The sequence below is a fragment of the Shewanella litoralis genome, assembly GCF_009828585.1.
GTDB lineage: Bacteria > Pseudomonadota > Gammaproteobacteria > Enterobacterales > Shewanellaceae > Shewanella > Shewanella litoralis.
This window is the reverse complement of the sequence record NZ_WSRZ01000003.1, coordinates 57,672-173,014: the sequence shown is the minus strand read 5'-3', so window position 1 is coordinate 173,014 and position 115,343 is coordinate 57,672. Positions and strand designations below refer to the sequence as shown.

General features: G+C 42.7%; 111 protein-coding genes, 3 tRNA genes and 1 pseudogene (2 of these 115 cut by a window edge). 69 read left to right on the top strand and 46 right to left on the bottom strand.

Annotated elements, in window-relative coordinates; all coding sequences use genetic code 11:
- Positions 1-776: the 3' end of an EAL domain-containing protein gene (locus GQA99_RS04715; protein ID WP_160052709.1), read on the top strand. It extends 1,684 nt beyond the left edge of the window; the window shows 776 of its 2,460 coding nt (coding positions 1,685-2,460); its start codon lies beyond the left edge, outside the window; the stop codon is at positions 774-776.
- A gap of 9 nt (positions 777-785) precedes the next feature.
- Positions 786-3,902, top strand: a complete 3,117-nt coding sequence (locus tag GQA99_RS04710; RefSeq protein ID WP_160052707.1) for an ATP-binding protein — start codon at positions 786-788, stop codon at positions 3,900-3,902.
- A 1,205-nt stretch (positions 3,903-5,107) separates the two neighbouring features.
- Here the strand turns inward: GQA99_RS04710 and GQA99_RS04705 are convergent.
- The 13 genes from GQA99_RS04705 to GQA99_RS04645 all read right to left on the bottom strand — a co-directional run bounded on the left by GQA99_RS04705 (position 5,108) and on the right by GQA99_RS04645 (position 13,932).
- On the bottom strand, positions 5,108-5,359 hold the full coding sequence (locus GQA99_RS04705) for a transposase (protein WP_160052706.1): 252 nt from the start codon (positions 5,357-5,359) through the stop codon (positions 5,108-5,110).
- A 20-nt stretch (positions 5,360-5,379) separates the two neighbouring features.
- Positions 5,380-5,532, bottom strand: coding sequence for a hypothetical protein (locus GQA99_RS04700; RefSeq protein ID WP_160052705.1), 153 nt, complete (start codon positions 5,530-5,532; stop codon positions 5,380-5,382).
- A gap of 475 nt (positions 5,533-6,007) precedes the next feature.
- Positions 6,008-6,277: an HPr family phosphocarrier protein gene (locus GQA99_RS04695; protein ID WP_160052704.1), complete on the bottom strand. Its 270-nt coding sequence runs from the start codon at positions 6,275-6,277 to the stop codon at positions 6,008-6,010.
- Positions 6,278-6,297: 20 nt separating this feature from the next.
- A complete protein-coding gene (rapZ, locus tag GQA99_RS04690) occupies positions 6,298-7,161 on the bottom strand; it encodes an RNase adapter RapZ (protein ID WP_160052703.1) in 864 nt (287 codons plus the stop codon).
- Positions 7,158-7,601 carry a PTS IIA-like nitrogen regulatory protein PtsN gene (gene ptsN / locus GQA99_RS04685; RefSeq protein ID WP_160052702.1) on the bottom strand — a complete coding sequence of 148 codons (444 nt, stop codon included), beginning with the start codon at positions 7,599-7,601 and terminating at the stop codon, positions 7,158-7,160. Before ptsN ends, rapZ begins: the two co-directional genes overlap by 4 nt.
- A 2-nt stretch (positions 7,602-7,603) precedes the next feature.
- Complete coding sequence (gene hpf, locus GQA99_RS04680) at positions 7,604-7,891, bottom strand: ribosome hibernation promoting factor (RefSeq protein WP_160052701.1); 288 nt, start codon at positions 7,889-7,891, stop codon at positions 7,604-7,606.
- 24 nt (positions 7,892-7,915) lie between these two features.
- Positions 7,916-9,400: an RNA polymerase factor sigma-54 gene (locus GQA99_RS04675; protein ID WP_160052700.1), complete on the bottom strand. Its 1,485-nt coding sequence runs from the start codon at positions 9,398-9,400 to the stop codon at positions 7,916-7,918.
- Between the two features lie 128 nt (positions 9,401-9,528).
- Positions 9,529-10,260, bottom strand: coding sequence for an LPS export ABC transporter ATP-binding protein (gene lptB / locus GQA99_RS04670; protein WP_160052698.1), 732 nt, complete (start codon positions 10,258-10,260; stop codon positions 9,529-9,531).
- Positions 10,257-10,838, bottom strand: coding sequence for a lipopolysaccharide transport periplasmic protein LptA (lptA, locus tag GQA99_RS04665; protein ID WP_160052697.1), 582 nt, complete (start codon positions 10,836-10,838; stop codon positions 10,257-10,259). The genes lptB and lptA overlap by 4 nt, the downstream gene beginning before the upstream one ends.
- Complete coding sequence (gene lptC, locus GQA99_RS04660) at positions 10,825-11,385, bottom strand: LPS export ABC transporter periplasmic protein LptC (RefSeq protein WP_160052696.1); 561 nt, start codon at positions 11,383-11,385, stop codon at positions 10,825-10,827. Before lptC ends, lptA begins: the two co-directional genes overlap by 14 nt.
- The gene (gene kdsC / locus GQA99_RS04655) at positions 11,382-11,945 is read right to left on the bottom strand and encodes a 3-deoxy-manno-octulosonate-8-phosphatase KdsC (RefSeq protein ID WP_160052695.1); all 564 of its coding nucleotides are present in this window, start codon (positions 11,943-11,945) and stop codon (positions 11,382-11,384) included. The genes lptC and kdsC overlap by 4 nt, the downstream gene beginning before the upstream one ends.
- A gap of 2 nt (positions 11,946-11,947) precedes the next feature.
- On the bottom strand, positions 11,948-12,925 hold the full coding sequence (locus tag GQA99_RS04650) for a KpsF/GutQ family sugar-phosphate isomerase (RefSeq protein WP_160052694.1): 978 nt from the start codon (positions 12,923-12,925) through the stop codon (positions 11,948-11,950).
- A gap of 44 nt (positions 12,926-12,969) precedes the next feature.
- The gene (locus tag GQA99_RS04645) at positions 12,970-13,932 is read right to left on the bottom strand and encodes a calcium/sodium antiporter (protein ID WP_160052693.1); all 963 of its coding nucleotides are present in this window, start codon (positions 13,930-13,932) and stop codon (positions 12,970-12,972) included.
- Positions 13,933-14,120: 188 nt separating this feature from the next.
- On the opposite strand from GQA99_RS04645, the gene GQA99_RS04640 reads away from it, so the two are divergent.
- The 7 genes from GQA99_RS04640 (at position 14,121) to murA (ending at position 18,927) form a co-directional block, all read left to right on the top strand.
- The gene (locus GQA99_RS04640; RefSeq protein ID WP_373291409.1) at positions 14,121-14,945 is read left to right on the top strand and encodes an ATP-binding cassette domain-containing protein; all 825 of its coding nucleotides are present in this window, start codon (positions 14,121-14,123) and stop codon (positions 14,943-14,945) included.
- Positions 14,932-15,717 (top strand): lipid asymmetry maintenance ABC transporter permease subunit MlaE, encoded by a 786-nt coding sequence (mlaE, locus tag GQA99_RS04635; protein ID WP_160052691.1) that lies wholly within the window; start codon positions 14,932-14,934, stop codon positions 15,715-15,717. The genes GQA99_RS04640 and mlaE overlap by 14 nt, the downstream gene beginning before the upstream one ends.
- A 41-nt stretch (positions 15,718-15,758) precedes the next feature.
- Positions 15,759-16,232, top strand: a complete 474-nt coding sequence (gene mlaD / locus GQA99_RS04630) for an outer membrane lipid asymmetry maintenance protein MlaD (protein WP_160052690.1) — start codon at positions 15,759-15,761, stop codon at positions 16,230-16,232.
- A 10-nt stretch (positions 16,233-16,242) separates the two neighbouring features.
- Positions 16,243-16,911 (top strand): MlaC/ttg2D family ABC transporter substrate-binding protein, encoded by a 669-nt coding sequence (locus GQA99_RS04625; protein ID WP_160052689.1) that lies wholly within the window; start codon positions 16,243-16,245, stop codon positions 16,909-16,911.
- Positions 16,908-17,207, top strand: coding sequence for an STAS domain-containing protein (locus GQA99_RS04620; protein ID WP_160052687.1), 300 nt, complete (start codon positions 16,908-16,910; stop codon positions 17,205-17,207). The genes GQA99_RS04625 and GQA99_RS04620 overlap by 4 nt, the downstream gene beginning before the upstream one ends.
- A gap of 193 nt (positions 17,208-17,400) precedes the next feature.
- Positions 17,401-17,652: a BolA family protein gene (locus GQA99_RS04615; RefSeq protein WP_160052686.1), complete on the top strand. Its 252-nt coding sequence runs from the start codon at positions 17,401-17,403 to the stop codon at positions 17,650-17,652.
- Positions 17,653-17,667: 15 nt separating this feature from the next.
- A complete protein-coding gene (gene murA / locus GQA99_RS04610) occupies positions 17,668-18,927 on the top strand; it encodes a UDP-N-acetylglucosamine 1-carboxyvinyltransferase (protein WP_160052685.1) in 1,260 nt (419 codons plus the stop codon).
- 96 nt (positions 18,928-19,023) lie between these two features.
- On the opposite strand, the gene degS is transcribed toward murA, so the two are convergent.
- On the bottom strand, positions 19,024-20,103 hold the full coding sequence (gene degS, locus GQA99_RS04605; RefSeq protein WP_160052684.1) for an outer membrane-stress sensor serine endopeptidase DegS: 1,080 nt from the start codon (positions 20,101-20,103) through the stop codon (positions 19,024-19,026).
- A 175-nt stretch (positions 20,104-20,278) separates the two neighbouring features.
- On the bottom strand, positions 20,279-21,628 hold the full coding sequence (degQ, locus tag GQA99_RS04600; RefSeq protein ID WP_160052683.1) for a Do family serine endopeptidase DegQ: 1,350 nt from the start codon (positions 21,626-21,628) through the stop codon (positions 20,279-20,281).
- A gap of 313 nt (positions 21,629-21,941) precedes the next feature.
- Between degQ and zapE the strand changes: the two genes are divergently transcribed.
- From zapE to rlmB, 8 genes are all read left to right on the top strand, one after another.
- On the top strand, positions 21,942-23,054 hold the full coding sequence (gene zapE / locus GQA99_RS04595) for a cell division protein ZapE (protein ID WP_160052682.1): 1,113 nt from the start codon (positions 21,942-21,944) through the stop codon (positions 23,052-23,054).
- Between the two features lie 261 nt (positions 23,055-23,315).
- Complete coding sequence (gene rplM / locus GQA99_RS04590) at positions 23,316-23,744, top strand: 50S ribosomal protein L13 (protein WP_011638797.1); 429 nt, start codon at positions 23,316-23,318, stop codon at positions 23,742-23,744.
- Between the two features lie 17 nt (positions 23,745-23,761).
- Complete coding sequence (gene rpsI / locus GQA99_RS04585) at positions 23,762-24,154, top strand: 30S ribosomal protein S9 (RefSeq protein WP_160052681.1); 393 nt, start codon at positions 23,762-23,764, stop codon at positions 24,152-24,154.
- 145 nt (positions 24,155-24,299) lie between these two features.
- Complete coding sequence (locus GQA99_RS04580; RefSeq protein ID WP_160052680.1) at positions 24,300-24,485, top strand: DUF2065 domain-containing protein; 186 nt, start codon at positions 24,300-24,302, stop codon at positions 24,483-24,485.
- Positions 24,486-24,557: 72 nt separating this feature from the next.
- Entirely contained in the window at positions 24,558-25,853 is a 1,296-nt protein-coding gene (locus GQA99_RS04575; protein ID WP_160052679.1) for an adenylosuccinate synthase, read from the top strand.
- A gap of 145 nt (positions 25,854-25,998) precedes the next feature.
- Positions 25,999-26,616 carry a tetratricopeptide repeat protein gene (locus GQA99_RS04570; RefSeq protein WP_160052678.1) on the top strand — a complete coding sequence of 206 codons (618 nt, stop codon included), beginning with the start codon at positions 25,999-26,001 and terminating at the stop codon, positions 26,614-26,616.
- 36 nt (positions 26,617-26,652) lie between these two features.
- A complete protein-coding gene (gene rnr / locus GQA99_RS04565) occupies positions 26,653-29,106 on the top strand; it encodes a ribonuclease R (RefSeq protein ID WP_160052677.1) in 2,454 nt (817 codons plus the stop codon).
- A 4-nt stretch (positions 29,107-29,110) separates the two neighbouring features.
- Positions 29,111-29,854, top strand: a complete 744-nt coding sequence (gene rlmB, locus GQA99_RS04560; RefSeq protein ID WP_160052675.1) for a 23S rRNA (guanosine(2251)-2'-O)-methyltransferase RlmB — start codon at positions 29,111-29,113, stop codon at positions 29,852-29,854.
- Between the two features lie 103 nt (positions 29,855-29,957).
- On the opposite strand, the gene GQA99_RS04555 is transcribed toward rlmB, so the two are convergent.
- Both GQA99_RS04555 and GQA99_RS04550 read right to left on the bottom strand, forming a co-directional pair.
- Positions 29,958-31,385 carry an MFS transporter gene (locus GQA99_RS04555; protein ID WP_160052674.1) on the bottom strand — a complete coding sequence of 476 codons (1,428 nt, stop codon included), beginning with the start codon at positions 31,383-31,385 and terminating at the stop codon, positions 29,958-29,960.
- Positions 31,386-31,470: 85 nt separating this feature from the next.
- The gene (locus GQA99_RS04550; protein WP_160052673.1) at positions 31,471-32,223 is read right to left on the bottom strand and encodes a DUF481 domain-containing protein; all 753 of its coding nucleotides are present in this window, start codon (positions 32,221-32,223) and stop codon (positions 31,471-31,473) included.
- A 215-nt stretch (positions 32,224-32,438) separates the two neighbouring features.
- Between GQA99_RS04550 and rpsF the strand changes: the two genes are divergently transcribed.
- The 4 genes from rpsF to rplI are packed head-to-tail and all read left to right on the top strand — an operon-like array spanning position 32,439 to position 33,880.
- Positions 32,439-32,834, top strand: coding sequence for a 30S ribosomal protein S6 (gene rpsF / locus GQA99_RS04545; protein WP_160052672.1), 396 nt, complete (start codon positions 32,439-32,441; stop codon positions 32,832-32,834).
- Between the two features lie 8 nt (positions 32,835-32,842).
- On the top strand, positions 32,843-33,145 hold the full coding sequence (priB, locus tag GQA99_RS04540) for a primosomal replication protein N (protein ID WP_160052670.1): 303 nt from the start codon (positions 32,843-32,845) through the stop codon (positions 33,143-33,145).
- 12 nt (positions 33,146-33,157) lie between these two features.
- Positions 33,158-33,385, top strand: a complete 228-nt coding sequence (rpsR, locus tag GQA99_RS04535; protein WP_006083042.1) for a 30S ribosomal protein S18 — start codon at positions 33,158-33,160, stop codon at positions 33,383-33,385.
- A gap of 42 nt (positions 33,386-33,427) precedes the next feature.
- Positions 33,428-33,880, top strand: coding sequence for a 50S ribosomal protein L9 (rplI, locus tag GQA99_RS04530; RefSeq protein ID WP_160052668.1), 453 nt, complete (start codon positions 33,428-33,430; stop codon positions 33,878-33,880).
- Positions 33,881-35,059: 1,179 nt separating this feature from the next.
- Here rplI and GQA99_RS04525 read toward each other — a convergent pair.
- Positions 35,060-37,249: pseudogene (locus GQA99_RS04525) on the bottom strand (S46 family peptidase); the annotation flags it as partial.
- A gap of 130 nt (positions 37,250-37,379) precedes the next feature.
- On the opposite strand from GQA99_RS04525, the gene dnaB reads away from it, so the two are divergent.
- Positions 37,380-38,786, top strand: coding sequence for a replicative DNA helicase (dnaB, locus tag GQA99_RS04520; RefSeq protein WP_160052665.1), 1,407 nt, complete (start codon positions 37,380-37,382; stop codon positions 38,784-38,786).
- A 122-nt stretch (positions 38,787-38,908) separates the two neighbouring features.
- Complete coding sequence (gene alr / locus GQA99_RS04515) at positions 38,909-40,027, top strand: alanine racemase (RefSeq protein WP_160052663.1); 1,119 nt, start codon at positions 38,909-38,911, stop codon at positions 40,025-40,027.
- Positions 40,028-40,159: 132 nt separating this feature from the next.
- On the opposite strand, the gene GQA99_RS04510 is transcribed toward alr, so the two are convergent.
- On the bottom strand, positions 40,160-40,630 hold the full coding sequence (locus GQA99_RS04510; protein WP_160052661.1) for a chemotaxis protein CheX: 471 nt from the start codon (positions 40,628-40,630) through the stop codon (positions 40,160-40,162).
- 348 nt (positions 40,631-40,978) lie between these two features.
- Positions 40,979-42,262: a sensor domain-containing diguanylate cyclase gene (locus GQA99_RS04505; protein ID WP_160052660.1), complete on the bottom strand. Its 1,284-nt coding sequence runs from the start codon at positions 42,260-42,262 to the stop codon at positions 40,979-40,981.
- 482 nt (positions 42,263-42,744) lie between these two features.
- On the opposite strand from GQA99_RS04505, the gene dusA reads away from it, so the two are divergent.
- Positions 42,745-43,767 (top strand): tRNA dihydrouridine(20/20a) synthase DusA, encoded by a 1,023-nt coding sequence (gene dusA / locus GQA99_RS04500; RefSeq protein WP_160052658.1) that lies wholly within the window; start codon positions 42,745-42,747, stop codon positions 43,765-43,767.
- A gap of 50 nt (positions 43,768-43,817) precedes the next feature.
- Here dusA and GQA99_RS04495 read toward each other — a convergent pair whose 3' ends face one another.
- Positions 43,818-44,159, bottom strand: a complete 342-nt coding sequence (locus GQA99_RS04495) for a hypothetical protein (protein WP_160052657.1) — start codon at positions 44,157-44,159, stop codon at positions 43,818-43,820.
- A gap of 60 nt (positions 44,160-44,219) precedes the next feature.
- Here GQA99_RS04495 and GQA99_RS04490 point away from each other — a divergent pair, with 60 nt between their 5' ends.
- From GQA99_RS04490 to GQA99_RS04485, 3 genes are all read left to right on the top strand, one after another.
- Positions 44,220-44,537: a hypothetical protein gene (locus GQA99_RS04490; RefSeq protein WP_160052656.1), complete on the top strand. Its 318-nt coding sequence runs from the start codon at positions 44,220-44,222 to the stop codon at positions 44,535-44,537.
- Positions 44,537-44,668: a hypothetical protein gene (locus tag GQA99_RS20875; RefSeq protein ID WP_268244218.1), complete on the top strand. Its 132-nt coding sequence runs from the start codon at positions 44,537-44,539 to the stop codon at positions 44,666-44,668. Before GQA99_RS04490 ends, GQA99_RS20875 begins: the two co-directional genes overlap by 1 nt.
- A gap of 126 nt (positions 44,669-44,794) precedes the next feature.
- On the top strand, positions 44,795-44,995 hold the full coding sequence (locus GQA99_RS04485; RefSeq protein ID WP_160052655.1) for a PspC domain-containing protein: 201 nt from the start codon (positions 44,795-44,797) through the stop codon (positions 44,993-44,995).
- 80 nt (positions 44,996-45,075) lie between these two features.
- Here GQA99_RS04485 and GQA99_RS04480 read toward each other — a convergent pair whose 3' ends face one another.
- The gene (locus tag GQA99_RS04480; RefSeq protein WP_160052654.1) at positions 45,076-45,813 is read right to left on the bottom strand and encodes an enoyl-CoA hydratase-related protein; all 738 of its coding nucleotides are present in this window, start codon (positions 45,811-45,813) and stop codon (positions 45,076-45,078) included.
- 36 nt (positions 45,814-45,849) lie between these two features.
- On the opposite strand from GQA99_RS04480, the gene GQA99_RS04475 reads away from it, so the two are divergent.
- The 3 genes from GQA99_RS04475 to GQA99_RS04465 are packed head-to-tail and all read left to right on the top strand — an operon-like array spanning position 45,850 to position 48,059.
- Positions 45,850-46,338, top strand: a complete 489-nt coding sequence (locus GQA99_RS04475; RefSeq protein WP_160052653.1) for a copper chaperone PCu(A)C — start codon at positions 45,850-45,852, stop codon at positions 46,336-46,338.
- 12 nt (positions 46,339-46,350) lie between these two features.
- Positions 46,351-47,322, top strand: coding sequence for a DUF2333 family protein (locus GQA99_RS04470; RefSeq protein WP_160052652.1), 972 nt, complete (start codon positions 46,351-46,353; stop codon positions 47,320-47,322).
- 2 nt (positions 47,323-47,324) lie between these two features.
- On the top strand, positions 47,325-48,059 hold the full coding sequence (locus GQA99_RS04465; RefSeq protein WP_160052806.1) for a TIGR04219 family outer membrane beta-barrel protein: 735 nt from the start codon (positions 47,325-47,327) through the stop codon (positions 48,057-48,059).
- A 69-nt stretch (positions 48,060-48,128) separates the two neighbouring features.
- On the opposite strand, the gene tolC is transcribed toward GQA99_RS04465, so the two are convergent.
- Complete coding sequence (gene tolC, locus GQA99_RS04460; RefSeq protein WP_160052651.1) at positions 48,129-49,424, bottom strand: outer membrane channel protein TolC; 1,296 nt, start codon at positions 49,422-49,424, stop codon at positions 48,129-48,131.
- 385 nt (positions 49,425-49,809) lie between these two features.
- Between tolC and nudF the strand changes: the two genes are divergently transcribed.
- The 7 genes from nudF (at position 49,810) to parC (ending at position 57,875) form a co-directional block, all read left to right on the top strand.
- On the top strand, positions 49,810-50,436 hold the full coding sequence (gene nudF / locus GQA99_RS04455; protein ID WP_160052650.1) for an ADP-ribose diphosphatase: 627 nt from the start codon (positions 49,810-49,812) through the stop codon (positions 50,434-50,436).
- A 39-nt stretch (positions 50,437-50,475) separates the two neighbouring features.
- Positions 50,476-50,913 (top strand): DUF1249 domain-containing protein, encoded by a 438-nt coding sequence (locus tag GQA99_RS04450; RefSeq protein ID WP_160052649.1) that lies wholly within the window; start codon positions 50,476-50,478, stop codon positions 50,911-50,913.
- A gap of 34 nt (positions 50,914-50,947) precedes the next feature.
- On the top strand, positions 50,948-51,787 hold the full coding sequence (cpdA, locus tag GQA99_RS04445; protein ID WP_160052648.1) for a 3',5'-cyclic-AMP phosphodiesterase: 840 nt from the start codon (positions 50,948-50,950) through the stop codon (positions 51,785-51,787).
- A gap of 32 nt (positions 51,788-51,819) precedes the next feature.
- Positions 51,820-52,392, top strand: a complete 573-nt coding sequence (locus GQA99_RS04440) for a YqiA/YcfP family alpha/beta fold hydrolase (RefSeq protein WP_160052647.1) — start codon at positions 51,820-51,822, stop codon at positions 52,390-52,392.
- Between the two features lie 71 nt (positions 52,393-52,463).
- Complete coding sequence (parE, locus tag GQA99_RS04435) at positions 52,464-54,350, top strand: DNA topoisomerase IV subunit B (RefSeq protein ID WP_160052646.1); 1,887 nt, start codon at positions 52,464-52,466, stop codon at positions 54,348-54,350.
- Positions 54,351-54,419: 69 nt separating this feature from the next.
- Positions 54,420-55,571: a PQQ-dependent sugar dehydrogenase gene (locus tag GQA99_RS04430; RefSeq protein WP_160052645.1), complete on the top strand. Its 1,152-nt coding sequence runs from the start codon at positions 54,420-54,422 to the stop codon at positions 55,569-55,571.
- Positions 55,572-57,875 (top strand): DNA topoisomerase IV subunit A, encoded by a 2,304-nt coding sequence (gene parC / locus GQA99_RS04425; protein WP_160052644.1) that lies wholly within the window; start codon positions 55,572-55,574, stop codon positions 57,873-57,875.
- Between the two features lie 186 nt (positions 57,876-58,061).
- Here parC and GQA99_RS04420 read toward each other — a convergent pair whose 3' ends face one another.
- The 6 genes from GQA99_RS04420 to rsgA all read right to left on the bottom strand — a co-directional run bounded on the left by GQA99_RS04420 (position 58,062) and on the right by rsgA (position 65,604).
- Complete coding sequence (locus tag GQA99_RS04420; protein ID WP_160052643.1) at positions 58,062-58,253, bottom strand: bacterioferritin-associated ferredoxin; 192 nt, start codon at positions 58,251-58,253, stop codon at positions 58,062-58,064.
- 194 nt (positions 58,254-58,447) lie between these two features.
- A complete protein-coding gene (locus GQA99_RS04415; protein ID WP_160052642.1) occupies positions 58,448-59,404 on the bottom strand; it encodes a D-2-hydroxyacid dehydrogenase in 957 nt (318 codons plus the stop codon).
- A 24-nt stretch (positions 59,405-59,428) separates the two neighbouring features.
- Entirely contained in the window at positions 59,429-60,163 is a 735-nt protein-coding gene (locus GQA99_RS04410; protein ID WP_160052641.1) for a glycerophosphodiester phosphodiesterase, read from the bottom strand.
- A gap of 13 nt (positions 60,164-60,176) precedes the next feature.
- Complete coding sequence (locus tag GQA99_RS04405) at positions 60,177-63,383, bottom strand: mechanosensitive ion channel domain-containing protein (protein ID WP_160052805.1); 3,207 nt, start codon at positions 63,381-63,383, stop codon at positions 60,177-60,179.
- A 198-nt stretch (positions 63,384-63,581) separates the two neighbouring features.
- Positions 63,582-64,490 carry an archaetidylserine decarboxylase gene (gene asd, locus GQA99_RS04400; RefSeq protein WP_160052640.1) on the bottom strand — a complete coding sequence of 303 codons (909 nt, stop codon included), beginning with the start codon at positions 64,488-64,490 and terminating at the stop codon, positions 63,582-63,584.
- A gap of 55 nt (positions 64,491-64,545) precedes the next feature.
- Positions 64,546-65,604, bottom strand: a complete 1,059-nt coding sequence (gene rsgA, locus GQA99_RS04395; protein ID WP_160052639.1) for a small ribosomal subunit biogenesis GTPase RsgA — start codon at positions 65,602-65,604, stop codon at positions 64,546-64,548.
- Between the two features lie 112 nt (positions 65,605-65,716).
- Here rsgA and orn point away from each other — a divergent pair, with 112 nt between their 5' ends.
- The 25 genes from orn (at position 65,717) to GQA99_RS04270 (ending at position 90,834) form a co-directional block, all read left to right on the top strand.
- Positions 65,717-66,262, top strand: a complete 546-nt coding sequence (orn, locus tag GQA99_RS04390; protein ID WP_160052638.1) for an oligoribonuclease — start codon at positions 65,717-65,719, stop codon at positions 66,260-66,262.
- 155 nt (positions 66,263-66,417) lie between these two features.
- A tRNA-Gly gene (locus tag GQA99_RS04385) sits at positions 66,418-66,493 on the top strand.
- Between the two features lie 422 nt (positions 66,494-66,915).
- Positions 66,916-66,991 (top strand) — tRNA-Gly (locus tag GQA99_RS04380).
- A 136-nt stretch (positions 66,992-67,127) separates the two neighbouring features.
- Positions 67,128-67,203, top strand: a tRNA-Gly gene (locus GQA99_RS04375).
- Between the two features lie 1,024 nt (positions 67,204-68,227).
- Entirely contained in the window at positions 68,228-68,683 is a 456-nt protein-coding gene (locus tag GQA99_RS04370) for a hypothetical protein (protein ID WP_160052637.1), read from the top strand.
- Positions 68,684-68,856: 173 nt separating this feature from the next.
- Positions 68,857-69,315, top strand: coding sequence for a tRNA (adenosine(37)-N6)-threonylcarbamoyltransferase complex ATPase subunit type 1 TsaE (gene tsaE / locus GQA99_RS04365; protein ID WP_160052636.1), 459 nt, complete (start codon positions 68,857-68,859; stop codon positions 69,313-69,315).
- 2 nt (positions 69,316-69,317) lie between these two features.
- Complete coding sequence (locus GQA99_RS04360) at positions 69,318-70,658, top strand: N-acetylmuramoyl-L-alanine amidase (RefSeq protein ID WP_160052635.1); 1,341 nt, start codon at positions 69,318-69,320, stop codon at positions 70,656-70,658.
- Position 70,659: 1 nt separating this feature from the next.
- Positions 70,660-72,540, top strand: a complete 1,881-nt coding sequence (gene mutL, locus GQA99_RS04355) for a DNA mismatch repair endonuclease MutL (RefSeq protein WP_160052634.1) — start codon at positions 70,660-70,662, stop codon at positions 72,538-72,540.
- A 1-nt stretch (position 72,541) separates the two neighbouring features.
- Positions 72,542-73,468: a tRNA (adenosine(37)-N6)-dimethylallyltransferase MiaA gene (miaA, locus tag GQA99_RS04350; protein WP_160052633.1), complete on the top strand. Its 927-nt coding sequence runs from the start codon at positions 72,542-72,544 to the stop codon at positions 73,466-73,468.
- 84 nt (positions 73,469-73,552) lie between these two features.
- The gene (gene hfq, locus GQA99_RS04345) at positions 73,553-73,810 is read left to right on the top strand and encodes an RNA chaperone Hfq (RefSeq protein WP_160052632.1); all 258 of its coding nucleotides are present in this window, start codon (positions 73,553-73,555) and stop codon (positions 73,808-73,810) included.
- Positions 73,811-73,829: 19 nt separating this feature from the next.
- Complete coding sequence (hflX, locus tag GQA99_RS04340) at positions 73,830-75,137, top strand: ribosome rescue GTPase HflX (RefSeq protein ID WP_160052631.1); 1,308 nt, start codon at positions 73,830-73,832, stop codon at positions 75,135-75,137.
- A gap of 33 nt (positions 75,138-75,170) precedes the next feature.
- Positions 75,171-76,331 carry an FtsH protease activity modulator HflK gene (gene hflK, locus GQA99_RS04335; RefSeq protein WP_160052630.1) on the top strand — a complete coding sequence of 387 codons (1,161 nt, stop codon included), beginning with the start codon at positions 75,171-75,173 and terminating at the stop codon, positions 76,329-76,331.
- A 2-nt stretch (positions 76,332-76,333) separates the two neighbouring features.
- Complete coding sequence (hflC, locus tag GQA99_RS04330) at positions 76,334-77,212, top strand: protease modulator HflC (RefSeq protein ID WP_160052629.1); 879 nt, start codon at positions 76,334-76,336, stop codon at positions 77,210-77,212.
- A 406-nt stretch (positions 77,213-77,618) separates the two neighbouring features.
- Positions 77,619-78,209, top strand: a complete 591-nt coding sequence (gene petA / locus GQA99_RS04325; RefSeq protein WP_160052628.1) for a ubiquinol-cytochrome c reductase iron-sulfur subunit — start codon at positions 77,619-77,621, stop codon at positions 78,207-78,209.
- The gene (locus GQA99_RS04320) at positions 78,209-79,423 is read left to right on the top strand and encodes a cytochrome b (protein WP_160052627.1); all 1,215 of its coding nucleotides are present in this window, start codon (positions 78,209-78,211) and stop codon (positions 79,421-79,423) included. The genes petA and GQA99_RS04320 overlap by 1 nt, the downstream gene beginning before the upstream one ends.
- Complete coding sequence (locus tag GQA99_RS04315; RefSeq protein WP_160052626.1) at positions 79,423-80,121, top strand: cytochrome c1; 699 nt, start codon at positions 79,423-79,425, stop codon at positions 80,119-80,121. Before GQA99_RS04320 ends, GQA99_RS04315 begins: the two co-directional genes overlap by 1 nt.
- 95 nt (positions 80,122-80,216) lie before the next feature.
- Positions 80,217-80,846, top strand: coding sequence for a stringent starvation protein SspA (gene sspA / locus GQA99_RS04310; RefSeq protein WP_160052625.1), 630 nt, complete (start codon positions 80,217-80,219; stop codon positions 80,844-80,846).
- Positions 80,846-81,316, top strand: a complete 471-nt coding sequence (locus tag GQA99_RS04305) for a ClpXP protease specificity-enhancing factor (RefSeq protein ID WP_160052624.1) — start codon at positions 80,846-80,848, stop codon at positions 81,314-81,316. Before sspA ends, GQA99_RS04305 begins: the two co-directional genes overlap by 1 nt.
- 74 nt (positions 81,317-81,390) lie before the next feature.
- Positions 81,391-81,960 carry an aminodeoxychorismate/anthranilate synthase component II gene (locus GQA99_RS04300; protein WP_160052623.1) on the top strand — a complete coding sequence of 190 codons (570 nt, stop codon included), beginning with the start codon at positions 81,391-81,393 and terminating at the stop codon, positions 81,958-81,960.
- 106 nt (positions 81,961-82,066) lie between these two features.
- Entirely contained in the window at positions 82,067-84,550 is a 2,484-nt protein-coding gene (locus tag GQA99_RS04295) for a S9 family peptidase (RefSeq protein WP_160052622.1), read from the top strand.
- Between the two features lie 101 nt (positions 84,551-84,651).
- Positions 84,652-85,794: an HDOD domain-containing protein gene (locus GQA99_RS04290; RefSeq protein ID WP_160052621.1), complete on the top strand. Its 1,143-nt coding sequence runs from the start codon at positions 84,652-84,654 to the stop codon at positions 85,792-85,794.
- 336 nt (positions 85,795-86,130) lie between these two features.
- Positions 86,131-87,348: an aspartate aminotransferase family protein gene (locus GQA99_RS04285; RefSeq protein ID WP_160052620.1), complete on the top strand. Its 1,218-nt coding sequence runs from the start codon at positions 86,131-86,133 to the stop codon at positions 87,346-87,348.
- A 120-nt stretch (positions 87,349-87,468) separates the two neighbouring features.
- Positions 87,469-88,488 carry an arginine N-succinyltransferase gene (gene astA / locus GQA99_RS04280; protein ID WP_160052619.1) on the top strand — a complete coding sequence of 340 codons (1,020 nt, stop codon included), beginning with the start codon at positions 87,469-87,471 and terminating at the stop codon, positions 88,486-88,488.
- A gap of 9 nt (positions 88,489-88,497) precedes the next feature.
- Positions 88,498-89,958: a succinylglutamate-semialdehyde dehydrogenase gene (gene astD, locus GQA99_RS04275; protein WP_160052618.1), complete on the top strand. Its 1,461-nt coding sequence runs from the start codon at positions 88,498-88,500 to the stop codon at positions 89,956-89,958.
- A gap of 75 nt (positions 89,959-90,033) precedes the next feature.
- Positions 90,034-90,834 carry a DUF1338 domain-containing protein gene (locus tag GQA99_RS04270; RefSeq protein WP_160052617.1) on the top strand — a complete coding sequence of 267 codons (801 nt, stop codon included), beginning with the start codon at positions 90,034-90,036 and terminating at the stop codon, positions 90,832-90,834.
- A 107-nt stretch (positions 90,835-90,941) separates the two neighbouring features.
- Here the strand turns inward: GQA99_RS04270 and GQA99_RS04265 are convergent, their stop codons facing one another.
- The 4 genes from GQA99_RS04265 to crp form a co-directional block, all read right to left on the bottom strand.
- A complete protein-coding gene (locus GQA99_RS04265; protein ID WP_160052616.1) occupies positions 90,942-92,276 on the bottom strand; it encodes a sensor histidine kinase in 1,335 nt (444 codons plus the stop codon).
- Positions 92,273-92,947 (bottom strand): response regulator transcription factor, encoded by a 675-nt coding sequence (locus GQA99_RS04260; protein ID WP_160052615.1) that lies wholly within the window; start codon positions 92,945-92,947, stop codon positions 92,273-92,275. The genes GQA99_RS04265 and GQA99_RS04260 overlap by 4 nt, the downstream gene beginning before the upstream one ends.
- A complete protein-coding gene (locus GQA99_RS04255) occupies positions 92,928-93,275 on the bottom strand; it encodes a PepSY domain-containing protein (RefSeq protein WP_160052614.1) in 348 nt (115 codons plus the stop codon). Before GQA99_RS04255 ends, GQA99_RS04260 begins: the two co-directional genes overlap by 20 nt.
- 118 nt (positions 93,276-93,393) lie before the next feature.
- Positions 93,394-94,029 carry a cAMP-activated global transcriptional regulator CRP gene (gene crp / locus GQA99_RS04250; protein ID WP_130598440.1) on the bottom strand — a complete coding sequence of 212 codons (636 nt, stop codon included), beginning with the start codon at positions 94,027-94,029 and terminating at the stop codon, positions 93,394-93,396.
- Between the two features lie 308 nt (positions 94,030-94,337).
- On the opposite strand from crp, the gene GQA99_RS04245 reads away from it, so the two are divergent.
- Entirely contained in the window at positions 94,338-95,117 is a 780-nt protein-coding gene (locus GQA99_RS04245) for a tetratricopeptide repeat protein (protein WP_160052613.1), read from the top strand.
- Positions 95,118-95,283: 166 nt separating this feature from the next.
- On the opposite strand, the gene GQA99_RS04240 is transcribed toward GQA99_RS04245, so the two are convergent.
- The 3 genes from GQA99_RS04240 to GQA99_RS04230 all read right to left on the bottom strand — a co-directional run bounded on the left by GQA99_RS04240 (position 95,284) and on the right by GQA99_RS04230 (position 97,576).
- The gene (locus GQA99_RS04240; RefSeq protein WP_160052612.1) at positions 95,284-96,180 is read right to left on the bottom strand and encodes a phosphoribulokinase; all 897 of its coding nucleotides are present in this window, start codon (positions 96,178-96,180) and stop codon (positions 95,284-95,286) included.
- 131 nt (positions 96,181-96,311) lie between these two features.
- Positions 96,312-96,560 (bottom strand): YheU family protein, encoded by a 249-nt coding sequence (locus tag GQA99_RS04235; protein ID WP_160052611.1) that lies wholly within the window; start codon positions 96,558-96,560, stop codon positions 96,312-96,314.
- 2 nt (positions 96,561-96,562) lie between these two features.
- Positions 96,563-97,576: a hydrolase gene (locus GQA99_RS04230; RefSeq protein ID WP_160052610.1), complete on the bottom strand. Its 1,014-nt coding sequence runs from the start codon at positions 97,574-97,576 to the stop codon at positions 96,563-96,565.
- A 112-nt stretch (positions 97,577-97,688) separates the two neighbouring features.
- Between GQA99_RS04230 and GQA99_RS04225 the strand changes: the two genes are divergently transcribed.
- The gene (locus GQA99_RS04225; RefSeq protein ID WP_160052609.1) at positions 97,689-98,201 is read left to right on the top strand and encodes a TAT leader-containing periplasmic protein; all 513 of its coding nucleotides are present in this window, start codon (positions 97,689-97,691) and stop codon (positions 98,199-98,201) included.
- 27 nt (positions 98,202-98,228) lie between these two features.
- On the top strand, positions 98,229-99,815 hold the full coding sequence (locus GQA99_RS04220) for a GMC family oxidoreductase (RefSeq protein WP_160052608.1): 1,587 nt from the start codon (positions 98,229-98,231) through the stop codon (positions 99,813-99,815).
- A gap of 16 nt (positions 99,816-99,831) precedes the next feature.
- Here the strand turns inward: GQA99_RS04220 and GQA99_RS04215 are convergent, their stop codons facing one another.
- Together GQA99_RS04215 and GQA99_RS04210 are read right to left on the bottom strand one after the other, a co-directional pair.
- The gene (locus GQA99_RS04215) at positions 99,832-100,296 is read right to left on the bottom strand and encodes a TIGR02444 family protein (RefSeq protein ID WP_160052607.1); all 465 of its coding nucleotides are present in this window, start codon (positions 100,294-100,296) and stop codon (positions 99,832-99,834) included.
- Positions 100,297-100,341: 45 nt separating this feature from the next.
- Positions 100,342-102,258 carry an ABC transporter ATP-binding protein gene (locus GQA99_RS04210; protein ID WP_160052606.1) on the bottom strand — a complete coding sequence of 639 codons (1,917 nt, stop codon included), beginning with the start codon at positions 102,256-102,258 and terminating at the stop codon, positions 100,342-100,344.
- Positions 102,259-102,403: 145 nt separating this feature from the next.
- Here GQA99_RS04210 and GQA99_RS04205 point away from each other — a divergent pair, with 145 nt between their 5' ends.
- Positions 102,404-102,601, top strand: coding sequence for a YheV family putative zinc ribbon protein (locus tag GQA99_RS04205; protein ID WP_188920256.1), 198 nt, complete (start codon positions 102,404-102,406; stop codon positions 102,599-102,601).
- A gap of 20 nt (positions 102,602-102,621) precedes the next feature.
- Here GQA99_RS04205 and GQA99_RS04200 read toward each other — a convergent pair whose 3' ends face one another.
- From GQA99_RS04200 to sfsA, 8 genes are all read right to left on the bottom strand, one after another.
- Positions 102,622-103,140: a DUF4124 domain-containing protein gene (locus tag GQA99_RS04200; protein WP_160052605.1), complete on the bottom strand. Its 519-nt coding sequence runs from the start codon at positions 103,138-103,140 to the stop codon at positions 102,622-102,624.
- 521 nt (positions 103,141-103,661) lie between these two features.
- The gene (gene panC / locus GQA99_RS04195; RefSeq protein ID WP_160052604.1) at positions 103,662-104,516 is read right to left on the bottom strand and encodes a pantoate--beta-alanine ligase; all 855 of its coding nucleotides are present in this window, start codon (positions 104,514-104,516) and stop codon (positions 103,662-103,664) included.
- Between the two features lie 78 nt (positions 104,517-104,594).
- On the bottom strand, positions 104,595-105,389 hold the full coding sequence (gene panB / locus GQA99_RS04190) for a 3-methyl-2-oxobutanoate hydroxymethyltransferase (RefSeq protein WP_160052603.1): 795 nt from the start codon (positions 105,387-105,389) through the stop codon (positions 104,595-104,597).
- A gap of 65 nt (positions 105,390-105,454) precedes the next feature.
- Positions 105,455-105,946, bottom strand: coding sequence for a 2-amino-4-hydroxy-6-hydroxymethyldihydropteridine diphosphokinase (folK, locus tag GQA99_RS04185; RefSeq protein WP_160052602.1), 492 nt, complete (start codon positions 105,944-105,946; stop codon positions 105,455-105,457).
- Entirely contained in the window at positions 105,946-107,256 is a 1,311-nt protein-coding gene (locus GQA99_RS04180) for a polynucleotide adenylyltransferase PcnB (protein ID WP_229785832.1), read from the bottom strand. Before GQA99_RS04180 ends, folK begins: the two co-directional genes overlap by 1 nt.
- 217 nt (positions 107,257-107,473) lie before the next feature.
- The gene (gene gluQRS, locus GQA99_RS04175) at positions 107,474-108,376 is read right to left on the bottom strand and encodes a tRNA glutamyl-Q(34) synthetase GluQRS (RefSeq protein ID WP_160052601.1); all 903 of its coding nucleotides are present in this window, start codon (positions 108,374-108,376) and stop codon (positions 107,474-107,476) included.
- A gap of 128 nt (positions 108,377-108,504) precedes the next feature.
- Positions 108,505-108,948, bottom strand: a complete 444-nt coding sequence (gene dksA, locus GQA99_RS04170) for an RNA polymerase-binding protein DksA (protein ID WP_160052600.1) — start codon at positions 108,946-108,948, stop codon at positions 108,505-108,507.
- 139 nt (positions 108,949-109,087) lie between these two features.
- On the bottom strand, positions 109,088-109,792 hold the full coding sequence (gene sfsA / locus GQA99_RS04165; RefSeq protein WP_160052599.1) for a DNA/RNA nuclease SfsA: 705 nt from the start codon (positions 109,790-109,792) through the stop codon (positions 109,088-109,090).
- 239 nt (positions 109,793-110,031) lie between these two features.
- Here sfsA and pepB point away from each other — a divergent pair, with 239 nt between their 5' ends.
- The 3 genes from pepB to hrpB all read left to right on the top strand — a co-directional run.
- The gene (gene pepB / locus GQA99_RS04160) at positions 110,032-111,306 is read left to right on the top strand and encodes an aminopeptidase PepB (protein WP_373291408.1); all 1,275 of its coding nucleotides are present in this window, start codon (positions 110,032-110,034) and stop codon (positions 111,304-111,306) included.
- A 1,062-nt stretch (positions 111,307-112,368) separates the two neighbouring features.
- On the top strand, positions 112,369-114,690 hold the full coding sequence (locus tag GQA99_RS04155; RefSeq protein WP_160052597.1) for a putative bifunctional diguanylate cyclase/phosphodiesterase: 2,322 nt from the start codon (positions 112,369-112,371) through the stop codon (positions 114,688-114,690).
- 66 nt (positions 114,691-114,756) lie between these two features.
- Positions 114,757-115,343 carry the beginning of an ATP-dependent helicase HrpB gene (hrpB, locus tag GQA99_RS04150; protein WP_229785830.1) on the top strand. The gene runs 1,978 nt beyond the window's last position, so 587 of the gene's 2,565 nt are visible here — the first part of the coding sequence; the start codon lies at positions 114,757-114,759; its stop codon lies beyond the right edge, outside the window.

Sequence of the window (115,343 nt, the reverse complement as noted above, 5' to 3'; positions counted from 1 at the left end):
TTCGTGAGCGGCACCAGTTAGAAACCTGCTTACGAAATGCCATCGCGAATGATGAACTCCTTGTTCATTATCAGCCTAAATTTGATTTAGCCACTAAACACATTGTCGGCGCAGAGGCCTTAGTGAGGCTGGTGGGGCCTGATGGTGTGTTTATTTCGCCAACAGAATTTATCCCTTTAGCCGAAGAGACAGGGTTAATTATTAAACTGGGCAAACAAGTGCTACTTAAAGCCTGCGCTGAAGCCAAACACTGGCTCGATATGGGGCAGGTCATCCCGGTCTCGGTTAACGTTGCAGTGGCACAATTCTCGGATCCAAATCTTGCTAATCTTATCGAAAAAGCCTTAACGGATTATCAGTTACCCGCCGAATTGTTAGAGCTTGAAATCACTGAAACGGCATTAATGATTGATGCCGCAGAAATGCAAACTAAGTTAAGTCAGCTAAAATCGTTAGGGATAAAGATTTCGATTGATGATTTTGGCACAGGGTATTCGAGTTTATCTTACTTGAAAAAATTTAATGTCGATGTGATGAAAATTGACATGTCATTTGTGAAAGACATGCTCAATAATAAACATGATTATGAAATTGTAAAAACGATTATTTCATTAGGCAAATCAATGTCACTCGCGTTAATTGCTGAAGGTGTAGAAACCGAAGAACAGCGCCTGGCATTGCTTGAGCTTGAATGCACGATGGGACAAGGGTATTTACTGAGCCGTCCGTTATCTGCAGATGACTTTAACGCATTTTTGTTTGCGAACGAAAACTAAAGGAAAACTATGCTCAAACAATGGTTTGACAGTAGTAATAAGGCTAGATACAAAACATTGTCTTACCTAGGTTATTTTGTCATTGGCAGCTGCTGTTTGATGTTTTATTTGGTGTTTTCTCATTTTGCCAAGCAAGCGATAATCGACAACAATAAGAAGACCCTAGTCCAGCTCAGTCACACAGCGACGCAAGAAATGACTAACGTCTTTGATGTGTATGCTAATAAGGTATTGTTTTTACATTCTACCGCCTCGGTTATGGGGATCAGTCGAACATTGCAACATGGCGGTATTGATCCTATCGATGGCACGACAACCGCGCAATGGACACAACGTTTACAAGACATGTTTAGCGCGTTCATTCAAGCTAACCCAGAAATGCGTCAATTACGCTTTATTAGCCGTTTAAATAACGGTCAAGAAGTGGTTAGAGTTGAGCGGCGTAATGACAGGATTATTGTCGTACCTGAGGGCTTGTTACAAGAAAAGGGTAATTCGGAATATTATTCTGATATTGCCGCGTTAAATGGCAATGAACATTATATTTCTGATATCAGTTTAAACCGCGAGTATGGGGTAATTGAAACACCTATCTGGCCAACATTTCGGGTTGCAAGGCCAATGTTTGATGATGATGGTCTTTTTTTTGGTTTTGTTATCGCTAATATAGACGCCAGCTTATTACTTGAACAATTACAAAGAGATTTTAAACATTCGTTGTTTGAGTTAGTCATTTTAAATACGAACGGTTATTTTATCGCTGCGCCAAATCAAGCAATGCAGTTTGGTTTTGATTTAAAGGCTCCTCACGCGACATGGCAATCACAAACCGACCATGCTCCACTGCCAACGTCAGGCAATATCCAATCAGTTAAGCTCGACGAACACAATTATTGGTCTATTGGTGAAACCATTTTTTTATCGACTAATAACGACAGGCAGTTAACGGTAATTGGTTTATTTTCAGAAACGGCGGTGGATACATTATGGCAACCGCAACGTAATTTAATACTGTTATTGATGCTGGTTATTTACGGCATTATTGTGGCGATAATTCTGGTGTATCAAAAATATGTCAATAAAATTATTGTGTTGTATGACAGTCAGTCTTTATATCAAGCCATTATTGCAGGTTCTTCTGATGCTATTATCAGTATTGATCGCCAAGGCCGTATACTCAGTTGGAATGAATCGGCAACGTTTTTGTTTGGCATTGCTCAAAGCCAAGCAATTAAGGCTAATTTAATTGATGTTATCGATGAAGCGGTCAACACTTGCGATGAAAAGAAGCTTACCTCGCGTTTAATTGCAGATGTGTTTGATGCCAAAGAGCATATGATGGTCACAGTGGAGTCGGCATTTAATGAATTGCAAACTAAAGTCTTGACGGTAAGTTTGTCGCCTGTGATTGCCATGAATTCAAAACAAATAAGCAGTATCTCTGCCATTATCCGTGATGTAACTGACTCGCGACGTAGTGAGCAAAAAATTCTGCAGATGAATGAATCACTAGAGCAACAGGTGATATTACGGACCCAAGAGCTCGAAGCAGCAACAGCAGAAGCTATCTCTGCGAATCAACTCAAGAGTGAGTTTGTGGCTAATATTAGTCACGAAATACGCACACCTCTTAATGGGATTGGCGGTTTAGTTGAATTACTCAAGCGCGAGCATTTATCTGAGAAACAACTCAGTTACTTATTGATGGCCAAAAATAGCATTGCCACACTGACAGTATTGATAAATGACTTGCTGGACTTGTCTAAAATTGAGTCGGGCAATTTACAAATTGAGCTAGATGCTTTTGATTTACTCGAAAATGTGTGTGGTGTGATTAATATGATGTCGATTAGGGCCGAGGAGAAAGGCTTGATTTTATTACTCGACAGCGTTGAATTAAGGCACAGAAAGTTAATTTGTGACCCCTATCGAATAAAACAAATTTTGGTTAATCTTATTGGCAATGCGATTAAGTTTTCAGCGCAAGGCCATGTGGTTGTCAAGGTCAGTACGCGCGCTTTTGACAATCAACCCGACAATATCCTTGTTGAATTTTCAATTATCGATAACGGTATTGGCATATCAAAAGAGCAGCAGCAAAAATTATTTAAACCTTTCATTCAAGCTAATGGATCCATCACCCGCGATTTTGGCGGCACGGGATTAGGCTTATCCATTTCGAAACAATTAGTCACGTTACTGGGCGGCGACATTGGTGTGAGTAGCGTGTTAGATCAAGGAAGTACTTTTACGTTTAGCGTCTGTGCTCAGCAAAATCACGATATCCTTAGCAAACCTATTTTGATGCCCTTTGCTCATCAATCGGTACTGATTTTTATTGCTGACAATCTGACCGCCAGTATCATGCAAAAACATTGCGAGTCTTGGTCGGCTCATGTCACACTCATTGAGTCTTATCAACAACTTATCACTGTTTATGCCCTGGGTCATACGGATGTCGTGATTGTTGATAATAGTTTAGTGATTGGTGACACAAAACAATGGACCCAGCAATACCATGAACAAAAAGGCGCGTTATTGTTAATGATAGGCCGCGATGAAGTGGACATTGCTGTACTTGAAAACGCCTATTGTAAGCATCTCATTAAACCTGTATTGCCTATTCAGCTTATCAATGTATACAGTAAGCTGTTAAGTGAAAATAGTGAACGTCACTCTACATTAGCGCAATTAGATGACAATGTTGCTCCTGAAGTCAAAGAGAAAAAGTACCGAGTTTTGGTGGTTGATGATAACCAAATTAACCGCATTGTAGCTGAAGGATTATTAGAAGAATTACCTGTCATTGTTCACACTGCAAATAATGGTGCTGAAGCGATCTCCTTTTTACAAAACATTACGCATAAAAATGAATTAGATTTGGTATTGATGGATGGGCAAATGCCGGTATTGGATGGCTATAAAGCCACCGAGCTTATTCGTAATGGAGAAGCGGGTGAGTTAATGACCGACGTGACGATTATTGCGATGACAGCAGATGCTATGGCAGGTGATCGCGAAAGGTGTTTAAGCCTAGGCATGAATGACTTCATTTCTAAACCGATAGATAAAGGTGCTTTTTTACACAAAGTGATGTTTTGGCTAGAGCAAACAGAAACACATTAGATAACTGTGATGTTGGTCGTAACAGCAACCTAGTTGTGATAAAAATAAAAGCCCCAGAGCATCCTTTGCTATGGGGCTTTTGTTTGCATTGCCTGCGCTTTTTTGCTTATTGCTTAAGTCCTTTATCCTTCTTAGAGGATATTATTAATGGATAAAGCTCAATTCTGCCTACGGCATGAATAAAAGTGACGTTATTGGATATAGAGTCTGGGGACCCAATAACGCCTGAACTGTTGTGTTAATTGCGGGGGCCTTGTAACAGGCTCGCCGGCCATTAACGGTAAAAAAATAAAGCGGCAAGGATGCAAGATGCTGTGCGCTTATTGTTATTAGTCTGTTTGCTGTGCTATCGACGTGCTGGGGGCTAGTTGATAATACGGTCAAACATCCTTGCCATAACATAGGTAGAGCAGCATTAAATGAACCACACTGTATCTACGTAAATAAAAATGACGTTATTGGATATAGAGTCTGGGGACCCAATAACGCCTGAACTGTTGTGTTAATTGCGGGGCCTTGTAACAGGCTCGCCGGCCATTAACGGTAAAAAATAAAGCGGCAAGGATGCAAGATGCTGTGCGCTTATTGTTATTAGTCTGTTTGCTGTGCTATCGACGTGCTGGGGGCTAGTTGATAATACGGTCAAACATCCTTGCCATAACATGGGTAGAGCAGCATTAAATGAACCACACTGTATCTACGTAAATAAAAATGACGTTATTGGATATAGAGTCTGGGGACCCAATAACGCCTGAACTGTTGTGTTAATGACTATGTTCGTTACAGCAACACACGGCATTAACGGTAAAAAATAAAGCGGCAAGGATGCAAGAAGTTTTGCGCTTATTGTTATTAGTCTGTTTGCTGTGTTATCGACATGCTGGGGGCGAGTTGATAATACGGTCAAACATCCTTGCCATAACATGGGAAGAGCGGCGTTAAATGAATCGCACAGCATCTACTCGAATAAAAATGACGTTATTGGATATAGAGTCTGGGGACCCAATAACGCCTGAACTGTCGCGTTAATGACTATGTTCGTTACAGCAACACACGGCATTAACGGTAAAAAATAAAGCGGCAAGGATGCAAGATGTTGTGCGCTTATTATTAGTATGATGTTGTTGCTATTTGCTTTGTATTATCCGTTTGCTGGGGAACCAACCGATAATACACTCATACATCCTTGCCAAAACGGGTTTGGCTTAACTTGCCATTGTTTGTAATTGTTGACTTAACTGAGTAATTTTTTGCTGTAAAAGCGCGATCTCTGACACAATTGCACCGCGGTTTTCAGCTTTGCGGGTTTCGCTGTGTTTAACCCATTTGTATACCGTTTTTGACGATACGCCATATTGTTTAGCAACATCAGATAAAAGGCGATTATGCACTTTTACTTCACTAATCACTTGATGTTGAAAGTCCATAGGGTATTGTCTTGCAGTTGAAATACTCATTAGATTGATTCCTTAATGCTTTATTTGTATTTGCTAGAACGGGATTCAACTTCATCCCATTGGCTGCAACCAAGATGCGCTAAGAAAAAAATGTTTTGACGGCATTGTTCAACCAGCTTAGCCACCATGCCATTAACTGATTTAATATTCTGACCTAGGTTCATTTTACTCATCGCTATCTCCTACAAATGACAATGGACTGCTTAAAAATCAAACTACTACTTAGTAGGTATGTAATCTCTATATGAAAAGTGTGTGCCAACTTTTTAATTTATTTTAAATTGTTTTATTACAATGGCTTATGCTTTTATTGTTGTTTTTTGATATTTGCCGGTTTGTTTTAATTGGTGCAATTGCACTAATTTGGTGAACAAATAGATTAGCTCTTATTGTTCATTGTGAAGCATTATGACGACCGTTTATGGCAATAAAAGGTCATGTTAATGACAAAATTAGGACACGGTGTGATACGGATGGTGGGTTAAGCGTTTTACACTAGATGAGTTTGTTGGGTATATTGTAGGGGTAAAATGTGGGGGTATATCGAGTCATCTCGACACATCAATGCCGTCGCGAGCCTCAATTAGGTTAACAGTTTGCCTACACATTTCTGATAAAGTGCAGTCGACTCGGTCAAATAATAATCCCCTAGCAGGACTCATCGAATTTATCGTTAATCAGATTACACACAGCATCTAATGCTGTCGCTGCATCAGGGCCTGTCGCGGTGACGGTGATCATTTTCCCGATGCCACTCTCAAGCATCAATAAGCCTAAAACACTGGCTGCACTGGCTTGTTTGTCGGCCTGGATTAAGGTGATTTCAGCATCAAAGTCAGCAGCTAATATGGCTAACTTTGTTGCTGCACGGGCATGTAAACCCAATTTATTTGAGATGGTCACTTGGCGCTTAAGCATGACTAGCACTCCACATAGGGCTAAAGCTTATCTTCACTAATGTTGAGCTCTCTGTGGCGTGCATTGACAGTGTGTTTACTGCCTTGTCTAAACCGCTTTGCGAGTTGATCGGTGATATAAACGGAGCGATGCTGCCCGCCAGTACAGCCTATCGCAATGGTTAAATAACTGCGATTATTACGCTCTAGATGTGGCATCCAGGTTTCGAATAGATTTTCGATTTGCCAAATAAACTTATTCACTAAAGGCTGACGGCCAAGAAATGCTTGCACTGGCTCATCAAGACCGGTTAATGGTCTTAATTCTATTTCCCAGTGTGGGTTAGGTAAAAAGCGCACGTCGAACATAAAGTCAGCTTCTGTGGGCATACCATGTTTAAAGCCAAATGATTCAAAATTTATCACCAGCTCTTTATCAACACTGCCGAGCAATATTTGTCTGACTTGATCGCTTAACTCGTAAATATTCAGTGCTGACGTATCGACATAATGATCAACCATTTTAGCGATAGGCTCGAGTAAACGGCCTTCTAATTTAATCGCTTCTTGTAATGAGATATGGTTTTTTGATAGTGGGTGTAATCTACGGGTTTCGCTGTAGCGCTTGAGTAACACTTTATCACTTGAATTTAGAAAGAAACTGATGATTTCGGTATCAGGTTGCAGTATTTCAAGCTGCTCTTGTAATACTTTGCCTTGTTCGGCGATATTGCGCACATCGACACTGATGGCAACAAGGTCATTACTGCCTTTTAATTGTGCTAGTAAGGTGCCAATGAGCGGTAATGGCAGGTTATCAACGCAGTAATAGCCTAGATCTTCTAGTACTCGTAAAGCTACTGATTTACCTGAGCCAGAGCGCCCTGATACGATGACAAGTTTCATGCCGTAATTACCTGATAGAGTTCTGTTGAGTCGTGGATTTTGCGCAGCTGTTTTAACACTTGTTTGTCGCTGAGCTTTTGGGCCATAGACGACAAGGTGCTTAAATGTTGCTGGCATTGATCTGCAGGTACTAACAATGCAAATAAGACATCGACAGGTTGTTTATCAATGGCATCGAAAGCAATGGGTTCTTCGCACTTTACAAAGATCGCAATAGGATGATCGATTGTGGTCAATCGGCCATGCGGTATTGCAATACCATTACCTATACCTGTGCTACCCATTTTCTCTCTCGCAAGTAGGCTTTCAAACACCTCTTGCGAAGACAGGGTCGGGTACTGGGCAGCGACTAAGTCGCTGATAAGTTCCAGTACCTTTTTCTTACTGCCCGGTGTGGCACAGGTGGTGCATTCCGGCTGCAGGATGGTACAAAGTTCCATCGTTAGTGTTTTGTATACTTCTCTTTGTGTTTAATTACCTGACGATCGAGCTTATCTATCAGGGCGTCTATTGCTGCATACATGTCTGTATGTTCTGACATTGCAAAAATCTCTCCGCCATTAAGGCTGACTTTGGCTTCTGCTTTTTGTTGTAACTTTTCTACGTTGAGTACAACGTGAACATTATTGATCTGATCGAAGTGCCGTTCAAGCTTTGAAAACTTCTCCTGTACGTATTCACGCAAAGATTCGGTTATTTCAACATGATGCCCTGATAAATTTATCTGCATTACACTTCTCCATTGTTGAGTGATTTATAAACTCTTACGTTGGTTTGAGGGTGGGATCAGCATTGCCTCACGGTATTTTGCAATCGTACGACGAGCAACGTTTATGCCCTGTTCGGCCAGCAGTTGCGCCATTTTGCTGTCGCTAAGCGGCTTTTTCTGATTTTCAGCAGCAACCAACTTTTTAATAAATGCGCGGATTGCTGTTGATGAACATTCTCCGCCATCGTCAGTGCTGACATGACTAGAGAAAAAGTATTTTAGTTCAAATAGTCCTCGCGGGGTGTGCATGTATTTTTGGGTGGTCACGCGCGAAATGGTCGATTCGTGCATTTCTACCGCTTCTGCAATGTCGTTGAGTACCATAGGTTTCATGGCTTCTTCGCCATATTCAAAAAAGCCCTGCTGAAATTGCACAATGCAATGGGCTACTTTTAACAGGGTATCGTTACGGCTCTCAAGGCTTTTGATAAACCACTTTGCTTCTTGTAAATGCCCGCGAATAAATTGCGTGTCAGATGGGTTTTTACTGCTACGTGCCATAGCGGCATATTGTTGATTAACCCCAATTTTAGGCATGTTATCTGGGTTTAATTCAACCACCCAGCGGCCATTCTTTTTAAACACGGTGACATCTGGGATCACGTATTCGTCATCGGTCGCGGTGATCAATAGCCCTGGGCGTGGGTTAAGAGACTGAATTAAGGTTATGGCATCGCGTAATTCATCCTCTTTTAGGCGAGTTTTACGCATTAACAATCTAAAGTCGCGCCCAGCAATTAAATCCAAATAGTCTTTAATGAGCATTCGCGCATTGTCAATATGCGGCGTGTCACTAGCGTATTGAGCTAATTGGATGAGTAGACATTCGCTTAAGTCACGTGCTGCAACACCAACAGGATCAAAATGCTGAATTCGCTTTAATACCGCTTGAACCTCATCAAGTTCAACGCTTTCATCGCCCATCGCTTCTAATATTTCTTCGGTGCTTTGAGTGAGATAGCCGCGTTCATCAATTGCATCAATAATGGCTGTTGCGATGGCAAGATCGGTCTCAGAAAACGGAGTTAAGTTTTTTTGCCACTCAAGGTGCTCATACAAGCCTTCAGTGGTTTCCCCTTGAAAAGGCATATCATCGTCGCGCATGCTGGCACTGCCAGAACCTGACATCGGTGAGGCGGTGTAGACTTCATCCCAGGTGGTGTCCATGGGCATGTCGTCCATGGTTTCTTTACTGATGGATTCGGTGGTGTCGACAGTTGAAGTATCTTTTTCGACACTCACATTGCTGTTGTCACTGAAATCGGTGTCTGATTGATCGCGACTTTCTTTTAATGGGTCTTTAGCTTGAGAAAATTCATCTTCTATTTCAAGTAATGGATTAGAGTCCAGTGCTTGTTGGATTTCTTGCTGTAGCTCCAATGAAGATAACTGCAGCAAGCGGATGGCTTGCTGCAATTGTGGGGTCATCGTAAGGTGCTGACCCATTTTAAGTTGGAGTGACGCTTTCATTTACCGCTTATCCCTAGATGATTTCCATAAAAATAACAATCTCGAAAAAATGTAATGGATTGTCACGTACGTCAATGATGTTTAGCACTGTTTAGGTATCGTTCAATGAGATGAAGTAGATAGGCTAACTATAGCTTGAATTGTTCACCTAAGTACACTGCTCGAACTTGTTGATTGCTCAAGATCTCTTCAGGCGTACCTTCAGCAATTAAATTGCCCTGGCTTACAATATAGGCTCTTTCACAAACATCGAGTGTTTCACGAACATTGTGGTCGGTGATCAGTACCCCTAACCCACGACTTTTTAGCTGTTGAATAATTTTTTTAATGTCGATAACTGAAATTGGGTCAACACCTGCAAAAGGCTCATCAAGTAAAATAAACTTTGGATTGGCCGCCAGTGCACGCGCAATTTCGACTCGGCGACGTTCTCCACCAGACAATGACATACCCTGGCTGTCGCGAATGTGGGTAATGTGAAACTCTTCGAGTAAATGCTGCAGCTGCTCAATGCGCTCGTCATTACTGAGCTCTTTGCGAGTTTGCAACACTGCCATAATATTGTCGTGCACGGTGAGTTTACGAAAAATACTAGCTTCTTGTGGTAAGTAGCCAATGCCTTTACGCGCTCTAAGATGCATTGGATCGGCGGTGAGGTCGTCGTTATCAATTAAGATACGGCCTTTATCGCTTTTAACTAAACCGACAACCATGTAAAACGTAGTTGTTTTACCGGCACCATTAGGGCCAAGTAAACCGACAATCTGCCCCGTTTTTACAGTTAAGCTGACGTCTTTTACGACTTGACGCGCTTTATAACTTTTGGCTAGGTTTTCAGCTGTTAAGGTAATTTGGCTCATGGTTTGATCTGCTTGTTGACTGGGATCTCAGGCAGCTTTTGCTTGGGTGCTGACTCGTCCTGGAAATTTTCTGGCTGAATAATCGTGATGACACGATCTTGGCCTTTACCTGTGCTTTCAGCTATTAACTCTTGGGCTTTAATATTGTACTTAATCAGGTTACCCGTGACCTGGCTGCCAGCCTGGTCTAGTTTAGCGTTACCGGTTAATGTCAGCGTGGTTGTAGCGAGGTCGTAACTGATTTCGTTAGCGCTGGCAGTACCAATATTACCGTCGTCGAGTTCTTGAGAAAATGTTGCGGGTTTACCCGTTGCGATGAGTCGTTTTGACACGCTATTTTCAGGGGTAAATGCGCGCAGTTCGTCGGCATTAATATTGATGGTACCCTGTACAATAGTGACGGGGCCATTGAAGACAATTTGATTGTTTTTAATGTCAGCAGACTGGCTTACAGCAGCAATTTTCAATTCTTGTTTGAGATCACCTTGTTTTGCCATTGCGGGAATGCTCAGCAAGCAAAGTAAGCCACTTAATAGTAATGCGGCATTGGCGCGAGGATGTCGATTATTGTGACTCATATGTTCCTTCTACTTTACTGAGTAGCGATAATTTTTGCGTATTTAAGTCAGCATGCAAGCCTAAACCTTGAATCATAAACCCTTTACCTTTGATATACACCATCTCTTGTGAACTGCCTATCATGGTCGATAAATCAAGGGTTACAGCTTGCGTGGTCACAGACTGTAAAGGTTCTTCAATATCAATTGCATCGATAATAACATTATTTTCTAAGCTGACTTTATTACTCTGTTTATTTAATTGGCCATTGTCGGCACTAAGTTGCCATTGTGCTTGGCTATTGTCTGAGTAAATTAAGTACACGGGTTCAGTAAAGTGGGTGATATCGCTTGATGCATAATGTTCCATATGCTTTGCGGTAACTTTACTGGCAATTAATCCTTTTTCATTATATTCGGTGGTGCGTAAGTCATCGGCGATAAAGTCTGGTCGTTCAATACCGACTACTTTTACTGCTTCCATTTCACTGCGCTTTACTTGAGCTTGCCAATACAACACAAGGGCAAGGCCAAAGAATGCGGCAATCGCGACGGTGACTCTATTCATATACTCATACCGTGGGCACTGGCAAATTTATCCTGGCTTAAAAGCAGTAAATCAGTGAGCTCGCGAAGGGCACCATGGCCACCATTGATACTGGTAGTCATATGGCAATGTTGTTTGACAAATGGGTGACCGTCGGCCACACAAACCGCCAGACCAACGGCTTTCATTACGGGTAAATCAACCATGTCATCGCCAATGTAAGCCACTTCGTCAGGGGTGACATTGTACAAAGACAATAACGCCTCAAAGGGTTCAAATTTATTGTCGATACCTTGGTAAATATGTTTTACCCCCAGAGCGGTCATGCGAGTTTCAACGATTTTGGATTTTCGGCCCGTTATCACCGCAACATGAATGCCACTTGTGAGGACTGAGCGTACGCCATAACCATCACGTGTATGGAAAGCTTTTAACTCTTCGCCGGCATTACTAAGGTAAATTCGGCCGTCAGAAAATACGCCATCAACATCGCAAATGAGCAATTTAATTTTTTTAGCGCGTTGCCAAATATCGTCGCTGATTGGGCCGTAAAAACCTGAGTGAGTGGTTGTGTCTGACATGATTAAATAACTCCTGCTTTAACCATATCGAGCATATTTAGCGCGCCGATCGGTTGATGTTGTGGGTTAACGACAATCAGTCCGTTAATATTTCGTTCTTCCATGATTTGCAGTGCTTGTGCCGCTAAAATACCGCTAGGGCTAGTGACACAATTTTTGGTCATCACTTGCGAAATAGGTGTCGTGCGTAAATTAACTTCAGCATCGATAATACGGCGTAAATCGCCATCCGTGAAAATACCGACTAGAGTATTGCTTTTATCGACAACCGCGGTCATGCCAAGGCCTTTTTTCGATATTTCGTACAGTGCTTCAGTAATGCAGATGTCATCGCTGACACTCGGTAAGCTTTCGCCTTGATGCATAACATCTTCTACTTTTAATAATAATTTACGGCCCAATGAACCGCCTGGATGCGATAGAGCAAAATCGTCCCGGGTAAATCCTTTTGCTTGCAATAACGCAATGGCGAGCGCATCACCCATTGCCAAGGTCGCGGTGGTACTTGAGGTTGGTGCTAATCCAAGCGGGCAAGCTTCTTCCTGTACCTGAATACAAAGATGAATTTTTGAGAGCCTTGCCATGTTTGACTCAGGTTTTCCTGTTATCGCGATGACCGGAACGCCCATGCGTTGAATCACAGGCAATAAGGTCAGGATTTCACTTGATTCGCCAGAGTTGGAGATGGCAAGCACAATGTCATTTTTATCGAGTGCGCCTAAATCTCCATGGCTAGCTTCACCTGGGTGGACAAAAAAGGCTGGTGTGCCTGTACTGGCAAATGTGGCCGATATTTTATTGCCAATATGACCTGATTTACCCATGCCCATGACAATGACTTTGCCCTTGCATTGCATAATCAGTTCGCAAGCCTGACCAAACTCTACTGAGTCAACATATTGATATAAATTATCTAATGCCGCTTTTTCAATATCGATGACTTTGCGGCCCCATTGGCGAAACTGAGTTTGATCTACCATGTGTCTCTCTCTTTTAGCTTAATGCTTAACCTTTACGCTCCAACTTAATGTGATTGAAATACAACAATTTGGTACGCAATAAAGGTGATTAATAATAGGACGCCATGCCAACGGGTAAGTTGCTTTTTGGCGCCACTAGATAACACTAAAACAGCTAACGCTGCACTTGTGCCTAAAACCATGTAAAAATCTCTACCACTGGCTTGTGCATCTATCTCACCTGGTGAAATCAATCCCGGTATGGCAAGCACGGCTAAAATATTAAATAAGTTTGACCCAACAATATTGCCTATCGCTAAATCATCTTCTTTTTTTAATACGCCTGCAACGCAGGCGGCAAGTTCTGGCAAGCTGGTACCCACAGCAATAATGGTTAAACCAATGACTAAATCTGATAGCCCGTAAAATTTAGCAATTCCAACAGCGCCATCAACCATCCAACCTGCTGATAGTGGGAGTAATATAATACCAACTATAAGCCAAATGATAGCATGAAAGGTGGGGACGTTTTTAGGGATCTCAGATTCAAGATCATCATCTAAGGCATCTGGGGTTTTATTGTGAGTCGCTTGCCAAATGAAATAACCCATTAATGCGAAAAACAATATCGCAAGCATGATACCTTCAGCACGAGTTAACAAGCCATCATGTAGCGCATAACCAGCAAAAACGGTGGCGGCTAACATCAATGGTATTTCACGCTTAAGTGTTTGGGAGCCGACGCTAATCGCACCTAATAATGCTGTTAATCCTAAAATTAAGGTAATATTGGCAATGTTTGAGCCTAAAACATTACCGATAGCCGTATCACGCATGCCGTCCATTGAAGCGGTTGCCGCTACGAACATTTCCGGAGCAGAGCTACCCATCGCGACGATAGTCAGTCCAATCAACATGGGTGGCAAGCCTAAATTACGTGCAAATGCCGCCGCTCCGTATACAAATCGATCCGCACTCCACACTAATACAGCCAGGCCTGCAATTAACATTAGGATATTAACTAGCATGTGATTCCTATGATGGTAAATAATTAGCGGGCATTTTCGCTGGATTTTCACTAAATTGAAAGCATTGCACAATAATTGTATTAACAATGAGCATTGGTTATATGGATATAGTTGTAGCTTAATGGACAATTACAGTACAATTTGCGCTTCATCTTTTTCTAAGGAAGGTTGTTATCTCCTCAACACCGATGCCTGATATGAGTAAATCAAATAATTCCCCTTTGGTCGAAATAAACCATTTGGCGTTTAGCCATGGTTCGCGAGTGATCTATAAAGATATTTCGCTCACGATACCCAAAGGTAAAGTGACGGCCATTATGGGCCCAAGTGGGATAGGTAAAACTACCTTATTAAAATTGATTGGTGGGCAACTCAGACCTGACAGTGGCCAAATTTTATTTGATGGCCATGATGTTCATAAGTTAAAGCGCGAAGAACTCTTTGAGCTGCGCAAGCGTATGAGTATGTTGTTTCAAAGTGGTGCTATGTTTACCGACCTTAATGTATTCGATAACGTCGCATTTGCATTACGCGAGCATTCAGGATTACCTGAAGAGATTATTCGCTCGATTGTATTAATGAAACTGCAAGCGGTAGGTTTACGTGGCGCAGCATATTTAATGCCAAACGAATTGTCTGGCGGTATGCAACGCCGAGCAGCATTGGCGCGAGCTATTGCACTTGAGCCTGAAATGATTTTGTATGATGAGCCTTTTGCTGGGCAAGACCCGATTTCGATGGGGATGCTGGTGAAATTAATTCGTGAGCTTTCAGATACCTTAAAGCTCACCTCAGTTGTGGTATCGCACGATGTAGATGAAGTGTTAGGTATTGCTGATTACGTTTACGTCATTGCAGAGAAAAAAGTTATTGCACACGGAACACCAGAGCAACTTCGTTTGTCTGATAACCCGCAATTAATTCAGTTTATCCAAGGCGCACCAGATGGTCCGGTGCCATTTCATTATCCTGCCGAGGATTATCAAGAGGAGTTATTGCGTGGGCGTAATTGATAAGATTGCCGGCATCGGCAAATACGCACTAAAAATGGTGTCAGGCCTCGGCCGAGCAGGCTTAATGCTGTGGGGGGCTATTGTTCGAGTGCCTAATATCAAAAAAGGTTTGCCGTTACTGACCAAGCAAATTTATGTGCTTGGTGTTCGTTCGATGGTAATCATACTGGTATCGGGTTTATTTATTGGTATGGTGCTGGCATTGCAGGGATACAACATTCTTGTTGGTTTTGGCACTGAAGAAAGCTTAGGCCCAATGGTCGCGCTGAGTTTACTACGTGAATTGGGTCCGGTGGTTGCTGCGCTGTTGTTTGCTGGTCGTGCCGGTTCTGCACTCACAGCAGAAATCGGTCTAATGAAATCCACTGAACAGCTATCGAGTTTAGAAATGATGGCCATTGATCCACTAAGGCAAATTATCGCACCGCGATTTTGGGCTGGGGTCATCAGTATGCCTTTGCTTGCATTAATGTTCAGCCTTGTGGGCATTTTTGGCGGTCACCTGGTGGGTGTTGAATGGAAAGGTATCGATAGTGGTGCGTTTTGGTCTATTCTTCAAGCATCGGTAGAGTGGGAGCAAGATATTGTTAATAGCTTGATTAAAAGTGTGATTTTTGGCGTTGTGGTCACTTGGATAGCCTTATACAGAGGTTATGAAGTGCAACCGAATCCAGAAGGCATTAGCCGTGCAACAACATCTACCGTTGTGCAGGCCAGTTTAGCTGTTTTAGCGCTGGACTTTTTGCTAACCGCAATCATGTTCGGAAATTAAGGTTTTTTCATTGTTTAGTTTAATTGAAGTGGTTTAAGAGTATGTTGACACGGAAAATTGAGTTACTAGTAGGCGTGTTTTTATTGTCAGGTTTGTTGGCCTTTTGTGGGTTGGTATTTAAGGTTGCCAATGTTGAAGTCCAATCAAATGACCAAACTTACACATTAGTGGCCGAGTTTAATAACATTGGTGGCTTAAAAGTTCGATCTCCGGTGAAAGTCGGTGGTGTGGTCGTGGGGCGAGTGACAGACATTACTCTTGATACCCGTAAGTTGATCCCTGTGGTCACATTGACCATGGATAAGCGTTACGATCAGTTTCCTGAAACCAGTAGTTTAGCTATTTTGACTTCAGGTTTATTAGGTGAGCAATTTATTGGCCTAACCCCAGGCTTTATGGATGATGATATTGCCATGCTTGCGAATGGCGATAAAGTCCACGACACGCGTGGCGCATTGATTCTAGAAGATTTAATTGGTCAGCTTTTATACAGTATGTCGTCTAAAGATAAATAGGAGCTCTATAATGAAAGCACTTTTTAGTCGTGTTATTGCGTTATGTTTGGTGGGCGGTGCGCTAATAAGCTCTGCAGCGATAGCGGCCAATGACGATATCGATACCGCAAATCCATATGTGATGATCAAACAAGTTGCCAATAAAACCTTTGATCGTTTTAAAACAGACAGAGCAATGATTGACGCTGATTTAAGTCACCTTAAGGTGATTGTTAACGAAGAATTGATGCCATACGTGGATTATAAATATGCTGCATACAAAGTGATGGGGCAGTATTTACGTGATACTACGCCAGATCAGCGTGATCGTTTTGTTGAAGCATTTGAAGGGTATTTAGTGGCCACCTATGCGCAAGCGTTAACAGAATACACAGACCAGGCGGTTGAGTTTGATCCTGCGAGTGATTTCAGCGAAGAAAAAATTGTTGAAATTAATGTGCAAATTATTGAAAAAGGTCGCCCACCTATCAAGATTCAATTTAAAGCACGTCGTTTAAAAGACAACACCTGGAAAGCATTTGATTTAGTGGCCGAAGGCGTGAGTTTACTTGCCTCTAAACAGTCTGAAATTTCTAACTTGATCCGTCAACAGGGCATTGAAGCCGTGATTTCAATGCTAAATGACAAAACCAAGCAAAAAATTGATCGTCAACCAGCTAAAGAAGCCGCTGCAGCGTGATTACCTTTAATCAACAAGAGCAGCAATGCTTTATTAGCGGCCGTTTAACCCAGGTTGAAGTGAAACAATTATGGCCAAAACGCCAAGAGTTGTTTACTGCTTCAACCCAAGTGATAGACTTGGCCGCCTTAGAATACGTTGACAGTGCTGGGGTAGCATTACTGCTGGCATTTGTTAGATTAAATCATGCTAGTAATCAACAGCCAAGCGTAACTCGCCAACTGGTTAACCCCAGTGAGCAGCTCATCAAAATGATAGAGCTATATGACTTAGATGCTTTTTTTGGCAAAGCTTAGTTGTTCAGTAATGATTATTGCATAACCTTCACGGCTAGATAATCAGTTATACAACAGGCCAGCTCGGTATGTATTCGTTCGATAAGTAATAGTCTGATAAATATTAGGTTTATAAGCATGAGTTTTATAAGCATGAGTTTTATAAACATGAGTTTTATAAACAAGAGTTTTATAAGTAAAGGTAATAGATTTCATGGATTGCAAAGTTATTGAACAAATTTTGACAGAGGCATTGTCGTTGACAGAAGCCCACGTAACGTCAGACGGAAGCCATTATAAAGTGGTTGCTGTGGGTGAGTGCTTTGATGGCCTGAGCCGAGTAAAGCAACAACAAGCGATTTATGCTCCATTGTCAGAGCAAATTGCCAGTGGCGAATTACACGCACTCACTATCAAAACATTTACGCCGACCCAGTGGAAGCGTGAAAAACTTTTCAACATGTAAGTACTGAGATTCACAGTGGATAAATTAACAATTATAGCCAGCAAACCGCTTGCTGGTGAAGTCGTGATCTCTGGCGCAAAAAATGCCGCCTTGCCTATTTTAATGGCTGGCGTCTTAGCTGAAACAGATTTTATTGTTTCAAACGTGCCTAATTTACGTGACGTCAACACTAGTTGTGAGCTTTTACGCTGTCTCGGCGCAGAGGTTGAGCAACTAGAGGGGAGTCGTGTTCGTATTTCTACGACCAACTTAAATGAGTATTGCGCACCGTATGACCTAGTCAAAACCATGCGTGCTTCAATCCTTATTTTAGGACCATTATTGGCCCGTTATGGTACTGCAGACGTCTCTTTACCAGGCGGTTGTGCTATTGGTGCTCGCCCGGTTAACCTTCATTTACACGGTTTAGAGCTTATGGGCGCTAAAATTGAAGTCAAAGAAGGTTACATTAAAGCGCGTGTTGATGGTCGTCTTAAAGGTGCACATATCTTTATGGATATGGTCAGCGTTGGCGCCACAGAAAACTTATTAATGGCAGCGGCATTGGCAGACGGTACCACCGTCATTGAAAATGCTGCCCGCGAGCCTGAAGTGACCGATTTAGCCAATTGCTTAATTGCTATGGGCGCTAAAATTACTGGCATAGGCACAGCAACGTTAAAAATTGAAGGTGTTGAGCGTTTATCGGGGTGTGAATACCGCGTAATGCCAGACCGCATTGAAACCGGTTCTTTCCTGGTTGCTGCAGCCGTGACTCGCGGTAAAATTCGTTGTGTGTCTGCAGACCCAAGTGCACTAGAGGCCGTGCTTTCTAAGCTTGAGGATGCTGGCGCGACGATTACCACGGGTGAAGATTGGATTGAGCTTGATATGCACGGCAAACGTCCAAAAGCTGTGAATATTAAAACGGCACCTTACCCTGCTTTTCCGACAGACATGCAAGCACAGTTCTGTGTATTAAATGCGCTAGCTGAAGGCACGGGCCGTGTGACTGAAACGATTTTTGAAAATCGCTTTATGCATGTGCCAGAAATGAGCCGTATGGGTGCCAATATTGAGCTTGAAGGCAATACCTGTATTATTCATGGTATTGAACGTTTAAACGGTGCTCAAGTGATGGCAACTGACTTGCGAGCCTCTGCGAGTCTAGTGATTGCAGGATTAATGGCTGACGGTATCACTACGGTTGATCGTATTTATCATCTCGACCGCGGTTATGAGCATATTGAAGCTAAGTTCCAAGGTCTGGGCGCTGAAGTCGTTCGTGTGAAGTAACAGGTTCCATTGCTGTACAGAACTAAAAAAATGCCACAAAAAAGCCATTCACTGAAAAGTTGAATGGCTTTTTTATTGCTCGGGCAATGGTTGCAATTATTCCGGTTCGTTAGCTTTCTCGGCAATGATAACGGGTAAAGTTTGTTTTTTCCCTTCACGAATAATTGTCATATTCACTTTTGTACCAGGAGTGGTTTCAGCAATGCGGTCGAGTAGCATTTCAACCCCGGGTACATCTTCTTCATTATATTGAGTAATCACATCTCGTGGGGCTAAACGAGCGCGGGCGGCAGGACCATCGGGATCAATACCGGTCACTAATACGCCTTTTAAATCAGGTAAGTTAAGAATTTGCGCCACCACAGGATTTAATGGCTCACCAGAAATTCCTAAGGCACCACGGATAACGCGGCCATGTTTAATTAATTTATCCATAATGCTGTGAGCTAGTTTAATCGGAATAGCAAAACTAATCCCATTACCACCGTTATCACCGCCAACCTGAAATGCAGCGGTATTGATACCGATTAACTCACCGCTAGTATCAATTAATGCCCCGCCAGAGTTACCAGCATTAATTGCCGCATCTGTTTGTAAAAAGTCTAAATACCCTGAACTTAAGCCGTTACGGCCTGTCGCACTGATAATGCCTTGAGTGATAGTTTGACCAATATTGTATGGATTGCCAATGGCCAATACCACGTCACCAACTTGAGCGGGATTATAAAGATTAAAAGGCACAATCGGTAAGTTGTCACCTTCGATTTTGAGCACGGCTAAGTCAGTGACGGGATCTGAACCGACTACTTCAGCGGTAAATTTACGGCCGTCTTGCAGCGCAATAACAATTTCATCGGCTTTTTTGATTACATGATAATTGGTCAGCACGTAACCATCTTTACTCATAATAACCCCAGAGCCTAAGCCCTGTAGTGAACTTGAATTTAATGGATTACGCTGATCAATGCTTAGACTGTAAATATTGGCGACGGCGGGTGCTGCACGGCGAACCGCTTTGGCAAACGACAGTTCTGAACCGCCATTGTGCACCGTTGATAAACCACTATTTAGGGAATTATTGGGTAAAACTGAGGTTATCACTAAAAAAACAGCTGCCATGATCAGGCCAAATACCGCAGCTTTAACTATATAGATGCATGTGTCTTTAAAATTCATGGCCTGGGATTTGTTGAAAAAAATGAACTTTATATTAACATAGCTCAAAAAATTAAGCATCGACCAAACTGGAACCGATGCTTAATTATTCAAGTCATATCACAGTCATTAACACCTTGATAGTTAATGACTGTATACCGAAACGTGCGTGCAACATTGCGGTCGTTGATTAAAACTAACGTAACACTAGGTAGAGTAGGTTATTGTCGCGAAGTATTTTTAATGCCACTGAACTTTGGGTTTCTTTCAGGGTTTCTTTTAATACTTTTAAACTTGAAATTTTACTGCGGTTTAAGCCGACAATTAAATCACCTTTTTGTAAGCCACTCATTGCAGCAGGTGAACCCTGGGCAATATCAGTGATCTCAATGCCTTTTTTGCTGTCTTCTAATGTTGCACCTTGTAACATAGGGTGTACATTACCTGCTTCAGCTTCTACCTTATCTGCTTCTCCTAAAGTGGCTTTAATGGTTTTCTTGTCACCGTCACGAATAATCCCAAACTCAACTTCTGCGCCCGCGCCCATGGTAGCCACTTTGGCACGCAATTCTTGGAAGGTTTTAATACTGCGGCCATTAAGGCTAACAATAATATCACCGGCTTTTAGGCCAGCTTTGTCTGCCGCACTCTTTGGCATGACTTCGTTAACAAAACCACCATGTTGCGTGTCTAGGCCAAACGCTTTGGCCAGTTCATTATCAAGATCACGGCCAGAAACACCTAATACACCGCGGCGCACCTCACCGTGCTCGATGATTTGCTCAACGAGGTTGTTAACCATATTGGCTGGTATCGCAAAACCGATGCCGACATTGCCGCCATTAGGAGCGACAATGGCCGTGTTAATACCAATGAGTTCGCCTTTCAAATTGACTAATGCGCCGCCAGAGTTACCACTATTAATCGCCGCATCTGTTTGAATAAAGTTTTCTAGCATTTCAATGCCTAAACCACTGCGGCCTAATGCGCTGACAATACCCGAGGTGACGGTTTGCCCTAAACCGAATGGATTTCCGATGGCGACAGCAAAATCACCTACGCGAATATTATCTGAATCTGTTTGACGGATTTCGGTGAGATTTTTGGCTTCAATTTGCAATAATGCGATGTCAGACTCTTTATCAGCACCAATTAACTTAGCCTTTACTTCTCGGCCGTCATGTAAGCCAATTTGAATATCATCAGCACCATTAATGACGTGGTTGTTAGTGATAATATATCCCTTCGCTGCATCAATAATGACCCCTGAGCCTAAGCCTCTAAAAGGGCGCTCTTGCACTTGTTCTTGTGGAGCATTAGGTCCGAAAAAATAACGAAACACATCTGGTACACGTTGTTTTGATACTTGTGTGCCTGATACTGCAACCGATACCACAGCAGGTGTCGTGCGCTCTAACATTGGCGCAAGGCTTGGCATTGCCTGGCCATCAACCGATTGTGGGATAGCGGCTTGAGAAACGGCTGGAAACATCGTTAACGATGCGGTTAATAATGCTGCAGAAAGTAAGCTTAGTTTGGTCTTCATGTATAGGTAGCTCCTAGATGCATTCAATTTAGATACATAAAATATGTGGTTTGAAAGCATGAATTCAAAGTTAAATATCGTTAATCAATTGGGTTGGTGTAATGCCGATTGTTTGTGTCGCTTGTTAATAAGCATGCCGCTTTATTCGCGGTAAATATAATCGGTAAGGATGCGTTAATTATTCAGAGTTTAGCGCTAAACGTTAGTTCCATTTTGATTAACAAAGCTTAATTTGATCGTTTATGTTGGTTACTCGTATTGAATATTTAATGTTATTATCGCACCAATTATTTGATGTAAGAGAGTCGTAATCGTGTCGCAGTTAACTCCTTGGCAGCATTATCAGCAAGACCTTACCCGAGATGATTTTTCACATGATGCCGCACAAGAGCAGGCGGTAAAATCATTACAACGAGTTTATGATGAGCTGGCTAACGCAAATAAACCCGCGTCGGGATTGTCTAAGTTATTTTCAGCTGTAGGTGTAAAAGCCAAACCTGCTCCGGTTAAAGGCCTGTATTTGTGGGGTGGGGTTGGGCGCGGGAAAACCTATCTCATGGATACGTTTTACGATGCTTTACCTGGCGAGCGAAAACTGCGGGCGCACTTTCATCGCTTTATGCACCAGATACATCATGATCTTGACGGCCTAAAAGGTGTCCAAGATCCGCTAGTCAGCATCGCAAAAAAAATGGCTGGCCAGTATCAGGTGATTTGTTTTGATGAGTTTTTTGTCTCTGATATTACAGACGCAATGTTGCTGGGCACCTTATTCCAAGAATTGTTTAAACAAGGCGTTGCGCTAGTAGCAACCTCAAATATTATTCCTGATGAACTGTATAAAAATGGCTTACAGCGAGCGCGTTTTTTACCTGCGATAGCATTGATAAATCAACACTGTGAAATTCTCAATGTTGATTCAGGTATTGATTACCGCTTACGCACTTTAGAGCAAGCCGAAATATACCACTGTCCGCTAGATGAGCAAGCAGACATCAACTTACTGCATTATTTTGCCCAGTTAGCGCCAGAGTCAGAAGTGCAAACCGCGGCGATTGATATTGATGGTAGAGCGATTACGATTCGTCAACAGTCGCAAGGTGTACTGCTGATTAACTTTAGGGACTTGTGTGATGGACCGCGTTCGCAGCGTGATTATATGGAAATTGCATGCCTTTATCACACCGTCCTGCTCAGTGGTATTGAACAAATGGGCGCGCAGCAAACGGGTGACGATATCGCCAGACGATTTTTAGCCATGGTCGATGAGTTCTATGAGCGCAATGTCAAACTGATTGTATCGGCTCAAACAGAACTCGAAGATATTTATACCGATGGTCAATTAACCTTTGAGTTTAGACGTTGTCGGTCACGCTTAATCGAAATGCAATCGAGAGATTATTTAGCATTAGAACATTTGCCATAAAAAGCCGCTGCACCTATTTACTCAGCAGCTAAGGACTTAGCGAGTTTATTGGCATAATTTATTATAAAAATTATAAAAAAGCAGGTGATCTTTTGATTCTCTTTGCGTATAATCTGCGCCCTGCCCGCGTTAATCCGCCAATTTGGGCGGAAGTTAGAAACCAATATTCGTGCTCGAAGGGGCAAGAATCGGTAATTTTGTGTTGATTGCAATCGGCAGTCAGCATGTGAGACAGAAAATTAACTTTGGGTTTTTGTAATAATGAAGACTTTTACTGCTACACCAGAAACTGTAACTCGTGACTGGTTTGTTGTTGACGCTGAAGGCAAAACTTTGGGTCGTATCGCAACTGAAATCGCAACTCGCTTACGTGGCAAGCATAAGCCAGAATACACTCCACACGTTGACACTGGTGATTATATCATCGTTATCAATGCTGAAAAAGTGACTGTAACTGGTAACAAAGCTGCTGGTAAGATTTACTACTCTCATTCAGGCTTCATTGGTGGCATTAAGCAAATCAGCTTTGAGAAGCTTCAAGCTCATAAGCCTGAAATGATCATCGAGAAAGCAGTTAAGGGTATGTTACCAAAAGGTCCTTTGGGCCGTGCTATGTTCCGTAAACTTAAAGTTTACGCTGGCACAGAACATAACCATGCTGCACAACAACCACAAGTTCTTGATATCTAAACGGGAGGAGTAAGCAAATGTCTGCAACTCAGTACTACGGCACTGGCCGTCGCAAAACATCTACAGCTCGCGTTTTCGCTAAAGCAGGTAGTGGCAATATCATCGTAAACCAACGTCCTTTAGATGTATATTTTGGTCGTGAAACTGCTCGTATGGTTGTTCGTCAACCATTAGAGTTAGTTGAAATGACTGAAAAGTTAGACATCTACGTAACTGTTAAGGGCGGTGGTACTACTGGCCAAGCTGGTGCAATTCGTCACGGTATTACTCGTGCACTTATGCAACTAGATGAAGCTTTACGTCCTACTCTACGTACCGCTGGTTTTGTTACCCGTGATGCTCGTAAAGTTGAACGTAAGAAAGTTGGTCTACGTAAAGCACGTCGTAAGCCACAATTCTCTAAGCGTTAATTCGTTTTTTGGATTCAAAAAACCCAGCATCTGCTGGGTTTTTTATTGCCTAAAATAAACATAATAAATTGTACCGTTTAGCGCATAATCGATATCAGTAGAATAACTGGTTAATGACAATATTAATTTATTTGAGGTTTTTAGCATGAGTGTACAATTACTAATGACCGCTTTTGGCTTGGTTTTAATTATTGAAGGGCTAGGGCCATTACTTTTTCCAAACAAATGGCAAAAATATTTATTTGAGCTTTCTACACAAAAGCAAAATGTTCTCAGACGCTTAGGTGGAAGTCTTGTGACTGCTGGGATCATTTTATTGATTATTTTTTAATAAAATACTTGCCTATAACCCCCTAAAATCTGTTAAAATTCTATTTTATACCACAAGACGTTGCAGCTAATAATGGGCAAAAATGTAGTCGTACTCGGCACTCAATGGGGTGACGAAGGCAAAGGTAAGATTGTCGACCTTTTAACAGAACAGGCAAAATACGTAGTTCGTTACCAAGGCGGCCACAATGCCGGTCATACTTTGGTAATTGATGGTGAAAAAACCGTTCTTCATCTTATTCCGTCAGGGATTTTACGTGATAACGTAAAATGCATTATCGGTAATGGTGTGGTTGTTGCTCCTGATGCGTTGATGAAAGAAATCAACATGCTGAAAGGTCGCGGTGTACCTGTCGAAGAGCGTTTACTGATTTCTGAAGCGTGTCCGCTTATTCTTCCATTCCATTGTGCACTTGATATCGCTCGCGAAAAAGCGCGTGGTAATAAAGCCATTGGTACAACAGGCCGCGGTATTGGTCCTGCATATGAAGACAAAGTCTCTCGTCGCGGTTTGCGCATCGGTGATTTGTTTAATGCAGAACTATTTGCGACTAAGTTACAAGAGGTTATGAAATATCATAACTTTATGCTAACTGAGTACTACCAAGCTGAAGCAGTTGATTACCAGCAAACGCTTGATGATGCATTAGCGATTGCTGATTATCTGAAAAGCATGTGTACTGATGTCACAGAAATGCTAGATGTTGCGCGTAAAGCGGGTGAGCCTATTTTATTTGAAGGCGCACAAGGTACATTATTGGATATCGACCACGGTACATATCCATTTGTAACTTCATCAAATACCACAGCAGGTGGCGTGGCAACCGGTTCAGGTTTTGGTCCTCGTCACTTAGATTACGTGCTTGGTATTATGAAAGCATATACTACCCGCGTCGGTGCTGGCCCGTTCCCAACAGAACTTGCTAATGAAATCGGTGATTATATCGGTGAAAAAGGCCAAGAGTTTGGTGCTACTACCGGTCGTAAGCGTCGTCCTGGTTGGTTAGATGCAGTGGCAATGCGCCGTGCAGTTCAAATCAACAGTGTAAGCGGTTTCTGTTTAACTAAATTAGACGTTTTAGACGGCCTAAAAGAAGTTAAAATTTGTGTTGGCTATGAATATCCGGATGGCACAGTATCAAAGGTTACTCCTTTAGCTGCTGAAGGTTACGAGCTAGTTAAACCCATTTATGAAACCATGCCTGGTTGGAGCGAAGTTACTTTCGGCGCCACTTCAATTGAGCAATTGCCTGAAGCGGCAATCAATTATATCAAGCGTATCGAAGAGCTTTTAGAAACGCCTGTTGATATAATCTCTACTGGTCCGGACCGAAATGAAACCATGATTTTGGTTAATCCGTTCAAGTAAGACTAAGAGGCCGCGATAAGCGGCCTTTTTTATGTGTTCAGATAAAGTGGTATCACGCATTCCGTGTCTTTTCTCTGAGGGTTACACTCAAGAAATGCGCTATACTGCCGATGGATAAGTCATCATCGTGTTATTGAGAATCCTTATGTTGCGTATATCTTTAGTCCTTTTCAGCCTAATTTCAACCCATGCATTTGCATTGACTGAGGCTGTCGATATTTATAGCGATCAGCAACTGATTTCACTTATTCAATCGAACCAGTATTTACAGCGTGTTAAAGCCGATGATTGCCAATTAGTGCAAGATATTGAGGCGCGTGCTGAAGTTTTACAACAACCCTTATATCAATTTTTATGGGGTGAAATGTTAATTAATGGCGTTTGCGTAAAAACGCATCCGTCGCGCGGCATGATGTTATTACAGACATCAGCAGAGCAAGGTAGCTCTGAAGCCATGGTAAAATTGGCGGATTACTATTATCGCGGTAAACTAGTGGTGAAAGATCCTAATCGCGCAGTGCAATATATATTGCCTGCAGCCGCTAATGGTAATTTAGCCGCTAAAATGATGTTAGTTCGCTTATTTGGCGAAGGTTATGGTAGCCCGACCGATTACGAAATGGGTTATCACTGGTTATATAACAGTATATTTGATAACGACGCCGAACAGAAAAAGGCCTCGTCTTTATTGCAGGTGTTAGCTGCAAAAATGCCCGCCAGCATAGTGGCCAGGGCTAAGCAGCCTCAGCTGTACAAACGTTAAGGCTCCACAGTATGGAGCAAATTATTTGGAAATTGAATGATCAACGATCCTCATTTTGAGAGAGAGCAAGATAAATACGACAACCCTATTCCTAGCCGTGAGTACATTTTAGAGTACTTGCGCGCGCAAAAGTCTCCTGTTAGTCGCGACAAAATAGCCGAAGCACTAAAAATAACCGAAGAAGAGCCATTAGAAGCGCTTCGTCGTCGCTTGCGTGCTATGGAGCGCGACGGCCAATTAGTCTTTACACGTGGCCAAAGCTACGGTTTACCTGAGCGCATGGATTTGTTGTCTGGTAGTGTTATTGGACATCGTGATGGCTTTGGCTTTTTTAAGCCAGATGAAGGCGGCGATGACTTATTTATTAATAACCGTGACATGCTGATGTATTTCCATGGCGATAAAGTATTGGCTCAAAAAGCCGGCACTGATCGTCGTGGACGTCGTGAGGCGCGCATTGTCCGTTTAGTGCAAGAGCGCACAGCAGCGCTCGTTGGCCGCTACCATGTTGATGGTGGTATGGGGTTTGTGATTGCTGATGATCGCCGCATTACACAAGAAATTTTAATCGATAATAACGATCGCAATGGTGCTAGAGCTGGCGACGTTGTTGTGGTTGAATTAACCCGCCGTCCTGGCCGCTTTGTTAAAGCTGCGGCAAAAGTGACCGAAGTGTTGGGTAAAACCATGGCGCCGGGCATGGAAATCGAGATTGCTTTGCGTAATTACGATTTACCGCACACCTGGTCGGCAATTATCGAGAAAAAGCTTAAACGTATTCCTGACGAAGTCACCGAAGAAGATAAACTCGGCCGCGTTGATTTACGGCATTTGCCGCTTGTAACAATCGACGGTGAAGATGCGCGCGACTTTGACGATGCGGTATATGCAGAAGCCAAACCAAGTGGTGGCTGGCGTTTATGGGTCGCGATTGCTGATGTTAGTCACTATGTCAGAACCGATTCTGCACTCGATGTAGAAGCGCGAGCTCGTGGTAACTCAGTGTATTTCCCGTCGCAAGTTATCCCAATGCTGCCGGAAAAAATCTCTAACGGTTTATGTTCGTTAAAACCGCATGTCGACCGTTTATGCATGGTTGCCGAGATGACCATTTCTGCTGCGGGTAAGCTTTCTGGCACTAAGTTTTATCCTGCGGTGATGCACTCGCATGCACGTTTTACTTATACGCAAGTTGCTGACATGCTTGAAGGTGGTCCGATTGCACCTGAACACGAAGCATTATTTCCACATTTATTATGTTTGCAGTCGCTGTATCTTACCCTCGATGAGCGCCGAGCAGAGCGTGGCGCAATTGCGTTTGAAACATTGGAAACGCAGTTCATTTTCAATGAGCAACGTAAAATTGATAAAATTGTGCCAAGAGGGCGTAACCAGGCACATAAAATCATCGAAGAATGTATGATTTTAGCCAACGTCGCCTCGGCTAAGTTTGTTAAAAAGCACAAAGGTGAAGTGTTATATCGTGTTCATGAAGCGCCATCTGAACAAAAATTAGCAAACTTTAAAGAGTTTCTGGCTGAGCGCGGCCTAAGTATGGATGGTGGCTTAGAGCCCACGCCTACTGATTACCAAAACATCATGTTGAAAATTGCAGATCGTCCAGACTTTGAGCTAATACAGGTGATGTTACTGCGCTCTATGCGCCAAGCTATTTATAGCCCTGATAATGAAGGCCATTTTGGTTTAGCATTAGAGGCTTATTCGCATTTTACTTCGCCAATTCGTCGCTATCCTGATTTAATTTTACATCGGGTGATTAAGTATTTACTCGCAAAAGAGCAGGGCGAGGTGAGCGATAAGTGGACTCAAGATGGTGGTTACCTCTATCAGATTGAAGAACTCGATTTACTCGGTGAAGAGTGTTCAACCACCGAGCGCCGTGCTGATGAAGCCACCCGCGATGTGAGCGACTGGCTGAAGTGCGAATACATGCAAGACCATGTCGGTGATACTTTTGAAGCGGTCATCGCATCGGTCACCAGCTTTGGTTTGTTTGTGCGCCTTAATGAATTATTTATTGATGGCTTGGTGCATATTTCAAGCTTAGCCAGTGATTACTATCAATTTGATCAAATGCGTCAGCGTTTAATTGGTGAGAATACTCGTCAGGTTTATCAGGTCGGTGATGAAGTAACGGTGAAGGTTGCTGCTGTTAATTTAGATGACCGCCAAATTGATCTATTAATGGTCGGTGATAACAGCAAAGGCAGTGGTAAAAAACCGCGCACCGCTAAAGTCATGACAGCACGGGAGCGCGCTAATCTTGAAGGTGCAAAACCGGCTCGTGGTAAGGCAGATGCTAAATCGGATAAACCGAAAGCACGCAAAAGTCGTTCAGGCGCAAAAGCCAATGGCACCAAAAAGCCTGCGAGCACTAAAAAGTCATCGGCTAAAGACAGTGTGTCTGATGCCGGCAAAGCTAAATCTACAGTAAAGAAAACCCCTGCCAAGCGCAGCAAGAGAAAGTAATTAAATGAAAAAACAAGATACTATTTTTGGCATTCATGCCGTTCAAGCCTTATTAGCCAATAGCCCAGAGCGAGTGATTGAGTTGTGGTTATTACAAGGCCGTGACGATGAACGTTTAATGCCATTAATTCAAACTGCTTCAGAGTTTGGCACTACTTTGCAACGAGCTGCACGTAAAGTGTTAGATGAAAAAGCCGGTAGCTCTCAGCACCAGGGGATTGTGGCCCGCGTTAAAGCGACTAAACCATTAACTGAAAATGATTTAGATGCATTATTAGATAAAACTGACGTACCATTTTTACTGATACTAGACGGTGTGACCGATCCACATAATTTAGGAGCATGCCTACGTAACGCCGATGCTGCAGGTGTCCATGCTGTTATTGTACCGAAAGACAACTCAGTAGGGTTAACCTCTACCGTGAGTAAAGTGGCTTGCGGTGCCGCTGAAATAATTCCATTATTTCAGGTAACCAATTTGGCGCGCACTATGCGCCATCTGCAAGAGAAAGGCGTGTGGATTGTTGGAACAGCAGGTGAGGCTGATGGCAATGTGTATCAAGCTGATCTAACCGGCCCGTTAGCGATTGCTATGGGTGCTGAAGATAAAGGTTTACGCCGCTTATCACGCGAAAGCTGCGATTCATTAGTGTCTATCCCAATGTCTGGCAGTGTTTCAAGCTTGAATGTGTCTGTGGCGACTGGTGTTTGTTTATTTGAAGCAGTAAGACAGCGTTTAGGCGCTTAGTACCTCAGTTACCAATTTAACTCAGTTAACGAGTTTAATTGTTAGCGATAGCACTACGACAAAAACGGCGATAATATAATTATCGCCGTTTTTGTTTTCGCGGCTAGCGCCGGCTCATCTCGTTATCAACATCTTCATCATCAACATCTTCTTTATCAATGGTTTCGTCGTCGTTCATTACATTGGCATATGCTGAGTTATAATCTGGCTTATCTTCTGCATCATCTTGCTCATCGTCAATGTTATCGTCGAGTCTATCAAAGGCATCATCAGCAGGATAAATCATCTGTTCGTTAACCATTTCTACATTCACCCTTGGATCCAGTGACGCTGCTAATGGCGAACTGACTAAGTCTCCACCGGCCATGACATAATCGCCCGTAGAGAACTGTTCTGCTTTTTGGCGCTGATTAACCCAAATGAGTCTGCCAAGCAAGGTAAACGAGCAAATTGCCATAAACCCGTAGAGCATTTGGTCGCCCATGGCTTGCATTAGTCCTGATGCGATAAGTGGTCCAATACTGGCACCAATACCAAAGGTGACCAATATCGTGGCAGATAGACCAACACGCTCATGTTGTTCGACTCGTGAGTTGGCTAACGCAGTGGCTAATGGATATAACGTAAAAGCCAGAATACCAAACAAGCTGGTGAGTATCAGCGAGTAAACCGAATGAAACGGCACTATGGTAATAATTAATACCAGCACACCAAGTAACGCACAATTAATTCTAATCAGTAGGCTGCGCGAAATAATGTCCGATAATTTACCCATTGGCCATTGTGCTAGTAGGCCTGCGAAAATGGTACATGACATGTACATCGCGACATGTTCAGGATCGATCCCTTTTGCGGTGGCGTAAGAAGGCGCTAAGCCATAAAAACAACCGACTATCATGCTGCCTAGCGCAACCGTTGACAATGCTTGTGGTGCACGTTGCCAAAAATGGCCCATTTTTAATGGTGCAGGTGTGAGGGGTTCCGGGTGGATTCTACGTGTAATTGAAATGGGCACGATACACAATGCAAAACAAATGGCGATTAACAGCAGTGGTTCAATGCCAAGCTCTGGGTATAAGCTAATTGCACCCTGGCCCGCCATTAACCCCAGGTAGGAGACAATCATGTAGCTGGCAAACACCGTACCGCGCTGATTCGTTTCTGCTTGTTCGTTTAGCCAGCTCTCTAGCACCATATATTGACACATCATTCCCATGCCAACAGCAAGGCGCAATATTAACCATATGGTTAAGTTATCAATGAGTGCATGACCTAGCGCAGAGGCTGTGACAATTCCTGCACAAGCAACAAAGGCACGGATGTGACCCACTTGTGCAATCAGTTTATGGCCCACTTTTGAGCCACACACAAGGCCAATATAGTAAGCCGACATCATGCCGCCAATCCATATTTGTGGCACATCCATATTGGTCAGGCTTAAACCTAAGTACGTGGTGAGAAGACCTGCGGCGAGCACCATTAAAAAGGTGGTGCTATATAATGATGCAAAACTGCGTAGCGGGCTGTCCATAACTGCGCCTCGAAAGTTTCAGTAAGGTCTTTACACCTTACTGAATGAATGGCTTGTTGCGCTTCATTTCACTTACGTTGAATTATTATTGAAACGTATATAACAAGTTGAAAGTCGTTACTGTATCGGTATTTTTACTGTCTTCAGGGACGACTTCAGTGTACTTGATGTTCATGCCAATTTTAAATGCCCAATCTTGAATAAAGGTATTTTTATAACTCATATCAAGGGTTAATGTATTATTGTCTAAACCGGTTTCAGCCGTTATATCAGCATTAAAGCTGGTGTATTCTTGTAATTTTACATTGTATTTTGCAGCAGAACGCAGAATGACATCACGGTTTTCATCTGGATAAGGGTCTTCGGTACTGGCTTGTGGTTGGTCGTAACGGTAACCTGGGCCGGCTTCAAGGCTGAGTTTAGTGCGGTTGTTTTTGATTAAATCAAAACCATAACCGCTTGATATCGTTGTAATACGGGTGTAAGAGCCAAATTCGTTCCAAGTTAATTCGCCACGGCCGAATACATAACCGCGTTGTAACTTGTAGTTAGACTGTAAAAACAATTCATACTTTTCTGCCGTTGACTCGCTGCCATCGGCGGCATAATAAACTTTGACGGTTCCTTCTTGCTTAGTTTTTAACGTGTCATACGTTAAATAAGTGCGGCCGTTGAAGTTTTTTGTTTCGTTGTTACCGCTGTTTAGCTGTAAACCCGCTTCAACCTCGGCATTAAAACTCGTTGTCGGTTCTTGGTAATCGGGTGGAACTAAAGCCCATGCTGGAGCAGACAATAAGAAGAGGAGGCATGTGGTAACTCGTTTTTTTATGGTCATCATTAAATTGCTTTATTCTGTGATGGCGTAAACGCAAGGTTTTTGACTGCCGACATCATACCTGCAATCAAGTTTGCTGAAAAGAGAGTTATTACTTGAGTTTCAGTCTGTGTTTATGTATTATCGCGCGCTCAAATCAGTCACTTTAATTCGTTCCTTGCCTCCACATTGGTCTGACTGAGCCAGAAAAGAGGCTACTTAACCGTAAGGAGCAATAAATGCGTCATTACGAAATCGTATTTATGGTTCACCCAGATCAAAGTGAACAAGTCCCAGGTATGATTGAGCGTTACACCGGTGTTATCACCGCTGCTAACGGTACAATTCACCGTTTAGAAGATTGGGGCCGTCGTCAATTGGCATACCCAATTCAAGACCTACATAAAGCTCACTATGTTCTTTTGAACGTAGAAGCATCTGCAGAGTCTATCGAAGAGTTAGAAACAGCTTTCCGTTTCAACGACGCTGTTCTGCGTAACATGGTAATGCGCACTAAAGTTGCCGTTACTGAAGCTTCTCCTATGGCTAAAGCAAGAGACGAACGTGATTCACGTCGTTCATCTTCTGATGACCGTAGCAATGAAGAAGAAAGCGCTGAAGAAAACGCTGAATAATTTATTCTGTGAATAATCACTTAACGTTGTTTGGTACGGTTACCCGCACTAAACGATTAAATAGCCCTAGCGGGATAAACCATACGGTTATAACGGTAGAGCATAAATCACAGCGATATGAAGCAGAGTTATTACGAAACGTATACTGCATTATACAGGTGATATTAAGTGGTCCACGCTTTAATAGCGTAACAGATAAATTACAAGCAGGTGTGCAGGTTGAAGTAGAAGGGTTTCTTTCACTACAACAAGGACGAAATGGTCAAAACCGTTTAGTTTTGCATGCTGAAAATGTCGAATTGAAAACTTAGGAGACTGTCAAAATGGCACGTTATTTCCGTCGTCGCAAGTTCTGCCGTTTCACCGCTGAAGGTGTTGCAGAGATTGATTACAAAGATATCGTTACTTTAAAGAACTACATCACTGAAAGCGGCAAGATTGTTCCTAGCCGTATCACTGGTACTAGTGCTAAATACCAACGCCAACTAGCTCGCGCTATCAAGCGTGCTCGTTATCTTTCTCTACTGCCATATACTGATTTACATCAGTAATATTGCAGTATTAATTCCTAATCGAATAAAGAGGATTTGATAATGAACGTTATTCTGCTAGATAAAGTTGCAAACTTAGGTAGCTTAGGCGACCAGGTTTCTGTTAAAGCTGGTTATGCTCGTAACTTCCTTTTACCATACGGTAAAGCGGTTGTAGCAAACGCAGCAAACACTGAAGTATTTGAAGCTCGTCGTGCTGAATTAGAAGCTAAATTAGCTGCTGAATTAGCTACAGCGACTGCACGTGCTGAAAAATTAACTGCATTAGAATCAGTTGTTATTGCTTCTAAAGCAGGTGATGAAGGTAAATTGTTCGGTTCAGTTGGCAACCGTGATATCGCTGATGCAGTTACTGCAGCTGGCGTAGCACTTGCTAAATCTGAAGTCCGTCTACCTTTAGGTGCTTTACGCACTACTGGTGACTTCGAAGTTGAAGTACAAGTACACGCTGAAGTTAAAGCAGTAGTTAAAGTGTCTGTTGTTGCAGAAGCTTAATTACCTTTAGCTCCATAAAAGAACACCGCCTCAGGGCGGTGTTTTTTTATGGGCGATATTTATACTGCTCAGCATATACCCGGTCCTACTTTTCAGCCGATAATGCTTTGTGAATGAGCTTTAGCTGTGAACTTCTAAACTAAAAATAATTAACAATCTTTGCCAATATTGAATGTATCAATAAACTAAATTCACGCAGTATGACAATATATTCGTATTGCTTGGAAAGGCGTTAGGGTTCTATCGGAATGAACACCTTTTGATGTTCATTCCAAACAGATTATTTAATGATTATTCGACTTCAGATCGTTGTTTTTCTTCAGCATCACTTGCTTGACTCGATACTTTATCAGTTTCAGTCTCTATCTTGGGCTTTGTTTTTGATTTGACATTGCTTGTCGATATTTCTGTATCAGCTTTCTTTTGCTCGGCAGTTTGAGCGGTAGCAGCAACAGTCTCGGCAGCTGCTTCAGTTGTCGCTTCTACTACTGCTTCAGGTGCGGCTTCGGCAGGTACTTTTGTTGTCGCTTCAGCTACTGCTTCTGTTGTCGCTTCGGCTGCTGTTTCAGTTGTCGCTTCGGCTGCTGTTTCAGTTGTCGCTTCGGCAGCTGCTTCAGTTGTCGCTTCGGCAGCTACTGCAGTTGTCGTTTCAGCTACTGTTTCAGTTGTCGCTTCGGCTGCTGTTTCAGTTGTCGCTTCGGCTGCTGTTTCAGTTGTCGCTTCGGCAGCTGCTTCAGTTGTCGCTTCGGCAGCTGCTTCAGTTGTCGCTTCGGCAGTTACTTCAATTGTCGCTTCGGCTGCTGTTTCAGTTGTCGCTTCGACTACTGCTTCAGGTGCGGCTTCGGCAGCTACTTCAGTTGTCACTTCGGCAGCCACTTCAATTGTCGCTTCAGCTACTACTTCTGCTACTACTTCTGCTACTACTTCTGCTACTACTTCAGTTACGGCTTCGGCTGCTGTTTCAGTTGTCGCTTCGGCTACTACTTCAGTTACGGCTTCGGCAGCGACTTCAGTTGTGTCTTCGGCTGTTGCTTCAGTTGCCAGCCCTCCAGTAACTTCTGCATTGGCTTCAACGAGTGCTTCGGTTTGCGCTTCTACTGAAACATCAACTGGCATTTCCGATATCATTTCTGTTGCTATGATTGTGCTTGTAGGCGTGATTACTTCTGCTATGTCTGAGTTTCTGGTCAGTGATAATTCTTTAATTAAGTTATCAGCGTGATCAACTTTATCCATCATCCATAAAATGTAACGAATATCGACGTGGACAGCGCGGGTGATGGTTGGGTTAAAGAACCAGTCTTTAGTAATGGCTTCGTAGGTTGAGTCAAAATTAAGTCCAACAAGTTCACCTCTACCATTAAATACTGGTGAGCCTGAGTTGCCACCTGTGGTGTCTGCGCTGGATAAAAAGTTAACCGGTACCGAGTTGAAATCTGCTGGTTTGTCTAGGCACGACATAAACTGACAGTTGCTTTGCTGTTTATATACTGATGTGACACGATGATCACCCTGATCGCCAGATTTAATGGCTGCGAGCAATTTAGCGGGAACATTATAAGGTTCTTTACCCGTGTGTTTTGCTAGCAAACCTTCTAGGCGAGTAAAAGGTTGTTTGTAGGTGGCATCTTTAGACAGATAACCATCGACCATGCCGTAAGTAATACGTAATGTACGGTTTGCGTCTGGGTAAACTGGCCAGTTGTTAGACTTGTAATAGTCAATAATTGCTTTCATGTACTCTGGGCGTGCAGATGATAGCTTGCCGTCGAGTATTTTTTCGCGTTTTTCCAAAGCCATATTGGTGTCGTGGATCGCCACAGCTAAGCGAATAAAGGGATCTTCACTGGCTTCAAAATCCAAGGCTGGTTTTTTCATCCAGGCAAGACGCTTGGTTTGGTCTGTAAGCTCCGTTAATGCGTATAAGGCTTCAACTTTAACTTCTAATGCTTCAAAGTTGTCGGTAATACTGAGTGCGCTATCAAACACTTTATTTCTAAGCGGCTGTCTTACATAAGCTTGTAAATCTTGTAACCACAATGTTTTATCTACTGCAGGGTCAAAGCTGCTATCAATACGCCTTAGCGCCGCTCTAAACATTTTCATGTCTCTAAGCTGATACCCTGGTTCACGTTTGTCGTTGGGCTTTTTTCTTTCTTTTGCTAAACGATACAGTTTACTTGCCGTAATGAGCATTTCGCTCGATTGGGCATTTTTAAAGAAGTAGTTTATTTTTGCTTGCTGGTGTTGCTCAGTCAGTAATGCTTCAAGATTACTGATCAAGTCTTGGTTGGCAGTTGGATCTTTTTTTAACCATGCTAAAAAGTCATCTTCACGTTGCTGCTTAATGCCGACAATGTCGGTGGCATTAAAGCCATCGAGTAGGCCGTTGAACTTTTTCATGCGATTGGCCATCGATGCCATCGTACCGGCATATTTTAAAGCAATTTCTTTATCAACCGCGCCCATAAAATTCACGGTATCAATTTGTAATTGATAGCGTTTAGCGTAAGTAGGATAAATCCAATCACTGGCAAATTGCAGTTCACTCGTGAGGTTGTAGCGGCTGGTTGACCCTGGATAACCCGCGACAAAAATTCCGTCGCCTGCTTTAACACCGTCAGCGTTAATTTTAAGGTAACTTTTAGGTTGGTACGGCACATTGTCTTTATTAAACGAGGCCGGTTTACCGTCTTTACCCACATATGCGCGTAAAAAAGTAAAATCACCTGAATGACGAGGATATTCGTAGTTGTCGATGTCACCGCCAAATCCACCGACTGTTTCTGGTGGGGCGTAGACTAAACGCACATCGCGAATAATCAATTTTTTAGTGAGGTAATACTCAAGACCATGGTGAAAATCATCGACTTCGCAGCGGTAGTTACTGTCGATTTCACACTCTTTGACTAATGTTTTGCTATTGGTTTGGATTTGCTCGAAACGGGTTAAAGGCTCATCACTTAAGTTGGCGAGAACTTTGTCGGTGACGTCGGTCACTTCCTCAGTAATATAAAGGCGCTCATTTGGCCCTGCCGATGGTTCTTCTGCTTGGGTATGTGCTAAAAAACCATTTGCCAAATAATTATGTTCTTTTTTGCTGTTATATTGGATACCGCGATAGGCACAATGATGGTTTGTGACAACTAGGCCTTGGGGCGATACAAAACTGGCGGTACAATAGCCCAAGCTGACAACGGCGTTCATGGGGTATTGGCCTAAGTCGGCAAGCTGTGAGGCAGGAATATCAATACCACGTTGTTGTAACTTGTCGGCAATGGATAGCATTTGGTAAGGCTGCCATTGTCCTTCATCAGCATAAGCAAAACAGGATGTCAGCACTAATGCTGCAACAAGTGCAATACGCATGTATTTTCCTTAAATGTATAATTTATTAACCGTTGACGAAGCCGTCTTTTTCATTCTAAATGACAGCATTTTAAGCTTAGACACGGTGTTATACCATATTTTATAAAGTCGTTGTAAATTGGGAGCGTTAATGTCACAACAAGGTGCTTTTAAAGCCAGAAATAGGCAAAAAGATGCAGAAGTCAATGCATTGAAACTGCCGCCACATTCAATTGAGGCTGAACAGTCGGTTTTGGGCGGCTTGATGCTAGATGCTGAAGCGTGGGACCGTGTTTCTGAAGCGGTTGTACCTGAAGATTTTTATTCTCGCTCACATCGAATGATTTTTAATGCGATGCAAAAGTTAATGGAGTCTGGGCAGCCGCTCGACTTAATTACCGTCTCTGAGCAACTTGAAATAGAAGACCAATTAGACGATGCAGGCGGTTTTGCCTATTTAGGCGAAATTGCTAAAAACACCCCCAGTGCCGGTAACATTTTATCTTACGCTGATATCGTACGTGAACGTGCCGTGGTTCGCGATATGATTGGGGTTGCGCATGAAATTGCTGATGCGGGTTATAACCCAGAAGGCCGTGATTCAAGTGCACTATTAGATTTAGCCGAAAGCAAGGTTTTCAAAATTGCCGAAATGCGTACAAACGCCAATGAAGGCCCTGAAAACATCAAAAGTATTCTTGAAAAAACCGTCGATAAAATCGAGCAGCTATACAACAATCCACATAATGGTGTGACGGGGGTATCTAGTGGTTTTGGCGATTTAGACAAAATGACGGCTGGCTTCCAAGCGGGTGACTTAATCATTGTGGCGGCACGTCCATCGATGGGTAAAACCACCTTTGCAATGAACTTATGCGAACAAGCGGCAATGAATGAAGACAAGCCTGTGCTCATTTTTAGCCTCGAGATGCCGTCAGAACAGATTATGATGCGTATGCTGGCCTCACTTGGCCGCGTCGATCAAACCAAAATCCGTACCGGTCAATTAGATGATGAGGATTGGGCACGTGTTTCATCAACGATGGGGATTATGCTTGAGCAAGGCAAAATGTACATTGATGATGGTTCAGGCTTAACCCCAACCGAAGTGCGCAGCCGAGCCAGACGTATTGCCCGTGAGCATGGTGGCCTGTCGATGATTATGATCGATTACTTGCAGTTAATGCAGGTGCCTTCGTTAAAAGATAACCGTACTCTGGAAATTTCAGAAATCTCGCGTTCGTTAAAAGCCTTAGCAAAAGAGCTCGAAATTCCGGTTATTGCACTGTCTCAGCTTAACCGCTCACTAGAGCAACGTGCAGATAAACGCCCGGTTAACTCAGACTTACGTGAATCAGGCGCGATTGAGCAGGATGCCGACTTAATTATGTTTATTTATCGTGATGAGGTGTATAACGACAACTCTGAAGATAAAGGCACTGCTGAAATCATTATTGGTAAACAGCGTAACGGTCCTATTGGTCGTGTGCGTTTGGTCTTTCAGGGGCAATTTTCACGGTTTGATAATTATGCTGGGCCGCAGTTCGAAGAAGATTAATTATTGATTATCAAATATTTAATTTTACTTCGCGGCTATTTATGATCATCAGCTAACGAAATAATACTTTGGTTGTACCCGCAACATGAGTCATGTTTTTATTGTTTAATTAAGGCAGTCTATTGAAACCGTTTCCTCGTGCAGAAATCAGCCGTTGCGCATTACAAAGTAACTTGGCGCAACTGCGTCTTATTGCCCCTAAAAGTAAAATTATGGCGGTGGTTAAAGCCAATGGTTATGGCCATGGTTTGCTCAATGTGGCTGAAAGTGTAGGGATATTGAATTTTGTTGAAAGCGTTGGTAAATATCATGGTGGCGCTGATGGTTTTGGTTTAGCAAGACTTGAAGAAGCACTGCAGCTTCGCGCTGGCGGAGTTGAAGGTAAGCTTTTATTGTTAGAAGGCTTTTTTCGTCAATCTGATTTGCCGATATTAGTCTCTCATAATATTGATACAGTGGTTCATCATGAGTCGCAGTTGCAAATGCTCGAGACCATTAAGCTTGATAAACCGGTAACAGTGTGGATAAAAATTGATACCGGTATGCATCGTATTGGTTTTACATTGGATCAGTTTGACAGTATTTATCAACGTTTATTGCAATGCCCACAGGTGGCTAAGCCTATTCATTTAATGACTCACTTTGCCTGCGCAGATGAGCCAGATAACAAGATGACGCAAACACAAATTAATGCGTTTGAAGAGCTCATCAGTGGTTTAGACGGCGACCGAACGTTGGCAAATTCTGCCGGTACATTATTTTGGCCATCAAGCCAGGCTGATTGGATTAGACCAGGGATCGCGCTTTATGGTGTCTCCCCGGTTGTGGGCGATAAAGGCACTAATCATCGGCTTATTCCGGCAATGGAGTTAGTGTCTAACATTATTGCAGTACGTGAGCACAAAGCTGGTGACAGTGTTGGCTACGGTGCATTTTGGACCGCCAAACAAGATACTCGTTTAGGTGTTGTCGCTATTGGTTATGGTGACGGCTACCCGCGCAACGCCCCAGAAGGCACACCCGTATGGATTAATGGCCGTAGAGTACCCATCGTTGGTCGCGTGTCGATGGACATGCTAACTGTAGACTTAGGCGCTGATGCCCAGGATAAAGTGGGTGACAGTGTACAACTGTGGGGTAAAGCGCTCGCGGTTGAAGAAGTGGCTGAGCATATTGGTACGATTGCTTATGAGCTAGTGACCAAATTAACTCCCAGAGTGTTGGTCGAGTTGCTCGATTAGCCGTTGGAAATAACCTGAACTCAGGTTAAATAGCATAAACATGCGATAAAAATGGCCAACTTAGCAAGTTGGCCATTTTTATGTGTTCTTTAGGTCAATGCACTAAAGACAATCATTAATATTTAGTAAAGGTTATTGGGCATCTTCAAAACAGATTTCAATAAAGGCATTACCGTGTTCATGGGTAAAAGGCATCATGATTTTTTTACCGCGCGCTTTATGAGAAATAGTATGGTTTTTACCTGACACAACCGCCGGTGTTGCCATATCAAAATCATAGCCTTTATCGCTGAGCAAATTCTTAGCACCGCCGGTGACCATGTTAGTAATTTCACCGACCAGATCGGTCACTTCATCATTAATGATGTCAGGTTTTTCACCGAGCATTTTATGCATAATTTCAAGAATTAGGGTTTGCTCAAAGGTAATTGATAGCGAGCCACGAGTTTTAGGCCCCACCATACCAATCAAGCCAGAGACATCGCCTTTAGCAAGGTCATGGTTTTTTAACTGAGGTTTACCAGGCTTAAGATCCATTGTCGCCATAGTTGAAATTACATTGATCAAAGAAACAAGAAACGGGTTAATGAATTCAACGTTCATAGGCAAAGGTGTCCTCTAGATTAAAAATGCTAAATCGGTTTGTGCTAATTGCCGCTGTGGGATCTGGCGTATAAAGCTGACCATACACCGATTATCGTTTAGGCTCGCTAGCATGAATACACACTATATCAGTAAAGTGAAATACAAGTTAAAGCTTAGAACACAAAAATTAAATAGAAAGAGACATGGCTCGTAAAATCAATTTTTATACAGAGAGTTAGTGTTTGCAGATAGATAAACTTGATGATTGTCATCACTTATCGTGTTAAGTGTTTCATGAGAGGGTGTATCGGTTTATTAAGCCAAAATTTTGATTTATTAAAAACTAATCAATCTATTTTATTCAGTTTAGGCCGGTGGCTTTATTGGCCAGGTTACAACCTTGTTTCTCCCTGTTGTTTTAGCGTTATAGAGTGCTTCATCAGCTTTTACAAGCATGCTGTCTAGCGACATTTCAGGATGCTCATCATTGGTTGCAATACCAATACTGACTGTTATTTTTAAGTTATTCTCATTAAAGGAAATGTTCATAGCCTCAACGTTTTGGCGCAACCTCTCAGCTGAAATGATTGCGCCTTGAAGATCTGTCTCCGGTAAGATAATAATGAATTCTTCACCACCAAAACGTCCAATGATATCGATATCGCGTAAAGCCTTAGTGCATAAAGTAGCAAAACTTTGCAGGGCTTTGTCACCCGCCATATGACCAAATCTGTCATTAACATGTTTAAAGAAATCGATATCAGTAATTAAGAGTGAAAACGGACGATTGTGTTGACGACAGCGAGCTAATTCTTGCTCGGCTAACGTAAAACATTGGCGACGGTTTAACAGCCCCGTTAAGGTATCTGTTGTTGCTAGGCGCAGCAGCTCTTCTTCATGTATTTTACGTTCTGTGAGATCGAGTCCTATGCCTTGGTAACCTAATGGTTGTCCATCATTGGAAAGAATTAAGCGGTCAGTCCATTGGTACCATCGAACATTTCCAGCATAATCTTTACCGCTATGCTCATGCGAACAGATTGGGTTTTCAGGCGTGATACCTGCTAAATGAATTTTAGCCCCCTCAACATTTTCAGCATCCATGACATCATAAATACTCATGCCGATGATATCGTCTGCATCTGCGCCAAAATAGCTGCACAGTTCAGCATTAGCTAATGTCACTATGCCATCAGTAGTATAACGGTAAATCAATGCGGGCATATCTTTGACCATTGCCCGGTAAAATGCTTTTTCTATTTGCAGGTCTTTTTCTATTTGTTGGATGGTGTCTGATATAACAATGAATACAAGGACTTCTAATACGCTGTCGTTATGGTCAAATACTGGCGAGTAGCGTAACGACAATGATAATAATGCGTCTTTATTGTTAAGCGTGAGCTTCACCGTTTGGTCTACCTTGGTTTGGCAAGCAACTAACCATGGATTTTCGGGTGATGATCCTTGTAAGTCGGAGACAATATTCTGCCATTGCATACCAGTAAGTTTGTTTATGCTATTGAGTGGTTCATCATTTCGTTTATAAAAGAATTTATTGAATAGTAATTCTATTTCAGAGTCGATGGCGATAATGGCAAATTGTTGGTTAAGTCTGATAATTCCATGCTGGATGACATTAAGAATCTTCATTTCCTCTACATCATTACTCTGCGAATTAAGGTTCATAAAGTGCCTGTCGATGACCAGTCAAAGTGTTAACGGTGGTGAATTAACGCGCAATGGTATTAGGTCAGATTAGCGACCAAGGTACTCCATATTATTCTAAAGTAACTGAGTAATTTTTGAGTAGCTATATTCTATTAAATGAAATTGTATTAATACTAAATTTTAAAAACAACTGTTTAACCTAACACTATTGCGGTAATAACATTGTTCACTTCATAAGGAGGACTTTTAGCCCCTCCCATAAACAAATGATTCATTGTATAATGTGCAGTGATTTTGAGACATTTCCAAACGTGCAAACAACTCAAAGATTTGTTGTAATATCAATGACATTGAGGTTACCGGCTGATATTGACGAAAGCTTACTCCGGTGCTCGACTCGGTTGTAAACTCATACATGACTTTACACGTGCACGATTAACCCAGATTATGAGTAAAATAATTCAGTGAATACAACGCCTAAGATCATTACCTCAACAGATACCCTCGATCGCACTTTTTCAATCGCGCCTATGCTTGATTGGACTGATCGTCACTATCGTTACTTTGCGCGTTTATTGTCGGCTAAGGCGCTGCTTTATACTGAAATGGTGACAACCGGTGCGATATTGCAAGGTAAGGGTGATTACTTAGCTTATAACACTGAGGAACATCCATTAGCGCTGCAACTTGGCGGATCAAACCCCGTTGATTTAGCCGCATGTGCCAAATTGGCTGCAGATCGTGGTTATGATGAGGTTAATCTTAACGTAGGGTGTCCGTCAGATCGGGTGCAGAATGGTCGTTTTGGTGCCTGCTTAATGGCTGAGCCCGCCTTGGTGGCAGAGTGTGTCGATGCAATGAAGCAGGTTACTGATATTCCAATTACCGTCAAAACCCGTATTGGCATTGATGAACAAGACAGTTATCAATTTTTAACCGACTTTATTGAGACGGTCAACGCTAAAGGGTGTACTGCATTTACTATCCATGCACGCAAAGCGTGGTTACAGGGGCTAAGCCCAAAAGAGAACCGTGAAATTCCGCCATTAGATTATGAGCGCGTGTATCAATTAAAGCGTGATTACCCGCAGCTGAATATCAGCATTAATGGCGGTATTAAAACACTGGAAGAAGCCCAGTTACATTTAACGCAGTTAGATGGGGTGATGGTTGGCCGTGAAGCGTACCAAAATCCGTATATTTTAGCGCTGGTAGACCAGCAACTGTGCGGTATTAATGGTCCTGTCATTACACGCGAGCAAGTCATTGAGCAGATGATCCCCTACATTGAGGCCCATTTAGCCCAAGGTGGCCGCTTAAATCACATTACCCGTCATATGATAGGTTTATTCCAGGGGTTACCTGGCTCACGCGGTTGGCGTCGTCATTTAAGTGAAAACGCCCACAAACCTAATGCCGATATTAATGTGGTACTAAAAGCGGCAGAGTTTGTTGATGCCCAGGCATTAGCAGAGTCACAGGCTTAATTCGACCTTTACAATTTGAAAGTGAACAACCGTTACCTTATAGCAACGCCTTAATCAAAAAACCGCTGGATGCATTCTGAGTGCTCACTTATCAATGCGGACAGGTAGACTTTGCTGTTAGCTCTACTCCCCCCTAAAAGCGCCTTTATTGAGGCGCTTTTTGTTTGGATTATCCCAAATGGATGTGGTTTTTCCTTGTCGTATTCTTTGCTCATTTTTTGTTTGTTTAATGAACTAGTCATTTTCGCCAACTTGTTGGTTAGTTTTACTACCTGTTGGTTTTTTGAACTCGATGACTCTATGTTTTTTATCCAACTTAAAAAATAAAACTGTTTATTTTTTAATGGTTTGTAATTGATTTCAAAAGTTGGCACGCAGCTTGTAATACCCATAGTGTAATCAACTAGACGGGTGTTTAGTTGCCATTAACCAACACAAGAAAGGATGCCACCATGTTTACATTAACTTCAAATAAATTAGTTCGTCGTACTGTTCAATTATCTATTGCTGCTGTTGTACTGGCTACTGCGAGTGTATCTGCGCAAGCTGATGAAATGTCGGTGAGTCACACGCTTAATGCGCTTGAGCAAAATATGACTCAAGCAAGCCAAGAAATGATTTCAACCGCTAAGCAAGAGTTTATGTTGTCTTTACAGACTCAAATTGCACAGCAAGTATTTGAAATCAACTCAAGCTTTGCAGAAGTGACATTTGCTGAACCTGAATTGAACAAAACGGCAATTGCAGGCCAAACTGCAGAGAACAAGTAATGGATTGGGTGTTAAATATAGGCTTGGTGCTGCCGTTAATGTTGTTGCTATTAATGCCGGTAATCAGTTTTGCATTGTTTGCTACGTTAGTGGGCTGTGTGAGTCAGCGGGCTGATATGGCCAGACATTAATGACCAAGCTTAAGAGATAGCAGTAAGAGAAGTCGTTTATTAGCCATACGCGAACGATGAAAATGGTCAATAAAACCAGTACAGAATATCAATGTGCCAATAGGCAATGTTGCAGGAGATAAAAATATGAATCGTTTAATCAGTCGATTACAAGATGAAGCACGGATAGTGTGTGGTGTATCAGCTAACTTAGCCAAGCAATACGGTTGGTCGTTATTATGGACTCGTGTTGTGACCATTGGCTTAGTGGTGACTAATCCGAGCATCAGTTTAGCGGCGTATTTTATTGTTGCTGTTGTGATGAGCCAAAAAACTTCACGCTTTTAATGCTCATCCCTGATTGAATCGTATGGGATGAGCGAGGTCATCAGCGTCGCGGCTAATGTGTCTGGCTGATGAGGTGATGATTATTTATTTAAAAAGGCTTTAAAACGTTGTTTAGCCTCATCACTTTGCAAACGCTTGGCAAACTGCACCAGTTCTAATTTCATTTGGGCTTTAACTTGAGCCTGATTATGACGTAGCAGTTGTTTTGAAGCTTGCATAGACAAAGGTGGCTGGGCCGCCAATTTTTTTGCTTGCGCTAAACTGAAGCTAATCAATTCATCTGCGGCAACCACACGATTAATCAAATTTAACTGCGCAGCGGTTTGTGCATCAAACGCGTCACCTAATAAAATCAACTCAGCGGCTTTATGTTGGCCAACAATCGATGGCAACAATATGCTTGAAGCGGCTTCTGGTACTAAGGCTAAATTAACAAAAGGCATTTGGAATTTGGCTTTATTGTCGGCATACACTAAGTCACAGTGCAGCAGTAAAGTGGTGCCGATACCGACGGCAGCCCCTGTCACCGCTGCAACGACAGGTTTTTTTAGATCCAGTAAACAAAACAAGAATTTAACCGTTGGATGATTATCATCTAATGCACCACTTTGCAGGAAATCTACGATATCATTACCAGAAGTAAAACAGTCTTCAGTGCCATGAAACATAAAGGCACGAATGTCGTTGTCGGCTTCCCCTTGGATCAGGTATTCTGTGAGTTGTTGATACATTTCTAGATTGAAGGCATTACGTTTTTCTGGACGATTAAAGCCGATGATACGTACGCCTTGATCATCTCTTACCTGAATATAACTCATTCGTGACTTCCTATAGTGAATGCGAGTGTGGTTTACATGGAGTTTAAGACATTGAAAGCAATATTCAAACACCTGTTTAACTTTTTAGTGTTATCATCAGTGTCATTCGCTGCATCGGCGAACATTGTTCTTGTTGATGGACATGTTAGAGCTATGCCTGCGAGTGTGCCAAATACTGCAGCTTATTTTACGCTTGCTAACCATACAGCAAATGCAGTGACGTTAGTTGCGGTCAATACCCCCGCGGCTAAAGAAGCGCAGTTACATACGATAATTGAAGAAAATGGCATGGTAAAAATGCGCCAAGTTGACGGTTTTTTAATACCATCTCATGGGACGTTAACACTGCAATCAACAGGTGACCATGTCATGTTATTGTCGTTAACGGCCCCGTTAGTGGTTGATAATAAAGTGCCGCTAGAATTAATTTTTGAAGATGGTCAGCAACTTATGATTGAGTTACCGGTCTTAAAGCAGGCTGCTACTCAAGAGGGTGAGCAAGTCGACCATCATCACCATCATTAAGGAGTGATATTGATGCAAGTTACAAGGAATAAAATATTAGGCGTAGTTGGGGTACTTTCTTTAGTACTGTATTTTGTGAGTGTCTGGTGGAGTATTGAACCGGATCCAATTAAACCGATTTCTGCGCAAACCGATAATGCCAAAAAAATTATTGGTTACAGTACCACCAGTTCATTAATTTTAACCATGGAAACCTTACTCGATAAGCAAGGTGGATGGTTATCAAATGATGTTATGCCACCGTCATTAATGATGGATAACATGCCTGCATTTGAATTTGGTGCGTTAGAACAAGTGCGTGATTTAGCCTTAATTATGCGTAAAGAGTTTAGTCGCTCACAGTCGCAATCGACTGCTGATAATGACTTACTTGCTGCGCATTCTAAGTTAAATATCGAAAATACCAGTTGGCTGGTACCAAGCGCTGAAGGTGAATATCGCGAAGCGATCAAATTACTGAAACTTTACCGTGCCAAGATTAGTGACCCAAACAACAATAACGCGCAGTTTTATGCCCGTGCCGACAACCTGAATGAGTGGCTTAAAGAAGTACAAAAGCGTTTAGGCAGTATGTCACAGCGTTTATCGGCAAGTGTCGGTCAAGAACGCTTAAATACTGATTTAGCCGGTGACAGTTCTGCACGTCAATCAACACCAGGATTATCGAGCAGTGAGATTAAAACCAGCTGGTGGAAAATTGATGACGTATTTTATGAAAGCCGTGGTTCTGCCTGGGCATTATTAAACTTTATGCGTGCTATTGAAGTTGATTTTGCTGATGTGTTAGAAAAGAAAAATGCTGAGGTGAGTTTACGCCAAATTATTCGTGAGCTTGAAGCGACCCAGCAGACAGTGTGGAGCCCAATTGTGCTCAACGGAAACGGTTTTGGTTTAGTGGCTAATCACTCGTTAGTGATGGCGAATTATATCTCGCGTGCTAACGCAGCAGTTATTGATTTAACTAACTTAATTTCTCAAGGATAATGATGAAAAAGACTCTTCTTGCCACCGCTGTAGTGGGTTTATTAAGCATATCATCGGCACATGCGGCAACTGTTGTGGGTTTTAAAGTCGGTGCCGACTATTGGTTAGCAGACACGACAAATTCATTTAATGATGCCGATGGTGTCGCGCACAGTTTTTCTGACGACTCGTCGCAGGGCAGTGTTTGGATTGCGGTTGAGCATCCTTTCCCGTTTGTGCCAAATGTTAAGATCCGTGAAAATCGCTTAGAATCAAGTGCCGGTTTAGACAATGTCGATTTTACGTTTAATGGCCATGCATTTGAAGGTGAAGTCTCGGTAACCAACGAGCTAAACAATACGGATTTTGTGCTGTATTACGAAATTTTAGACAACGATTTAGTGTCAGTTGATTTGGGCGCAGCCTACAAGAAAATGAACGGCTCGTTACGTGTTGCTGATGCCGGTCATCCTGAGCAAATTGATATTGATAGCGGTATCTTTATGGGCTATGCCAGTGCGCAGGTCGGCATGGCTGGTTTAGGTTTATTTGGTTTTGCAGATGTATTGTTTGGTGTTGATGAATCTAATGTCTATGACTACGGTCTAGGTTTAGGTTGGCAGTTTGACAATTTAGCGGTCGATACTTTAGTGCGCGTGGGTTACCGTGACTTTAATTTTGATGTCAGCGACTTTTCTGATGTGTCTCAAAATACTCAATTTAAAGGTGCGTTTGCCGGAGTTGAACTGCGTTTCTAAGCCTTTAACTGAAAGTACAGACCATAAAAAAACCGCCAACTGGCGGTTTTTTATGGTAACAAATGGAGATTACTGTGCAATCAAACCGTTGTTAATGGCAATAACATCATCTTCATTTAACGTACCCGCAGCCTGTTTTAGCGCTAGGATTGAGTTAATGTAGCCATAACGTGCCTCTGATAACTGACGCTTTGAATCGTATAAGTCGCGAGTACGGTTAAGGACATCAACAATGGTACGCGTACCGACTTCAAAACCCGCTTGAGTCGCTTTTAACGCACTTTCAGATGAAATAACAGATTGCTCATAGGCTTTGATAGAGCTAATCGATGCCGTTACGTTATTGAAGTTGTTGCGAACATTTTTAGTGACACTACGGTGCGTTTGTTCTAACAATTCACTGGCTTCTACATAAGCAAATTGTGCCTGCTTAACTTGTGAAGAAACCGCAAAACCTTCAAATAATGGAATACTTAATGTCACACCGATATTAGTGTTGTCGTAATCTGGGCCAGGAGTTTGGTCCATGCCCTTGTTATAACCCGCATTAAAGTTTAGAGACGGCATGTGAGCTGCTTTGTATAAGCTGATGGTCTCATTAGCGATATCTTTAGCAATACGCTGAGTCATTAAATCAATGCTGTTGGTCTCAGCCATTTTCAACCATTCAGTTGAAGATGCTGGTGCAGGAGAGCCTGCAGAGAAGCGGTTGGTGTCTAATACGTTGATAGACTTATGGTCGATACCGGTAATTTCGCGTAATGCTTCGTAGCTGTTGTCTAGCGTGTTTTGCGCTAGGATCTCAAGTGCTGAGGCTAGGTCATATTGTGCTTGAGCTTCGTGCACGTCAGTAATTGCAGTTAAGCCCACCGCAAAACGTTGTTTGGTTTGCTCAAGTTGACGTTCAATTGCCGCTTTTTCAGCACCCTGGAACTCAAAGTTATCTTTAGCCGTTAGTACATCAAAGTATGCGCTAGTGACACGAGTAATCAGTGATTGTAATGTTGAGGCATATGCAGAGTCTGCTTGCGATGCAGCCATTTCAGCCAAATCTAAACCAACCCATGCACTGTGATCGTATATTACCTGGGTTAGGCTGACGCCACCGGTTAGGCCGTCGGTGTCATCAGCTGGATCATTCCATGCTTTTGCATAACCAACATTGGCACTGACGGTCGGTAGTAATGGTGCACGGTTTTCTTCAATGCTTTCGTATAACGCATCACGTTGTGCTTTGGCTTGTAAAACGATAGGGTCGCTAGTCAGCGCTTGCTGATAAATTTGCAATAAATCGTCAGCCTGTGCTGCTGGTGCGGCAATAGCAAAAGCTAGTGCTGCGTATAATGATCCAATTTTGAATTTCATTTGCTGCCCTTTTTAGACAATGCCTCATGAATTTGAGGTGTTAAATAACTGATTAATTTGGTCATGCCGCACCGTTAAGTTTAGGGTAGATAGTAAAGCAAACTTAACGTGGCAATCGTCGGAGCCGTGTGCTCAATGTTCCAGTGCTCAATGTTGTAAAAATACTTCACAATACACAATTGCATTGTGCACTATTTTTATATCTACCATGCACTCTAAATAGTATTGATTTTTTGTTTTTCAAGTCAAATTTGAAGTGTAACAGATTTTATTTTAATTAAATCCGTTTGTGTACGTAATCAGTGTGCCGTTTAGTTATTAATTATGTGAATTTAACCTGTTAAAATAGCTTATATAAGCGTTTGTTTAATCGACAAGGAAAATTATGCCTGACCAGCTGAGTGTATCGACATTTAATGCAGATTCCGATTTTAAGCTAATTGAGAAAAAAGTCCTCTATAAAGGTTTTTTTCAATTAGATGAGTACACCTTTAAACATAAATTATTTAAAGGTGGTTGGAGCGGTGAGGTCACCCGTGAAGTTTTTGAGCGCGGCAACGCGGTTGTGGTGCTGCCTTATGACCCAATTCGTGACGAAGTCGTGTTAATTGAACAAATTCGCCTGCCAGCATTAGCAACTACTAAATCAATCTGGCTTCTTGAGTTAGTGGCGGGTATGATTGAGCCCGGCGAATCACCAGAACAAGTCGCAACACGCGAATTGGCAGAAGAAGCTGGCTTAACGTTGCAAAGTTTAACACCAATAAACAGCTACTTAGTTAGCCCCGGCGGCACCACTGAACGATTTTATTTGTTTTGGGGGCACGTCGATGCGACTAAAGCATCTGGTGTACACGGGTTGGATGATGAAAATGAAGATATCCGTGTGCATGTTGTGAGTCGTCAGCAAGCCTACGATTGGGTAAACAATGGCCGCATCGACAACGCCTCTACAGTACTGGGTATTCAGTGGTTAATGCTGAACTACCAAATGATCCGCGATACACTTTAAACGTATTAGAGACAAAGATTTGCAGATAGGAACGATTGAGTGACAGTGTCAAACCACAATAAAAAGCAAAAGTATCAACCGAATGTCAGCGCATTTTTGGCTGTGTGCGGTCGTAATTACGCGCATATTTTAAAATGGTTACCAGAACAGTTTAGCCTTAACGAGCCTTGGCAGGTTGAGGGTGAATTTGGCACTTTGTTAGTCAATATTATCGAAAACACTAAATATACCCAGTTAGTCGAAATTTCGCGCCCTATACCAAATGGACATTTTTTTAAATCTCCAAAAGCACTTGTTCGTATCTATCATGATGCTCAATTAGCAGAAGTGTTAACTAGCCAACAGATTTATCGATTAAAGCCAGTGTATGATTATCCTAATATACATATGCATCATAGCGATGAGAAGTTTCAAGTGAATGCATTCCTTGAGGAGCTGTTGAAGATTGGCGCTAGGAGAGTGGCTTGCCAGTCATAGCTTATTTACCATATTTTTGTGTTAGGGATTTTTCGTGCTAAAAGACGCAGTGCATTATTCTGTTGCTGAAAATGAACCTGTGCGATTAGTCCAAGTGACTGATCCGCATCTATTTGCCGATCCTGAAGGTCAGCTATTAGGTGTTAACACCACAAATAGCCTTCAAGCAGTGTTAAATACGTTCATGGCAACCAAATATCCCGCTGATTTACTACTCGCCACCGGTGATATCAGCCAAGATTATTCGCCTGAGTCTTATCAACATTTCGTTGATAGAATTGAGGCGCTTAATCTTCCTTGTCATTATTTACCTGGTAATCATGATGACCCTCGCTTAATGGCCGTGCGCATGCAGGGTGAGCAGGTTTTTGGCCAACAGCTTATTGTGATTGGTGCATGGATTATTTTAATGCTCGATTCAACAGTGCGTGGCAAGCCTGGCGGGTACATGGGCGAGCAACAATTTGCACTGATTGATGCCGCCATCAAAGCTCACCCAAACAAGCATGTACTGTTAGTGATGCATCATAATCCCATTATGATGGAATGTGCGTGGCTTGATCAGCACTGTATGATGAACGGTACCGATTTTTTAGCTCGTACCAGCGCCTACCCACAAGTTAAAGGTGTGTTATGGGGCCATGTGCATCAGCAAGTCGACAAAGTTCATGTGGGGCCGCATGGCGATATTCCATTAATGGCAACACCGTCTACGTGTATTCAATTTAAACCTCTCTCACCTTATTTTGCTTTAGACCAACTACAACCCGGTTATCGTTTGCTGGAGTTGGCAGGCGATGGTAGCATTCGTACTAACGTTTACCGTGTGCCTGGAAATCGCTTTTCCCCTGATAATAAGGCGAGTGGGTACTAATTAAGATGTAATTTACCGACTCGCGAGGACATATGCTGCTTTATATACATGGTTTTAATAGCTCGCCGCAGTCGGATAAGGCCGTTCAAACCGCTCAGTATATTCATCAACATTACCCTCATGTCGTATTTCATCAACCGCAATTGCCTTCTTCACCGCATGCTGCGATGACACTGTTATGTGAATTTACCGAACAAGCTAAACAACAAGGGCAAACATTACGCTTTATTGGGTCATCGTTAGGTGGCTATTTTGCTAGTTATTTAGCCGAAACCTATGGCGGAAGGGCTGTTTTGGTTAATCCGGCGGTAAAACCCTTCGAATTATTTGAACAGTTTATCGGGCCTCAATATAATCCCTATACCAATGAGCATTATCAGGTGTTACCGCAACATCGAGATGATGTTGCGCAGTTTGATACTCAAGTGATACGACACCCTGACCGTTTTCTGGTGCTGTTGCAAACTGGTGACGAAGTGTTAGATTATCGACAAGCATTACATAAGTACCACAGCTGTGAATTACATCTAGAGCCCAATGGCGACCACAGTTTTGTCGGCTATGAACAACAATTAGATAAAATTTGTAATTTTATTCAGCTGTAACGATTTTGCGTTATAAAATAACGACTAATTTGAGCTAACTTTGGCTCCATTTAACTCCAAATGTGTGGACTATGACCAACCAATATACTTCAGATGCGATTGAGGTCCTTAACGGACTTGACCCGGTAAAGCGCCGTCCTGGTATGTATACCGACACCACCAGACCAAATCACCTTGGGCAAGAAGTCATTGATAACAGCGTTGATGAAGCGTTGGCTGGCCATGCAACTAAAATCGAAGTTATTCTGCATACTGATAACTCACTGGAAGTGACCGACGACGGCCGTGGTATGCCGGTGGATATTCACCCTGAAGAGGGTATTCCTGGGGTAGAGCTTATCTTAACGAAGCTGCATGCCGGTGGTAAGTTTTCAAACAAAAATTATCAGTTCTCTGGTGGTTTGCACGGCGTGGGTATTTCAGTTGTGAATGCCTTGTCAACGCGTGTGGAAATTACCGTACGCCGAGACGCACAAGTATACGATATGGCCTTTGAAAACGGCTTTAAAGTAGAAGAGTTAGCGGTAACCGGAACATGCGGGCGTCGAAATACCGGCACACGAGTACATTTTTGGCCTGATGTGAGCTATTTTGACTCGCCTAACTTTTCAGTCAGTAAGCTGATTTATCTACTGCGCGCCAAAGCTGTTTTGTGCCCAGGTTTACGGATTAAATTTACCAATAAACACACCAATGAAGTGCACGAATGGTTTTATGAAAGTGGTTTAACTGATTATCTGCAAGAAGCCGTTAAGGGCTCATTGATGCTTCCTGAGGAGCCTTTTGTCGGCACATTCAAAAGCGATCTAGAAGCGGCAGACTGGGCGATTACCTGGTTGCCTGAAGGCGGTGAAAGTCTCAATGAAAGCTACGTAAACCTTATTCCTACACCGCTTGGTGGAACCCATGTTAATGGCTTTAGGCAAGGTTTGCTTGAGTCTATGCGTGAGTTTTGTGAGTTTCGTAATTTGATACCCCGCGGGATCAAATTATCGCCAGATGACATTTGGGATCGCGCTGCGTTTATATTGTCTATCAAAATGCAAGACCCACAATTTGCCGGACAAACCAAAGAAAAACTCTCAAGTCGTCAAAGCTCTGCCTTTGTGTCTGGTATTGTTCGTGATGCGTTTTCGTTGTGGTTAAACTCAAATACTGAACTGGCTGAACAATTAGCTGAACTGTGCATTAGTAATGCACAAAAGCGCTTAAAAGCCGCGAAGAAAATAGCCCGTAAAAAAGTGGTGTCAGGCCCTGCTTTACCGGGTAAATTAACCGATTGTAGCGGTCAAGATCCTATGCGAGGTGAGTTATTTCTCGTAGAAGGAGACTCAGCTGGTGGCAGTGCGAAACAAGCTCGTGATCGTGAGTTTCAGGCGATTATGCCGCTACGTGGCAAAATTTTAAATACCTGGGAGGTCGATGCTTCACAGGTATTAGGCTCGCAAGAAGTGCATAATATTTCAATTGCGATTGGTTGCGATCCCGACAGTGAAGATATTTCAGAACTGCGATATGGCAAAATATGTATTTTAGCCGATGCTGACTCAGACGGATTACACATTGCGACCCTTCTATGTGCCTTATTTTTAAAGCATTACCGCGTGTTAGTTGAAAAAGGTCATGTGTATATTGCCATGCCGCCACTGTTTCGTATCGACATTGGTAAAGACGTTTTTTATGCCTTAGATGAAGCAGAGAAAAACGGCATTTTAGATCGCATTGCCGCAGAAAATAAAAAAGGCAAAATACAAGTGACCCGATTTAAAGGTCTAGGTGAAATGAATCCATTGCAATTACGCGAAACCACAATGGATCCTAATACGCGACGCTTAGTGCAATTGACAATCGATGATGCCGACGAGACATGGTCACTGATGGACATGCTTTTGGCAAAAAAACGCGCGTCAGATCGAAAAACCTGGTTAGAAAGCAAAGGTGATTTAGCATTACTTTAGCCATTTTTTCAATAAGACTCTCGCTTGAGTGCCAATAACAATATAAAGATAAGGCAAAAGAGAATTAACATGCAGTATTTCAACCTTCGATCTTATTTGCATATAGGCAATCGATTCACATTGGCAGGGATGTTTCTTTTAGGACTCTTTCCTGCTTCGATTGCGCTAGCCTCTCAGTCGGTGATGATTACTGTCACTAAAGGTTTTGGACTCAGTTTATATGCCTCTGATTTAGGTGATGTTAAACAAATGACCGTCGGCGACAACGGCACGTTATTTGTGGGTTCGCAGAAAAGCGGCACGGTTTACGCCCTGGTTGATAGCGATCAAAATGGTCAAGTGGACAAACGCTATTTAATTGCCCGTGGTCTCGAATATCCTGAAGCGTTAGCATTTCATGACGGTGCACTGTATGTCACCGAAGAAGATCGCATTATTCGCTTTGAAGAAATTGAGTCTCGCTTACGCCGCCCAAGTCGGGCTCGCGAAGTGTATTCCAATTTACCTAATCTAGATAAAAAGTATACTCGCTCTATGCGTTTTGGCCCGGATGGACGCTTATACGTGTCCATTGGATCTCCGTGTAACGTGTGCGAAGCCTCATCACCTTTTGGCAGCATTGTCGCCATTAATGTTGATACCGGCGCTAGTGAACAGGTTGCGTTAGGTTTGCGCAGTGTTACTGGCTTTGACTGGGCACCAGATGACAAAAAATTATGGTTTGCCGATTTAGGTCGGAACTGGATGGGTGATAATATTCCCGCAGATGAAATCAATCGTGTCGATATTAAAGGCAGCCACTTTGGTTTTCCTTATTTACATGGCACCGACGTGGTAGAGCCTGCATATGACAAACCTAAAAATCTGAATGTTATTGTGCCTGAGTTTGAACTGCCAGCTCATGTTGCTCCAACTGGTCTCAGTTTTTATCGTGGGCAGCAATTCCCAGAACGTTACCAACATAAAATTTTTGTTGCTGAAAATGGCTCATGGAATCGCTCGAGTAAAGTGGGCTACCAAATCGTGATGCTAGACATTAAAAACAACAATATTAATCAACGTGAAACTGTGGTGAGTTTTTTGGACGGAGAATTTCCCGTCGCTCGTCCGTTTGATGTGATCAATGCCCCAGATGGCGCAATGTACATATCAGATGACTTAAAAGGTAATGTTTACCGCTTGTTTTATAACGCACCCGAACAATCACAGGAATCTAACTAAATGAGTGATTCGATTGAATTAAGCCTTGATGGCGTAGAGCAAATGCCACTGAGGCGCTTTACCGAAGAGGCTTATTTAAATTATTCAATGTACGTCATAATGGACCGTGCTTTACCGCATATAGGTGATGGATTAAAACCGGTTCAACGTCGTATTATTTATGCCATGAGCGAGCTGGGTTTGTCGGCACAATCTAAGCATAAAAAATCGGCTCGTACCGTCGGTGATGTATTAGGTAAATATCATCCACACGGTGACAGTGCCTGTTATGAAGCCATGGTGCTGATGGCGCAGCCATTCTCTTATCGTTATCCGCTGGTTGATGGTCAAGGTAACTGGGGGGCTCCCGATGACCCTAAATCGTTTGCGGCGATGCGTTATACCGAAGCACGATTGTCTAAATTTTCTGAAGTATTACTGTCTGAATTAGGTCAAGGCACCGTTGAGTGGGGCGCTAACTTTGACGGCACCATGAAAGAGCCTAAAACCCTACCTGCAAGATTACCTCACATTTTGCTTAACGGTATTACCGGTATTGCGGTTGGCATGGCTACCGACATTCCGCCACACAACGTGCGCGAATTAGTGGCAGCGTGTATTGAGTTGCTTGATAATCCAAAAACCGATTTAGGCCGCTTAATGGAGTTGGTGCCAGGCCCCGATTACCCAACAGAAGCTGAAATTATTACCCCAAAGGCTGACATCGAAAAGATTTATGAAAGCGGTAAAGGCTCAATTAAAATGCGCGCGGTATTTAGCGAAGAGCAGGGTGAAATCGTAATTACCTCTTTGCCGCATCAGGCCAGTAGCGGTAAAATTTTAGAGCAAATTGCTAACCAAATGCAGGCTAAAAAGCTGCCAATGGTGTCTGATTTACGTGACGAGTCCGATCATGAAAATCCTGTTCGCCTAGTGATTGTGCCACGTTCAAACCGCATTGACTGTGAACAGTTAATGACCCATTTATTTGCGACAACTGACTTAGAAAAAAGCTTTAGAGTTAATTTAAACGTACTGGGTTTAGACGGTCGTCCACAAGTTAAAGGATTAAAAACCTTATTAACAGAATGGTTAGAGTACCGCGTCAGTACAGTGACTCGTCGTTTGCAGTATCGTTTAGACAAGGTATTAGCACGGTTACATATTTTAGAAGCGTTAATGATTGCGTTTTTAAATATTGATGAAGTGATTGAGATTATTCGTTTTCATGACGAACCTAAAGCGGAGCTAATGGCGCGCTTTAATTTGTCAGACAAGCAAGCTGAATCGATATTAGAGTTAAAGTTACGTCATTTAGCCAAGCTTGAAGAATTTAAGATTAAGACTGAACAAGACGAGTTGGCTGCAGAACGTGACAAACTCGAGTTGTTATTAAGCTCTGATCGTCGTTTAAAGACGTTAGTGAAAAAAGAGCTACTTCAAGATGGTGAAACCTATGGCGATAATCGTCGTTCACCTATCATTGAGCGTTTTGATGCAAAAGCACTAACAGAGCAAGAACTAACCCCGACAGAATCGGTCACCGTGGTGTTATCTGATAAAGGCTGGGTTCGCTGTGCCAAAGGTCACGATATCGATGTCGAGGGCTTGTCTTATAAGTCGGGCGACAGTTACTTATGTAGCGCGATGGGTAAGAGCAATCAAGCGGCGGTATTTATAGACTCTACTGGGCGTGCGTTTGCCACCGACAGCCATACGCTGCCGTCTGCACGTAGCCAAGGTGAACCTATCACCACGCGCTTTAATATGGCGCCTGGTGCAACTATGCAACATGTGTTGATGGGCAGCGACGATCAGTTCTTCTTATTAGCTACAGATGCAGGTTATGGCTTTATTTGTACTTATCCAGACATGGTTAGCCGTAATAAAGCAGGTAAAGCTTTATTAAGCTTGCCCACTAACGCACTGGCATTAACGCCTAAGTTAATTAATAAAGGCAGTGAACAGTCGTTATTAGCGATTACCTCGGAAGGGCGCATGCTGATGTTTAGTGTTGATGCATTACCGCAGTTATCAAAAGGTAAGGGCAACAAGATTATTGGTATCCCAACAGAGCGTGCCAAAAATCGTGAAGAACTGCTATTGCACCTTAATGTTGTGCCGCACAATACCGCTGTCACTTTATGGGCGGGTAAGCGCAAGCTAACCTTGAAACCAAGTGATTTAGAGCATTATCGCGGTGAACGTGGCCGTCGTGGGGCTAAACTCCCAAGAGGTTTACAGCGTGTTGACAGCGTTGACGTGGAAATTGGTGCGTTAGCTGATGATGGCATCCAAGACGATAATATTGAGATTCAAGATTAAATCACGACACTAAGAGTTAAGCTTTTAGTTTCGCCCTTAGTTTCGCCCTTAGTTTAGTTCTAAGTTTGGACTTTAATTTGACCTGAGCTTAGCCCTTAGTTTTGACATAAAAAAATGCTGCTCAATGAGCAGCATTTTTTTATGAAACGTAAAGCGATTTAACACTTAATGACAGTTAAGCAATGCTTATGCGACTTCATAAAAATTAGGTTCGTATTCAAGCTGTGTTTGAATAATTTGATTGGCCATACGCGCGCATTTGCCACATTGATCGGCAACGCCAAGACGTTTTTTTACATCAGCCAATGAACTGTCACCTAAGCTAACAGCGGCTTTGATTTGAGAATCAGTAATGGCATGACAAAGACAAACGTACATAAAGAAAGCCTCTTCGCTCAAAAGTTTCAATGCTAAAGAAAGTAATCTAATTCTAAATGAAAACAGTTATCATTGGCAATTACTTTTTAATCTTTATATTGATCATTTTTACGACGATTTGATCATACTCTCATTTTTAGCGACAAAATCCCGCGTTTAGCTACTGGCTAAGGCTCCTAGATCATACCCCGAGATCAATAACCTTGAACCGGATCGACCACATACTGTAATGGCTCAGACTGATGCCATAACGTATAGTTTTGACAAAAAATATCGACGACTTGATTTGGAAAACTTGGAGCAGAAATATGAGGCGTGATAGTGGCATTAGGCAAATGCCACAACGGATGATCTACTGCAAGAGGCTCTTGATCAAACACATCTAAAATCGCCTGGCGTTGAGGGCATTGGGTTAATTCGTACTGTAAAGCGCCAAGCTCAATCGCATTACCTCGACCAATATTAAATAACATTGCTGTTGGCTTAAGCAGTGCAAGGGTTGTGCTATTCAGTAAATGTGTTGTTTGTACAGTATTGGGCAATACACTGACAACCACATCTGCAGCAGGCAAATGCGTTGATATATTGTCGATGCTATCAAGTTGATTAAATGACTCAACAACGCTGCCACGCCTATTTAAGCCGGTTACCTTCATTCCAAAATGGCGCGCTGTACTGGCAATATGCTGGGCAATCGAACCCGTCCCCAAAATCAACATATTTAGCCCTTGTAGGCTGCTAAATGATTTGGCCTGCCACTGTTGCCGCGCTTGTTGCTGTTGATACAGTGCATGGTGGCGGTAATGACTGAGTAAATAACCAAAGACATACTCACTCATTAACGGCCCAAATACACCGCGAATATTGGTTAATGTATAGTCATGGTTTAGCTGTGGTGGCATTAATGCATCAACACCAGAGTATGTTGACTGTAACCATTTCAGTTGTGTACGGTTTGTCATCGCCTGGGTTGGTGGGGTTAAATAAGGTACGGCTAAATGGGGATCGGCTAGCCAAATGTCAGCGTGTTGAATACTTTGTTGCGGGTCGTCATTATCATCCAAAATCGTCAAATCTGGCAGCTGTTTACTGGCCAATAATTGACGGTAATGTTGATTATTATTTGTCAATAACAGCAGTTTATGGCTCATAACGTTATAGGTATCTTATGGAGGTTAATCAAACCACGTTAGCAGGGGCGCTGACACAGGTAAAGCGGCAGCAGCCATGGCTTTATCTGGATAATTACTGAAAATTCCGTCCACGCCTATCGCTTTGAGCGTATTAATATCTTCTGCATTATCGACGGTATATACATACACTTTTGCGCCGCGTTGATGGGCATCATCAACGATTGCTTGGTTAATAAACGCCACATCAAGGTGAAGAGAATAAGCGTGTAAATCGCTCACGACTTTAGCTAAGTCAGTGGGGATACCGCCTAATAATGGTGCGATAACCGCTTGAGGTAGTTGTTGTTTTATTTGGGCTAAATATAAATGATTAAACGACGATATCAGTAACTGTTGCGTGCTAAAACCTAGCTCGTCACGTACTTTTGGGTACATAGCCACAAAAGGCGCAACACAGCCTACACCTTTGAGTTCGATGTTTACCGTGCAATGCCCCTGCGCAATGGTATTGATACGTGCTAGCACATCCCACAAGCTTGGAATAGGTTGTCCGCCGACTGTCATTTGAGTTAAATCGGCTTGAGTACTGAGGTGGATGAGGCCATGTCCTGTCGATTTACCTTCTAAGCGACGATCATGAAAAACCACTAACTCACCTTCAACACAATGTACGTCTAACTCAATAGCCTTAGCGCCTAATTCAATCGCTTTATCCATAGCGGCTAACGTATTTTCTGGTGCGTAGCCACTGGCGCCGCGATGAGCAAAAACGAGCATAACCAATCCTTATTTAGCCTTTAACGAGCCCTGATGATAATTCTTTATTGTCGTGTTTTATGTGAACTTCCATTTGTGGGTAGGCAAGTTCAATATTATTCTCTTTTAACTTTTGGCTAATTTGTTTATGCAAACTATGACGAAGAGGCCAACGTACAGACATGTCTTTTGCGTATGAGCGCACTTCATAATCCTGGGTGTGCTGACCAAAACCTGCAAACCACACCTCAGGTTCTGGGGTCGAAAGCGATAATTCACATTCGCGTACTGCTTGATGCAGTAATGTTTCAACTTTTGCGGGATCAGCATCACGCGATACCGATACCGTCACAATGACTCGAGTAATAGGATCAGATAAAGACCAGTTAACTAATTGCTCTGTAATGAATGCTTTGTTGGGCACAATAATTTCTTTGCGATCCCAGTCGACAATCGTGGTGGCACGAATTTGAATTTTACTCACTGTGCCGGTGAGATCGCGAATGGTCACTGTGTCGCCAATGCGGATCGGTTTTTCAAATAAAATGATCAAACCAGAGATAAAGTTAGCAAAAATCTCTTGTAAACCAAAACCCAAACCTACCGACAACGCCGCCACTAACCATTGTAATTTTGACCATTCCATCCCGAGGGTAGAAAAGCCAAACAACATGCCGAAAAACACCACTAAGTAGCTGCTGACGGTGGTAATAGCAAAGCCAGTACCGGGTGATAAATCGAGTCGTTGTAATAGCGTTAGCTCAAGTAAGCCTGGAAGATTTCTTGCTATCACCGCAGAAAAACCCACTAAAATAATGCCAAATAAAATTGATTTTAAGGTAATGGGAACTTGTTGTTCAATGCCATTAACCGTGCTGCTGGTGGTCCACAAGGTGATGCCGTCTAAAAATGAAAATACCGCGGTGTGAGTTTGCGCTAAAATACCTAATAAACTGGCAAAAAAGGCCAAAATTAGAATGGATCTGACGAGTCCTAGTGATTGGCTGGCGATCGTTTCTAAATCGACGATGGGCTCTTCGTAAGTTTCAATCGGTTCGTTGTTTAGTTCGCCGCGTTCACGTTGTGCGAGTCGCTCCGCACGTTTGGCTTTAGCGCGGTCAAAAGCGATTAACCTACGTTCGATGAGCATCCAACGTTTTATAAGCTGATAAGTGAGTAAAAATCCGAGACCTAAAAGTACTGATATTTGCAACTGTAGCAACAGTTGGAACGCGGTAAAGTAATAACCAATACACGCCAAGATTGCACTAAACACGGGGGTCACAATGAGTATTGCCCATAACGCTTTTTGTACAACTTCAAGGTTATTTGCATTGGGTTTATTTTTGCGATATTGGCCAATTAATAACATCACATCTTTGTAGAGCATAAACAATACAATACAAAATACAATAAATGCGCCACGGCCCAGACTGTTACGCACAAGTGAAGTGTCGAGTGCTTCTGTAAACCCCATTAAGCCAATTAACGGCGCTGATATCATCACAAACGATGCCATCGTTTTTTGAGCTTGTTGGACAATTTTTTTCGGTCGTCTGAAATGGCTAATTAATATGCCTTTATCGACAGTCAGCAAGTAGAAAAAACGATAAATAAGGTAGCTTATTCCTATTGCTGTCACACCAGAACCGACGGCATAAGCCACATTGTGCTCAGAGCGCATAAATATGACTCCAGCAATAATGACTGGCAATGGTTTAATTAAGGCATAAACAAGGCTGATAATCAGGGTTTTGATGGTGTATTTAAATTTATCTTGAGTCACGTTACCGACAAACACCGAGTAACGAGCAATAGCCTGGTTAAACTTAGGCGTTAGCATGTCTTGTGCCATTAAACAGCACAACAATAAAATGCCCCACCAAGCCCAAAACTGGCTTTGATTTTCCCAAGCTTGTTTAATGGCATCTATCTGACTTGGTTGCACCAACCATACGCTGCTTTGGCTTAGGTCAATTAACCATAATCCACCAATACTTGGCGCATTGGGTACCCAAAAAAGATGTTCGTTAAGGGTATTTTTTAGGGTATTGTGCAGCTGGTTTAATTGTTCATATCCAATCCGTAATTTGGCAAACTCAGCGAGGTATTGGTCGTAACCTTGAAGAAGTTGTTCGATTAATATTTGCTGCGATTGCAACAGTTTAATCTGGGTCTCGTTGAATAAAACGCTGTTATCGAGTTGCTGGATATTTAACGCTTGTTGCTGCTCTAATTGATAACGATTCAGACGGGCATCGGCCAGTTCTGTTTGCAGTTTATCAAGGCTTGGTGGTTTGGGTAACGATTGCAGCATTTGCAAAAAACGATCACCAAAAGCGGAGTTGGTTTTCACCCATGTGATTTGCTCAAGCACATTCGATAATTGTGCATTTTGGGATTGGTAGCGTTTTTCAATGCGTTGTTGACGCTCAACCACCGAATTGTGGCTAGTGGTTAAACGTTGTAATTGCAGCGCATATTGCTGATTAGTTTTGCTTAACTCTTGCGATAATGGGTCGGCTAACTCTTGCTCATCAATTAAATTATTGGCAATGGTATCGGCTGTTTGTTGCTGACGATATTCAATATTGTGTTTATTAATTAATTCAATGAAGCTTTCTTGTTGGCTTAAAGACAAGCGATTAACTTGTTGTTGAAGTTGGGTTATTTCCAGTTGTTTTGGGTTGGCTAAACGCTCGGCTTGCAATGTGGCAATATGTTGGCTCAGTAACTCTGCTTGTAACTTATTGCGTTTGCCTAGTGGCGTGTCCGCTGGTGCTTGCTGGGTTTTATTATGTTGGGTTAACGCATTTTCGGCTTGAATAATTAAGTCGGGTAACTGAATTTGTCGCTGCGTAATTAATCGTAACTGCTGGTTTAAATATGACTCGGTTTCTTTTAATTCGGACAGGTGAAAGTATGCCATCGAAGCCTGTTGATTCAGGTCGATATCTGCGTCGAGTTTAAGAGGGATTTGGGCATCACGTAATTGCTGATTGAGTGATAGTTTGGTTTCGTTGTTTGAACGCTCAACGTTATTGTAAGTTTGTTGCTCAATTTGCAACTCGTTAATGCTGCTTTCGAGCTCAGCAATCTGTGTTTGAATATCAAGCGGTTTATTATCGGCTTGAGAATTTAAACCAAGACGTTTGTCCAGAGTGATAGGCGTGTTGGCATACACCGATACCGACATATTGATAATAATAAAACACAGTAAAAAAGACGCTAAACGTAACATAATACAAGGCTCAAATTGGAGTCTGGCAATGGTAACAAATTTACTCAATTATATTCTATTATTTTGCTGGGGCAGGAGCCGATAAAATGTGGCTTTTGTTTGAATTGATATGAAATAAAGTCATGTTTAACAAGCTGCTAAAAAAGAAAGCCGTATTTTAACAAAATACGGCTTTATGAGGCGGTCGCTCGGTAGGGCTTATTTAGCGTCTACTTGTTCTTCATCAGATTCAGCATCTGTTAATGCTTGAGTCAATTTCGCAAATGGTTGACCCATGCGAGTTGTCTCACCGGGTTCGACACCGTCGGCAAAGGTTTCAATTGCATCTTGTGCAAACAACATCACCACAGTACTGCCGAGTTTAAAGCGGCCCATTTCAGCGCCTTTTTCTAGGGTTAACGCTTCAGGGCCGGTAGTTGGGTAATCCCAACTAAAGACTTGTTTGCCACCTGGTGGAGTGACCGTGCCAGCCCATATGGTTTCAATGCTAGCAACAATAGTTGCACCAACCAGTACCATAGCCAGTGGACCTGATGCGGTTTCAAAGATAGCCACTACACGTTCGTTACGGGCAAATAATCCCGGTACATTCTGCGCGGTTAAAGGATTAACCGAAAACAGATCGCCTGGCACATAGGTCATTTTTGACAAGGTGCCAGTGATTGGCATATGAATACGGTGGTAGTCTTTTGGCGCTAAATAAATGGTCGCAAAGTCGCCGCCATCAAAACGTGCTGCATCTGCCTTAATGCCGCCAAGCAATGCTTCTGAGGTATAACTGTGACCTTTTGCTTGAAATATATTGCCAGCTTCAATTGGCCCGCACTGGCTTACTGCACCATCAACTGGATGAGCCATAATATGCGCATCTTGATTAATTGGGCGAAGCTCTGGCTTTAAAGCTCGAGTAAAAAAGTCATTAAAGGTTTTATAGGCTTCTGGCTCGGGTTGCTTGGCTTCTGACATATCAATTTTATACTGTTTGATAAACCATTTAATAGCCGCAGTAGTGATAGCCCCAGCTTCTGCTGCGGCAAACTTGCCCACTAAACGAGACAGAAAATGTTTTGGCAGCATGTATTGCAAAGCAATTTTTAATGAGTCCAATGTGTTTCCCTTTTTATTTTCTTGTTGATTCATATTCGTCATCTTCGATTATATCTTATTCATCAATGGCACGAAAATGTCGCGCATGACGTTGTTCATCTAAGCTGGCAATAATACGGTGATAATTGTTAAATCTGTCCTGGGTAATGTGGCCAGCCTCAACTGCATCACGCAGTGCACAACCGGGATCGTCTCCGTGTTTACAGTCACGGAATTTACAGGTGCCCAAAAAGTCTCTAAATTCAACGAAACACCAGCCAACACGAGTGGCGTCTAGATGCCACAGTGCAAATTCACGCACGCCGGGAGAGTCAATTAAGTCGCCACCGCTTTTAAAGTGCAGTAGCTTGGCTGTAGTGGTGGTGTGTTGACCTAAACCTGAGTTGTCTGACACATCACCAATTAATAACTCTGCTTCAGGCATTAACGCATTAATCAGTGATGATTTACCGACCCCAGACTGGCCCGCAAATACACTGACTTTTTCATTAAGCAGCGCTTTTATGTCTTCAACGCCTTCACCTGTATGGCTACTGACTCTGTAAACCGGATAACCAATGGCTTCATAACGGGCCAGTGCTTGCTCTATTTCATCACGGTTATCGTCATTTAATAAATCGATTTTATTTAAAATAATGATCGGCGGAATATCAGTGTCTTCACTGGCAACAAGGTAGCGATCGATAATCTGTGTAGTAAAACTTGGCAACACTGATGACACGATCAAGATTTGATCGATGTTAGCAGCGATAATTTTAACGCCGTCATATAAGTCTGGTCGAGTAAGTGATGATTTACGCGGGTGGACAGCTTCAACAATACCGCCGATACTTGCACTGGCTTGTACATCGGTGGCGAGTCGTACAATGACATTATCACCTGTGACTAAGCTTGTTACCGCCCGGCGAATGTTACAGCGAGAGACTTTGCCGTCACTTGTTTCAATGTCGGCATGCTGGCCAAAACGCGAAATCACTACGCCCGATTGTTCAGGGCCTAATAAATTGTCTTGTAATTCAGACGCATCGTTATCATCGCTTCGTTTTAATCGCTTAGTCTGATTCGCACGCATGCGGCGTAATTGACCTTGGCTTAGGGGTTTCTTTTTACTCACAGGCTTATCTTCATTAAATAGGTGTTTTTTTGTGTCTCAAAAAAACAGTATGATACACACTCTTTTATAAAAAAGCCTGAATTTAGGCAATACATAACATAAGGCGACATAAATGGCTGCTGATGCGAATAACCTGATTTGGGTTGATTTAGAAATGACGGGTTTAGAACCTGATGTCGATAGAGTCATTGAAATTGCTACCCTAGTGACTGATCAAGAACTCAATATCATTGCCCAAGGCCCTGTATTGGCAATTTATCAAACTGATGCAGTGCTAGCAGGTATGGACGATTGGAATCAAAAGCACCATGGCGAATCGGGTTTAATCGACCGTGTTCGTGCCAGTCAATGTTCCGAACAAGATGCTATCAATCAAACAATTGAGTTTTTAGCTCAATATGTGCCCAAAGGTGCTTCGCCGATGTGCGGTAACAGCATTGGCCAAGATCGCCGCTTTTTAAATAAATACATGTTAGAGCTCGAAGAGTACTTTCATTATCGCAATATCGATGTGAGCACCATTAAAGAGTTAGTGCGTCGCTGGAAGCCTGAAACCATGAATGGCTTTAGTAAGAAAAATACTCACCAAGCACTCGAAGATATTAAAGAGTCGATTGCAGAATTGCAGTTTTATCGCAAAGAAGTATTTAAAATTTAACCAATCGAACAAATATTTTAAAAAAGGGGGTTGCAGCATAGTAAAATTTACCTATAATGCGGCCTCAACTTTCTACAGAGCACCAAACTCTGAATCATAGAAAGTCGAAATGAAATTTGAAAATTTGAAAATTTGAAAATTTGAAAATTTGAAATGCGACATTAGCTCAGTTGGTAGAGCGATACCTTGCCAAGGTATAGGTCATCGGTTCGAACCCGATATGTCGCTCCAAATTTCAGATGATGCGAGCTAGGCTCAGTTGGTAAAGCGATACTTTGCCAAGCTAACAGAGATAACAGCGTCATCGGTTCGAACCTCTCTTTATTAAAAAGAAAGTTCGCTCCCAATTTCAAGTAATTTGAAATGCGACATTAGCTCTGTTGGCATAGGTTGAAAGACGATACCTTGTTGATTGTTACAAGTGAAGCAAATAGTACGCGACATTAGCTCAGTTGGCACAGGTTGAAAGACGATACCTTGTTGATTGTTACAAGTGAAGCAAATAGTACGCGACATTAGCTCAGTTGGCACAGGTTGAAAGACGATACCTTGTTGATTGTTTCAAATGAAGCAAACAGTACGCGACATTAGCTCAGTTGGCATAGGTTGAAAGACGATACCTTGTTGATTGTTACAAATGAAGCAAATAGTACGCGACATTAGCTCAGTTGGTAGAGCGATACCTTGCCAAGGTATAGGTCATCGGTTCGAACCCGATATGTCGCTCCAAATTACAGACGACGTTAGATTGACTCAGTTGGTAGAGCTATACTTTGCCAAGCTAACAGAGATAATAGCGTCATCGGTTCGAACCTCTCTTTATTTAAAAGACTGTTCGCTCCAAATTACAAATGCTTTTTGATTTGCGACATTAGCTCAGTTGGTAGAGCGATACCTTGCCAAGGTATAGGTCATCGGTTCGAACCCGATATGTCGCTCCAAATCAATCTTCTTTTTAAAGCCCTCCCTGTTAACAATTCCTAGCTAAACTCCACACGCTAAATCTGTATTGATTTTTGGTTTGCGACATTAGCTCAGCTGCGTTAATTATAAGAGTCGATACCCATCTTTTTTGCCAAGCTAGAAGTGATAACAGCGTCATCGGTTCGAACCGCTCTTTGTTAAAAAGAAAGGTCGCTCCAAATCAATCTTCTTTTTTTCAATCTCTCCCGGTTAACAATTCTTAGCCAAGACTCTACGCGCTAAATCTGTATTGATTTTTGGTTTGCGACATTAGCTCAGTTGCGCTAATTATAAGAGTCGATCCCCATCTTTTTTGCCAAGCTAGAAGTGATAACAGCGTCATTGGTTCGAACGGCTCTTTGTTAAAAAGAAAGGTCGCTCCAAATCAATCTTCTTTTTTCAAGCCCCTTCCTGTTAACAATTCCTAGCTAAACTCCACGCGCTAAATCTGTATTGATTTTTGGTTTGCGACATTAGCTCAGCTGCGTTAATTATAAGAGTCGATCCCCATCTTTTTTGCCAAGCTAGAAGTGATAACAGCGTCATCGGTTCGAACCGCTCTTTGTTAAAAAGAAAGGTCGCTCCAAATCAATCTTCTCGTTTCAAACTCATTCCTTCAAATTCCTCAGTGCCAAATGTTATCAGTTTAGTTATCTTTTCGTGTCGCTTAAATTAACTCCAAATTCTTATCATCAATTAACCTAAATGTTACATATTTTGTGAAGATACTGAGGTTGTTTAGTGTTTAAAACTTGAATAATATCGGTATTTTTTTAAGCATTGAGTGTAGTTTCACTGTTATTTTCAGGTTTGGATGTTAAAAAATCTGAGAAGAATTCAACAAAACACGTGATCTATCGCTCACTTCTTCATGAATCTCTAAATTAGAAGCCTTTGGAGAATGAAAAACATGACATTGCTCAAGTAATTTACTGTCGAGATATTTGATAATCAATCCAAGATAAATTTTTAAGCTGTTAGGGCTCAAACGAGGTAAGTGCTATGCGTATTCAACAACTGAGTGAGCTACTTGATTATGTCGCTAAATGTCATCTTGACATGGAAAAATTGTATAAGCGCTTAGATCGTAATGCTGATTCATCTCGCGTTAAGATGATGTTGACTTATTTTCAACAACATCAACGTCATATCTACGAAACACTAGAAAGTTACATCGAAGATGCGCCATCAAGAATTTTAAATACCTGGTACAAAGACATTACTTTTGAAGACTTCAGTAAACGTTGTGCTGAAGCATCTCTACCAGCCAATATGCATGAAGATCAAGTGCTTGAACTACACCTGGATTTAGAAAATCGTTTGATCGCATTACTCGAAAAAACAGCCATTAGTAGCCCAACAGATGAAATTAAAAGTGCATTAATGGATTTAGTTCGCGTCGCACAAACGCAGCAAAAACGCCTTGTTCATAGCACAATTCGTATGGATGACATTTAATCGACCTATTGATATTTTGAAATAACTTCCTGAAGTGTGAATTCGCCAGCTATCCCCAGTAGCTGGTTTTTTTTATTAACAAAAAATAACCGCCATAACAGTGGGAGTTAACCCATAACTTCTGGTATATTTAGCATTCTTGTAACTCTTTTTTACGGAAGCTGACTTTACACATGACATCCCTGTTTAAAACCCTTGAAAATGAACAAGCTACTGTTGCGCTAGGGCAACAAATAGCGCAGTGGATTGTGCCACCATTAACGATTTACCTTACCGGTGATTTAGGGGCAGGCAAAACGACGTTTAGCCGAGGGATTATTCAAAGCTTAGGTCATCAAGGTGCGGTAAAAAGTCCAACCTACACCTTGGTTGAGCCTTACGAGTTTGCAAATATGGATGTATTCCATTTCGACTTGTATCGCTTGAGCGATCCTGAAGAGTTGGAGTTTATGGGTATTCGAGATTACTTTACTGAAAAAAGTGTGTGTTTAGTGGAATGGCCAGATAATGGTCACGGCTTGTTACCTAAGGCTGACATCCATTTGCATTTGCGTTATAAAGAATCTCAAAGAGAAATCGAATTACAAGCCTTATCCCCTGCAGGGCAGGCCATTTTAAATAAAATAAAATAATAATGAATTTAAAACATACGTTTTTTACCTGCGCAGTAACCATGCTATTGCTTTTGTCGCCTAATACGAGCTGGGCTGCAAATCAACTTGATAGCGTGCGTATTTGGGCTGCGCCTGAATCAACTCGAGTGGTATTTGATTTAACCCAGGCGCCAAGATATGACAGTTTTAGTTTAACGGGCCCCCATCGTTTAGTGGTAGATATTCAAGATGCCGGCTCAAAAATCAATTTAGATAAAATTGCTAACAACAGTAGTATTATTAAAAAGATACGTTTTAGTACGCCACCTAAAAAGGGCATGTTGCGCTTAGTGATGGATTTAACCAAACCGGTTAAATCCAGCTTGTTTACCCTTCCTCCTACCGCACCTTATGGCAATCGCTTAGTGGTTGATTTAGAAGATGCTGCCGGTGGTTCATCAAATGTACAACAATCTGTGAGTCGCTCAGCAAATCAGTCTTCGCGAAATATTATCGTGGCGATTGATGCTGGTCATGGTGGTGAAGACCCAGGGTCTATCGGTCCCTCTGGCATGCATGAAAAACGGGTTGTGCTTGAAATCGCTAAACGTTTGGCTCGCAAAGTTGACTCGACTCCGGGTATGCGTGCTGTTATGACGCGTAGCGGTGATTATTTTGTGAATTTAAACAAGCGCTCAGAGCTTGCGCGCAATAGTAAAGCAGACCTATTAATTTCAATTCATGCTGATGCCTTTACCTCTCCTCAACCTCGTGGCGCGTCAGTGTGGGTGTTATCTATGCGCCGAGCAAACAGCGAAATCGGTCGATGGTTAGAGCAAAAAGAAAAACACTCCGAGTTATTGGGCGGAGCGGGTGAAATTATTCAAAATTCTGACAGCGAGCAGTATCTTGCAATGACGTTACTGGATATGTCGATGAACAGCTCAATGGCCATTAGTCATTCTGTTGCTGGCGATATTTTACGAGACCTAGATTCAATTACGCATTTGCATAAGAGAAAGCCTGAATCAGCAAGTTTTGCAGTGCTTAAGTCGCCAGATATTCCGTCAATTTTGGTCGAAACAGGCTTTATTTCTAACCCTGGTGAAGAACGCTTATTGTCTAACGGCAATCATCAAGAGAAGCTTGCTAATGCCATTTATAAAGGTGTGTTGCGTTACTTTGAGAATAATCCTCCTGCTGACACTTTAATGGCAAAAACGACCAACTCGTCTAATACCAAGCACAATGTACAACGCGGTGAGTCATTATCGATTATTGCGCAGCGTTATAGGGTGTCAGTGAGCAGCCTTAAACAAGCCAATAATTTAAAATCTGATGTGGTGCGCATTGGCCAAACACTTGTAATACCAAGGGCTTAACATGGCTATTCAACTACTCCCACCACAATTAGCTAACCAAATAGCTGCTGGCGAAGTAGTTGAACGGCCTGCGTCTGTGGTTAAAGAGCTGGTTGAGAATAGTCTAGATGCCGGAGCGACCCGAGTTGATATTGATATCGACAAAGGCGGTAGTAAGCTCATCCGTATCCGTGACAACGGCGCAGGTATTGCCAAGGACGAATTGGCCTTGGCATTGTCTAGACATGCGACCTCTAAAGTGCATACTTTGGACGACCTTGAAGCCATTCTTAGTTTTGGATTTCGTGGTGAAGCATTAGCCAGTATTAGTTCGGTATCGCGATTAACATTAACGTCAAAAACCGCTGAGCAAACCGAAGCCTGGCAGGCCTATGCAGAAGGTTCGCAAATGGATGTCAAAGTCACGCCGGCTGCGCATCCACAAGGGTCGACGATTGAAGTGGTCGATTTGTTCTTTAACACGCCCGCAAGACGTCGATTTTTAAAAAGCGATAAAACCGAATTTACTCATATTGATGAGTGGTTAAAGCGCATAGCAATCGCGCGCAGCGATATCCATTTTGCACTCACGCACAATGGAAAATTAGTGCGTCAATACCGTCCGGCAAACACCGACATTCAAAGCCAGCAACGTCTTGCTCAAATCTGTGGTCGTGCATTTGCCGAGCAAGCTCTAAGTATTGCATGTGAGCACGATGGATTATCGTTAAGTGGTTACCTACAATCACCTCACGATAGCGTGATCACCGACACCAGCTTTTTCTACGTCAATGGCAGATTAGTCAGAGACCGTTTGGTTAACCATGCCGTAAAACAAGCATTTGCTGAGCACGGTATAGAGCATCAACCAGGCTATGTGCTGATGTTAGCGCTTGACCCGCATCAAGTGGATGTTAATGTGCACCCCGCTAAACATGAGGTGCGCTTTCATCAATCTCGCTATGTACATGATTTTATTTTACAAGCGTTACAGTCGGCATTATTGCAAATGCCGCCATCAGTGTTAACAGAGGCGTTCATTGAGCCGGAAAAACATGACTCTGTTCAGAATGTGGCAAAGTATGAACCTCAAACCTCATCGACACTAGATGAAGCCATTTTTACAGGGGCAAAGGCGGATTTATTCACTCCCCCTGCAACTGAAAGGACAATAAATAGTACTAGCCCATTTGGAACGATGCATGTCCCGGGTAAAAACAGTGCGTCTTTTGGGAGTTCTTCAGCTGCAGTTAAGCCAAGTTATGATAAAAAGCCTACAGCTATCGCCGCAAATGGAGTGACTAAAACAGCCATAGCCAATTATGCTCAATTATTGCAAACCCCTGCAGCTAAACAAGAACAACACATAAGCGAAGTGAGTTTGCAAACCAGCATGCCGCCTTTATTATCGGGTGCACACTGGGTTATTTGCCAAGACGATGCCTTGTCATTATTGCCGTTTAAAGTGGTACTGTTAGCGGTGAGAAAAGCTGAAATTATAGCCAAGTTAGTCAATGGTTTAGTGTCACAACCCTTACTCATGCCTGTTGCCATAGCCGTTGACCCGGATTGGAGCGAAATATTATCAACCCGTGATCAATTACTGCGTCAAATGGGTATTGAACTAAGTATTCGCTATCAGCAGTTGATTATTAAAAAAGTGCCCCCATATTTGAGGGAGAGCCAATTAGCAATTGTTATCCCTGAGTTTTTACAATGGATAGCGCTAGAACTACCTAATGAAAGTGCAATAGCGGACTGGTTAGCTAAACAAAGCCTAGTGCAATTTGAATCTGCACAAAATGTTTGGCAGAGTTTTTGTTTGTTAGACGATACAATTAAGCAAACAGTTTATGCCCAGGCTACTGATTTACCTTGGCAAACGTGGATGAAAGATAATTAACGTGAACACTATCAATCGGCCGAAAGTGATATTTTTGATGGGGCCTACGGCTTCAGGTAAAACGGCATTAGCTATAGAGATGGCAACGCAGCATAATTGCGAAATTATCTCAGTAGACTCAGCGTTAATATATCGTGGTATGGATGTGGGTTCAGCTAAACCTTCTGCACAAGAATTGGCCTTAGCGCCGCACAGATTGATTGATATTCTCGATCCGAGCGAAAGCTATTCTGCCGCAGATTTCCGTCGCGATGCACTTGTCGCCATTGAAGATATTATTGCTCGTGGTAAAACACCACTTCTTGTAGGTGGTACCATGATGTATTTTAAGGCATTGTTAGAAGGCTTATCACCTTTGCCCAGTGCAGATGATGCCGTTAGACAACAGATTTTGTTACAGGCAGAAGCACAGGGTTGGGACGCACTGCATCAAGAGTTGTGTAGTATTGACCCTGTTGCGGGGGAGCGTATTCACCCAAATGATCCGCAACGTTTGTCGCGTGCACTAGAAGTTTATCGTATCAGCGGTAAAACAATGACAGAGTTAACGCAGACTAAGTCAGCTGCTTTGCCGTATGATGTAGTGCAATTTGCGATTGCACCCAATGACAGAAAAGTGTTACATGAGTTAATCGCAAAGCGTTTTAACATCATGCTAGACCAAGGTTTTATCGATGAAGTTGCTACGTTAAAAGCCCGTGGGGATTTACATTTAGATATGCCATCGATGCGCTGTGTAGGTTACAGGCAGTGTTGGCAGTACCTTGATAATGAATTTGATCATGCGACTATGGTCGAAAAAGCTACCGCAGCCACTAGGCAATTGGCCAAACGTCAATTAACATGGTTGAGGAGTTGGCCTGATTTACAGTGGCTTGAAAGTGGTGTAGAAGGGAATTTAGTTACGCTTATGCGACAAAGCCGCTAGCTTATTAGCCGTTGCTGTATAATACTAAAACTAAACAATAAAACTTAATTCAACATATTTATAAAATAAAAAAGGAAATTGAAAATGGCTAAGGGGCAATCTTTACAAGACCCATTTTTGAACGCATTGCGTCGAGAGCGTGTACCAGTCTCTATTTATTTAGTGAATGGTATTAAGTTACAAGGCCAGGTTGAATCATTCGATCAATTTGTGATCTTACTTAAAAATACAGTGAGCCAAATGGTTTACAAACACGCTATTTCAACAGTAGTACCAGCGCGCCCATTTAATGTCTCTAGTCATCAGGGCACTGCCCATGGTGAAGACAGCGCTGCTGAATAATTGAAAAGGAAGATACTTTTTGTTTGATCGTTATGAAGCGGGTGAAACAGCGGTACTGGTTCATATCGACTTTTCTGACGAAGAACGTCGAGAAGATTTACTTGAGTTGCAGTTATTAGTTGAATCTGCTGGTGCTCGCTCTGTAGGAGTGATTACTGGCAGTCGACGCTCACCGGATCGTAAGTTTTTTATCGGTACCGGTAAGGCCGAAGAACTTGCTGCGATGGTTGCAGCAACAGAAGCCAATGTAGTGATTTTTAATCACGCTTTGAGCCCTGCTCAAGAACGTAATCTTGAAATGGTTTGTCAGTGTCGAGTACTAGACCGGACCACACTAATTCTTGATATTTTTGCTCAACGAGCAAGAACTCATGAAGGTAAGTTGCAAGTGGAGCTAGCGCAACTGCGCCACATGTCAACGCGCTTAATTCGTGGCTGGACTCACTTAGAAAGACAAAAAGGTGGTATCGGGATGCGAGGGCCAGGGGAAACCCAGCTTGAAACAGACCGTCGTTTACTGCGAGGGCGAATTAAGAATATTAATCGCCGCCTCGATAAGGTTGACAAACAACGTGAGCAAAGCCGTCGTGCACGCAAGCGAAGCGATCTAGCAACAGTGTCATTAGTCGGTTATACCAACGCCGGCAAGTCAACGTTGTTTAATTCGCTAACATCTTCGGATGTGTATGCAGCCGATCAGTTGTTTGCCACATTAGATCCAACATTACGTAAGTTGTCGCTACCAGACGGCGCTGTGATTTTAGCAGACACCGTAGGGTTTATTCGTCACTTACCGCATGACTTAGTGGCGGCGTTTAAAGCCACATTGCAAGAAACTCGTCAAGCTGAAATCTTGCTACATGTTGTAGATTGTGCAGATGAAAACATGACTGAAAATTTTGACCAGGTCCAACGCGTTCTGGAAGAAATTGATGCTGATGAAATTACGCAATTAGTGGTATGTAACAAAATTGATTTACTTGAAGATTTTGCGCCTCGTATTGATTACGGTGAAGACGGAAAACCTGAGCGTGTATGGGTTTCTGCGCAAAAACGCATTGGATTTGATTTGCTGTTGAAAGCCATTACCGAGTTAATCGGTGAGGTTATCCGCGAGCTTACATTGAAGATACCTGCATCAGCAGGGCATTATCTTGGCCAGTTTTATCGACTGGATGCAATACAGCAGAAAGACTATGACGATCTGGGGAACTGTATTTTATCTGTTCGTTTATCGGATGCCGACTGGCGCCGATTAGCTAAACAGAGTCAGGGGGAATTAGAGGCATTTATTTTTGAACCTTCAGAAATAGACGTCACTTGTTAATCTCATTTATTTCATCCAATTATGGAGTGCTAAATGGCTTGGAATGAGCCCGGTAACAAGGGTAATAAAGACCCTTGGGGAAATAAAGGTGGTAACGATAAAGGGCCACCGGATCTCGACGAAGTTTTTCGTAACTTATCAAAACGTTTTGGTGGCAAAGGCGGCAACTCCGCATCTGGCCAACCATTCAACTCATCTATACTGATTGTGATCGCTGTTATTGCCTTAATTATTTGGGGCTTATCAGGATTGTATACAGTTAAAGAAGCTGAGCGCGGCGTGTTACTTCGTTTTGGTCAACACATTGGTGAAGTGAGTTCTGGTTTACACTGGAAAGCAACGTTTATTGATGAAGTGTATACCGTAGACGTAGAGACGTTCCGTTCGATCCCAGCATCTGGCAGTATGTTAACGTCTGATGAAAACGTTGTGAAAGTTGAATTAGTGGTCCAGTACAGTGTCTCTGACGCTTATTCGTACTTATTTAGTGCCGTCGAAGCTAACGAAAGTTTACGTGAAGCAACAGACAGTGCATTGCGTTACGTCATCGGTCATAACCGCATGGATGATATTCTAACGACCGGACGTGATGCGATTCGTCGTGACACCTGGAAAGAGTTAGAGCGTATTATTGAGCCTTATAAGCTTGGTTTGCAAATCCGTGATGTTAACTTTTTACCAGCACGTCCACCTGAAGAAGTGAAAGATGCATTTGACGATGCTATTTCAGCTCAGGAAGATGAACAACGCTTTATTCGTGAAGCAGAAGCTTATGCTCGTGAAATTGAACCTAAAGCTCGTGGTCAAGTTGAACGTATGGCCCAACAAGCTAATGCTTATAAAGAACGTGAAGTGTTAGAAGCTCAAGGTAAAGTTGCTCGCTTTGAGAAATTATTGCCAGAGTATAAAGCTGCGCCAGCGGTTACACGTAATCGTTTATATTTAGATGCGATGCAAGCGGTCATGTCTGATACCAACAAAGTGTTAATTGATGCTAAAAACAATGGCAACTTGATGTATTTACCGTTGGATAAGTTAATGGATGCGTCTAAAAGTTCGCGTCCAGCTACTGAGCCTGAAGCGGAGCGTCATGTTAACTCTGTATCAAATAACAGCGTGAACACACCGATCACTAGCATGTCGTCTGATGGGCGTCTCAGCCGCGAAGATCGTCTTCGCCAAGGGAGGAACTAATCATGGGTAGATTTGCTCTGATCATTTTAGTCGTCATTTTAGGTATTGGTTTTTCATCTTTAATGGTGGTTAACGAAGGCGAACGTGCAATTGTGGCTCGCTTTGGTAAAGTCCTTAAAGACGATAATGTGACAAAAGTGTTTGCGCCAGGTTTACACTTTAAGCTGCCTGTCGTTGACAAAGTACGTTACTTAGATGCGCGTATTCAAACGTTAGACGGTGCAGCCGATCGTTTTGTGACTTCTGAAAAGAAAGACTTAATGGTTGATTCATACGTTAAGTGGCGTATTCATGATTTTGAAAAGTATTACCTTTCTACCAATGGCGGTATTAAAGCCAATGCAGAAAGCCTATTACAAGCCAAAATCAACAACGATTTACGCACTGAGTTTGGACGTCGCACGATTAAAGAAATCGTATCTGGTAAGCGTGACGAGTTGCAAACAGATGCATTACAAAATGCTTCTGAAAGCGCTGAAAACTTAGGTATCGAAGTGGTTGACGTGCGGGTTAAGCAAATTAACTTACCTGCAAATGTGAGTAACAGTATTTACCAACGTATGCGTGCTGAACGTCAAGCTGTGGCGAAAGAGCATCGTGCACAAGGTAAAGAGCAAGCTGAAATTATTCGCGCAACAATTGATGCTAACGTTACCGTAAAAATTGCTGAAGCTGAGCGTAAAGCCCTTACTATTCGTGGTGAAGGTGATGCTCTTGCTGCCAAGATTTACGCTGACACTTACAGTAAAGATGCCGAGTTCTATAACTTCTTGCGCAGTCTAGAAGCCTACAAAGAAAGCTTTGCAGGTAAAAATGACGTGATGGTGTTAGAACCAGAAGGTGACTTCTTCAAGTACATGAAGTCTTCAAACGGTAAATAACCGTGAGCTAGCTTTAGTGCCTATATGATGAAAAGCTCAGCAACTGCTGAGCTTTTTTGTATCTGCAATTCAAATTCATTTTTTCTAAAAATCCCTTTCTCTGGCAAGCGATGGCTGCTTTTCATTAATTTTAACCAAAAATGTATATAAGCAGTTGATAAGATATGGGAATAAATGATTATTTTGATATATCTTCATCGATAAGATTGTTAAAAAACTACTGATTTATATGCCATTTTGAAAAAAATGTTAATATCCTCAACATAGATGAGTGTTTTCGCTATGATCTGGTTCTAATTTTTCGCTATAATGAGCACCGCCTCAAACTATGATTTTAGCGTTTTACCATTTTGGTCGCTAAAGTATTGAAATATAAAAATTCCAACACCCTCTGGGAGATAAATGGATGAGCAATGCGCCAGTCGATACCGGACGTCGCAGATTCCTGACAGCCGCAACCGCCGTAGTAGGTGGTGCTGGTGCCGTCGCTGTAGCGGTTCCTTTCATCAAGTCATGGAATCCGAGCGCCAAGGCGAAAGCTGCAGGTGCGCCGGTCGAAGTAAACATTAGTAAAGTAGAACCAGGTCAGTTAATTCGTGTCGAATGGCGCGGAAAACCGGTTTGGGTCGTTCGTCGTACAGAAGCTGTGCTAGAGAATCTTAAATCTCTAGACGGACAATTACGCGATCCTGCTTCAGAAGAAATGCAGCAACCAGAATATGCAACTAACCCTGCACGTTCTATTAAGCCTGAGTTCTTCATTGCAGTCGGTATCTGTACTCACCTAGGTTGTTCGCCTACTTATTTACCTGATTCATTTGGTGAACAAGTTGAAGGGGTAACATCTGGTTTCTTCTGTCCTTGTCATGGTTCTAAATTCGACATGGCTGGTCGTGTGTTCCAGGGTGTTCCAGCACCATTGAACCTTGTGATCCCGCCACACAAATATGTCGATGACGCTACCGTGCTTATCGGTGAAGACACAGGAGCGGCGTAATGGTTAAGAATATTATTGATTGGATTGATGCGCGCATCCCAATGACGGCGACTTATAATCGTCACGTGGGCCAGTATGCGACACCAAAGAACTTCAACTTTTGGTATTTCTTTGGTTCATTAGCGTTATTAGTTCTTGTTAACCAATTGCTTACGGGTATTTGGTTAACCATGAATTACGTACCAACAGCAGAGGGCGCGTTTGCTTCTGTTGAATACATCATGCGTGATGTTGAGTACGGTTGGTTATTACGTTACATGCACTCAACCGGTGCATCGGCGTTCTTCTTTGTCATCTATATGCACATGTTCCGTGGTTTAATCTACGGTTCTTATCAAAAACCAAGAGAGCTATTATGGCTGTTTGGTATGTTGATTTTCCTTGTGTTAATGGCTGAAGCATTCATGGGTTACTTGCTACCTTGGGGACAAATGTCTTACTGGGGTGCACAGGTAATTATCTCTTTGTTTGGCGCTATCCCTATTATTGGTGATGACCTAACATTGTGGATCCGTGGTGACTACGTTATTTCGGGTGCTACGCTAAACCGTTTCTTCGCATTACACGTTATTGCGCTGCCGCTTGTGCTAGTTGTATTAGTGTTCTTACACTTAATTGCACTGCATGAAGTGGGATCAAATAACCCAGATGGTGTTGAAATTAAAAAGAACAAAGATGAGAACGGATGGCCTATCGATGGTATTCCATTCCACCCTTATTACACCGTAAAAGATATTATGGGTGTAGCGGGCTTCTTAATCGTGTTCTGTTATGTGTTGTTCTTCATGCCTGAGGGCGGTGGATACTTCCTTGAGAAGCCAAACTTTGAAGCGGCTAACCCAATGAAAACACCAGAACATATTGCGCCAGTTTGGTACTTCACACCTTTCTATGCCATTTTACGTGCTATCCCTGATAAGTTAGTGGGTGTCATTGGTATGGGTCTGTCGATTGCAGTGTTATTTATTCTGCCATGGCTTGACCGTTGTAAAGTGAAGTCTATTCGCTATCGCAGCACGATCCACAAGATCAACATTGCTCAGTTTACTGTGTCGTTCATTATCCTTGGTTATTTAGGTGTGGTTCCTGCCACTCCAGAGCTGACTATTGCGGCACGTATTTTCACTTTCACTTACTTTGCTTTCTTTGTAGCCTTATGGGTTTACAGTAAAAATGAGAAAACAAAAGAAGTACCAACGAGGGTGACACACTAATGAAAAAGTTATTAATTGCATTAGTTACATTGTTGCCATCTTTGGCGATGGCAGCGAGTGGACACAATGTTCACTTAGAAAGTGCTAACGTTGACCTGCATGATAAAGAGTCGCTAGTACGCGGTTTGGATTTATTCCAGCAATACTGCTCTGGTTGTCATAGCACTCAATACCAGCGTTATGAGCGTGTTGCTACCGATCTCGGTATTTCTACCGATGATATGCGTAGCAAGTACATTCTAAACAATGCAAAAATTGGCGATTTAATGGAAAACGCAATTCCTACTGCCGATGCTGCTAAATGGTTTGGTGCTGCGCCTCCAGATTTAACGCTGGTTGCTCGTGTACGTGGTGAAGACTGGGTCTATTCGTACCTTAAAGGTTTTTATGCTGATGAGACTCGTCCATTTGGTGTAAATAACACAGTGTTCCCATTAGTGGGTATGCCTCATGTATTACAAGACTTACAAGGTCTTGCAGTAAAACAAGAAGACGACACGTTTGTTACCACTGGTGGTAAATTGACGGCAGAAGAGTATGACCAAGCGGTTCGTGATATCACGGGTTTCTTAGTTTATTCAGCTGAACCTGTACAGTTAGAGCGTAAAGCTTTAGGTATGTGGGTACTAGGATTCTTGTTTATTTTCTTCATCATTGCGTATTTGTTGAAGAAAGAGTACTGGAAAGATGTACACTAGCTAGCAATAACGGTTATTATACATTATCCGCATATTGTAAACGGGGGGCTTAGCCCCTCGTTTGTTTTGTTTTTTTTAGATTCTGGAGGGTATCAATGGCTGTTGCTGCCAACAAGCGCTCTATCATGACACTTTTTTCTGGTGCCGATGATTTATATAGTCACCAAGTACGTATCGTATTGGCTGAAAAAGGGGTTACCGTTGATGTTTTGCAGGTAGACCCAAGTGAAATGCCTGAAGACTTACTTGAAGTCAATCCATACAACTCAGTACCGACCTTAGTTGATCGCGAATTAGTGTTGTACGAATCACGTATTATTATGGAGTATTTGGATGAGCGTTTCCCGCATCCTCCATTAATGCCTGTTTACCCGGTATCTCGCGGTCAAAGCCGTTTGATGATGCACAGAATCGACACCGACTGGTATGCGCTTGTTGAGCGTATCCGTAAAGGTGAAAAAGCTGATGCAGCGCGTAAAGAATTAACTGAAAGTTTAGTCGCTTTAGCTCCAGTATTTGCTGAAATGCCATACTTCATGAGCGAAGAGTTTGGGTTATCTGATTGCTATTTAGGCCCATTATTATGGCGCTTACCAGTATTAGGGATTAACCTAGACCCTCGTACAGCAAAAGAAATCAATGCTTATATGACTCGTATTTTTGAACGCGAATCGTTTAAAGCGTCGTTAACTGAGGCTGAGCGCGAAATGCGCATGGGCATGTAATGAAACCAATAACACCGAATCGTCCGTATTTATTGCGTGCATATTATGAGTGGTTGATGGATAACCATTTGACGCCGCATGTTGTCGTGGACGCTTTTGTTAAAGGTACTCAGGTTCCGCAGCAATTTGTTAAAGACGGTCAAATCGTGTTAAACATTGCTACCGGAGCGGTTGCCAATCTTCATATGACCAATGATGCAGTAGAGTTTAATGCGCGTTTTGGCGGTGTACCGCAAAACGTGTATTTACCTATGGCCTCTATCGTAGCCATTTATGCACGTGAAAACGGTGCTGGTACGGTGTTTGATATGGAAGATGCATACATGATTGAAGATGAACACGATGAGCTTTCATCTGTGCCATCTTCAATTAAGTCAGTTGAAGAGCCTTCAACCGCGTCTAAACCGACCAAGACGAGCAGTTCAGACGATAAAGCGAAAAGCAGAAGTCACCTAACTGTGGTTAAGTAATTAAACCATGTTAGGGCATAAAACCAGTCGCAAGGCTGGTTTTTTTTAAGCTAAAAAAAGTACGAGTATCGATAATGTTATTAATGATTGATAATTATGATTCATTTACATTTAATCTTGTTCAGTATTTTCAAACGCTGGAACAAGCGATTATCGTTAAACGCAATGATGAAATTACACTCGAACAAATTGAAGCATTAGCGCCAAGCTACTTAGTTATTTCGCCAGGTCCTTGTACCCCAAATGATGCAGGTATATCACTTGCCGCTATCGCTCATTTTGCCGGTAAAATTCCAATTTTAGGTGTGTGTCTTGGCCATCAAGCTATAGCGCAAGTTTTTGGTGCAAATGTAGTACGGGCTAAGCGTGTTATGCATGGTAAAACCAGTTTGATACAGCACAATCAACAAGGCTTATTTTCGGAGTTAGCACTGCCTTTGCAAGTAACGCGTTACCACTCACTATTAATAGACAGTATTCCCAAGGGATTTGAACTCGATGCCTGGTTTGATGATCCTATTCATGGTCGTGAAATTATGGCTATGAGTAATCAGGCGTTAGGGATATACAGCGTACAATTTCATCCAGAATCTATTTTAACTCAACAAGGGCATGAGTTGCTGGCCAACTTTCTACGCGCTTAATACCTTTAAAATTGTATTTTATGTTACAACTTCAGCCATTCACCCCCGGTCAATATTACGTATAATATGCTATAAATAGCGCTTAACAATAATAAAAGGGACGAACATGAACAGCTTTCTGCGACACTTTGCCATTAGTGCAGTTTCATTGGCCATAATGGGTGGCTGTGCTGCCACTGTCGACTCAACAGTGGTGACAACCACTGTGATACCTACACAAATTACCGTAGCACTAGCTACACCTGTTCAAGCTGAAGAAGCGCTAACACTCAAGCAAATAATGGCTAATCCAGATTGGATGGGCATTTTAGCTCAGGGTGCTTATTGGAGTGACGACAGTCAGTCAGTGTACTTTAGTCGCCAAGCTCATCAGTCACCTGTTCGTGATTATTATCAACAAAGTATTACAGCCACCACGGCCAACCTGCTTGAACTTTCTCAGTTGCATTTAGCTGATCAACGTAATGGTGTGATTAACCAAGCCAAATCTCAAAAGGCGTATATTTACCAAGGCAATGTGTTTGTTAAAAACCTTCAAAGTGGCGATATTAGTCAAATTACTCGTCAAAATGATGCGATAAGTGGCGTGCGTTTTTTGAATAATGGTGATTTGGCTTACTGGCAAGGCAACAATATTTTCCGTCTGCACCAAACCACTGGCATGGTTGAGCAAATTGCAGCGATTCAAATGGCTAATGAGCCGACAGGCACAGAAGAGCCTAGTAGTTATATTGCCAAGCAACAACATCGTTTAATGGGTTATGTGGCGCTGCAACATAACAATGACAAGGCTCGTGAAGATTATCGTGAATCATTGGCTAAAGCAGATCCCACATTTTCTGCCCAGCCCTGGTACTTAGGCGACAGCGAAACTATTTCAGAAATGAGTCTATCGCCCGATGGTCGCTATGTGATGTTAGCACTCACCGACAAAAACTATACCTGGCGCGCAGAGCACGACATCATGCCTAATTATTTAGGTAAAGACGGTTATGTTGATGCCGTTCCTGCGCGTGCTCGTGTTGCTGAAGATGCCTTTCCTGGTCAACGCTTAGTGTTACTTGATCTTGTTGAACACACTAAAAAAGACATCACTATTGAGGGACTAACCGGTTTTGATGAAGATGTATTAGCCAGTGTTAAAGCCGAAAATGCTAAAGCCCAAGGCAAAAGCTATAAAAGTGTCAAAGCACCACGTTTAATCCAACTGATGCAAGATTGGGAGTGGAGCCAAAGCGCGATGCAGTGGCGTGAAACAGATAACCAGTTGATGGTGATGGTTGAAGCTGTTGATAACAAAGATCGCTGGATTGCGCGTGTAGACCTACAAAAAGGCAAACTTATTACCGAACATCGTTTACACGACGATGCGTGGGTTAACTACAACTATAATCAATTTGGTTGGATATCCGGGACAGACTCTGTTTACTACTTGTCTGAGGAGTCAGGTTTTTCTCATTTATACACTAAATCGGCCTCAGGTAAGGTTACTGCGTTAACAAGCGGTAAATATGTGGTTGATAATGTGACCTTATCTCCAGATGGTAAGCACATTTATTATCGTGCTAACAAAGATCATCCAGGGAGCTACAATGTTTATCGAGTCGCGGTCGCTACAGGTAAAAATGAGCAATTAACCCAATGGTTTGGCACATTAGATTACAGCTTAAGCCCTGACGGTAACGCATTATTGTTAACGGCCTCAGCGGCAACAAGCCCCGATGAGTTATTTATTCAACCGATTGGTGGTGAAATTAAACCGCTGACTCACTACACCAGCGACACATTTAAACAATACCCTTGGCAAGCGCCACAGGTTGTTGCCGTTCCATCAAGCCACGGAGCGGGCCAAGTTTACGCCCGAGTGTATTTGCCACAAGGTTATGACGCTAATCAAGCCGATAAATACCCCGCCGTAGTGTTTAACCATGGCGCCGGTTATTTACAAAATGCCCATTATGGGTTTTCTGGGTATTTTCGTGAGTTTATGTTCCATAACTTATTAACTCAACAAGGTTATGTGGTGATGGACATAGATTACCGCGGTTCAAAAGGCTATGGCCGAGATTGGCGCACTGCGGTTTATCGCAATATGGGCCACCCAGAAGTGGAAGATTTAAAAGATGGTGTTGCTTGGTTGGCGAGCAACGCCAATGTTGATGCAAAACGTGTGGGTACTTACGGCGGTTCTTACGGTGGCTTCTTAACCTTTATGGCTTTATTTAATGAACCCGAGCTATTCCAGGCCGGCGCCGCATTACGGCCTGTAAGCGATTGGGCTCATTATAATGCACCTTATACGGCTAACATCTTAAATACGCCTGACATTGATCCTATTGCTTATGAGCGTAGCTCACCGATAGAGCATGCTCACGGGCTGCAAAAACCATTGTTAATTATGAGTGGTGTATTGGATGACAACGTGTTTTTCCAAGACAGTGTGCGTATGGTGCAACGGTTAATTGAGCTGGAAAAACCGATGTTTGAAACCGCTATTTATCCGGTTGAACCGCACGGGTTTGTGCAACCTTCTAGCTGGTTAGATGAATACCGTCGTATTTATAAGTTATTTGAGCAAGAGCTAAAATAACTGCTGAGTCCAAATTCGTAAATAAAATCGTATTAAGGCTTTCTTTGGAGAGCCTTAATTTTTATGATTACCCCTAACATCATATTCAAGGATAGTGTTGAGTGGCAATATCAGTCGCGGGTGGAGTAAGACCCGGAAAAGTCATCGAAATAGAACGCCGACTCTACAATCAGCTGATTGTGGGTAAACAAGTTGTGGGCTCAATGTTAGATGAACTGAATACCGAAATAGAAGAAAGCGCCAACAAACTGGATATAGAACGTAAAGCGTTAAAGTTACGTATAGAAAAACAAGTGCAAGAACGCAATATATACCTTGAAGTCTCCAATCACTTAACGCATACCGTCAATAATGCAGTAGAGCATCAGATGGCAATTCCTCAATCTATAATTGATTCAGCAGGCATTACCGAAAGCCAAATTTTATTATTAGACTTACTGTTAAGCCCAGATTTAAATTTAAACCGCCTGCGACCAATTATTGAAGATAATAGCTGGCTATGCCGCGATTTAATTAATTTAATCAACAGCCCAGCTTCACGTCATAGGCGCCCGAAAAATTCAGATGTACAAGTAACCGATATCAAATTAGTGATAAATTATATTGGGTTAGAAAATCTTAGGTTATTAATTCCGTATTTTTGTTTACGTAACTGGTTGCCGTCAGGTAATGCTAATTTACTATGGATAACCCGTAAGTTATGGCGATATAGCATCATGAGTGCCATCGCTGCGCAAGCCCTAGCAGAGTTGCATGATAAAGAGCCAAGTCTGACTTATACGTGTGCACTAATGTATCAATTTGCCACCTCCATTATTCTTAATCAAAGTGGTCAAATCTTCGAAAAAACATGGGGTACTTGGCTACGAGAAGCCAGTCAAAGTCGAGACAAACAAGTGTATGACGCGATTATGGCAACTGATTTTCCGGCAGAATCTGTATTTGAACAAGTGATGCAGCATGGGCATACGCTGAATTGGCAGTTGCTCAATTTACTCAAATTTGAAGATTCAAAAATGACCCGAATATTGAAAGAGCTCGATCATGACTATCATTTTTCTGAGTTATCAGCCGATGCGGCCATTGTGGCCAAAGCAAGTTGTTATGCCAAAGTGCTATTATTAGAAGAGCAGCAACTGATTGACCCGCAAGAAAAACGTATTATGTTTGATTATTACGAGTTTTCTGCGCAAGAGTTATTGCGACTAAAAGCGCAAAACTTTCGCAAACTCGATTTACTTTAAACGAGCACAATCGCCAATATTGCTAAATGTTAAATTTGTGTAGTTATTCACTTTTGGTGAATAGCTACACAAAAATCGTCGAAATAACTTTTTTTATGACTATTTATGCTTGTTAGCCCCGCAATAAACGCTTTATTTAGTCATATTTTTCAATCTTTATGCACAATAGACTTCTCTCCTGTAGAAGTTAATTGTACAGAACTGGTATTTTGATCACATTTTCGCTAATAATGTCCCATAAATAACACAAGCTTCCGCCAATGCACTTACAGAATATAAAGCAAACAGCGGAAACAGCGGCTTTCAAGCTGCTTATAACCTGAAGGATGAAATGCAATGAGTCTAGAAATGAATCTAACCCGTGCCCAATTCGATGAAGTCATGGTGCCTAATTATGCGCCTGCAGCCGTTATTCCTGTTCGCGGAGCGGGTAGCCGTGTATGGGATCAAGAAGGCAATGAATTCATCGATTTCGCTGGTGGTATTGCAGTAAATTGTTTAGGTCATTGTCACCCAGCTTTAGTGTCTGCATTAAAAGAGCAGGGTGAAAAACTTTGGCACTTATCAAACGTAATGACCAACGAGCCAGCGCTTGAATTAGCCACTAAATTAGTTAACTCAACGTTTGCTGAACGTGTTTATTTTGCCAACTCTGGCGCAGAAGCAAACGAAGCTGCACTTAAATTAGCCCGTCGTTATGCATTAGATAACCATGGTGCTGACAAAGACCAAATTATTGCTTTTGACAAAGCATTCCACGGCCGTACTTTCTTTACGGTAACTGTTGGTGGACAAGCGGCGTACTCAGACGGTTTCGGCCCTAAGCCACAAAGCATCACGCACGTACCATTTAATGATATTGCCGCATTAGAAGCCGTTATTTCAGACAAAACCTGCGCCATTATGCTCGAACCATTACAAGGCGAAGGCGGTATTATCAATGGCGATCCTGAGTTTTTAAAAGCGGTACGTCGTTTAGCTGACAAGCATGATGCATTGGTTATTTTTGATGAAGTACAAACCGGTGTTGGTCGTACAGGTGAGCTATTTGCTTACATGGGTACTGACATCGTACCTGATATTTTAACCAGCGCTAAAGCATTAGGTGGCGGGTTCCCAATCGCAGCAATGCTAACAACGGCTAAAATAGCTGCTCACTTAAAAGTGGGCACACATGGATCAACATACGGTGGTAACCCATTAGCGTGTGCCGTGGGTAATGCTGTCATGAACGTCGTAAACACCAAAGAAGTACTTGATGGTGTTAAACATCGTGAACAGTTATTCCGTGATGGTTTAGCGGCCATTAATGCTAAATACAACGTATTTAGTGAAGTGCGTGGTAAAGGTTTGTTGCTTGGTGCGGTATTAAACGAAAAATACGAAGGCCGTAGCCGCGAATTTTTAGTTGCATCAGTTGCAGAAGGGTTAATGAGCTTAATTGCTGGCGCAAACGTGGTGCGCTTTGCTCCATCATTGGTGATCCCAGAAGCTGATATTGCTGAAGGCTTAGCGCGTTTTGAACGTGCTGTTGCAAAAGTAGTAGCAGGTTAATGAACAATTTAAGTGCCGGTTTAGCCAGCGCTTAAGTTGTTTGGGTTCGCCATAATGGTTTGTAGCGTTGGTAGGTAAACTGCCAGCGCTACAGACTAGTGGCGCAATGAGGAGATTAAGATGTTAATCATACGTCCTATCCGTGCTAGTGATTACGATGCACTTTATAGTATCGCAGTTGAATCAGGCCACGGTTTCACATCTTTACCAGTTAACGAAGAGTTACTGCGTTCAAAGATCGCTAGGGCAGAAGCATCTTTTACTAAGCAAATTGATAAGCCTTTTGACGAAGGCTACTTAATGGTGCTGGAAGACACCAAAACCAATGAAGTTGTTGGTACTTGCGGTGTTGAAGCTGCAGTAGGCATGCAAGATGCCTTCTATCATTATCGTTTAGGCACTGAGGTTTATCATTCTTCGCAAATTTCTGTGCGCAATGAAGTTGAAACCCTCACGTTATGCCATGACTATACTGGCGCTGCAGAAGTCTGCACTCTGTTTTTAAAAGAGGCTTATCGTAAAGGCAACAATGGTCGCATGTTGTCGCGTTCTCGTTTTCTACTATTGGCTCAGCATCCACAACGTTTTGGCGAAACCGTTATAGCAGAAATGCGCGGCGTGAGTGATGACCATGGTGACTCGCCGTTTTACGAATGGCTACAGCATCATTTTTTAGGCATTGATTTTGTCGAAGCAGACTATTTATCTGGTTTAGGCAAAAAAGCGTTTATGGCCGAAATGATGCCCCGCAATCCTGTGTATGTTTGCATGTTGCCTAAAAAGGCACAAAAAGTGATTGGCGAAGTCCACAAAAATACCAAGCCAGCACTGCGTTTATTACAAGCCGAAGGCTTTAAATTCCGTAATTACGTCGATATTTTTGACGGTGGTCCAACAGTTGAGTGTGCTCTGAGCGAAATCCGCTCGGTTAAAAAAAGCCGCTTACTCACGGTGTCGATTGGCAAAATGCCACACGCAGATCATCATTTTATTATTTCCAACACTTTGCTGGCTGATTATCGTGCATCAGCTGCCAAACTGTTGGTCTCTGATGAACACGACGATGTTGTTCTTAGCCCAGAAATAGCAGCCGGTTTACTGGTTTGCGATGGCGAACAAATTCGTGTTTTAGCAATGTAGGAGTAAGAAATGACACAATATATTCAAGGTCAGTGGTTAGCTGGCGAAGGTCATGATGTTAACTCAAGCAACCCAGCAAACGGTGAAGTGATTTGGCAAGGTAAAACCGCCACACCAAGCCAAGTTAATGCTGCGGTTGATGCTGCCCGTGCAGCCCAGTTTGATTGGTTTATGTTGGGCTATGAAGCTCGTTTGGCCATTGTAGAAGCGTATCGTGCACAACTAGAAGCAAATAAAGACGAAATCGCTGAAACAATTGCTCAAGAAACCGGTAAGCCGCAATGGGAAACGGCCACAGAAGTGGGCGCGATGATCGGTAAAATTGGTTTGTCTGCTAAAGCGCATGACAAACGTACAGGAACAGAAACAAACGACTTACCCGCAGGGCGTGCTGTATTACGTCATAAACCGCATGGTGTCGTAGCAGTATTTGGCCCTTATAACTTCCCAGGGCATTTGCCTAATGGCCACATTGTTCCAGCATTGCTTGCCGGTAACACCGTGGTGTTTAAGCCGTCTGAACTAACACCTAAAGTCGCTGAGTTAATGCTGAAATGCTGGGATAAAGCAGGCTTGCCTCAAGGTGTTGTTAACCTTGTTCAAGGTGAAGTCGAAACCGGTAAAGCACTGGCTTCGCACCCGCAAATTGATGGCTTATTCTTTACCGGTAGCTCGCGCACTGGACACATTTTACATCAGCAATATGCTGGTCACCCTGGTAAGATTTTAGCTTTAGAAATGGGCGGCAATAACCCGCTTATCGTTAAAGGCGTTACCGACACCAAAGCTGCAGTACATGACATTATTCAATCTGCTTATATTTCGTCTGGTCAGCGTTGTACCTGTGCCCGTCGTTTATACATAGAAGAAGGTGCGCAGGGTGATGCGCTAATTGCTGAACTTGTCACTGCGATTAAGCAAATCAAAGTGGGCGCTTGGAATGCCCAGCCGCAGCCATTTATGGGGTCGATGATCTCTGAAACGGCCGCCCGAGGCATGGTTGCTGCGCAAGCCACATTGCAATCGCTTGGCGGTGTATCGTTAATTGAATTGACACAAGTTGAAGCCGGCAAAGGGATTGTGACACCTGGTTTGATTGACGTAACGCCAATTACAGAATTGCCAGATGAAGAATATTTTGGTCCATTACTGCAACTTGTACGCTACAGTAATTTTGACCAAGCAATCCATTTAGCCAACGCAACGCGTTATGGTTTATCTGCTGGTTTATTAGCTGACAGCCGTGAAGATTATGATTATTTCTTAGCACGTATTCGTGCTGGTATTGTTAACTGGAATAAACAAATTACTGGCGCTTCAGGCGCTGCACCGTTTGGTGGTGTTGGGGCGTCGGGTAATCACCGTGCCAGTGCATTTTATGCTGCTGATTACTGTGCGTATCCTGTTGCTTCAATGGAAGCTGACTCTGTAAGCCTACCTGCCACTTTAAGCCCTGGTTTATCAATTTAAGTTGATAAGTCCATCGCATGATTGGTGCTGGTGATATTGACATGATATCACCAGCCTTATTATAAGGATTTAACCATGCATACTGACGTTAATGCTTTGTTTGCCGCGTTATGGCAAGACTATATTAAGATGACACCTTCAGCGGCCAAAATTCACCAATTGCTTGGCCACGGCGCAGCGATCATTAATGATCATATTGCACTGCGCACGTTTAATATCGCCAAAGTTAATCTCAGCGTGTTAGCTGAGCATTTTACTTCAATTGGTTATGTTGATAGCGGCGATTATAAGTTCGAGCAGAAAAAGCTAGTAGCTAAACATTTTGAGCACCCAGATCCAACTCAACCTAAGGTGTTTATCTCTGAGTTGCTAGTAGAAGAGTTTAGCCCTGAACTGCAAAAAACTATCCATGGTTTAATTGAGCAAGTTGATGTTGCCGCCACAACCGCAGATAACTTTATTTATTCTGGGCGCCACTGGAGCCTTGATAAAGCAACTTACAAAGCGTTGTTGGCTGAGAGTGAATATGCTGCTTGGGTTGCCGCTTTAGGTTACCGTGCTAATCACTTTACGGTATCGATTAACGATTTACCGCAGTTTGAACGCATTGAAGATGTTAACCAGGCACTTAAAGATGCTGGTTTTGTACTTAATGGGTCAGGTGGCGAAATTAAAGGTACACCAGAGGTGTTGTTAGAGCAGTCATCGACTATGGCCGATAAAGTTGTGGTTAACTTTACCGATGGCGATGCTGAAATTCCAAGTTGTTTCTACGAGTTTGCTCGTCGTTACCCAATGGACAACGGCAAGCTGTATACCGGTTTCGTTGCGGCATCAGCCGATAAAATTTTCGAAAGTACTAACGCAATGATGTAGTGTCAGTAGCGTCAAAAAAAAGACCTGCTTGATTGCTCAAGCAGGTCTTTTTTTATGGATTCATAACATGGGTTTATATCGATTGCTTCATCACGATTGGTCCAAGGTTATTGAGCCATTACGATGGTGACACTCAGCCCGTTTAATGTCTCACTTCGGTTAAATTGCAAGTTAAAACCATATTGTTCGCAAATCTCTTTAACAATAGATAGCCCTAGGCCATGGCCCATCGTCGCTTCATCTAAGCGAGTGCCCCTTGTTGTTAATGATGCGATTTTATCTTGCTCCACGCCACTGCCGTCATCTTCAATTTGTAACGATATATCACCATTTTTCATTTGCTTAATACGCACATTAACCTGGGTATTGGTCCATTTAAAAGCATTGTCGAGCAAGTTTCCAAATAGCTCCATACCATCTTCACGGTGAATAGGGATCCTGGTAATGTTATCTGGATTAACCACCACACAGTGAATATCACGTTGGCGGTGCACTTTATGCAGAGTATTAATTAAACTGTCAAAATCTTTGGGTACAGCCAATTGCGCTGCAGGTAACATATCGCCAGTAATGCGGGCCGCTGCTAGCTTACGTTCAATCATCTTGTGTACTAAGTCTAATTGCTGCTGCATGCCCTGGGCTGCTTCTGGGTGAGATAACCCTAAGGCTTCAACTTGTTGTTGCATCACTGCCAGAGGAGTTTTTAAACCATGGCTTAAATTGCCTAGGTTATTACGACTGCGCTCTATTTGCTTGGCGGTGTAATCTAATAATTGGTTGTAGGTTTCAGCTAATGGGCGAATTTCTGCTGGAATTTGGGCAATTTCAAGTGAGGCAATCTCTCCTTCGCGCAGTTTGGCTAGGGCTCCTTGAATTTGATTTACAGGTTTAAACGATTGGCGCAATATAATAAAAATACCCGCAATCATCGCCAATAACATGCCTATATTAATGGCCAGTTTGGTGCCAAAAATCTCACTAAATACACGACGTCCAATACTGAGATCCTGCGCCACAGTCAGGGTTGCTGTGTTGTTACTATCTGGCGCGCCGATACCAATTGATAATAATTGCATATCGTTATTTTTAGGTCCCTTTGCTTGCCAAACGCGCTTTTGCTGAGCCTCTAAATTAACAATGTGTAGTTCAGCATCCCACAAAGATCGTGAGCGAATGGTGTAGTTAGGCAGGTTTAGCTGGAAGTAACGACCAGAATAGGCGGGGCGGTAAAAACTGGATAATTGATTTTGGTCGATCACTAATTCGCCGTCTTGCAGGCGTGTGGCAATAATGATGTGTTCTAAATCTTCTTCTAAACGATTAATTATGGAGTCATGAAAGGCATCACGCAACATTGATTCGAACAGGAATAAACCTATCAAGGTTGCGATGATAATCAGGCCACTCAGCCATAGACTGAGCTTAAAGCGAATCGACATCATTCCACTAAACCGTGAAAGATATAACCTTGTCCGCGGCGGGTTTCGATGGTGGTTTTACCCAGTTTTTTACGTAAATGGGTGACGTAAACTTCGACGACATTGCTTTCTTTTTCGTCGTCAAATTGATAAAGCTTGTCGGTAAGCTGAGACTTTGACAGCAGTTTTTTAGGCGACATTAAAAAGATCTTTAATAGTCTAAACTCCATCGATGTCAGTTCATATTCTTGCTCGCCCACTGTTACTTTTTGTTCATTTTCATCTAAATTAACCCCGCCATAGCATAGTTGCTTTGAAGATGAATTTGCACGGCCGTGAGCTCGATGAATTAATGCCTGTATACGAGCTAATAGTTCTTGTGCATGAAACGGTTTGCCTAAGTAATCATCTGCTCCAGCATTAAACCCTTCTACTTTTTCATGCCATTGGCTGCGTGCTGTGAGCATGATAACCGGCGTGCTTACGCCACGTTCGCGCCATTGAGTGACCAGCGATAAACCGTTACCGTCGGGTAAGCCGATGTCTAAAATAACGCAATCGTATTCGGTTTCTTTCATTAGATAATCGGCTTCAACCGCTTTATCGGTAACGTCAGTAATGTAACCTGCCTGCTTTAGTTGTTTTTCAAGCTCAGCAACAAGTAATGGATTATCTTCAACGAGTAACAGTTTCATGTTTAGTACATTCGCTCGGTAATTGTGGCAATGGGTCTTGCATACCATTAACTGCATCTAACTGCAGATTAATAACATGTCCTTGGGCGAGTTTGAATTGTAAATCATAACGCCACTTATCTTGATATTGGTACAGCTGAGCATCGACTAATTGGCCATCACAATACTGCGATACCCAAGTTAAATAATCATCTAATGGACGTATATTACCAGAAGTCACTAATTTTTGGACTTTATCATGATCAAGCGGGAATTCGGTAACAGGAATATCTTGCTGATTAATGGACAGGGCCATTAAGCTGATTGTGGCGATGAACAAGCTATTCATGTTCGCTCCCAAATAAAAAAAAGTGGCGTTCAGAGTATGAACACCACTTTAATAATATTGGCTTAAATCAAGCTGAAGTAGACATGATTGACGCTTAACTAGCGTCTAAAGCATAGGGTTAGCGAGTACCGTAAACCACTATTGTTTTACCGTGCGCCTGGATTAAATTTTGCTCTTCGAGCATTTTTAAAATACGGCCTACAGTTTCACGTGAGCAACCCACAATTTGACCAATTTCTTGACGGGTAATTTTAATCTGCATGCCGTCAGGATGAGTCATAGCATCGGGTTGTTTTGCAAGGTGCAACAATGTTTGTGCAATGCGACCAGCCACGTCTAAGAAGGCTAAATCACCCACTTTTTGACTTGTGCTTTGTAAGCGATAGGCCATTTGCGCCGAAAGCTTCATTAAGATTTCTGGGTTAACTTGAATCAATTGCTTAAATTTCTTGTAAGAAATTTCGGCAATTTCACATGCTTGTTTAGCACGAACCCAAGCGGTACGTTCTGCTTGTTCTTCAAACAAACCAAGTTCACCGATGAAGTCACCTTGATTAAGATAAGAAAGGATCATTTCTTTACCTTCTTCATCTTTGATCAATACAGCAACAGAACCTTTTACGATGTAATATAACGTGTCAGAATCTTCACCAGCGTGGATCAATGTGCTCTTTGCTGGGTACTTATGAATGTGACAATGTGAAAGAAACCATTCTAATGTTGGGTCAGGTTTTGGCTTACCAATCAGAGCCATACGATATTCCTCGATTGATTAAAAATGAAAGTAAGTAATGTCTAATTAAGCATTCTACGCTATTACAATCGTAAAAACTTTGATAGAGATCGTATTTAGAAGTGTCAGTAGTGTATATTAACTTGTTAAATAGTTGATTAAATTTCTTTTGTTTGTGATCAACGTCAGCTTTTTATTTTATACACCATACTCTATCGTATTTTTTCACCGTAAAGTATATTGAATTATTGGCTTCACGGGATGTCTATTGAGTTGGGTAGGCGAGTTAGCTACTGTTATTAATACCACAAATTGTTGTAGAGGTGTGCGTGAAAAAATTGAGTCAAATAGCAACGGCTGTATGCTTAGTGGCGTTTAGCGTATCAAGTTTACCCTCTAACGCATTTTATGTTCCGCCAACGGTTGAGTCTCAAGCCGCCAGTAAACTGGTGCATATTCAAATAAAAGCCAAGCAAGGCGATGCAGACGCGCAATTTCTTTTAGGCTTGATGTATTTATCGGGGCGTTTTGTGAGTCAAGATACATCCGTTGGATTAACCTGGGTGACACAAGCGGCAGCACAAAATCACATTAAAGCTCAGCAAACGGTGGCTGATTTAGCCTTTGAAGGTAAATTATTTCCCCGTGATTTAGCCTTAGCCGAGAAATGGTATTTAGTGATGGCCGAACAAGGCGATAAGTGGGCTAATTTTCGTTTAGGTTTTATCTATTCTGCTGGTGGCGATGGTGTGGTACGTAACTGCGGTAAAGCCATGGGACAGTTTAATACGGCTGGCGATACCGTATCGCTAGGCAATGTGGCGTGGATTTTAGCAACCTGTCCAGAAGCTGAGTACCGTGATGGTTCGCGTGCAATATCGATGTCACTGAAATTATTAGAGCAAAATCAAAACGACCCAACAGTGCTAGACAATTTAGCTGCCGGTTATGCTGAAATTGGTGATTTTACTTCTGCTGTTGATGCTCAAAAGAAAGCCATTGAGGCGTTGAAACAAAACCCTGAACTTGCTCATAGTGATGAGTTTAAGTTGCGTCTAATGCAATACCAAAATAACCAAGCATATCGTGAAATTATTCCATTAATGTAATTGCAACAACTTGTGGTTATGGTAAATAAGGATAGTGCTAGTAATCGCTGATGTGCTTAACACGCTAACAGAAAAAAGGGGGAATTAGCGCCCAAGCACATCAACTGCCGTTATTTCGCTTGAAATCACGATAAAACAATTTTAGTGCTATTGACTTAAATTAAGCTTAATCAGGCTTGATATCATTGATGTTTTGCAACTCTATTCGTTTATCTATTAAGTCTTTAATCAGGGGCGTTAAGATAAGCTCCATGGCTAAGGACATTTTACCACCCGGTACCACTAGCGTATTAACTCGAGACATGAACGATCCCTGGATCATGTTCAGGTAATAAGGGAAGTCGACGTTATTAATGCCGCGAAAGCGGATCACCACGAAGCTTTCGTCAAGACTAGGAATATCTTTAGCGCTAAATGGGTTTGAGGTATCTACGGTAGGCACGCGTTGAAAGTTAATGTGGGTGCGTGAGAACTGCGGCGTCATGTGATTAATGTAATCATCCATACTGCGCACGATAGAGCCCATGACTTTTTCACGGCTGTGACCACGTTCAGTGGTGTCTCTAATGATCTTTTGAATCCATTCCAAGTTAACAATCGGCACCATGCCAATCAAAAGGTCGACATGTTTTGCTACGTCGGCATCATCAGTCACTACGCCGCCATGTAATCCCTCGTAATAGAGCATATCAGTATTTTCTGGGAGATCGCGCCACTGAGTGAAAGTACCTGGCATTTGGTTGAAGGGCACCGCTTCGTCAAAGGTATGTAAATAACTGCGGGTTTGACCATTGCCCGTTTCACCATAGCTAATGAAGCACTCTTCGAGTTTTTTAAAGTTGTTGGCTTCAGGACCAAAATAGCTAATATTACGATTTTCAGCTTGCGACTTACGGATTAATACTTCCATTTCTGCGCGCGTGAAATGATGAAAGCTATCGCCTTCCACAAATGCGGCATTAATACCCAGTTGCCTAAATATGTGAGTAAAGGCCGTTGTGGTGGTGGTAGTGCCAGCACCAGATGAACCGGTTACAGCAATAATAGGATGTTTTGCTGACATGTTATTTGCCTACGTTTGTGATTCACCAAAAAAATCGAGTCACTAGTTATACGGTAATCATCACCTGTGGGTCAATTAATCACAGGTCATGATATTAATATTTATATAGAATTATTGCTTAAGCATGCAGGTTAATTATTAACTCTTGCTGAAATATGTTCACGCTGACGGATCGCAATCGATTCATCATCTTCACTGTATTCAACAACCAGTTCGCCCTTTTTAAGTGCATGCTTACAGCGCTCAGTTGCGTGAGCCAGTTGTTGCTCGTCAACATCACTAAAACTGCCATCTTCGAGTTGCGACAATAAATACTCTTTAATCATTGCTTGCAGTGTTTCCTGAGGCAATGATAATAACGCTTCATAGGGGACAAGCATGGTTATTCCTTATTTGTCGCAGTAGCAGTATGCGTTACCGACGCTTTATGATCGTCAGCAAGTAAAAACTGGATAATACGATCTTCTAGATAGAATTTGGGTTTCCACGGCCATCCGCCATCCACAAAGCCAACATGGCCACCAAATTGATGTAGCTCATATTCTACCATTGGCGATAACTGATCTTTGCTAGGGATCACATCGTCAGTCATAAAAGGGTCGTCTTGAGCATGGATCACTAGCGTTGGCTTAGTAATGTGTTTTAAATAGTTCATCCCACTCGATTTTTGATAGTAATCGTTCACCCCTGCAAACCCGTGTAAAGGCGCGGTGACTTGATCATCAAATAAATAAAATGTGTTGAGCATTTTAAGTTGTTTTTTATTGATGGGCATTTGCGCCGTGAGATCGGGGGTATTGATTTTATTGAGCATTTTTCGCCGTAAACGTTTAATTAAAAAGCGTTGGTACACGGTAGAAAAACCACTTTCTAAACGTTTTGCACACGCGGCTAATGTTAACGGCGCCGACACCACGACAGCCCTTTCTAATAGGCTATCTTGTTGCTTACTTCCCTGATATTTTGCCAGCACATTGCCGCCTAAACTGTAACCTACAGCAAAGAGTGGCGACTCAGGGTAGTACTGTTTTAACTGCAACAAGGTATAGGCTAAATCATTAACATCACCGCTATGATAACTGCGGGCTAAACGATTTGGCTCACCAGAACAGCCTCTGTGATGGTGCACTACCGCTGCGATTTTGGCTTTTTTAGCCTCTAACAGCATTCTGCGTGCATAATGCGATTCGGTATTCCCTTCAAGCCCGTGAATAATCACTAAAATGGGTTCACCATTTTGAGCTTGGCCTAGCCAATCTAAATCAATAAAATCACCGTCAGGTAACTCTTGTCTTTGTCTAAATGTTGCTGGTTTGGCCACTTTGAAAATAAACGGTAAAATCGTTTGCACGTGCGGACTTGCAGCCCACCAGGGAGGAGAAAACATCTTTTTCATAAAGGGAATCGTTCTGCAATTGTTTGTGAATATTTAAACGTGTGTTTAAATGTTACTCATGCCACTTTAGCATATAAAAATTACCGACAACAATAACTCAAAGGGGAAGTAAATGAAGCGACGTACCTTTCTCACTGGTGCTTTTGCAGGAACGGCTGCACTGGCATTAGGTGTTAATCTGTATGTGCCAACATCTTCAACAGCGGCAGATGATATCCATCATCGAGTGTTGTTTAGTGTGTTTATTCCTATTTTTCTTGATGGTAGTTTACCTGAAGTGGCCAATCACAGAGAGATGGCGATTAATCGAACCTTAGATGCTATTTCACAGTCGATTACCCATTTACCTCAAGCCCAGCAAGATGAATTGATGGAGCTATTAGATTTACTTGAAGGCCGTTTTGGTTTGTTGTTGCTCAGTGGCAGTATGACGCCGTTATTGGGGCGTGAACCGCAACAATTGATCGATATGCTAGAGTTTTGGCGTTACAACTTTCTCGATATGTTAAAAACAGCCTATTCAGGACTGCGTGAGCTTATTATGGCCAGTTATTATGCTTGCCCTGAACATTGGGGTAACTTGCGTTATGCCAAGCCCACTTTCTTAGTTAGTAATGCAAACTAATCACCCTGTGTTTAAAGGAGTATTCTCGTGGCTATTATTGATCCTATTATCACTGGGTTAAGTTCAGGTTGGCACCATATTGATGCTAGTACGTTAGAAAAAGACCGTCATTTTGAGGCGGATGTTGTTATTGTTGGTACGGGTGCTGGTGGCGGTACTGCGGCTGAAATATTGTCTCAAGCTGGGCTTAAAGTCATTATGATTGAAGGTGGGGCGTTAAAGTCATCGACTCACTTTGATATGGAAGAGCGCCATGCTTACCCTAATTTATACCAACAAGCCGCAGCATTAAAAACCGCAGATAAAGGCATTGGTATTTTTCAAGGCCGCACGGTTGGCGGTTCAACAACGGTTAACTGGACCACCTCGATACGCACGCCTGAACCGACATTGGATTTTTGGCAACAATCTAAATCTGTTAAAGGCTTGTCGGCGACGGAGTTACAGCCCTGGTTTGAAAAAATGGAGCAGCGTCTCAATATCGAGCAATGGCAATACGAGGCAAACCGTAACAACGGCGCATTACGTGATGGCTGTGAAAAATTGGGTTGGGAATACACGGTCATAAAACGCAATGTTAAAGGCTGTTGGAACACCGGTTATTGCGGAATGGGTTGCCCGGTTAATGCTAAGCAATCGATGCTGGTAACCACTATACCAAGCGCACTTGAGCATGGTGCGACATTAATCTCACGGGCCAAAGTCGTCAAGCTTGAACATAAAGGCGATAAGGTCGTAGGCTTAACCGCACAAGCCATGACAGAAGGGTTTAAACCTACTGCATTAACAATTACATTCAGTGCCAAGCATTATATTTTAAGCGCAGGCGCTATTCACACGCCAACTATTTTAATGCGCTCAAATACGCCCGATCCTCACAAACAACTTGGTAAAACCTTTTTGCATCCGTCGTTATTATCTGGCGGTATGTTTGCGGAACAAATTAATGGCCACAGTGGCGCGCCGCAATCGATATATTCCGATGAGTTTGTCTGGCAAGACGGTGCTGCAGGTGAATTAGGTTATAAGTTAGAGGTCGCGCCGGTGCACCCTGTGCTTATTGCATCTAAAACCATAGGTTATGGCGTTAGTCACGCACAGCTAATGGCTAATTTTAATCAAATGCAGGTCACCATTGCATTAATCCGTGACGGTTTTAATGAACAAAGCCCAGGCGGACAAGTGCGGTTAACCGATAATAGCTTTGCCCTTGATTACCCCTTAACTGATGGTTTTTGGAGTGCAGCGCGTCGGGCATTTTTATCGATGGCGGAATTGCAGTTTGCCGCAGGAGCTAAAAAGGTATTGCCGATGCACGATGGTCTAAGCTTTTTTGAGTCCTGGAATGATGCTAAACAAAGCATAAATCAATTAGATTTGGGTTTAATTAAGACCATTGTAGCTTCAGCGCATGTGATGGGCGGCTGCCCTATGGGCGAAGATAAAACCCAGGCAATGGTCGACAGTTATGGTAATTCACACTATTTTGAAAACTTATCAGTGATGGATGGCTCTGTGTTTCCAACCAGCCTAGGGGCTAACCCACAATTGACTATCTATGGCATTGTAGCCCGTAATGCGACAGCATTAGCGCAAAAGCTGACAGCGAAATAGCCTCATTTTTGATGGATTAGATGGCGCTGTCATCTAATCCATAAATGCTCAGATACGCATTGACATTACTGCTCACACTTGGGCTGTCAGTGTTTGTGCTATTCGATGTTGGTTGCTCATCTATTGAGTGAAGTTTCTGCAATAAAAACTGTTGTGACTTTCGCTCCATTATCAATTCAACATCAAGCATTTTTTGGTATTCATCTTCTGCTAAATGTCTTTTGGCAATTCGGCGTAATTGACGGTAAGGCACTAATACCGAATCTTCCCATTTCTCAATAACACTCAACATGCTTTGCCATTGTTCGGCAGACAGTAAAAAGGCTTGCTGATCAAGATATTGTGCTAAAAGTAATACATTAACATTAACGTGATAGCTATCTTGCAGTTGGATATAGGCGTTTGGGTTTTGGCTGTAAACGAGTTCGCATTGATGCCACAATGTATGAGTAAATACAGGGCGCTTGAGTGTAGCTTGCATGAGATGTCCTAAGGCGTTTATGGATAAACGCCACAGCATAAAAAGTTATTGTTGAACCGCTTGTTCAATCTCTTCAATTTGCTCTTGTAGCTCTAGCCAGTTCATTTCACTTTCGTCCATTTCCTGGGTTAAGCTGGTGCGCTCGTTAAGCACTTGAGTCATTTTGGCTTTGTTTTCGGCTTCGTATAAGCTGCCATCTGCCAGTTCTGTCTCTAATTCAGCTAATCGTTGTGAAATCTTTTGTTGCTGTGTTTCCAACTTAGCTTGCTGCTTTTTAAGCGGTGAGGTTTTTTGTCTCAGTTCTGCTTCAATGCGCTTTTGCTGTTTTTTATCGATTTGATCGCCATTAGCAGCTTGAGATTCACTTTTATTGCTGGCTTGAGCGGCTTTTGCTGCATCGAGTAACCATTGATGATAATCGTCTAAATCACCTTCAAAAGACTTCACCACGCCTTGATCAACCAGGTAGTAGTCACTGCAACTTAGACGCAATAAATGACGGTCATGCGATACAATAACCATAGCCCCTTCAAAGCTTTGTAATGCCATGGTTAACGCATGACGCATTTCTAAGTCTAAGTGGTTGGTGGGTTCATCGAGTAACAGCAGGTTAGGGCGTTGCCACACCAATAATGCCAATACTAAACGTGCTTTCTCACCACCAGAAAAGGGTCTTACTGGGGCTAAAGCCATGTCGCCATTAAAGCCAAAACCCCCTAAAAAATTACGTAATTCTTGCTCGCGCGTACTGGCCGGAGCTAAGCGTACTAAGTGCTGTAGCGGTGAGTCGTCTAGGCTTAAAAACTCGATTTGGTGCTGGGCAAAGTAACCAATATTGAGCCCAGGGTTAGGCTCGTACTTGCCGGTTTTAGCGTGGAGTTGCCCTGATAACAACTTAATTAAGGTCGATTTACCCGCGCCATTACGGCCTAATAAACCGATACGAGCACCAGGCACCAGATTAAGCTGTACTTTTTTAAGGATAGTTTTGTCGCCATAACCAATCGACACATCTTCCATTGCAACAAGTGGATTAGGCAGGGCTTCTGGCTCTCTAAATGCCATTTGAAAAGGATTATCAACCTGTGATGGTAATAACTCTGCCATACGCTCAAGCGCTTTTAAACGGCTTTGTGCTTGTTTTGCTTTACTGGCTTTGTAACGGAAACGGTCAACAAACGATTGCATGTGCGATCGTTCTTTTTGTTGGCGTTCAAAGGCAACCTGTTGTTGCGCCATACGTTCAGCACGTACGCGTTCAAAGGCGCTGTAATTACCTTTGTAGAAATTTAATTTATGATTTTCAACATGAACAATCTCATCAACAATGCCATCAATAAAGTCGCGGTCGTGACTGATAAGAATTAATGTGCCTTGATACGATTTAATCCAACCTTCTAGCCAGTACATGGTGTCTAAATCTAAGTGGTTGGTTGGCTCATCGAGCAGTAATAAATCTGAACGGCATAATAGCGCCTGGGCTAAGTTAAGGCGCATACGCCAGCCACCAGAAAAACTTTTAACGGGGTTACTTTGCTCTGCTTCGCCAAAGCCTAAACCGGCAAGCAATGCACCTGCACGTGCGCGAATAGCATAACCACCAATTGCATCAATTTTACCGTGAATAAGGGCGATGGCATTGCCGTCATTGTCATGCTGAGCCTGATTGAGCTGGGTTTCGAGTTGGCGAAATTCAACATCGCCATCAAGCACGTATTCCAGTGCCGATACATCAAGTGCAGGCGTTTCCTGGGCTACGGTGGCAATTTGCCAACCTGCAGGCAAGCTAAAGTCGCCTTTATCAAGATGTAAGTGGCCCAATATTAGTGCAAGCAATGATGATTTACCGGTACCGTTAGCACCTACGAGTCCGACTTTATGGCCAGGGTAGATAGTGAGTGAGGTTTCATCGAGGAGGGTTTTACTGCCGCGAACTAATTGAGCTTGGCTAATGTTGATCATTAATTACAACTTGATTGCTTAACAATAGAATAATGACGTAGATGATATCGCATCTGCAATTTATTTCCCACAATCACGGGACTCATGTGGGTGAATAAGGCAAACTAGGCGTATATATGTAAAAGGTATTCATTAAGAGATAATCATGACTAAAATCAAAAAACGCTTTGTTGCTGGGGCTAAATGCCCTAAATGTGGTGCGCAAGACAGTATTTTGTTGTTTAAAGAAAATGGAATCGAAACCGTAGAATGCACAGATTGTGATTACCGTGCATTACAAACCGATATAGAAGTGCCGAAAAAAGCCAGCGGCAGTATGATTGGGGTGTTTAAGCCAGATTAATGGGGCTTTGGGCGCTAAGTTTAATTACTCATGTATTCATCAGGGGGAGTTTCAGCTGAAATTTTCATTTTATGCTGATTCAACACCCTGATAACATTATTGTTATTTTTAGTTAAGTCATTAAATCGGTCGGTAATTTCTTGTAACTCTAAGCCATAGCTAGGGTCATCTTTTGGCTTGGTTTGCCAATATCGTTTACGGTCTAGCTTTTGAATCTCGCTGGCGCGAAGAATTTCAAAATAGCTGTTTTCTTGTTTAAGACGATAGATTTCTCCGTCTAACAACTGCAAAAGTTTTTCTTTGGAAATGGTTTGTTTGTTTAATAACGCTTTAAGCGGATCTTCTTTTAATTCACGCTTGTCTGAATCAACCTCGGTGGTAATACCGAGTTGATATTCAATTTTATGTTGGCGAAATTCTTGTGGGCAAACAGTTTGGCTGAACACGACTTTTTCGTCTTTCATGCATTTGTAAATAGTATTCGCCTGAGCCCCAAAAGTGCTCAATGCAAACAACATGAATAACAGTCTTTTTGCCATGCGGCCACACGTCCTTTTGCTATACTATTTTGATTTAGTTGCACAGTGTAATGCTGTAACACAGCTCATTTTTACACTCTTTAAACAACGACATTTACGTGATTTAATTCAATCTGCTTATTTTACATGACTGAATTGATGCCACTGACCACCGTGTCTAGCTGCATATCGCATCACTTAATTGCATTTTGAGTGCAGTTAACTGCTCGTGTAGTCACAACCATGACAAGGTGTTGTTAAGGTTGTGATAACAATGTATTTGATTGAGCAGATTATCATAGTTTTACCGTACTCAAGTAAGACATTCGCCATTCTCGCTACCGGATATTCACTACAGTTGCACCATATTTACTCAATGAAGCCAGTCTTGCCCTATTTAGGCAGATTGTTGCACTGATTAAATATGGGTCAAGTTTATCGATAAAACCAGTTTTTTGACAATCAATTTTTACTTAAAAGAACAATCTTTGTTTTTTATTTTATTAACTTAGCAAACAAACAAAGGATTATTCACATGACTGTTATTGAGGGTGACGGGAAAATGACACGTTATCAATCAAACGGGCTTTGCCTAAGTAAGCGGCAACAATCACAACAAGCTGGTTATCGTCTGCGGTTGCTTGGCGTAACGTATTGGCATTTCTCAGTTCAAAGTAATCAGGTGTAAAGCCTGCAGCTGTTATTTGTTGTACAGCTTGCTCGATGGCATCTTGTGGGGATTTGTTGTGCTGCACAGCATCAATCACACTGTCTATTGCGCGCTTTAGCGCCGCCGCGTTGTGTTTTTCATCTGCGGTTAAATAGCCATTACGTGAACTCATTGCCAGGCCTGATGCTTCGCGAATGGTATCAATACCAATCACTTCGATTGGCATAGATAAGTCTTCCACCATGGTTTTGATAATCATTAATTGTTGAAAATCTTTACGTCCAAACAATGCCATGTCTGGCTGCACAATATTAAACAGTTTAGCGACAATGGTTGCCACGCCACGAAAATGACCAGGGCGGCTCGCGCCACATAATTCATCGCCAATATGGGGGACTTCGATAAAGGTTTGCTCAGCTAAGCCTTTAGGGTAAATAAGCTCTGGCGTGGGAGTAAATAATAGCTCAGCACCGGCGCCAACCAGTTTTTCGCTGTCTTGTTCGAGCGTACGTGGATAACCGTCTAAATCTTCTTTAGGGCCAAATTGCATTGGGTTAACAAAAATAGATACCACCACGTGATCTGCACGGGTTTTGGCTTCTTTAACAAGGGTGATATGGCCTTGATGTAAGTTACCCATGGTAGGCACAAAAGCCACGGTTTCGCCTTTGGCGCGCCAGGCTTTGACATGTTCGCGAATGGTTGAAATGGCAGCGGTGGTAATCATGTTATTGTCGAACCTTACTAAAATAAACGCGCTTGTGCGGCATTGTTTTTATGGCCGCACAAGCAGGTGAGTTTGTGGCTAGTTAAATGTGTGTTCTTCAGCAGGGAAAGTGCCTTTAGCCACTTCGTCGATGTAGGCTCTAATGGCTGAGCGAATTTCGCCAGTTTGCTTAAGGTAGTTTTTAGAAAAGCGTGGAATATAGCCGCTCGAAATACCTAGCACATCGTGCATCACAAGGATTTGTCCGTCAGTATCAGCACCTGCGCCAATACCTATCACTGGAATGCTTAGGGCTTCAGTTATGGCTTTAGCTAATTGTGGCGGAATGCATTCAAGCACGAGCAATTGTGCCCCCGCGGCTTGCAGCGCTTTGGCTTCGTCAAGAATACGTTGGGCATTTTCTGCATCGCGACCTTGGACTTTAAAACCACCAAATACATTGACTGACTGCGGCGTTAACCCTAAGTGAGCACACACTGGGATGCCACGTTCTGTCAACATTTTCACGCTTTCAAGTAGCCAATGTCCACCTTCTACTTTAACCATGCTGGCACCAGCTTGCATGAGTATTGCGGCGTTAGTCATGGTTTGTTCTGGTGTGCTGTAGCTCATAAATGGCATATCGGCGATTAATAACGCACGAGAAATACCGCGCTTAACACAAGCGGTATGATAAGCGATATCTGCAATGGTGACCGGTAACGTGTCATCATGCCCTTGCAGTACCATGCCCAGTGAGTCGCCCACAAGCAATACATCAACACCTTCGCTGTCAAATGCGCCGGCAAAACTGGCGTCATAAGCGGTTAATGCGGTGAATTTTTTGCCTTCTTTTTTAAACTTGATTAGGGTCGAACTGGTGACTTTTGACATAGTAGTCTCTTAAAAAATTAAAATACTCAAAGCTGAGCTTAATGTGCTGCCGATTAAGATCAACTTTACTCGATAAGCTTTTGCAATTCATCGCGCATTGTCACACTAATCAGGCTTTCAAGGCTGGTATTACAGGGTAGTGTGAGGGTTGGTGCAATGTCTGCTAGCGGTATTAATACAAAGCTGCGTTGTTTCATGCCGTAATGTGGCACTGTGAGTCGTGGCAATGATATTTGCTGTTGGCCGTAAAGGAGTAAGTCTAAATCTAGGGTGCGTGGGCCCCAATGCTGCAGTCTTACTCGGCCCTGCTGTTGCTCGATGGCTTGCAAAGCATCGAGTAGTTCAATAGGAGGTAATGTTGTGATAAAGCCTGCTACGGCATTAACGTAGTCGGGTTGTACCACTTCTCCCATTGGCTTTGACGCATAATAACTCGAAACGCATAACGAATCGTCAATGGCTAGTGCACAAAGTGCCTTAACCGCATCGTCGAGTTGCTGTGTCGGATCCGCTAAGTTCGCCCCCAGAGCGACATACACCTGAATCGCCACTGTCATTACTCAGCTGTCGGGGTAGCTTTAGCCGCAGGCTTACGGCGACGCTTGCGCTGTGGCGCATTGCGGTTACGACTGCTACCACCTTTACTGCCACTTTTGGCTATTTCGCCACGTTCAGTTTCATCGGCTTCAACAAAGCTTTTCCACCAATCAGCAATTTTGGCAATATTACCTGATTCAACTTCACCACGAAGTAGCAGTAAATCGTAACCGGCTCTAAACTTAGGGTTCTCTAACATTTTAAATGCGCGAGTCCCTTGGCTACGTTCTAAACGAAGCTGCAGTTGCCAAATATCTTTTGCTGGGGTGCTAAATCGACGTGGAAGACTGATGGTACGACATTGTTGTTCCATCACATCACCCATCGCAGCAACGTGAGCGTCGTAATGGGTTAAGCCACTTTCGATAGCAATATCATCAGCACGTTGTTTTAGCGGATACCATAATATTGCCGCGTAGAAAAAGGCTGGGGTAACCGGTTTGTCCTGGCTAACGCGTAAGTCGGTGCTACTCATCACAGCTTGCAACATTTTAGCAGCATGGCCTTTTGGCGATTCGCTAATTAATGCGCTAACTTGTGGAAATAACGGCGCAAATAAACCAAAACTTTGCATCATGTGGTAATTGGCTTCAGCTTTACCAGCAAAAAAGAGTTTTAACACTTCTTCATACATGCGCGCGGCAGGAATGTCGCTTAATAATGGCGCTAATGCTTTTATTGGCGCGGCTGTAGTGGCATCGATTTGCATGTCTAACTTAGTGGCAAAACGAACCGCACGCAGCATACGAACAGGATCTTCACGGTAACGCGTTTCAGGATCGCCAATGAGCTTGATTGTGCGATTATTTAGATCGCTAATGCCGCCGCCATAACTGCGAATAGAATAGTCGCTGATATCGTAATAAAGTGCGTTGATGGTGAAATCGCGGCGCTCAGCGTCTTCGTCAATTTCGCCATAAACGTTGTCACGCAGTAAGCGACCTTCAGCGTTTGACTTAGATATTTTGTCGTCAGTTTCACCATGGTGACCACGAAATGTAGCTACTTCGATAACATCGCGACCGAATACAATGTGAGCCAGTCTGAATCTACGTCCTACTAGACGACAATTGCGGAATAACTTTTTAATGTCTTCTGGGGTGGCATTGGTCACAACGTCAAAATCTTTTGGCTGTAAACCCAGTAAAATATCGCGCACACCGCCACCGACTAAATAGGCTTTGTAGCCTGATTTGTTAAGGCGATAAAGCACTTTTAGTGCATTTTCACTAATTTGGCGACGTGAGATTGAGTGACCATCTCTGGAGATGATATCCAGACGTAAGCCATCTTCTTGAATGGGCTCTTCAAGGACTGGAGCTACTTTGTTGTCTTCAAATAGCTGTTTACAGAATTGGCTGATACGGCGAAAAATAATACACCTCGTAATACTAGAATAAATTGATTAAAAATCTGGCGGGTATAATACCTTAAATGTGATGCAATGAGTATATACGTAAAGCCGCTAAAAGCCGTTAATGCTCACCTTAATTGCATTTACCACTTATGTCGCCAGGTTTGTGTGCTAATACGATTTCTTTTTGTTTAGGGATCCTTGCCACATTAAATTGTGTAACAGCTTGTTGGAGCATGACCTCGACTGAATCAATATCAACAGGTGTTTGGCCTAAAAACGCTAATGCAGCATTAATGCTGGCTTGAGGGTGTGTAGTGTCAATGGCAGGTGCATGATTTTGCTTTGATAATTTAAAGCCCTTTTCAGCACAGGCTAATGGCAAATGTAACCATTGCGGAGCAGCTAAGCCCAATAATGAAAATAAACTGATTTGCCGGCAACTCGCTTCGAGTAAATCACAGCCTCGAACGACCTCTGTAATGCCCTGGTAAGCGTCATCTAACACCACTGCAAGCTGATAAGCGTACAAGCCATCACTGCGTTTAATGATAAAGTCTTCAGCGGCAAAGTGACTATCGACAGTGACTTTACCTTGCACTATGTCAGTAAACCTATCGATTTTAGCCTGGTTGCGGACCCTAATTGCACCTTGAGTGAGCCGCGGTTGGCATTGACCGCAACGGCCGTCGTAAAGCCCACCACTTGCCTGAATTATTTTGCGAGTGCATTGGCAAAAGTAGGCTTGATCAAGCTTAATTAATTGATCGATTTGTTGTTGGTAAGCGTCATAACGTTGGTGTTGATATAACGCTGTGCCATGCCAATGTAAGCCATAGGCATCAAGTGTGCGCAGTATATCATCGCTGGCACCGGCTACTTCACGTGGGGGATCAATATCTTCAATGCGAACGAGCCATTGGCCTTGTTGGTGGTGAGCGCGAAGGTAACTGCCAAGCGCAGCAATAAGCGAACCAAAATGCAGAGGGCCAGAAGGGGATGGCGCAAAACGGCCAATATATTGAGTAGTGCTCATAGCGGTGAATTTTTTAGTCGCTAAGTTTACACAGACGACACCTAAAATATGGTACGTGACTGTGTTGTTTATTTTTTAGATTTAAGAAAACAAAAGGGCGAGATAATCTCGCCCTACTGAATAACAGGTTAACCTGCCATTTGTTTTTCTTTAATTTCTGCTAGCGTCTTACAATCGATACATTGATCGGCTGTAGGGCGAGCTTCAAGACGACGGATGCCGATTTCAACACCACAAGAATCACAGAAACCGAAATCATCTTCTTCAATTTTCTGTAATGTCTTTTCAATCTTCTTGATCAGTTTACGTTCTCTATCACGAGCACGTAATTCTAAGCTGAATTCTTCTTCTTGTGCTGCACGGTCTACAGGATCAGGAAAGTTAGCAGCTTCATCTTGCATGTGAGTTAACGTACGGTCGACTTCTTCACGCAATTGGTTACGCCATGCTTCGAGGATCCGTTTAAAGTGACCTCGTTGCTTGCTGTTCATGTACTCTTCACCAGCTGACTCCTGGTAAGGATTTACACCAGCAATAGCGAGTACGCCAAGTTTTTTAGTGCCTTCAGGCATAACGCATCTCCTGTAATCTTTTGCGTTTTAAGGGCGTCTTAAATTTACGGCCGCTGTGTCTTATTTTTACGGCCGCTATCTATACCAGAAACTCTATAGCTAGGCAAATTTTTTACGTAGTATTTTAGTGTTTTTTTATCTACAACACGACTTTACAAGGTTCGACAATGTGACTTCCTTGTGGAGACAATGCTGTTTTATAGGCTAACACTTCAACACCCTTAGCAACGGCTTGTTCAAGTAAGTCTGCGTATTGTGGGTCGATATGTCGCGCGGGTTTTACGATTGATATACCACTGTGCTGCACCACAAACAATAATACCGCTCGGTGGCCCATTGTGACCATTTGGATAAGTTCACGTAGATGCTTTTGTCCCCGCGTTGTGACGGCATCTGGAAAGTAGCCCACTTGGTCTTCTAGCAAGGTACAACTTTTCACTTCAATATAGCACTCTGGGCGGGTTTGGCTAGTGAGCAAGATATCGATTCTGCTATTTTCATTGCCATATTTTACTTCGCGTTTTAGGGTGTCATATCCTTGCAACTCAGTAATAACTTGCTGGTTAATTGCTTCTTCGGCCAATGCATTGGCCCAGCCGGTATTGATACCAATAAAATGTTGTTGATCGGTTTGCATTATCTCCCAGGTATGGGGATATTTTCGTTTAGGGTTATCTGAGGTTGAAAACCAAACGGGCTCTCCTGGAAACAAGCAGTTTTTCATTGAGCCAGTATTAGGACAATGGATAGTGATGATTTGTCCGTTGGGTAGAGCAACGTCGGCCAAAAAGCGTTTATAGCGTTTTAGCAATACACCCGTTTCTAATTTTGGTTCAAATAGCATGTGTATCAATATGTCATGGGTTGATTTACAACAATGTTAACAAATTTTAGCTTGGTTTATCGATTGTGTTTTGTCTACACTACTGGCATTAGCTCGTGTTTAAGGCTGGGCCCGCAGTTTAGGTTATTAAGCGTTAATGCATTCGCTTAGTGAATACGATTTTATCTCAATAAATCGATGCTTAAAAAACAACAGGCTCTACAGTATTTGCGCTATTGGGCGCACAACAAGGAATGACAATGGATATTATGACGGTAACGCTTACTAATGACGCACCTGCTGCGCATTGGGGTAAAGCAGATGTGACTTATCAGGGCGCGCAAACACTGATCCATTTATCTGGCAGCGATGAACTACGCCAGGTGCAAATGGCCGCACGAAAAATACGCAATCAAGGCGTTAACACAGTGCAACTCACTGGCGATTTATGGAATCTGCATTCTCAATGGGCTTTTGCGCAAGGTTTTGCCACTGCTAAAGCGGGTTATCAAGTGCTTTGGTGTGGTAGTGATGCAGATCAAGCAACGTTAACTCAACGCGCTGAAGCGGCTCAATTTGCGCGTAAGTTAATTAATGACACCCCAGAAGATTTATCGCCAGTGGGTTTAGCGACACAAGCTGCGGCCTGGTTAAAAAATATTGGTGGCGACAAGGTCAGTTTTACAATTGTTGAAGGCCAGGAATTATTAGAGAAAAAGTGGGTTGGTATTCATGCTGTAGGTCGTGGCAGTGAACGTCCACCGGCATTGCTTGAGCTTGATTTTAACCCGCTTGCAGCAGATGCTCCGGTATCGGTTGCATTAGTGGGCAAAGGGATTACTTTTGACTCAGGTGGCTACAGCCTTAAATCATCAGAAGGCATGTTGGCAATGAAATGCGACATGGGTGGGGCGGCAACAGTGACCGCGGCTTTAGGCTTAGCGATGAAGGCGGGCTTAAATAAGCGTGTAAAACTGTTTTTATGCTGCGCAGAAAACCTAGTGAGTGGCCGAGCATTTAAGTTAGGCGATATCTTAACCTATAAAAATGGCACCACAGTTGAAATCGTGAATACTGACGCTGAAGGCCGTTTAGTGTTAGCCGATGGTTTGCAGGCTGCATCAGATACAGGCGCGCCATTGATTATTGACGCCGCAACCCTGACTGGCGCCGCAGTTATGGCTGTAGGTTCTAATTACAACGCTATTTTCTCGCCGCAAACGGCCACACTGCAACTTGCTCAAAAACGTGCAGCAGCAGTGTCTGAAAATGTATGGCCACTGCCATTAGATCCATGGCACAAAGATATGTGTCCATCGGCTTATGCCGACACGGCAAACAGTCGTCCAGTTAAAGGTGGCGGCGCGGGTGGCGCATCTAATGCGGCTGGTTTCCTATGGCGCTTTGTGTCACCACAAGCTAATTGGTTACACGTTGACTTAGCGGGCGCATTTGAGTCTTCTGCATCAGCACTTTGGGCTGCGGGAGCAACCACGCATGGCGTACTCACAATTGCAGAGCTACTAAAAGACTAGCCCTCAAGCGCTAGTAAACTCAAACATAACCGCAGATAATAACGTTTATTATCTGCGGTTTTTTGTTACTACAGTTGTCAAAATTTATGGATTGAATCGTCGAGCATTAAGCAGCTTATAATACCAATTCCATTAATTATCTGGTCATTCAGCGGGAGTTCTGTGCCTTCTAGGCAAGTAATAGAATTGTAGGCATAGTTGCTCTCGGCAACTGCTCCTGCGTTGCTCTACCTCCTGCATCCATGCAGTCGTACGTCAAAATGCTATTAAGCAGCATAGAAGGCACAGAAACCCGCCTTGTAGGAGGCACTCAGACTGTCCATTTCTTTGTTGCATTGCCTTAGAAGGGAATAACCATTATTTCAACAATGCGCCTCAAACTGAACAATCTGAGTGACTCTGATTGGTCACATAATTAACGGAAATGGTATAACATCGTAATTTTGGTGTGCATCGCAATATAGGTAAATTTGCCATGTTAATATAATGGAATAAGTTAACGTATGGCGCGCATTGATATTCGCGAATGTGTAAGTTAGTTATGGTGCTTAAATAATGCGTATGGCGAAGTCGTCTCGGGAATCTTAAACTGTGAGTTGTGCTGGTTGCGGTAATGCGCATAGCTCTAACCAAGGGTGAAATATCATTTAGGCGTAACGCTTATTTGTTCAGTATGGCCTGAGTAACTGGTCCGATCTACTTGGTCTAAAAAGACGCTTTTCATGTGTAAACAGAGAGGGAGGCTCGTTTAGTCATAGGTGAGGGAAGATGGCTCAAACCCATGCAGTAGCGCTAATATTTGATTTTTTTGTGTCTTCTTTTACATCAAGTTCAACAAGTGATTACTGCCAATTGCGAATATGCATTCGCTTACCCTTAATTAGTAATGAGTTGTATCCCAACCCCTAATAGACTATTAATACAGCATGATATAAACAAATATCGTTAATTGTGAGTGACTAAACTACACTTAGATTAGTGTTAATGACAAACTTCACGATAAAATAGCGCCTGTTTTTATCCCTAAGCAAATTGAATTGCAAACCTTGATTGAGTTGATGAATGGCAGATAGCACCCAACAACTATTGAAAAGTGTGTTCACAAATGGACCTATTGAAGGGAATAATACCTCGGTGTTAGATCTGCTCAATCGGGCGCTTAAACTTGTCTGTAACAGACTCGATTGCAGTGCTGCATTTATACTGACTAGCCAATATGACAATGTGTTTGCCCCCGACAGTGATATTATTGATACCACAGAGCAGCAATGTGCTAGCCATTTTACAGCTTCACCCGACACGCAGGCCTTATTTAATCATACCGTTAATCAACATCAAGTATTGAGTGAATCATTACTGGCAAATTCCCAATCTATTATTTACAGCGCATCACAATGTAATGATGAACTACATGAAAATACGCCATTACTTGCACCGTTATTACATACCTTTGCATCGTTAAACATCGACTGTAAGCACTTTGCCCTCAGCCCTGTTTTGCGAGTGGGTAATGTTAAAGTCATATTGGGTGCTCTGTGTGTCTCGGAGCCAAAACCGGTAGCCGATGATCAACCCGATCCTTGCGCGTTTGTGGCTAAAATACTTGATGATACCGCCTATCAATTAGCGTCAGCATTAGAATTACGCCGTTTAGCGGTGGTGCTTGATAATAAAAATAAGCAATATCAAGAATTATTCCAGTTATTACCAATGGCCTGCGCATTGATCGATTTACATAATAATGTCGTGCTGCAAAATGATATTTGGCAAAGTTTGTTGCCCATCAGGCAAGGCGATAACCTATTCCATGTTGTGCGCGATGAAGATCATCCGTTACTTAACGATACGTTGCATATTGTTCGCGAAGGCATTCTGCGTCAGGCCTGGTGTGAAATCCCTCTGCGTAATGGCATTAAGAACCACTGGTATAAATTCAGTTTTTGTCATGCGTTAAATCGCCAGCAACAATTACTACTGATGGTAGAAGACGTGACCGAACGATATCGTTTGGCCGATGAACTGTCGTTCCATTCAAATTATGACATCCTGACGGGTTTACCTAATCGAGTGCAGTTTGAAAACATGCTCGAAGTACTGCTAAAAGATGAAGATCATGTTCCGGCCTGCATTGCGTTTCTCGATCTCGATCAATTTCAGGTGGTGAATGATCTCAGTGGCCATCAAGCTGGCGATCAATTACTGCAACAAGTTGCTGTGCGCTTAAAGCAGTTACTGCGCAAAGGTGATGTTGTGGCGCGTTTAGGCGGCGATGAATTTGGTTTGTTAATGCATTATTCAGACAAGTCTTCGGCACAGCAAGTTGCCAAACGAATTTGCCAACAATTGTTTGATCATGAGTTTGTGTGGAAAGGCATTAAACACAATATCAGTGCCAGTATTGGTATTGCTCAAGTTGACTATGCTGACACTGACATTTATGGGGTAATGAGTAAAGCTGATGCAGCGTGTCAATTAGCAAAAGAAGATGGCCGTAATCGTTGGCATTTTTATAATCCAGACGATCCGCAAATGCACATTATGTATAACCAAATGTTAGCGTCTGTCGACATTGCTGGTGCATTGGCGCTGAATCAATTTGAATTGTTTTACCAACTCATTGAACCTCTCGATAAACAAGAAAGCGGCATCCACATGGAAATCTTGCTGCGCATGGTTCAAAGTGATGGCACTTATGTGTCACCAGGGGTCTTTTTGCCTGCCGCAGAACGTTATAATTTGGCGCCGCGAGTAGACCGCTGGGTGATAGATAATCTGCTAAAATGGGGCGGTGAAAACCTCAATATTTGGCAGCAACTGTCGATGGTGTCGGTTAACTTATCCGCTATGTCATTAGCAGATCAAAAGTTTATGAGTTGGCTTGAAATGCGCCTGATGGTTGAGCCTGAACTAGTTGATAAATTATGTTTTGAAATTACTGAAACCGCCGCCGTTAGCCAGTTAGAGCAAGCCACTGGACTAATCGATTTACTCAAACCCTTTGGCTGTAAATTGGCCCTAGATGATTTTGGGTCTGGTTTTTCCAGTTTTGCCTATTTAAAATGCCTTGATGTTGATTACGTCAAAATCGATGGTCAGTTTGTGGTGAATTTATGCAGCAATCGCAGCGACAAAGCCATTGTGTCGGCGATTTGCCAATTAGGTAAAGACATGAACTTTGAAGTGATCGCTGAGTTTGTTGAAAACACCGATATTGGGGAATATCTGAGAAACATTGGTGTCGATTATGCCCAGGGTTATGCCATCAATAAGCCAACCCGGCTTGCCGAATTAACCAGTGGTATACGCACACCATGGTTAACTGACGCGATCAGTATTGTCAGCTCTGAAGAAAGACAGGCATTAGGGCTGAGTGCTACCGATTAGTGCATGTATCCTTGCGACGTAATAGTATAAAATACGTCGCAAATAGCGATAAAAAAGTAAATGCCGTTGACCTCATCACACCCTTCACTTGCAATATTGCCAATTCATGCTGTGTTAGCTGACATCCGCACTGCATTTAATCAGCAATCACAACTCATACTTGAAGCGCCAACCGGCGCGGGCAAGTCAACCGCTTTGCCATTAGCCATGCTAACCTGGCCCGAAATCAGCGGCAAAATACTCATGCTTGAACCAAGAAGAGTTGCAGCACGTAACGTGGCGCAATTTATTGCTAAGCAATTAGGGCAAGCTGTTGGTCAGGATGTGGGGTATCGGGTTCGTGGCGACACGAAAGTGAGTAAACATACCCGGCTCGAAATTGTCACCGAAGGCATTTTAACCCGCATGATCCAGCACGACCCAGAGCTTACCGGTGTTGCTGTGATTATTTTTGATGAAATTCATGAGCGTCATTTACCTACCGATCTCGGCCTTGCGCTCGCGCTTGAGGTGCAACAATCCCTGCGAGATGACTTAACCATTATCGCTATGTCGGCCACCTTATCAGGTTTACCTCTGGCAGAATTAATGCCCACTGCACAGCAAATTAGCAGTGAAGGACGTAGCTTTGAGGTGCAGCATCACTATCAACC

Excerpts from the sequence above, each read along its gene's own strand:
- rpsI (WP_160052681.1), top strand. The coding sequence starts at position 23,762 with ATGTCTGCAACTCAGTACTACGGCACTGGCCGTCGCAAAACATCTACA.
- petA (WP_160052628.1), top strand. The coding sequence starts at position 77,619 with ATGAGCAATGCGCCAGTCGATACCGGACGTCGCAGATTCCTGACAGCC.
- GQA99_RS04490 (WP_160052656.1), top strand. The coding sequence starts at position 44,220 with ATGTTTACATTAACTTCAAATAAATTAGTTCGTCGTACTGTTCAATTA.
- GQA99_RS04215 (WP_160052607.1), bottom strand. The coding sequence starts at position 100,296 with ATGCAAGCTACACTCAAGCGCCCTGTATTTACTCATACATTGTGGCAT.
- GQA99_RS04255 (WP_160052614.1), bottom strand. The coding sequence starts at position 93,275 with ATGAATAGCTTGTTCATCGCCACAATCAGCTTAATGGCCCTGTCCATT.
- GQA99_RS04270 (WP_160052617.1), top strand. The coding sequence starts at position 90,034 with ATGCATACTGACGTTAATGCTTTGTTTGCCGCGTTATGGCAAGACTAT.
- gluQRS (WP_160052601.1), bottom strand. The coding sequence starts at position 108,376 with ATGAGCACTACTCAATATATTGGCCGTTTTGCGCCATCCCCTTCTGGC.
- degQ (WP_160052683.1), bottom strand. The coding sequence starts at position 21,628 with ATGAAGACCAAACTAAGCTTACTTTCTGCAGCATTATTAACCGCATCG.
- GQA99_RS04285 (WP_160052620.1), top strand. The coding sequence starts at position 86,131 with ATGAGTCTAGAAATGAATCTAACCCGTGCCCAATTCGATGAAGTCATG.
- GQA99_RS04295 (WP_160052622.1), top strand. The coding sequence starts at position 82,067 with ATGAACAGCTTTCTGCGACACTTTGCCATTAGTGCAGTTTCATTGGCC.
- lptC (WP_160052696.1), bottom strand. The coding sequence starts at position 11,385 with ATGAATAGAGTCACCGTCGCGATTGCCGCATTCTTTGGCCTTGCCCTT.
- GQA99_RS04415 (WP_160052642.1), bottom strand. The coding sequence starts at position 59,404 with ATGAGCCATAAACTGCTGTTATTGACAAATAATAATCAACATTACCGT.
- GQA99_RS04550 (WP_160052673.1), bottom strand. The coding sequence starts at position 32,223 with ATGATGACCATAAAAAAACGAGTTACCACATGCCTCCTCTTCTTATTG.
- GQA99_RS04555 (WP_160052674.1), bottom strand. The coding sequence starts at position 31,385 with ATGGACAGCCCGCTACGCAGTTTTGCATCATTATATAGCACCACCTTT.
- GQA99_RS04625 (WP_160052689.1), top strand. The coding sequence starts at position 16,243 with ATGAAAGCACTTTTTAGTCGTGTTATTGCGTTATGTTTGGTGGGCGGT.
- GQA99_RS04645 (WP_160052693.1), bottom strand. The coding sequence starts at position 13,932 with ATGCTAGTTAATATCCTAATGTTAATTGCAGGCCTGGCTGTATTAGTG.
- GQA99_RS04705 (WP_160052706.1), bottom strand. The coding sequence starts at position 5,359 with ATGAGTATTTCAACTGCAAGACAATACCCTATGGACTTTCAACATCAA.
- GQA99_RS04300 (WP_160052623.1), top strand. The coding sequence starts at position 81,391 with ATGTTATTAATGATTGATAATTATGATTCATTTACATTTAATCTTGTT.
- tolC (WP_160052651.1), bottom strand. The coding sequence starts at position 49,424 with ATGAAATTCAAAATTGGATCATTATACGCAGCACTAGCTTTTGCTATT.
- GQA99_RS04235 (WP_160052611.1), bottom strand. The coding sequence starts at position 96,560 with ATGCTTGTCCCCTATGAAGCGTTATTATCATTGCCTCAGGAAACACTG.
- tsaE (WP_160052636.1), top strand. The coding sequence starts at position 68,857 with ATGACATCCCTGTTTAAAACCCTTGAAAATGAACAAGCTACTGTTGCG.
- dnaB (WP_160052665.1), top strand. The coding sequence starts at position 37,380 with ATGTCACAACAAGGTGCTTTTAAAGCCAGAAATAGGCAAAAAGATGCA.
- ptsN (WP_160052702.1), bottom strand. The coding sequence starts at position 7,601 with ATGGAACTTTGTACCATCCTGCAGCCGGAATGCACCACCTGTGCCACA.
- GQA99_RS04200 (WP_160052605.1), bottom strand. The coding sequence starts at position 103,140 with ATGGCAAAAAGACTGTTATTCATGTTGTTTGCATTGAGCACTTTTGGG.
- hfq (WP_160052632.1), top strand. The coding sequence starts at position 73,553 with ATGGCTAAGGGGCAATCTTTACAAGACCCATTTTTGAACGCATTGCGT.
- GQA99_RS04370 (WP_160052637.1), top strand. The coding sequence starts at position 68,228 with ATGCGTATTCAACAACTGAGTGAGCTACTTGATTATGTCGCTAAATGT.
- hflK (WP_160052630.1), top strand. The coding sequence starts at position 75,171 with ATGGCTTGGAATGAGCCCGGTAACAAGGGTAATAAAGACCCTTGGGGA.
- GQA99_RS04485 (WP_160052655.1), top strand. The coding sequence starts at position 44,795 with ATGAATCGTTTAATCAGTCGATTACAAGATGAAGCACGGATAGTGTGT.
- crp (WP_130598440.1), bottom strand. The coding sequence starts at position 94,029 with ATGGCTCTGATTGGTAAGCCAAAACCTGACCCAACATTAGAATGGTTT.
- kdsC (WP_160052695.1), bottom strand. The coding sequence starts at position 11,945 with ATGTCAGACACAACCACTCACTCAGGTTTTTACGGCCCAATCAGCGAC.
- GQA99_RS04505 (WP_160052660.1), bottom strand. The coding sequence starts at position 42,262 with ATGAAGATTCTTAATGTCATCCAGCATGGAATTATCAGACTTAACCAA.
- GQA99_RS04305 (WP_160052624.1), top strand. The coding sequence starts at position 80,846 with ATGAAACCAATAACACCGAATCGTCCGTATTTATTGCGTGCATATTAT.
- GQA99_RS04360 (WP_160052635.1), top strand. The coding sequence starts at position 69,318 with ATGAATTTAAAACATACGTTTTTTACCTGCGCAGTAACCATGCTATTG.
- GQA99_RS04615 (WP_160052686.1), top strand. The coding sequence starts at position 17,401 with ATGGATTGCAAAGTTATTGAACAAATTTTGACAGAGGCATTGTCGTTG.
- mlaD (WP_160052690.1), top strand. The coding sequence starts at position 15,759 with ATGTTGACACGGAAAATTGAGTTACTAGTAGGCGTGTTTTTATTGTCA.
- GQA99_RS04205 (WP_188920256.1), top strand. The coding sequence starts at position 102,404 with ATGACTAAAATCAAAAAACGCTTTGTTGCTGGGGCTAAATGCCCTAAA.
- GQA99_RS04475 (WP_160052653.1), top strand. The coding sequence starts at position 45,850 with ATGGAGTTTAAGACATTGAAAGCAATATTCAAACACCTGTTTAACTTT.
- GQA99_RS04225 (WP_160052609.1), top strand. The coding sequence starts at position 97,689 with ATGAAGCGACGTACCTTTCTCACTGGTGCTTTTGCAGGAACGGCTGCA.
- pepB (WP_373291408.1), top strand. The coding sequence starts at position 110,032 with ATGGATATTATGACGGTAACGCTTACTAATGACGCACCTGCTGCGCAT.
- GQA99_RS04650 (WP_160052694.1), bottom strand. The coding sequence starts at position 12,925 with ATGGTAGATCAAACTCAGTTTCGCCAATGGGGCCGCAAAGTCATCGAT.
- GQA99_RS04480 (WP_160052654.1), bottom strand. The coding sequence starts at position 45,813 with ATGAGTTATATTCAGGTAAGAGATGATCAAGGCGTACGTATCATCGGC.
- GQA99_RS04410 (WP_160052641.1), bottom strand. The coding sequence starts at position 60,163 with ATGCTCGTTTTTGCTCATCGCGGCGCCAGTGGCTACGCACCAGAAAAT.
- GQA99_RS04510 (WP_160052661.1), bottom strand. The coding sequence starts at position 40,630 with ATGAACGTTGAATTCATTAACCCGTTTCTTGTTTCTTTGATCAATGTA.
- GQA99_RS04570 (WP_160052678.1), top strand. The coding sequence starts at position 25,999 with ATGTTGCGTATATCTTTAGTCCTTTTCAGCCTAATTTCAACCCATGCA.
- hflC (WP_160052629.1), top strand. The coding sequence starts at position 76,334 with ATGGGTAGATTTGCTCTGATCATTTTAGTCGTCATTTTAGGTATTGGT.
- GQA99_RS04640 (WP_373291409.1), top strand. The coding sequence starts at position 14,121 with ATGCCTGATATGAGTAAATCAAATAATTCCCCTTTGGTCGAAATAAAC.
- GQA99_RS04240 (WP_160052612.1), bottom strand. The coding sequence starts at position 96,180 with ATGTCAGCAAAACATCCTATTATTGCTGTAACCGGTTCATCTGGTGCT.
- GQA99_RS04700 (WP_160052705.1), bottom strand. The coding sequence starts at position 5,532 with ATGAGTAAAATGAACCTAGGTCAGAATATTAAATCAGTTAATGGCATG.
- parC (WP_160052644.1), top strand. The coding sequence starts at position 55,572 with ATGAGTGATTCGATTGAATTAAGCCTTGATGGCGTAGAGCAAATGCCA.
- GQA99_RS04495 (WP_160052657.1), bottom strand. The coding sequence starts at position 44,159 with ATGGGTATTACAAGCTGCGTGCCAACTTTTGAAATCAATTACAAACCA.
- GQA99_RS04265 (WP_160052616.1), bottom strand. The coding sequence starts at position 92,276 with ATGATGTCGATTCGCTTTAAGCTCAGTCTATGGCTGAGTGGCCTGATT.
- GQA99_RS04580 (WP_160052680.1), top strand. The coding sequence starts at position 24,300 with ATGAGTGTACAATTACTAATGACCGCTTTTGGCTTGGTTTTAATTATT.
- lptB (WP_160052698.1), bottom strand. The coding sequence starts at position 10,260 with ATGAGCCAAATTACCTTAACAGCTGAAAACCTAGCCAAAAGTTATAAA.
- GQA99_RS04710 (WP_160052707.1), top strand. The coding sequence starts at position 786 with ATGCTCAAACAATGGTTTGACAGTAGTAATAAGGCTAGATACAAAACA.
- GQA99_RS04675 (WP_160052700.1), bottom strand. The coding sequence starts at position 9,400 with ATGAAAGCGTCACTCCAACTTAAAATGGGTCAGCACCTTACGATGACC.
- rpsF (WP_160052672.1), top strand. The coding sequence starts at position 32,439 with ATGCGTCATTACGAAATCGTATTTATGGTTCACCCAGATCAAAGTGAA.
- GQA99_RS04210 (WP_160052606.1), bottom strand. The coding sequence starts at position 102,258 with ATGATCAACATTAGCCAAGCTCAATTAGTTCGCGGCAGTAAAACCCTC.
- astA (WP_160052619.1), top strand. The coding sequence starts at position 87,469 with ATGTTAATCATACGTCCTATCCGTGCTAGTGATTACGATGCACTTTAT.
- rnr (WP_160052677.1), top strand. The coding sequence starts at position 26,653 with ATGATCAACGATCCTCATTTTGAGAGAGAGCAAGATAAATACGACAAC.
- panB (WP_160052603.1), bottom strand. The coding sequence starts at position 105,389 with ATGTCAAAAGTCACCAGTTCGACCCTAATCAAGTTTAAAAAAGAAGGC.
- GQA99_RS04440 (WP_160052647.1), top strand. The coding sequence starts at position 51,820 with ATGCTGCTTTATATACATGGTTTTAATAGCTCGCCGCAGTCGGATAAG.
- hpf (WP_160052701.1), bottom strand. The coding sequence starts at position 7,891 with ATGCAGATAAATTTATCAGGGCATCATGTTGAAATAACCGAATCTTTG.
- parE (WP_160052646.1), top strand. The coding sequence starts at position 52,464 with ATGACCAACCAATATACTTCAGATGCGATTGAGGTCCTTAACGGACTT.
- sfsA (WP_160052599.1), bottom strand. The coding sequence starts at position 109,792 with ATGCTATTTGAACCAAAATTAGAAACGGGTGTATTGCTAAAACGCTAT.
- degS (WP_160052684.1), bottom strand. The coding sequence starts at position 20,103 with ATGAATTTTAAAGACACATGCATCTATATAGTTAAAGCTGCGGTATTT.
- sspA (WP_160052625.1), top strand. The coding sequence starts at position 80,217 with ATGGCTGTTGCTGCCAACAAGCGCTCTATCATGACACTTTTTTCTGGT.
- folK (WP_160052602.1), bottom strand. The coding sequence starts at position 105,946 with ATGACAGTGGCGATTCAGGTGTATGTCGCTCTGGGGGCGAACTTAGCG.
- rplM (WP_011638797.1), top strand. The coding sequence starts at position 23,316 with ATGAAGACTTTTACTGCTACACCAGAAACTGTAACTCGTGACTGGTTT.
- GQA99_RS04230 (WP_160052610.1), bottom strand. The coding sequence starts at position 97,576 with ATGAAAAAGATGTTTTCTCCTCCCTGGTGGGCTGCAAGTCCGCACGTG.
- mutL (WP_160052634.1), top strand. The coding sequence starts at position 70,660 with ATGGCTATTCAACTACTCCCACCACAATTAGCTAACCAAATAGCTGCT.
- astD (WP_160052618.1), top strand. The coding sequence starts at position 88,498 with ATGACACAATATATTCAAGGTCAGTGGTTAGCTGGCGAAGGTCATGAT.
- lptA (WP_160052697.1), bottom strand. The coding sequence starts at position 10,838 with ATGAGTCACAATAATCGACATCCTCGCGCCAATGCCGCATTACTATTA.
- GQA99_RS04470 (WP_160052652.1), top strand. The coding sequence starts at position 46,351 with ATGCAAGTTACAAGGAATAAAATATTAGGCGTAGTTGGGGTACTTTCT.
- nudF (WP_160052650.1), top strand. The coding sequence starts at position 49,810 with ATGCCTGACCAGCTGAGTGTATCGACATTTAATGCAGATTCCGATTTT.
- rpsR (WP_006083042.1), top strand. The coding sequence starts at position 33,158 with ATGGCACGTTATTTCCGTCGTCGCAAGTTCTGCCGTTTCACCGCTGAA.
- rplI (WP_160052668.1), top strand. The coding sequence starts at position 33,428 with ATGAACGTTATTCTGCTAGATAAAGTTGCAAACTTAGGTAGCTTAGGC.
- GQA99_RS04405 (WP_160052805.1), bottom strand. The coding sequence starts at position 63,383 with ATGTTACGTTTAGCGTCTTTTTTACTGTGTTTTATTATTATCAATATG.
- GQA99_RS04430 (WP_160052645.1), top strand. The coding sequence starts at position 54,420 with ATGCAGTATTTCAACCTTCGATCTTATTTGCATATAGGCAATCGATTC.
- GQA99_RS04260 (WP_160052615.1), bottom strand. The coding sequence starts at position 92,947 with ATGAAACTGTTACTCGTTGAAGATAATCCATTACTTGTTGCTGAGCTT.
- rlmB (WP_160052675.1), top strand. The coding sequence starts at position 29,111 with ATGAAAAAACAAGATACTATTTTTGGCATTCATGCCGTTCAAGCCTTA.
- dksA (WP_160052600.1), bottom strand. The coding sequence starts at position 108,948 with ATGCCTGAAGGCACTAAAAAACTTGGCGTACTCGCTATTGCTGGTGTA.
- GQA99_RS20875 (WP_268244218.1), top strand. The coding sequence starts at position 44,537 with ATGGATTGGGTGTTAAATATAGGCTTGGTGCTGCCGTTAATGTTGTTG.
- GQA99_RS04465 (WP_160052806.1), top strand. The coding sequence starts at position 47,325 with ATGAAAAAGACTCTTCTTGCCACCGCTGTAGTGGGTTTATTAAGCATA.
- GQA99_RS04155 (WP_160052597.1), top strand. The coding sequence starts at position 112,369 with ATGGCAGATAGCACCCAACAACTATTGAAAAGTGTGTTCACAAATGGA.
- GQA99_RS04320 (WP_160052627.1), top strand. The coding sequence starts at position 78,209 with ATGGTTAAGAATATTATTGATTGGATTGATGCGCGCATCCCAATGACG.
- GQA99_RS04575 (WP_160052679.1), top strand. The coding sequence starts at position 24,558 with ATGGGCAAAAATGTAGTCGTACTCGGCACTCAATGGGGTGACGAAGGC.
- GQA99_RS04420 (WP_160052643.1), bottom strand. The coding sequence starts at position 58,253 with ATGTACGTTTGTCTTTGTCATGCCATTACTGATTCTCAAATCAAAGCC.
- GQA99_RS04315 (WP_160052626.1), top strand. The coding sequence starts at position 79,423 with ATGAAAAAGTTATTAATTGCATTAGTTACATTGTTGCCATCTTTGGCG.
- panC (WP_160052604.1), bottom strand. The coding sequence starts at position 104,516 with ATGATTACCACCGCTGCCATTTCAACCATTCGCGAACATGTCAAAGCC.
- orn (WP_160052638.1), top strand. The coding sequence starts at position 65,717 with ATGGCTGCTGATGCGAATAACCTGATTTGGGTTGATTTAGAAATGACG.
- GQA99_RS04695 (WP_160052704.1), bottom strand. The coding sequence starts at position 6,277 with ATGCTTAAGCGCCAAGTGACCATCTCAAATAAATTGGGTTTACATGCC.
- rapZ (WP_160052703.1), bottom strand. The coding sequence starts at position 7,161 with ATGAAACTTGTCATCGTATCAGGGCGCTCTGGCTCAGGTAAATCAGTA.